Origin of the sequence: Anaeromonas frigoriresistens (assembly GCF_016820655.1) — a bacterium.
GTDB classification, from domain to species: Bacteria; Bacillota; Clostridia; order Tissierellales; family SIT17; genus Anaeromonas; species Anaeromonas frigoriresistens.
Genome location: NZ_WSFT01000016.1, coordinates 1 through 115343, shown reverse-complemented (window position 1 = coordinate 115343; position 115343 = coordinate 1). Strand labels below are relative to the sequence as shown.

General features: G+C 30.1%; 106 protein-coding genes and 1 riboswitch (1 of these 107 running past the window's edge). Of the genes, 96 read left to right on the top strand and 10 right to left on the bottom strand.

Annotated elements, in window-relative coordinates; all coding sequences use genetic code 11:
- The 10 genes from GOQ27_RS03260 to GOQ27_RS03215 form a co-directional block, all read left to right on the top strand.
- A protein-coding gene (locus GOQ27_RS03260; RefSeq protein ID WP_203365389.1) for a sigma-54 interaction domain-containing protein crosses the window boundary here: on the top strand, nt 1-1622 show its 3' portion. Its footprint begins 229 nt before the window's first position; 1622 of the gene's 1851 nt are visible here — the last part of the coding sequence; the start codon falls outside the window, past its left edge; the stop codon is at nt 1620-1622.
- 210 nt (nt 1623-1832) lie between these two features.
- A complete protein-coding gene (lysA, locus tag GOQ27_RS03255; protein WP_203365388.1) occupies nt 1833-3170 on the top strand; it encodes a diaminopimelate decarboxylase in 1338 nt (445 codons plus the stop codon).
- A 55-nt stretch (nt 3171-3225) separates the two neighbouring features.
- Entirely contained in the window at nt 3226-3852 is a 627-nt protein-coding gene (locus GOQ27_RS03250; RefSeq protein ID WP_203365387.1) for a nucleoside recognition domain-containing protein, read from the top strand.
- Between the two features lie 16 nt (nt 3853-3868).
- The gene (locus GOQ27_RS03245) at nt 3869-4402 is read left to right on the top strand and encodes a spore maturation protein (RefSeq protein ID WP_203365386.1); all 534 of its coding nucleotides are present in this window, start codon (nt 3869-3871) and stop codon (nt 4400-4402) included.
- A gap of 54 nt (nt 4403-4456) precedes the next feature.
- Nucleotides 4457-5389: a S66 peptidase family protein gene (locus tag GOQ27_RS03240; protein ID WP_203365385.1), complete on the top strand. Its 933-nt coding sequence runs from the start codon at nt 4457-4459 to the stop codon at nt 5387-5389.
- Nucleotides 5382-6557 carry a M20 metallopeptidase family protein gene (locus tag GOQ27_RS03235; protein ID WP_203365384.1) on the top strand — a complete coding sequence of 392 codons (1176 nt, stop codon included), beginning with the start codon at nt 5382-5384 and terminating at the stop codon, nt 6555-6557. Before GOQ27_RS03240 ends, GOQ27_RS03235 begins: the two co-directional genes overlap by 8 nt.
- A gap of 11 nt (nt 6558-6568) precedes the next feature.
- Nucleotides 6569-7348, top strand: coding sequence for a serine hydrolase (locus tag GOQ27_RS03230; protein ID WP_203365383.1), 780 nt, complete (start codon nt 6569-6571; stop codon nt 7346-7348).
- A 206-nt stretch (nt 7349-7554) separates the two neighbouring features.
- Entirely contained in the window at nt 7555-7812 is a 258-nt protein-coding gene (locus GOQ27_RS03225; RefSeq protein WP_203365382.1) for a FeoA family protein, read from the top strand.
- Nucleotides 7813-7823: 11 nt separating this feature from the next.
- Nucleotides 7824-9677, top strand: coding sequence for a ferrous iron transport protein B (feoB, locus tag GOQ27_RS03220; RefSeq protein ID WP_203365381.1), 1854 nt, complete (start codon nt 7824-7826; stop codon nt 9675-9677).
- Nucleotides 9678-9689: 12 nt separating this feature from the next.
- Nucleotides 9690-9845 carry a hypothetical protein gene (locus GOQ27_RS03215; RefSeq protein ID WP_203365380.1) on the top strand — a complete coding sequence of 52 codons (156 nt, stop codon included), beginning with the start codon at nt 9690-9692 and terminating at the stop codon, nt 9843-9845.
- Here GOQ27_RS03215 and ligD read toward each other — a convergent pair whose 3' ends face one another.
- A complete protein-coding gene (gene ligD, locus GOQ27_RS03210) occupies nt 9846-10721 on the bottom strand; it encodes a non-homologous end-joining DNA ligase (RefSeq protein WP_203365379.1) in 876 nt (291 codons plus the stop codon). It abuts the gene before it with no gap.
- A gap of 1 nt (nt 10722) precedes the next feature.
- Nucleotides 10723-11301: a DNA polymerase ligase N-terminal domain-containing protein gene (locus tag GOQ27_RS03205; RefSeq protein WP_203365378.1), complete on the bottom strand. Its 579-nt coding sequence runs from the start codon at nt 11299-11301 to the stop codon at nt 10723-10725.
- Between the two features lie 118 nt (nt 11302-11419).
- On the opposite strand from GOQ27_RS03205, the gene GOQ27_RS03200 reads away from it, so the two are divergent.
- The 4 genes from GOQ27_RS03200 (at nt 11420) to GOQ27_RS03185 (ending at nt 14962) form a co-directional block, all read left to right on the top strand.
- Nucleotides 11420-11629, top strand: coding sequence for a hypothetical protein (locus GOQ27_RS03200; RefSeq protein WP_203365377.1), 210 nt, complete (start codon nt 11420-11422; stop codon nt 11627-11629).
- 89 nt (nt 11630-11718) lie between these two features.
- Nucleotides 11719-13707, top strand: a complete 1989-nt coding sequence (locus GOQ27_RS03195; RefSeq protein ID WP_484477099.1) for a fructose-1,6-bisphosphatase — start codon at nt 11719-11721, stop codon at nt 13705-13707.
- A gap of 99 nt (nt 13708-13806) precedes the next feature.
- Entirely contained in the window at nt 13807-14151 is a 345-nt protein-coding gene (locus GOQ27_RS03190; protein ID WP_203365376.1) for an encapsulin-associated ferritin-like protein, read from the top strand.
- Nucleotides 14152-14173: 22 nt separating this feature from the next.
- The gene (locus tag GOQ27_RS03185; RefSeq protein WP_252187726.1) at nt 14174-14962 is read left to right on the top strand and encodes a family 1 encapsulin nanocompartment shell protein; all 789 of its coding nucleotides are present in this window, start codon (nt 14174-14176) and stop codon (nt 14960-14962) included.
- 27 nt (nt 14963-14989) lie between these two features.
- Here the strand turns inward: GOQ27_RS03185 and GOQ27_RS03180 are convergent, their stop codons facing one another.
- Genes GOQ27_RS03180 through GOQ27_RS03170 form a run of 3 tightly spaced genes read right to left on the bottom strand, consistent with a single transcriptional unit; the run spans nt 14990 to nt 17446 of the window.
- A complete protein-coding gene (locus GOQ27_RS03180; RefSeq protein ID WP_203365375.1) occupies nt 14990-15784 on the bottom strand; it encodes a MetQ/NlpA family ABC transporter substrate-binding protein in 795 nt (264 codons plus the stop codon).
- Between the two features lie 11 nt (nt 15785-15795).
- Entirely contained in the window at nt 15796-16440 is a 645-nt protein-coding gene (locus tag GOQ27_RS03175) for a methionine ABC transporter permease (RefSeq protein WP_203365374.1), read from the bottom strand.
- Nucleotides 16433-17446 carry a methionine ABC transporter ATP-binding protein gene (locus GOQ27_RS03170; RefSeq protein WP_203365373.1) on the bottom strand — a complete coding sequence of 338 codons (1014 nt, stop codon included), beginning with the start codon at nt 17444-17446 and terminating at the stop codon, nt 16433-16435. The genes GOQ27_RS03175 and GOQ27_RS03170 overlap by 8 nt, the downstream gene beginning before the upstream one ends.
- Before the next feature lie 137 nt (nt 17447-17583).
- A riboswitch (SAM riboswitch) is annotated at nt 17584-17684 on the bottom strand.
- A gap of 154 nt (nt 17685-17838) precedes the next feature.
- Between GOQ27_RS03170 and GOQ27_RS03165 the strand changes: the two genes are divergently transcribed.
- The 8 genes from GOQ27_RS03165 to GOQ27_RS03130 all read left to right on the top strand — a co-directional run bounded on the left by GOQ27_RS03165 (nt 17839) and on the right by GOQ27_RS03130 (nt 25494).
- Nucleotides 17839-18483, top strand: a complete 645-nt coding sequence (locus tag GOQ27_RS03165) for a regulatory protein RecX (protein WP_203365372.1) — start codon at nt 17839-17841, stop codon at nt 18481-18483.
- A 51-nt stretch (nt 18484-18534) separates the two neighbouring features.
- Nucleotides 18535-18882: a DsrE family protein gene (locus GOQ27_RS03160; RefSeq protein ID WP_203365371.1), complete on the top strand. Its 348-nt coding sequence runs from the start codon at nt 18535-18537 to the stop codon at nt 18880-18882.
- Nucleotides 18883-18967: 85 nt separating this feature from the next.
- Complete coding sequence (locus GOQ27_RS03155) at nt 18968-19303, top strand: YtrH family sporulation protein (protein WP_207751255.1); 336 nt, start codon at nt 18968-18970, stop codon at nt 19301-19303.
- Entirely contained in the window at nt 19291-19755 is a 465-nt protein-coding gene (locus GOQ27_RS03150) for a sporulation membrane protein YtrI (protein ID WP_203365370.1), read from the top strand. Before GOQ27_RS03155 ends, GOQ27_RS03150 begins: the two co-directional genes overlap by 13 nt.
- Before the next feature lie 420 nt (nt 19756-20175).
- On the top strand, nt 20176-20745 hold the full coding sequence (locus GOQ27_RS03145) for a DJ-1/PfpI family protein (RefSeq protein ID WP_203365369.1): 570 nt from the start codon (nt 20176-20178) through the stop codon (nt 20743-20745).
- 107 nt (nt 20746-20852) lie between these two features.
- Nucleotides 20853-21728, top strand: coding sequence for a GNAT family N-acetyltransferase (locus tag GOQ27_RS03140; protein WP_203365368.1), 876 nt, complete (start codon nt 20853-20855; stop codon nt 21726-21728).
- A gap of 129 nt (nt 21729-21857) precedes the next feature.
- Nucleotides 21858-23657 (top strand): ABC transporter ATP-binding protein, encoded by a 1800-nt coding sequence (locus GOQ27_RS03135; protein ID WP_203365367.1) that lies wholly within the window; start codon nt 21858-21860, stop codon nt 23655-23657.
- Between the two features lie 19 nt (nt 23658-23676).
- Entirely contained in the window at nt 23677-25494 is a 1818-nt protein-coding gene (locus tag GOQ27_RS03130) for an ABC transporter ATP-binding protein (protein WP_203365366.1), read from the top strand.
- An 82-nt stretch (nt 25495-25576) separates the two neighbouring features.
- Here the strand turns inward: GOQ27_RS03130 and GOQ27_RS03125 are convergent, their stop codons facing one another.
- On the bottom strand, nt 25577-26950 hold the full coding sequence (locus GOQ27_RS03125) for an RsmB/NOP family class I SAM-dependent RNA methyltransferase (protein WP_203365365.1): 1374 nt from the start codon (nt 26948-26950) through the stop codon (nt 25577-25579).
- A 275-nt stretch (nt 26951-27225) separates the two neighbouring features.
- Complete coding sequence (locus GOQ27_RS03120; protein WP_203365364.1) at nt 27226-27489, bottom strand: hypothetical protein; 264 nt, start codon at nt 27487-27489, stop codon at nt 27226-27228.
- Nucleotides 27490-27600: 111 nt separating this feature from the next.
- Between GOQ27_RS03120 and GOQ27_RS03115 the strand changes: the two genes are divergently transcribed.
- From GOQ27_RS03115 to uvrA, 20 genes are all read left to right on the top strand, one after another.
- The gene (locus GOQ27_RS03115) at nt 27601-28197 is read left to right on the top strand and encodes a hypothetical protein (RefSeq protein WP_203365363.1); all 597 of its coding nucleotides are present in this window, start codon (nt 27601-27603) and stop codon (nt 28195-28197) included.
- 97 nt (nt 28198-28294) lie between these two features.
- Nucleotides 28295-28570, top strand: a complete 276-nt coding sequence (locus tag GOQ27_RS03110) for a hypothetical protein (protein WP_203365362.1) — start codon at nt 28295-28297, stop codon at nt 28568-28570.
- A 24-nt stretch (nt 28571-28594) separates the two neighbouring features.
- Complete coding sequence (locus GOQ27_RS03105; RefSeq protein ID WP_203365361.1) at nt 28595-29848, top strand: NAD(P)H-hydrate dehydratase; 1254 nt, start codon at nt 28595-28597, stop codon at nt 29846-29848.
- Nucleotides 29838-30281: a CBS domain-containing protein gene (locus GOQ27_RS03100; RefSeq protein WP_252187725.1), complete on the top strand. Its 444-nt coding sequence runs from the start codon at nt 29838-29840 to the stop codon at nt 30279-30281. The genes GOQ27_RS03105 and GOQ27_RS03100 overlap by 11 nt, the downstream gene beginning before the upstream one ends.
- A gap of 20 nt (nt 30282-30301) precedes the next feature.
- A complete protein-coding gene (locus GOQ27_RS03095; protein ID WP_203365359.1) occupies nt 30302-30916 on the top strand; it encodes a LolA family protein in 615 nt (204 codons plus the stop codon).
- Nucleotides 30917-30938: 22 nt separating this feature from the next.
- A complete protein-coding gene (gene alr, locus GOQ27_RS03090) occupies nt 30939-32120 on the top strand; it encodes an alanine racemase (protein ID WP_203365358.1) in 1182 nt (393 codons plus the stop codon).
- A gap of 149 nt (nt 32121-32269) precedes the next feature.
- The gene (locus GOQ27_RS03085; protein ID WP_203365357.1) at nt 32270-32545 is read left to right on the top strand and encodes a CopG family ribbon-helix-helix protein; all 276 of its coding nucleotides are present in this window, start codon (nt 32270-32272) and stop codon (nt 32543-32545) included.
- 2 nt (nt 32546-32547) lie between these two features.
- A complete protein-coding gene (locus GOQ27_RS03080; RefSeq protein ID WP_203365461.1) occupies nt 32548-32898 on the top strand; it encodes a type II toxin-antitoxin system PemK/MazF family toxin in 351 nt (116 codons plus the stop codon).
- A gap of 260 nt (nt 32899-33158) precedes the next feature.
- Nucleotides 33159-34022, top strand: a complete 864-nt coding sequence (locus GOQ27_RS03075) for a YitT family protein (RefSeq protein ID WP_203365356.1) — start codon at nt 33159-33161, stop codon at nt 34020-34022.
- Nucleotides 34023-34147: 125 nt separating this feature from the next.
- Complete coding sequence (locus tag GOQ27_RS03070; RefSeq protein ID WP_203365355.1) at nt 34148-34585, top strand: protease complex subunit PrcB family protein; 438 nt, start codon at nt 34148-34150, stop codon at nt 34583-34585.
- Between the two features lie 75 nt (nt 34586-34660).
- Nucleotides 34661-37042, top strand: coding sequence for an ATP-binding protein (locus GOQ27_RS03065; protein ID WP_203365354.1), 2382 nt, complete (start codon nt 34661-34663; stop codon nt 37040-37042).
- 162 nt (nt 37043-37204) lie between these two features.
- Nucleotides 37205-38323: an ABC transporter ATP-binding protein gene (locus tag GOQ27_RS03060; RefSeq protein WP_203365353.1), complete on the top strand. Its 1119-nt coding sequence runs from the start codon at nt 37205-37207 to the stop codon at nt 38321-38323.
- Nucleotides 38324-38682: 359 nt separating this feature from the next.
- Nucleotides 38683-39624 carry a PucR family transcriptional regulator gene (locus GOQ27_RS03055; protein ID WP_203365352.1) on the top strand — a complete coding sequence of 314 codons (942 nt, stop codon included), beginning with the start codon at nt 38683-38685 and terminating at the stop codon, nt 39622-39624.
- A gap of 84 nt (nt 39625-39708) precedes the next feature.
- Nucleotides 39709-40395 carry a cell division ATP-binding protein FtsE gene (gene ftsE, locus GOQ27_RS03050; RefSeq protein ID WP_203365351.1) on the top strand — a complete coding sequence of 229 codons (687 nt, stop codon included), beginning with the start codon at nt 39709-39711 and terminating at the stop codon, nt 40393-40395.
- Nucleotides 40385-41281 (top strand): permease-like cell division protein FtsX, encoded by an 897-nt coding sequence (gene ftsX / locus GOQ27_RS03045; RefSeq protein WP_203365350.1) that lies wholly within the window; start codon nt 40385-40387, stop codon nt 41279-41281. The genes ftsE and ftsX overlap by 11 nt, the downstream gene beginning before the upstream one ends.
- A gap of 12 nt (nt 41282-41293) precedes the next feature.
- A complete protein-coding gene (locus GOQ27_RS17265; protein ID WP_203365349.1) occupies nt 41294-42427 on the top strand; it encodes a murein hydrolase activator EnvC family protein in 1134 nt (377 codons plus the stop codon).
- Nucleotides 42428-42563: 136 nt separating this feature from the next.
- Entirely contained in the window at nt 42564-43763 is a 1200-nt protein-coding gene (locus tag GOQ27_RS03035) for a S41 family peptidase (RefSeq protein WP_203365348.1), read from the top strand.
- Nucleotides 43764-43833: 70 nt separating this feature from the next.
- The gene (locus GOQ27_RS03030; protein ID WP_203365347.1) at nt 43834-44865 is read left to right on the top strand and encodes a hypothetical protein; all 1032 of its coding nucleotides are present in this window, start codon (nt 43834-43836) and stop codon (nt 44863-44865) included.
- Nucleotides 44866-45001: 136 nt separating this feature from the next.
- Nucleotides 45002-46978: an excinuclease ABC subunit UvrB gene (gene uvrB, locus GOQ27_RS03025; RefSeq protein ID WP_203365346.1), complete on the top strand. Its 1977-nt coding sequence runs from the start codon at nt 45002-45004 to the stop codon at nt 46976-46978.
- Nucleotides 46979-47016: 38 nt separating this feature from the next.
- Complete coding sequence (gene uvrA, locus GOQ27_RS03020) at nt 47017-49842, top strand: excinuclease ABC subunit UvrA (RefSeq protein ID WP_203365345.1); 2826 nt, start codon at nt 47017-47019, stop codon at nt 49840-49842.
- A 30-nt stretch (nt 49843-49872) separates the two neighbouring features.
- On the opposite strand, the gene GOQ27_RS03015 is transcribed toward uvrA, so the two are convergent.
- Both GOQ27_RS03015 and GOQ27_RS03010 read right to left on the bottom strand, forming a co-directional pair.
- Complete coding sequence (locus tag GOQ27_RS03015; protein ID WP_203365344.1) at nt 49873-50505, bottom strand: YgjV family protein; 633 nt, start codon at nt 50503-50505, stop codon at nt 49873-49875.
- Between the two features lie 20 nt (nt 50506-50525).
- Nucleotides 50526-51215 carry a hypothetical protein gene (locus tag GOQ27_RS03010; protein WP_203365343.1) on the bottom strand — a complete coding sequence of 230 codons (690 nt, stop codon included), beginning with the start codon at nt 51213-51215 and terminating at the stop codon, nt 50526-50528.
- A gap of 109 nt (nt 51216-51324) precedes the next feature.
- On the opposite strand from GOQ27_RS03010, the gene uvrC reads away from it, so the two are divergent.
- From uvrC to GOQ27_RS02960, 10 genes are all read left to right on the top strand, one after another.
- Nucleotides 51325-53190 carry an excinuclease ABC subunit UvrC gene (gene uvrC, locus GOQ27_RS03005; protein WP_203365342.1) on the top strand — a complete coding sequence of 622 codons (1866 nt, stop codon included), beginning with the start codon at nt 51325-51327 and terminating at the stop codon, nt 53188-53190.
- 50 nt (nt 53191-53240) lie between these two features.
- Nucleotides 53241-54161, top strand: a complete 921-nt coding sequence (hprK, locus tag GOQ27_RS03000) for an HPr(Ser) kinase/phosphatase (protein ID WP_203365341.1) — start codon at nt 53241-53243, stop codon at nt 54159-54161.
- Between the two features lie 37 nt (nt 54162-54198).
- Entirely contained in the window at nt 54199-55149 is a 951-nt protein-coding gene (locus GOQ27_RS02995) for an ROK family protein (RefSeq protein WP_203365340.1), read from the top strand.
- 161 nt (nt 55150-55310) lie between these two features.
- A complete protein-coding gene (nifJ, locus tag GOQ27_RS02990) occupies nt 55311-58850 on the top strand; it encodes a pyruvate:ferredoxin (flavodoxin) oxidoreductase (protein WP_203365339.1) in 3540 nt (1179 codons plus the stop codon).
- A 94-nt stretch (nt 58851-58944) separates the two neighbouring features.
- Nucleotides 58945-60267, top strand: a complete 1323-nt coding sequence (locus GOQ27_RS02985; protein ID WP_203365338.1) for an extracellular solute-binding protein — start codon at nt 58945-58947, stop codon at nt 60265-60267.
- Between the two features lie 79 nt (nt 60268-60346).
- Nucleotides 60347-61261 (top strand): UDP-N-acetylmuramate dehydrogenase, encoded by a 915-nt coding sequence (gene murB, locus GOQ27_RS02980; protein ID WP_252187724.1) that lies wholly within the window; start codon nt 60347-60349, stop codon nt 61259-61261.
- Between the two features lie 20 nt (nt 61262-61281).
- A complete protein-coding gene (gene rapZ / locus GOQ27_RS02975; RefSeq protein WP_203365337.1) occupies nt 61282-62163 on the top strand; it encodes an RNase adapter RapZ in 882 nt (293 codons plus the stop codon).
- Nucleotides 62153-63466, top strand: coding sequence for a gluconeogenesis factor YvcK family protein (locus GOQ27_RS02970; RefSeq protein ID WP_203365336.1), 1314 nt, complete (start codon nt 62153-62155; stop codon nt 63464-63466). The genes rapZ and GOQ27_RS02970 overlap by 11 nt, the downstream gene beginning before the upstream one ends.
- A gap of 101 nt (nt 63467-63567) precedes the next feature.
- Entirely contained in the window at nt 63568-65829 is a 2262-nt protein-coding gene (locus tag GOQ27_RS02965; protein ID WP_203365335.1) for an ATP-binding protein, read from the top strand.
- A gap of 103 nt (nt 65830-65932) precedes the next feature.
- Nucleotides 65933-67312 carry a tryptophanase gene (locus tag GOQ27_RS02960; protein ID WP_203365334.1) on the top strand — a complete coding sequence of 460 codons (1380 nt, stop codon included), beginning with the start codon at nt 65933-65935 and terminating at the stop codon, nt 67310-67312.
- Between the two features lie 39 nt (nt 67313-67351).
- On the opposite strand, the gene GOQ27_RS02955 is transcribed toward GOQ27_RS02960, so the two are convergent.
- Nucleotides 67352-68368 carry a M42 family metallopeptidase gene (locus GOQ27_RS02955; protein WP_252187723.1) on the bottom strand — a complete coding sequence of 339 codons (1017 nt, stop codon included), beginning with the start codon at nt 68366-68368 and terminating at the stop codon, nt 67352-67354.
- 188 nt (nt 68369-68556) lie between these two features.
- Between GOQ27_RS02955 and GOQ27_RS02950 the strand changes: the two genes are divergently transcribed.
- From GOQ27_RS02950 to GOQ27_RS02740, 44 genes are all read left to right on the top strand, one after another.
- Nucleotides 68557-68973 (top strand): NUDIX hydrolase, encoded by a 417-nt coding sequence (locus tag GOQ27_RS02950; protein ID WP_203365332.1) that lies wholly within the window; start codon nt 68557-68559, stop codon nt 68971-68973.
- Nucleotides 68974-68985: 12 nt separating this feature from the next.
- Nucleotides 68986-69948, top strand: coding sequence for a DNA-binding protein WhiA (gene whiA, locus GOQ27_RS02945; protein WP_203365331.1), 963 nt, complete (start codon nt 68986-68988; stop codon nt 69946-69948).
- Nucleotides 69948-70220 (top strand): HPr family phosphocarrier protein, encoded by a 273-nt coding sequence (locus GOQ27_RS02940; RefSeq protein ID WP_203365330.1) that lies wholly within the window; start codon nt 69948-69950, stop codon nt 70218-70220. The genes whiA and GOQ27_RS02940 overlap by 1 nt, the downstream gene beginning before the upstream one ends.
- A 149-nt stretch (nt 70221-70369) precedes the next feature.
- The gene (locus GOQ27_RS02935) at nt 70370-73843 is read left to right on the top strand and encodes a DNA polymerase III subunit alpha (protein WP_203365329.1); all 3474 of its coding nucleotides are present in this window, start codon (nt 70370-70372) and stop codon (nt 73841-73843) included.
- An 81-nt stretch (nt 73844-73924) separates the two neighbouring features.
- Nucleotides 73925-74116, top strand: coding sequence for a hypothetical protein (locus tag GOQ27_RS02930; RefSeq protein ID WP_203365328.1), 192 nt, complete (start codon nt 73925-73927; stop codon nt 74114-74116).
- Between the two features lie 82 nt (nt 74117-74198).
- On the top strand, nt 74199-75158 hold the full coding sequence (gene pfkA, locus GOQ27_RS02925; RefSeq protein WP_203365327.1) for a 6-phosphofructokinase: 960 nt from the start codon (nt 74199-74201) through the stop codon (nt 75156-75158).
- 17 nt (nt 75159-75175) lie between these two features.
- The gene (gene pyk, locus GOQ27_RS02920; protein ID WP_203365326.1) at nt 75176-76933 is read left to right on the top strand and encodes a pyruvate kinase; all 1758 of its coding nucleotides are present in this window, start codon (nt 75176-75178) and stop codon (nt 76931-76933) included.
- Nucleotides 76934-77047: 114 nt separating this feature from the next.
- Nucleotides 77048-77461 carry an acyl-CoA thioesterase gene (locus GOQ27_RS02915; RefSeq protein ID WP_203365325.1) on the top strand — a complete coding sequence of 138 codons (414 nt, stop codon included), beginning with the start codon at nt 77048-77050 and terminating at the stop codon, nt 77459-77461.
- An 11-nt stretch (nt 77462-77472) separates the two neighbouring features.
- The gene (locus GOQ27_RS02910; protein ID WP_203365324.1) at nt 77473-77874 is read left to right on the top strand and encodes an FxsA family protein; all 402 of its coding nucleotides are present in this window, start codon (nt 77473-77475) and stop codon (nt 77872-77874) included.
- A gap of 399 nt (nt 77875-78273) precedes the next feature.
- Nucleotides 78274-79638: a 23S rRNA (uracil(1939)-C(5))-methyltransferase RlmD gene (rlmD, locus tag GOQ27_RS02905; protein ID WP_203365323.1), complete on the top strand. Its 1365-nt coding sequence runs from the start codon at nt 78274-78276 to the stop codon at nt 79636-79638.
- A 289-nt stretch (nt 79639-79927) separates the two neighbouring features.
- Nucleotides 79928-80410: an RNA polymerase sigma factor gene (locus GOQ27_RS02900; RefSeq protein ID WP_203365322.1), complete on the top strand. Its 483-nt coding sequence runs from the start codon at nt 79928-79930 to the stop codon at nt 80408-80410.
- Nucleotides 80410-81315, top strand: coding sequence for a zf-HC2 domain-containing protein (locus GOQ27_RS02895; RefSeq protein ID WP_203365321.1), 906 nt, complete (start codon nt 80410-80412; stop codon nt 81313-81315). Before GOQ27_RS02900 ends, GOQ27_RS02895 begins: the two co-directional genes overlap by 1 nt.
- A 195-nt stretch (nt 81316-81510) precedes the next feature.
- Complete coding sequence (locus GOQ27_RS17260) at nt 81511-81642, top strand: hypothetical protein (RefSeq protein WP_286673008.1); 132 nt, start codon at nt 81511-81513, stop codon at nt 81640-81642.
- A 255-nt stretch (nt 81643-81897) separates the two neighbouring features.
- On the top strand, nt 81898-82476 hold the full coding sequence (locus tag GOQ27_RS02890; protein WP_203365320.1) for a TetR/AcrR family transcriptional regulator: 579 nt from the start codon (nt 81898-81900) through the stop codon (nt 82474-82476).
- A gap of 81 nt (nt 82477-82557) precedes the next feature.
- On the top strand, nt 82558-83526 hold the full coding sequence (locus tag GOQ27_RS02885) for an alpha/beta hydrolase (RefSeq protein WP_203365319.1): 969 nt from the start codon (nt 82558-82560) through the stop codon (nt 83524-83526).
- Nucleotides 83513-83995 carry a hypothetical protein gene (locus tag GOQ27_RS02880; RefSeq protein ID WP_203365318.1) on the top strand — a complete coding sequence of 161 codons (483 nt, stop codon included), beginning with the start codon at nt 83513-83515 and terminating at the stop codon, nt 83993-83995. Before GOQ27_RS02885 ends, GOQ27_RS02880 begins: the two co-directional genes overlap by 14 nt.
- 245 nt (nt 83996-84240) lie before the next feature.
- A complete protein-coding gene (locus GOQ27_RS02875) occupies nt 84241-84468 on the top strand; it encodes a hypothetical protein (RefSeq protein WP_203365317.1) in 228 nt (75 codons plus the stop codon).
- Nucleotides 84469-85076: 608 nt separating this feature from the next.
- A complete protein-coding gene (locus tag GOQ27_RS02870) occupies nt 85077-85223 on the top strand; it encodes an integrase (RefSeq protein WP_203365316.1) in 147 nt (48 codons plus the stop codon).
- A 209-nt stretch (nt 85224-85432) separates the two neighbouring features.
- Nucleotides 85433-85924, top strand: a complete 492-nt coding sequence (locus GOQ27_RS02865; RefSeq protein WP_203365315.1) for a DUF6323 family protein — start codon at nt 85433-85435, stop codon at nt 85922-85924.
- Nucleotides 85911-87275: a DUF6179 domain-containing protein gene (locus GOQ27_RS02860; protein WP_203365314.1), complete on the top strand. Its 1365-nt coding sequence runs from the start codon at nt 85911-85913 to the stop codon at nt 87273-87275. Before GOQ27_RS02865 ends, GOQ27_RS02860 begins: the two co-directional genes overlap by 14 nt.
- A gap of 371 nt (nt 87276-87646) precedes the next feature.
- Nucleotides 87647-88030 (top strand): hypothetical protein, encoded by a 384-nt coding sequence (locus GOQ27_RS02855; protein ID WP_203365313.1) that lies wholly within the window; start codon nt 87647-87649, stop codon nt 88028-88030.
- A 54-nt stretch (nt 88031-88084) separates the two neighbouring features.
- The gene (locus GOQ27_RS02850) at nt 88085-88594 is read left to right on the top strand and encodes a 4Fe-4S binding protein (protein ID WP_203365312.1); all 510 of its coding nucleotides are present in this window, start codon (nt 88085-88087) and stop codon (nt 88592-88594) included.
- A 10-nt stretch (nt 88595-88604) separates the two neighbouring features.
- A complete protein-coding gene (locus GOQ27_RS02845) occupies nt 88605-89060 on the top strand; it encodes a MarR family winged helix-turn-helix transcriptional regulator (RefSeq protein WP_203365311.1) in 456 nt (151 codons plus the stop codon).
- 1 nt (nt 89061) lies between these two features.
- Nucleotides 89062-89979, top strand: coding sequence for an epoxyqueuosine reductase (locus GOQ27_RS02840; protein ID WP_203365310.1), 918 nt, complete (start codon nt 89062-89064; stop codon nt 89977-89979).
- 272 nt (nt 89980-90251) lie between these two features.
- The gene (gene yaaA, locus GOQ27_RS02835) at nt 90252-91001 is read left to right on the top strand and encodes a peroxide stress protein YaaA (RefSeq protein WP_203365309.1); all 750 of its coding nucleotides are present in this window, start codon (nt 90252-90254) and stop codon (nt 90999-91001) included.
- A gap of 136 nt (nt 91002-91137) precedes the next feature.
- Nucleotides 91138-92361 (top strand): FprA family A-type flavoprotein, encoded by a 1224-nt coding sequence (locus GOQ27_RS02830; protein ID WP_203365308.1) that lies wholly within the window; start codon nt 91138-91140, stop codon nt 92359-92361.
- Nucleotides 92362-93085: 724 nt separating this feature from the next.
- Nucleotides 93086-94027, top strand: coding sequence for a nucleoside recognition family protein (locus GOQ27_RS02825; RefSeq protein ID WP_203365307.1), 942 nt, complete (start codon nt 93086-93088; stop codon nt 94025-94027).
- A 333-nt stretch (nt 94028-94360) separates the two neighbouring features.
- Nucleotides 94361-95842 carry a sodium/proline symporter PutP gene (gene putP / locus GOQ27_RS02820; RefSeq protein WP_203365306.1) on the top strand — a complete coding sequence of 494 codons (1482 nt, stop codon included), beginning with the start codon at nt 94361-94363 and terminating at the stop codon, nt 95840-95842.
- A 509-nt stretch (nt 95843-96351) separates the two neighbouring features.
- A complete protein-coding gene (gene fni / locus GOQ27_RS02815; RefSeq protein WP_203365305.1) occupies nt 96352-97398 on the top strand; it encodes a type 2 isopentenyl-diphosphate Delta-isomerase in 1047 nt (348 codons plus the stop codon).
- Complete coding sequence (gene mvk / locus GOQ27_RS02810; RefSeq protein ID WP_203365304.1) at nt 97395-98363, top strand: mevalonate kinase; 969 nt, start codon at nt 97395-97397, stop codon at nt 98361-98363. The genes fni and mvk overlap by 4 nt, the downstream gene beginning before the upstream one ends.
- Nucleotides 98364-98375: 12 nt before the next feature.
- Nucleotides 98376-99350 (top strand): diphosphomevalonate decarboxylase, encoded by a 975-nt coding sequence (gene mvaD, locus GOQ27_RS02805; RefSeq protein WP_203365303.1) that lies wholly within the window; start codon nt 98376-98378, stop codon nt 99348-99350.
- 25 nt (nt 99351-99375) lie between these two features.
- Nucleotides 99376-99645: a hypothetical protein gene (locus GOQ27_RS02800; RefSeq protein WP_203365302.1), complete on the top strand. Its 270-nt coding sequence runs from the start codon at nt 99376-99378 to the stop codon at nt 99643-99645.
- 1 nt (nt 99646) lies between these two features.
- Nucleotides 99647-101005, top strand: a complete 1359-nt coding sequence (locus GOQ27_RS02795) for a tripartite tricarboxylate transporter permease (protein WP_203365301.1) — start codon at nt 99647-99649, stop codon at nt 101003-101005.
- Between the two features lie 18 nt (nt 101006-101023).
- Complete coding sequence (locus GOQ27_RS02790; protein WP_203365300.1) at nt 101024-102136, top strand: phosphomevalonate kinase; 1113 nt, start codon at nt 101024-101026, stop codon at nt 102134-102136.
- Between the two features lie 161 nt (nt 102137-102297).
- The gene (locus GOQ27_RS02785; protein WP_203365299.1) at nt 102298-103188 is read left to right on the top strand and encodes a GNAT family N-acetyltransferase; all 891 of its coding nucleotides are present in this window, start codon (nt 102298-102300) and stop codon (nt 103186-103188) included.
- Between the two features lie 276 nt (nt 103189-103464).
- Entirely contained in the window at nt 103465-104541 is a 1077-nt protein-coding gene (locus tag GOQ27_RS02780; RefSeq protein ID WP_203365298.1) for a M24 family metallopeptidase, read from the top strand.
- Between the two features lie 271 nt (nt 104542-104812).
- Entirely contained in the window at nt 104813-105571 is a 759-nt protein-coding gene (locus GOQ27_RS02775; RefSeq protein WP_203365297.1) for an ABC transporter ATP-binding protein, read from the top strand.
- Between the two features lie 4 nt (nt 105572-105575).
- Nucleotides 105576-107924 carry an ABC transporter permease gene (locus GOQ27_RS02770; RefSeq protein WP_203365296.1) on the top strand — a complete coding sequence of 783 codons (2349 nt, stop codon included), beginning with the start codon at nt 105576-105578 and terminating at the stop codon, nt 107922-107924.
- Between the two features lie 15 nt (nt 107925-107939).
- Nucleotides 107940-108635, top strand: a complete 696-nt coding sequence (locus tag GOQ27_RS02765) for a response regulator transcription factor (protein ID WP_203365295.1) — start codon at nt 107940-107942, stop codon at nt 108633-108635.
- A gap of 70 nt (nt 108636-108705) precedes the next feature.
- On the top strand, nt 108706-110013 hold the full coding sequence (locus GOQ27_RS02760; protein WP_203365294.1) for a sensor histidine kinase: 1308 nt from the start codon (nt 108706-108708) through the stop codon (nt 110011-110013).
- A 107-nt stretch (nt 110014-110120) separates the two neighbouring features.
- The gene (locus tag GOQ27_RS02755; protein ID WP_203365293.1) at nt 110121-110510 is read left to right on the top strand and encodes a hypothetical protein; all 390 of its coding nucleotides are present in this window, start codon (nt 110121-110123) and stop codon (nt 110508-110510) included.
- A gap of 183 nt (nt 110511-110693) precedes the next feature.
- Nucleotides 110694-112169 (top strand): protein adenylyltransferase SelO, encoded by a 1476-nt coding sequence (locus GOQ27_RS02750; protein ID WP_203365292.1) that lies wholly within the window; start codon nt 110694-110696, stop codon nt 112167-112169.
- A 234-nt stretch (nt 112170-112403) separates the two neighbouring features.
- Nucleotides 112404-114524 carry a DNA topoisomerase III gene (locus tag GOQ27_RS02745; protein ID WP_203365291.1) on the top strand — a complete coding sequence of 707 codons (2121 nt, stop codon included), beginning with the start codon at nt 112404-112406 and terminating at the stop codon, nt 114522-114524.
- A gap of 122 nt (nt 114525-114646) precedes the next feature.
- Complete coding sequence (locus GOQ27_RS02740; protein ID WP_203365290.1) at nt 114647-114832, top strand: hypothetical protein; 186 nt, start codon at nt 114647-114649, stop codon at nt 114830-114832.
- Nucleotides 114833-115343: the final 511 nt, after the last annotated feature.

The window sequence follows — 115343 nt, the reverse complement described above, 5'->3', positions numbered from 1 at the left end:
GTGATCTATCCTATATAGGAATTAATGATGGAGAGATAGAGCTAGGAGATGCTATAGCTGGGATAGGTGTATATAAAGATGATAAAATCAAACCTATATATAAAGTTCTAAAAAGTTATAATGACCATAAAAATTTAGAGATAAATACAGAATTTCTAAAAAATAAAATAAGAATAACTATTGATTTTAATAATAAGGCTACTAAGATTCAAATAAATGGACATATGTATGAAATGGAATATATTAAAGCTATTGGTCATATGGTTATATTAGATAGAAATACTCAAGATATAAAGTTTTATCAAGGTAAAGGATATACTATAAGAAAAGAAAGTATTCACGATATATTTTTAGGCAATAAGTTTATGGAAAAAGGTAAAGGGAGTAAGTTAGTGGAGGTAATTGGTAAGAATATATTTGATATCCATGGGTATATACCGGAAATAAAAGAATTTATAAAATCTGCAGAAGAAAAAGATATTTCTTTCACAGACAAATTCATAGAAATTAATGGTAGACCTACATCTTGTACTTTTATTCCTATCAATAAATCTAATAAAAGAGTAGGTGCCTTACTCAAGGTAGAAGATCTTTCTGAGATAAGAAGAGTTATAAAAGAAAGAGATGATGCCTTAATTAAAATAGAAACAATGCAAAAGAAATTTATAGGGGAAATAGACTTGTCAAAGATTTTTCCTAATATTATAGGAGAAAGTTCAAAAATTACAAATATAAAGAGATTAGCATATAAAGCTTCTAAAACTAATTCAACATTACTGATATTTGGAGAAAGTGGAACTGGAAAAAGCCTTCTAGCAAAGGAAATTCATAATGTAAGTGATAGAAAGGACAACCCTTTTATAGCTGTAAATTGTGGAGGAATACCAGAAAGTTTACTTGAAAGTGAACTTTTTGGATATGAAAAAGGAGCCTTTACTGGAGCTAAATCTGAAGGGAAAAAAGGATATTTTGAACTAGCTGATAAAGGTACAATATTTCTTGATGAAATCGGGGAGATATCTCCAGCAATGCAAGTTAAACTCCTACAAGTTCTTCAAAATAAAAGTTTTTATAAAGTTGGAGGAGCTAAAAAAATACATGTTGATGTTAGAATAATAGCTGCAACAAATAAAAATCTAGAAAAAGAGGTTTTAAAGGGAAACTTTAGAGAAGATTTATATTATAGAATTAATGTTTTCCCTATACGAATACCTCCCTTACGAGAAAGAAAAGAAGATATATACTCATTAGTCTATCAATTATTACCCAAAGTATGTTATAAAGCTGGAACTAAAATTAAGAGACTTTCTTCCGAAGCTTTAAATAAATTATTAACTTATTCCTGGCCAGGTAATATAAGAGAATTAGAAAATATATTAGAAAGAGCTATTAATTTAACTGATGGTAATACTATAATGTCTCGGAATATTCATATAGAATTTGATGAGAAAAATAAAGATTTATTAAATTTAAAAGAAGCTATTATAGAAGCTGAAAAGAATCATATAGTTAAAACATTAAGAATAACTAAAGGAGATAAAAAGAAAGCAATGAAGTTATTAGGTATTAAGAAAACAAGTTTTTACGATAAATTAAAAAAGTATGGCATAAATACTCCGTAATGACGGAATCGTTCCGATGATACGGAATAGTTTTTAATCTATAAACACTAGAAAGATACAACGATGTAAGGTGCAATATAAAAAGTGGTTCAGTTTTACGGAATTATTTGAACTTAATATTAGTATATATTCCTACTTTACTAGCTTATGGCTTGGCACACTAATTGCAATATAATTAGTCATATAAAGTTAAATGAAAGAGGGATAAATATGACTAATAAAAATGCAAATAGTAATTTAATAATAGATGGATGTGATACCGTTAAACTGGCTAAAGAATTTGGAACACCTCTCTATGTAGTATCTCAGCAAAAAATAGAAGAAAGATGTAGAGAGATATATAAGGTGTTCTTATCAGAGTATAAAAATACTAGAGCCCTATATGCTAGTAAATCTTTTTTGACAATGGCTATGTGTAAAATAGTTGAAAAGGAGGGCTTAGGTCTTGATGTAGTATCTGGTGGAGAATTATATACAGCTTTAAAAGCTGATTTTCCTACTGAAAAAATAATATTTCATGGAAACAATAAAAGTTATGAAGAATTGTATATGGCTATTGAAAATGAAATAGGAAGAATAGTGGTAGATAACTTTTATGAGTTTGAATTAATAGAACAAATTGCTCTAAAGTTAGACAAAAAAGTGAATATTCTATATAGAATAACTCCAGGGGTCAATAGTGATACTCATAAGTACATTACTACTGGACAAAAAGATTCTAAATTTGGCATTCCATTAGAAAAAGACATAATAACAGATGCTGTTAAAAAAGCCTTATCATCAGAAAGTATAGGAATGAAAGGTTTCCACTTTCATGTAGGTTCCCAATTGTTTGATAATACATCCCATATTGAGGCTGTGGATATAGCTATTAGATTAATGAAAGAATTAAAAGATGACCTAGGGTATATCACAGAAGAATTAAATACGGGAGGAGGATATGGGATTCCTCACTTGAAAGATGACATCAGAAGATCATTAAAATATTTTATCAAACCTTTAATGGACAGAATAAGTTTGAAAATTTCTGAATATAATCTTTCTATGCCTGAGATTATGATAGAACCAGGTAGATGGATAGTAGGTGAAGCTGGTACTACTCTTTATACTATTGGTAGTATTAAAGAGATTCCAGGATTAAGGACATATGTAGCTATCGATGGAGGAATGACAGATAATCCAAGACCTTCCCTTTATGGAGCAAAATATTATGGAGATATAGCTAATAAGATGAATAAAGAAAAAGTTTGTGAAGTTACAATAGCAGGTAAATGTTGTGAGTCTGGAGATATTCTTATGAAGAATTTAGAAGTGCCTCATATAGTTCCTGGTGATATTTTAGCAGTATATAATACTGGAGCTTATAATTTTTCTATGGCAAGCAATTACAACAGGAGTCTAAGATCAGCAGTAGTTTTGATAAATAACGGTCAAGCTGAAGTTATGGTGGAAAGACAAGGTTATGAAGATTTACTAAGGGGAGAAAGAATACCTAAAATGTTAAGTAATAAGGAGATTAGTCCATCTAAGGTAAAGGGTATTATATAATTTTTTTAAAAAGATGAGTTATTTTTCAAAAAAAATATATAAGGAGTGGGGTTATATGATTAATATTATTTGGTTTCTATTCATTGCAATAGGAATACTTGTAGCAACTTTTACTGGAGATATTTCAGCGGTAACTGATGCTGCTATTGAAAATGCAGAATTAGCTGTAGAATTATCTTTAGGACTTATTGGAGTAATGGCTCTTTGGTTAGGTATTATGAAAATTGCTGAAGAATCTGGTTTAGTTAATCTTTTAGCTAGGGCTTTAAGACCTTTAATGGTTAGACTATTCCCAGAAGTACCCGCTGATCATCCAGCAATGGGAGCAATGATTATGAACATGGCTGCAAATGTGTTAGGGTTAGGTAATGCAGCAACACCATTAGGACTTAAAGCAATGAAAGAATTAAATGAAATTAACGAGGATAAAGAAACAGCTTCAAATGCAATGTGTACATTCTTAGCTATTAATACCTCAAGTGTTACACTAATCCCTGCAACAGTAATAGCTTATAGATCTGCAGCAGGATCAGCTAATCCTACTGAAATAATAGGGCCAGCAATAATAGCAACTATTGCATCAACTATTGCTGCTGTAATAGCTGTAAAAACTTTACAGAAACTACCGATTTTCTCTTCTACAAATCCAAGTAGAAATAAAAAGACTGCAGAATCTAAATAATAAAGGGGGATTATAAATGTTTATTACAATAATGGAAGTTATTTCAAAATATGCAATACCATTTATTTTACTTGCTATACCAACTTATGGTATGTTTAAAAAAGTAAAAGTTTATGAAGCCTTTACAGAAGGGGCAAAAGATGGATTCTATACAGCTGTTAAGATAATACCGTACTTAGTAGCTATGTTGGTGGGAATAGGTATTTTTAGAGCGTCAGGAGCAATGGAACTATTCACTAAAGCATTAAACCCTATAACAAGTCTTATAGGTATGCCATCTGAAGTATTACCTATGGCTTTAATGAGACCACTTTCAGGTGGTGGAGCTTCTGGTATAATGAACAGCTTATTTGAAACTCATGGTCCGGATTCTATTATAGGAAGAATGTCTTCCGTAATGATGGGTTCAACAGAGACTACATTTTATGTATTAGCAGTATACTTTGGAGCAGTTTCAATTAGAAAAACTAGGCACGCTTTACCGGCTGGCTTAATAGCTGATGCAGTGGGAATAATAACAGCAGTAGTAGTGGCGAATTTAATGTTTTAATAATAATAAAAATAAGGGCATATGCCCTTATTTTTTTAGAAAGGAAGAGATTATATGTTTAAACCTAAAATGTTAAGAAAAGGAGATACTATAGGATTAGTAGCTCCTGCTAGCGATTCATCAAAAGAAAAGGTAGATAAGTCAATTGAGTATTTAAAGTCTCAAGGATTTAAAGTAAAAGTAAGTGACAGCTGCTATAGTAAGAAAGGGTATTTAGCAGGAGATGATGAGTTAAGGGCAAAAAATATTAATGATATGTTTAAAGATAAAGATGTAGATGCAATATTTTGTATAAGAGGTGGTTATGGAGTTCATAGAATACTAGAAAAAATAGACTATGATTTAATTAAAGAAAATCCAAAAATATTCATGGGTTATAGTGATATTACTGCATTACATATAGCTATTAATAATAGAGCTAATCTAATAACATTTCATGGCCCCATGACAGTAAGTGATATGAGGGATGGATTAGATAGCTTCTCTTTGCAATCATTTAAAGAAGTGCTAATGACAAGTGAAAATACGTTAGAGATTAATAATCCTGAGGGAGAAAAAATTAAATCCATAGTTAAAGGTATAGCAGAGGGAGAGTTAATAGGCGGAAACTTAGCTCTTATTTCTGGAACTATTGGTACACCATATGAGATTGACACAGAGGATAAAATACTTTTTATAGAAGATATAGGTGAGTATACATTTAGAATAGATAGAATGTTGATGCAATTAAAATTAGCTGGGAAACTAGATTCTGTTCGTGGGATAGTTTTGGGAGATTTTAATAACTGCGTACAAGAAGATAAAGAAGATCAATCTTTAATGGAAGTTTTTGAGGATATATTGATACCATTAAGAGTACCAATTATATACAATCTAAAGTCTGGCCATTGTACACCTAATATTACATTACCATTTGGATCAAAAGTTGAAGTGAACGGAGATGAAGGAAGACTAATTATAAAGGAGCGAGTAACGATAGATGGATAATATATTGAATAAGTCTAAAGATATTAAAGACTGGTTGATAAAAGTAAGAAGAGATTTTCATATATGTCCTGAATTAGGCATGGAAGAGTTTAAAACTTCAGAAAAAATATGCAACTTATTAGATGAAATGGGTATAGAATATCAAAGAGGAGTTGCTAATACAGGAGTAGTAGGTCTAATAAAAGGTGCTGAGAAAGGTAAAACTGTAGCTCTTAGGGCTGATATGGATGCGCTACCTATTTTGGAAAAAAATGATGTATCATACAAATCTAAAGTAGATGGAAAAATGCATGCTTGTGGTCATGATGCTCATATGACTATACTTCTAGGTACAGCTAAAATATTAAATGAAATAAAGGGTGATATAAAAGGGAATATTAAACTAATATTTCAACCAGCTGAAGAAACAGTTGGAGGGGCTCAACCAATGATAGAAGCAGGAGTTATGGAGAATCCAAAGGTTGATGCTATATTTGGACTTCATGTTGCTCCAGAAATACCTGTTGGAAAAATTGGAATAAAATATGATAAAATGAATGCATCCTCTGATACATTAAATATTAAAATATTGGGTGAGAGTACCCATGGTGCATATCCTCAAAGCGGTATCGATAGTATCATGATAACAGCTCAAGTTATTAATGCATTACAGTCTATTGTAAGTAGAAATATAAGTCCCGTTGATTCTGCAGTGGTGTCATTAGGCACAATAAACGGGGGTACTCAGCACAATATTATCGCGAATTCTGTTCAAATAAGAGGGACTTTAAGGACTCTTACTCCAAAAACTAGAGAAATGGCTTTATCTAGAATCCAAAATATAGTGGAAGGTATACCAAGAACTTTAGGAGGGAGAGGAGAATTTATTCGTGAGGAAGGTTACGCTGCATTGATCAATCATGATGATATGGTGGACTTAGTAAAGCATAATGGTGAAAAATTACTAGGTGAAGAAAACATTATTATAATTAATGAACCAAGTTTAGGGGTGGAAGATTTCGCATATTTCTTGAACAAAGCAAAGGGAGCTTACTATAGACTAGGATGTAGAAACGAAGAAAATGGAATAATTTATGATGGACATCATGATAGATTTAATATTGATGAAGATTGCTTACCTATTGGAGTTGCAATGCAAGTATCCAATGTCATTAAATTTTTAAAATAAGGAGTGAAATAATGTTTGATATTCATAAGCTTATAGATGAAGATAAACTGAAATATAGCTTATACGTCGAAGATCTAAAAGATAATAAAATTATATTTGATATAAACACTGAAGAGTCAGTATCAGCTGCCAGTATGATTAAAATTTTTATAATGGCAGAGGCATTTAATCAAGTTTATCAGAATAAATTTATGTTAGAAAAAAATGTGACCATAAATGGAGAAAACATTGTGGGAGGAAGTCTTATAAGAAATCTTTCTAGTTATTGTTTTTCAATAAAAGATTTAATATTTTTAATGATGAATTTAAGTGATAATACTGCTACTAACGAAATTATAGATATTTTAGGCATGGAGAATATTAATGATTTTATACATAAACATGGATTAAAAGAAACTGTAATAAATAGAAAAATGATGGATTTTGAAAAAAAGAAACAAGGCTTTGATAACACTACTTCAGTAAGAGATATCGCATATATTCTAAAGAAAATTTATTATAAAGATTTAATTGATGAAAGTTACTGTGATGAAATGATGCATATAATGAGTAAGCAAGTAGATAATAGAATGATGTCAAGGAATATAGATAAAAGCAATTCAAAAATATATCATAAAACAGGTGATTTACCTAATTTAAATCATGATGCAGGGGTAGTGTCAATAGATAATAGAGAGTATCTATTTTGTATGTTAACATGGGACGGAATAGATAATATATATGGTAGAAAAGTTATTGGAAACATATCTGAAAAGGTATATAAATATTTTAATGAAACCTATGGAAAATAACTCCATGGGTTTTATTAAATAAAAGTATAGTAAAAGCTATTGACAAAAATATATCAAAAGTTTATAATTAAACCACCAAATGAAAACTATTATCAGTTAAATATTAAATATGTGATAAATATCACTACATATTATTTTTTTTATGCTATAATGAGAATAGATTTCAACAGACAATGAATATAATTATTATAGAGGAGGCATTATTGATGAATTTATCTGATGTGAATAGAGGAGACAAATTTAAAATAATTAACATTCCTGATCCTATGATTAGGGCTAAAACCTTAAGATTTGGAATTTCTGAAGGATCAACAGTTGAGTGCATTGAGAAAATACCCGGTGGCCCAATAGTTCTTAAAAAAAATTTACAAGAAATTGCTGTAGGTAGAAAATTAGCAAATAAAATAACGGTCGATGAAATACAATCAAAGGAAGCTGTGGGTGAAGCAGCTATAGCAAGATAGGAGGAGACAGAATGGATTGTTGTAATATAAGTCATCAGATAGATATTCCAGAAGGGGCACGAAAAGTAGTACTTGCTGGTAATCCCAATGTAGGAAAATCAATATTTTTTAACTCATTTACAGGAGTATATGTAGATGTATCTAATTTTCCTGGAACAACTTTAGATATTAGTTCAGGCAAATTTAGAGACTATGTAATAATAGATACACCTGGAGTATATGGAGTTTCTTCATTTAATGATGAAGAAATAGTTGCTAGAGATGCTATAGCATCGGCAGATTTAGTTGTGAACGTAATAGATGCCGTACATTTAGAGAGGGATTTATTTTTAACACAACAGATTATTGATATGGGTATTCCTACAATAGTTGCTATTAATATGATGGATGAAGCCAAAAAGAATGGATTGCAAATTAATATAGACAGATTAAGTGAAGAATTAGGTGTGCCAGTTATACCGACCATTGCTCCAAAGGGAGAGGGTCTTGATAAGGTGAAGAATTCTCTACACTTAGCTGAAATAGGAAATAGTAGTATAAAACTTACAAAAGAATTGGAAGAAATAACAAAAAAATCAACTAATAAAGCAGAAGCAGTATTAATAATGGAGGGAGATCCTCATGTTATCGCCAAAAATAATGTTGAAGTTATAGATTATAGAGAGCAAGTGTATTTAGATAGAAGAGAAAGAGTTAACAATATAATTGATAGAGTAGTAACGGAAACAACGGACAGTACAAGCTTTAGCACAAAATTAGGAAGATTAATGCTTAAGCCATTAACAGGAATCCCTATGTTATTAGGAGCATTATATCTGTTGTATGAGTTTGTAGGAGTATTTATTGCTCAAACAGTAGTTGGAATAACTGAAGAAACTATTTTTATTGAAACCTATGAACCTTTCATTAGAGGAATAGTAGAAAATTTTATTCCTGAATCTTCCTTTATAGGTCAGATTCTTATAGGGGAATTTGGGATATTAACTATGTCAGTAACATATACTTTAGGATTATTATTACCCTTAGTAGTAGGTTTCTATTTATTCTTATCAGTATTAGAAGACTCAGGGTATTTACCAAGAATAGCTGCTTTAGTTGATAGATTATTAACTTCTATTGGATTGAATGGTAGGGCAGTAATACCAATGATATTAGGTTTTGGTTGTGTAACAATGGCTACAATAACTACTAGAATGTTAGGATCTAAAAGAGAAAGAATAATTGCTGTATTTTTACTTGGCTTAGCAATACCTTGTTCAGCACAGATAGGTGTTATTGTAGGTTTAATTGCTCCATTAGGAGTAAAATATTTAATAATATATGCAATTACCATCTTTATAGTATATGTGTTATCAGGAACTATATTAAATAAAATACTACCTGGAGAGTCAACTGATCTATTAATTGACTTACCACCATTAAGAATACCAAGAATAGGTAATGTGCTGAGAAAAACATATATGAAATCAATATCCTTTATAAAAGAAGCTGGACCTATATTTATTATAGGTGCAATAGCAATAACTTTACTTCAATACAGTGGTATACTAGTAGCTATACAAAATGCAGTAGAGCCAATAACAGTAGGGTGGTTAGGACTACCTAAAGAAACTGCTACAGCATTTATTATGGGTATAGTTCGTCGTGACTTTGGAGCAGCAGGGTTAAGTTCACTTACTATGACTGCTGATCAAACAATTGTTTCGTTAGTTACTATTACTCTATTTGTTCCATGTATTGCAGCCATGATAATTATGCTTAAAGAAAGAAGTAAAACAGAAGCAGTGACAATTTGGATCTCAAGTTGGGTTATAGCATTTATTACTGGAGGAATATTATATAGAGTATTGAGCCTGTTTGCTTAAGGAGATGAAAATATGAATTGTAATACTACAGAAGGTGTAAGAATATGTTCTCAATGTAACAATAAAATAAAGGATCCTAATCTTATTAGGTGTCCAAGATGTAATAATATACTTTTAAAAAAATGTTCAGAATGTAAAGGCTGTAGTATATTCAAAAAGATGGGTTAATTAACCCATCTTTTTTATAGTTCTTTTATTATGATACATATCCTTCCAAGGATCTTCTTTTTGTCCTAGGCGTCTAAATATATTTTTTATATTATATTTTGTAGGAGTTAAATCACCATCTAATTCATTCCAATCTAAAGGAGTAGCTACTGGGGCGTGTTCTTTACTTCGAATGCTATAGGGAGCAATAGAAGTTTGTCCATAGGCATTTCGAAGATAATCTATAAATATTTTATTTTCTCTTTTTTCCTTTCTTTGTTCAATGGTGTATAGATCTTCGTCTTTATTAACAACTTCTTGAGAAATGTCTTTAGCAATTTCTCTTATTTCATCAAAACTCTTTTCTTGCTTTATTGGAACAACTATATGAAGTCCGGATGAACCAGTTGTCATTACATATGGTACTAGTGATTTTTCTTCTAAAACTTTCTTTAATGATTTAGCTGCTTTTATTACTATACTAAAATTTCCCTTTTTTGGAGGATCTAAATCAAATATCATTTTATCTGGGCATTCTAAGCTATTCTTTGTAGTCAACCATATATGATGAGATATACATGCTTGATTGGCAAGGTATACTAAGGATAGTTTATCATCACATAGTGGATAAATTGTATATCCTTTACTTTTGTTTTTTACATCTATTCGGTTAAACCAACTAGGAAAGTGGCTTGGAATTTGCTTTTCATAAAAGTCTATATCCTCAATTCCATTTGGGAACCTATGCATAGTTAAAGGTCGGTTTTTAATGTGAGGTAACATATATTTAGATATTTTATCAAAGTAGTCAATTAAATCTCCTTTGGTAATATTAGTTTTGGGGAATAGAACTTTATCTGTATTCTTAATTTCAATTTTCTTATCATATATCTGCATATTACTCATCCTTTACTTCTTCTATGGTTTTACCACTAAGGACAGAATTGTTTTCTGTGCTAGTAGGATTTCTTCTAGCATCAGCCTCATCATCTTTCATTTTCACTAATATCCATCTTTCGTCCTTGCCTTTACTTGTCCTTATTAAAGCATAACCACCTTTCAATTTTTTGCCATTCAGCCATATGGTTAAGTGACCCTCTTTTAATGATTCCTCTACAGTGGGTGAGTTGTTTTCTTTAAGATTTTCATAAGTTCCATTATCCCATACAATAACCTCACCAGCACCATAATTTCCTTTAGGGATAACTCCCTCAAAGTCTGCATATTTCATTGGATGATCTTCAGTAGGCATAGCTAATCGTCTTTTCCTTGGATCGGTAGAAGGACCTTTGGGTATAGCCCATGATTTTAGAACTCCATCTATTTCTATTCTGAAATCATAATGTAGATTAGATGCATTATGTTTTTGTATTACAAAAATTGGTTTATCACTGTTCTTACTTGAATTTCCTTTAGGTTCTGGTGTAGAGCTGAATTTTCTTTTTTCATTATATTTATTAAGTTTTTCATTAGACATTATACCAACTCCTCTTATAATATATTTACCAGAAAATATTGATCATAAACTTTATCATTCTTTAATAAACTGTCGTTAAATGTTATAATTAATGGGATATAGTATTGGGAGGTATTTTATGAAAAATAATAAATTCCAATGTGATGGTTGTGGAAGAAATTGCTATATAACCCTCCAAAAGGATGGAAATGAATATTATATAGAGGGCAACACCTGTATTGGTGGAGAAGAGTATGCCAAAGAACAATGGCCTTTCTTAAAAAGTCAGAACTCTCTCCAAAGAAAAGAAAAGAAAAAAGGAATATTTAAGAAGTTATTTAGAAAATAGATGGAATTTATCCATCTATTTTGTTTTCACAAATATTGAAATATGTTATATTATAAGAGTATATTACATGTTAAACAGGGGGAATTACATTGAAGAATGTCACTATTGATGAATTAATGAAGGATATTAATTACTTAAAGCTATTATCAGAGGATTATCCTTCTATATCTTCAGTTACATCTGAAATCATAAATTTAAATGCTATTTTAAATCTTCCCAAAGGTACAGAACACTTTTTGACAGATATTCATGGGGAGTATGAAGCTTTTAGTTATGTATTAAGAAATGCATCTGGGGTATTAAAATTAAAGATAGATGATATCTTTGATGATAGCTTAGACCTTGATGAAAAAAAGAAATTAGCTACATTACTATATTATCCAGAAGAAAAAATTGATTTAATAAAAAAAGAAGTTGATGATTTAAATGAGTGGTATAGAATTACTTTAATACAATTAATAAAAATATGTAGGATAGTTTCTTCTAAATATACTAGATCCAGAGTGCGGAAGACATTGCCTAAGGATTTTTCATATATAATAGAGGAATTATTGCACGAGGATGAAGAAAGATTAAATAAGCATGACTATTTTAATAATATTATTGATACTATAATAGGAATCGATAGATCGGATGAGTTTATAATTGCTATAGCAAAGTTAATTCAAAGACTAGCAATAGATAGACTTCATATAGTAGGAGATATATATGATAGAGGACCTTATGCTCATAAAATTATAGATGACTTAATTGAAAGAAGTAGCTCAGTAGATATTCAATGGGGAAATCATGATATTTTATGGATGGGGGCAGCTAGTGGATCTTTAGCTTGTATAACTAATGTGGTCAGAATAGCATTAAGATATGCTAATTTAGCCACATTAGAAGAAGGATATGGGATAAACTTATTACCATTAGCTACTTTTGCATTAAATACTTATAAAGATGATAAATCAAGAAGTTTTATTCCAAAAAAACCAATAGAAAACTATTATCAAGAAAAAGACTTAGAATTATTATCAAAGATGCACAAAGCAATATCTATCATACAATTCAAGTTAGAAGGTCAACTTATAGAAAATAGCCCAAATTATGAAATGGAAGAGAGATTGTTATTAGATAAAATAAATTATCAAGATTATACTATAGAGATTAATGGAAAGAAATATTTGATGAATGATACAAATTTCCCAACAATAGATATAAATGATCCTTATAGATTAACTGAAGAAGAAGAAAGAATTTTAAATAGAATCAAAGAATGTTTTATGGGTAGTGATAAACTTCAAAAACATATAAAGTTCCTGTACTCTAATGGAAGTATGTATCTAAGATATAATTCAAATCTTTTATACCACAGTTGTATTCCTATGACTGAAGATGGAAACTTTAGAGAAGTAAAATTAGGCAATGAGTCTCTATATGGAAAATCACTTTTTGACAAATTAGATTTTCTAGTTAGAATGACTTATTTTAATAATAATGAATTAGATAAAGGGCTCTATGGACAAGATATAATGTGGTATTTATGGTGCAATGGAAATTCTCCGTTGTTTGGAAAAGATAGAATGACTACATTTGAAAGATACTTTATTGATGATAAAAGTACTCATATAGAAATAAAAGATCCTTATTATAAATTTAGAGATAATGAGGATATACTAAATAAAATATTAGAGGAATTTGGTCTTAATCCTAATGAATCACATATCATAAATGGACATGTCCCAGTTAAAGTATCAAAGGGAGAGAGTCCAATCAAAGGTAATGGTAAATTACTAGTGATTGATGGAGGTTTTTCTAAAGCTTATCAATCAAAGACAGGAATAGCTGGTTATACGTTAATATATAATTCCTATGGTATAAGATTAGCATCCCATGAACCATTTGAATCTAAAGAAAAAGCAATTGTTGAAGAAAAAGATATACTATCTACATTAGAATTATTAGAAAAAATGGATAAAAGAGAGTATATTTATGATACAGATAAAGGAAAAGAAATAAAAGAAAGAGTAAACTCTTTAGAAAGATTGTTAGCAGCATATAGAATGGGATTAATAAATGAGGATATCGAATAAGAAAAAGACTTCTACTGTAGAAGTCTTTTTCTTATGTTTAATTTATAGTATATAGGGTAATATTTTAGAAGACAGAGAAATTAAAGGGAGGTAGTTTGTATGAATGATTATCATGAGTCAATAGACTTACTAGATGAGGAGTCTAGAAATTATGTAAGAGCATTGCACAGTTTGATGGAAGAGGTTGAAGCTGTAGATTGGTATCATCAAAGAGTAGTAGCTACAAAAGATGAACAATTAAAGGCTATAATGGCTCACAATAGGAATGAAGAGATAGAGCACGCTTGTATGGCACTGGAATGGTTAAGGAGAAATATGCCAGGATGGGATGAGCAATTACGTACATATTTATTTACTGAAGATCCAATTCTTGAAGTAGAAGAAAAAGCTGAAGAAGATGAGGATAATAATGATGGAGATTTAGGAATAGGTAAATTGAAATAAATTTATAGGAAGGGGAATGTAAATGTTAAAGAGAAATTTAGCACCTATAACAGAGGAAATGTGGGAAGAAATAGATGACAGAGCTAAAGAAGTTCTTTCAAACTATTTATCCGCAAGAAAAGTAGTCAATGTAACTGGTCCAAAGGGATGGGGATATACTGTAGTTCCTGAAGGACGTATAGAGCCTGTAAAAGATGACAAAACAGATACTGACTTTGGACTATATAAAGTAAAGCCTTTAGTTGAAAGTAGAGTAGAATTTGAGTTAGATAGATGGGAAATGGACAATATAGTAAGAGGAGCAAAGGATGTAGAGTTAGAGAATCTAGAAGAAGCAGTAAGAAAAATTGCTTTATTTGAAGAGAATGCGATATATAATGGGTTAGAAAAAGGTATGATTGAAGGATTGAAAAGCTCCTCAGAACAAAATACTATGAACTTTGGGAAGAATGGTGATGAGATATTAGCAGCAGTATCTGAAGGAATATTAAGACTTCAAGATGCATTTGCTGGTAAACCTTATGCATTGATAGTAGGAAAAGAAGCATATAAAAGAATTAATGCAAATTGTACGGGATATCCATTATTAGCAAGGTTAGAAGAATTATTAGGTATGGAAGTTATATATAGTCATGTTGTAGATGGTGCTTTCCTAATACCTTGTGATCATGACGACTTAGAAATGACAATAGGTAAAGATTTATCTATAGGGTATCAAAATAGTGATAATAATAAAGTGAAATTCTTTATAACTGAATCTTTTACATTTAGAGTATTAGATCCAGATATTATTATTAAATATAATATCTAAAAGAAGACTCCCATTAATGGGAGTCTTTTAAAATCCGGGGATTACACTGCCGTTATATTTTTTTGCAATAAATTCTTCAACTTCTTTACTTTGTAAAACTTTTAGAAGAAGTTTTAAATTTTCTTTATTCTCGTCCGCTTTTCTTATTGCAATTATATTAGCATAAGGAGAATCTTTTTCTTCTATAATTAGAGCATCTTCTGTAGGAGTTAAATTAGCCTCTAAAGCATAATTTCCATTTATAATAGCTAAATCCACATCATCTAAAGATCTTGGAATTTGAGCAGCTTCAAGAGCTTTAAATTGTAAGTTCTTAGGATTATGGGTTACATCTTTTTCTGTTGCTAGTAGTCCGGCATTTTTATCTAACTTTATAAGGCCGTTTTTTTCAAGAAGCATTAAAGCTCTTCCACCATTTGTAGGATCATTAGGTATAGCTATACTACTTTCTTTCTTCAGATCTTTTATTTCTTTTATAGTATTTGAATATATTCCTAGGGGCTCTAGGTGAATTTGCCCTAAGGAAACTATATCTGTATTATTGTTTTTATTGAAATTTTCTAGATAAGGAACATGTTGAAAGAAATTTGCATCTATTTCTCCTTCAGATAAAGCTAAATTAGGTTTAACATAATCAGTGAACTCAATAATTTCTAAAGTTATTCCTTCCTCTGCTAAATTATCTTTTACAATTTCTAATATTTCTCCATGGGGAATAGGAGTAGCTCCTACCTTTAATGTATTATCTGATGACTGCTCATCATTACAACCTGTAAATACAATTGACAATATTATTAATAATATAAATATGATTTTTTTCAATTAAAACCCTCCTAGCGATTTTTAAGTAAATTAAATGCAATTTTGTTGCCCAAAACTTGAATTCCTTGTACTAATAGTATTATTACTACAACAGACAAAATCATTATGTCTGACTGAAATCTATAAAAACCATATCTAATTGCTAAGTCGCCTAAACCACCTCCTCCTATCGCTCCTGCCATTGCTGAATAGCCTATTAAATTTATTAAAGTTAAAGTCATACCTAAAATCAGAGAAGGTAGAGCCTCTGGTATTAGAACTCTAAGTATTATCTGTAGATTAGTAGCTCCCATTGATAAGGACGCTTCAATAATTCCATGACTGACTTCTTTTAACGAACTTTCCACTATTCTAGCAATAAAAGGAGCAGCTGCAATAGATAATGGAACTATGCTTGCAGAAGTTCCTATAGATGTGCCTATAACATATCTTGATAAAGGTGATAAGACTATCATAAGTATAATAAATGGAAATGATCTTCCGATATTTACTATTGTACTTAATGAATTATTGATTATTTTATTTTCCCAAAGACTATCTTTTTCACTAATATATATTAAAACTCCAATAGGAAAACCAATTAATAAAGCTATAATAGCTGATGATAAAACCATATATAAAGTTTCTAACAGAGGATTTATTAAAATACTAAACATTTTCTATCACCTCCCATTTGACACCATTCTCACTAAGATGAGTAAGAGAACTGTTGATTTCGTTTATATCTCCATTAATTTGTATAGTTAGATTTCCTATACTAGTAGTTGTTAGCTTATCAATATTTCCTGATAGAATATTTATATCTACTTTGTAGTTCCTAATCAGATGGGAAATTATAGGTTTTTTAGCTGAGTCTCCTATAAAGCTTAATTTAACTAATTTGGAATTTTTCTTAAGCTTTATATTAATTTCATCAATATCTTCATTATGGATAGCTCCAATAAACCGTTTAGTGATATCGGCTTGGGGACTAAAGAAGACATCATCTACTTTTCCTGACTCAACAATTAAACCATCACTAATAACAGCAACTCTATCACATATACGCTTTACAACTTCCATTTCATGGGTAATAAGAACCACTGTTAAACCTAGAGTTTGTTGTAAATTTTTTAGAAGTAGTAATATTGATTTAGTAGTCTCTGGGTCTAAGGCAGATGTAGCTTCATCACATAATAATAAGTTAGGATCATTGGCTAAGGCTCTGGCGATAGCCACTCTTTGTTTTTGTCCTCCGCTTAATTGAGATGGATATGCATATTTTTTATCACTAAGTCCTACTAATTCTAATAGATCGTTTACTTTTTTATAAATAATTTGTTTATTAACTTTAGAAATCTGTAAAGGAAATGCTATATTATCAAATACAGTTTTTGAACTTAGTAAATCAAAGTGTTGGAAAATCATACCTATATTTTTTCTTTGATTTAATAGCTCTTTTTTGGTTAATGATGTAATATCTACTCCATCAACTATGATTTGGCCTTTATCAACTTCTTCTAGCCTATTAATAGTACGGATAAGAGTTGATTTACCAGCACCACTTAATCCTATAACTCCGAAAATTTCTTTTTTATTTATATCTAAATTAATATCTCTAAGAGCTATAATTCTTTTATCTTGAGATTTATATACTTTAGAAACGTTTCTTATTTTTATCAATTTAAATCCTCCTTTATCATTTAATGAGTTTTAGTGTACTGAAACTTTATATATCTAGAGAGCAAGGATTCATTGATGCTAATTTTTCTATGCAATAAAAAAATCCCCTATGAAAGAGGATAAATGTATAGTTTCCTCTCTCATCTGTCGGTATATACCGCAGGAATTAGCACCTTATGCTTATAGCATAGGTTGCCGGGTTTCATCGGGCCAGCCCCTCCACCTCTCTGGATAAGAGTTTCGATATTCAGTTTAAATATATTGTTTACAATTATATTGCTATAATTATATTCTGTCAATAAGAAATTTATGTAAATTTTTATAATTTAAATTTATATATACTTTTTATTCTCCTATATATATGGGATAATTAATATATAGGAGAGATGTATATGGCTAAAATAACTGAAATTAGAGATGCACAAAAAGATATAAATAGAGTTCATATTTATGTAGATGGAGAGTACTTTAAATCAACTTTAAGAGAAATTAGCTTTAATTTAAATTTATATCCCGGTAAGGAAATTAACAGAGAAACGCTGGAAGAGATAATATTGAAGGAAGATATAATTAAATGTAAAAATAAAGCTATTCAAATCATAAATGGTGCGTCTCAAAGTGAAAGTAACTTAAAGAGAAAACTTAAAAATTATGGATTTGAGAAAAATATAATAGATAGAGTATTAGATAGCTTAAGAGAATATGATCTAGTTAACGATGAACAATTGGCAGAAAGTATTATAAAAGATAAAAGAAAGATAAAAAGATTTGGTAAAAATAGAATTTATTATGATTTACTAAAGAAAGGTATAGATAAGAAATTAGCTCAAAAGGAAATTAATAGATTAGAAGATAAAGATGTTGAATTAAAAAATGCTATTGTTTTAGCTGAGAAAAAAATAAGGAAAATTAAAGAAGATGATGATAGGAAGACATATCAAAAACTCGCTAGGCATTTATCATATAAAGGGTTTGAGTATGATATTGTAAAAAAGGCTATTTCTAAAGTAATGAATAGAGAATATGATGATTATTAATATATATAATAGGGTAATTTATTTAAAATTAAATTAATAGGAGGATTATATATGCCGGACAATAAAGAGAAACTAGTTATATTATGGACTAGTGGAGATAAAGAGGTAGCTACTAATATGCTATTTATGTATGCTCTTAACTCTAAAATTAGAGGATGGTGGGAAGATATAACTCTAATAGTATGGGGCCCATCTGCAAAGCTACTATCTAGGGATGAAGAATTACAAGATTATATGAAAAAAATGAAAGAAGAAGGTATAAAACTAGAGGCTTGCAGAGCTTGCGCTAATAACTACAATGTGTCTGAGAAACTAGAGGAAATAGGTATAGAAGTTAAATCAATGGGTCAACCTCTAACGAATTATATATTAGGAGATTATCATTTATTAACTATATAAGATTAAGCGACGAATATTCGTCGCTTTTTTATTCTAAATAATATCTTAATTGCATAATAATAGTAAAAAATATAAGGATGATATCATGGGATTTTTAAGTAAGATTACATATAATTTTTTTATTGCCTTTGGAGTGATGTTGGGGGCATGTTTTTTTGCAGGCTTTGCAGCTTTAATATTAAATCATCCTCCTTTAAAAACGATGATTGATATTGGGAAGAATATTAAGATATGGGCTATAGCAATATCTTTAGGAGGAACCTTTTCCTCCTTTCAAATTTTAGAACAAGGACTATTGAGAAGAGAATTGCTGACATTAATAAAACAAATAGCATATATTGTTTCTGCATTAATAGGGGCTAATTGTGGATATGCATTATTAAAATATCTTAGGAGAATAAGTGAATTATGGATAGAGTAAAGGGGATTAATAAGTTTTTTATAACTTTGATAATGGGTATGATAATTGGGATGATAATTGGAAGCCTTACAGTTACAATATTTGTATCTTACAAGATAGATGAGTATTATCAGAGATTAAATGTATATTATACTTTACTTGAAGAAAAAGATTTAAAATTAAATAAATTAGAGGAATCTATAAATAAAAATAGATATATTCTAAAAGATATAAATATAAAATTAGAAAACATTAATGATGAAATTGACGAGATAGAATTAATAAAGCATATAAAAGAAAAATATATTAATCTAATAGGAAAAGAAGTTAAAGATATTGATATAAATATTATTTCAGAAATTGTAGATAATAGAATAATGAAATTTGAGGAGAATTCTTATAAGCTTCAAGTGAAAAAAGTATTATTAAGTGATATTTTAGAAATATATATAGAAGTAAAAGATATGAAATAATGTTATTGGATTTTTTCATATCTTTTATATTTAAGTATAGAAGAAGGGAAAAGGCTTTTAGAACAAAAATTATTATTTCAGAAAATTATTTATTAAAAAAAGACTTGAAATATTCTGAAAAATATATTATACTTAATTAGTAAAATAACTCAAAAAAGGAGGTCGTATTAATGAAAACTTTAATTAATGGATTAACTAATTTATCACCTAAATTCAGTTATATGAGTGCGACCTATGGGAGTTATTTATAGTTTTTTAACTTGATTACTAACCATAGGTATTAAGATATCTATGGTTTTTTATTGTCTATTTTTAGTATATATTTATACAAAATAGGATAATAGTTTGCTTTCTAAGCCATGGATTTATAAATCCATGGCTTTTTTATTACATAAATAAAAAAATAACAGGAGTGATTCAATGAAAACTTATGTATTAATTTATGAAGGGTTTGTACAATTTGAAGTGGTTTTATCTAATTATTTTATGAAGACGAAAGGAGAAATAGTAACTGTAGGGCTAAATAATAAAGAAGTAACATCTTGGGAAGGGTTTAGAACTTTGCCCCATATTACATTAGAGGAAGTAGATATTAAAGATGTTGATTTACTTATTCTACCTGGAGGAGATCCTCAGCACTTAATAAATGATAAGAAGTTAATGGAAGTGATTGACAAATTAAATAGTCAGGGTAAAACTATAGGGGCTATATGTGCTGCACCATTATCTTTAGCAAAGGCCGGAGTTTTAAAAGGAAGAAAATATACTACAACATTACCAATAGTAGAATTTAAAGATTTTAATGAAAGTGAATTTGTTGATGAAAATGTAGTGGTGGATGGAAACATAATAACAGCAAAAGCTAGCGGATATGTAGATTTTGCTCTAGAATTAGGAAAAATAATGAATATTTATGAAAATGAAGCAGATTTACAGGAAACAATCAAATATTTTAAATATTTTAATGTAAGAGAAAATGTTATTAGTTAAGAAAGTGAGGAGGAATTATTATAGATATTAAATATGATAAGTTAAATAATAGTCATTTAGATGAAGCTGTCAAATTAGTAATTGAATCTTATGAAGATGAAAGAAAAGTGACGAATATACTTCCAGATAATATTATTGAATTAAATAAAATTAAGGAATTAATGTCACAATTAATTTTAAATGAAATAGGTTTTATAGCTCTTTTAAATGATCAATTAGTAGGGTTTATAACTGGGCTTAAAGTAGATGAACTGTTTGGAAAATGTAAGGGAATATATAGTCCATTATATGCCCATGGAGCAAAAAAGGAATATAGAGAACAAATATATAAAGGACTATATCAATATGCAGCTGATCGATGGGTGAAAGAAGGATATATGACCCATGCATTAACGTTTTTTGCCCATGATAGGAGAAATATAGAGACATGGACTTGGCAAGGTTTTGGATTTAGATGTGTAGATGCAATTAGAAAAGCTGAGGTTATAGATGTATATAATTCTAGCATTAAGGTAAAAAAAGCAAATGTACCAGATATTTCTAATATAGTAGAAATCCACAGAGAACACATTAAGTACTACAAAAAGTCCCCTATTTTCTTTCCTAAAAATGAAGAGGATCCTAGTAGAGATTTAATTAATTGGTTAAGTAAGGATAATCATCATTTATGGATTGCTTATACGGAAAATAAAGCTATAGGTTATATGATGTTAGAACCAACAGGAGAAACTTATATCTCTGAGCACAAGAATATAATGAATATTACAGGGGCTTATACTACTGAAGAGGAAAGGGGATCAAAGGCCGGAGCTATGATATTAAATAATATACAAAAATGGTTAATAGATAATGATTATCCTCTATGTGGTGTAGATTTTGAGTCTATAAACAATTTGGGAAGCTATTTTTGGACTAAATACTTTACACCATATACTTATAGTTTAGTAAGACGTATTGATGAGAGAGTACTAGATATTAACTAATAAAATAAAGTGGGAGGTAGAAATATGAAAATTAAAATAACTAAAACTGTATTAATGCTGGGAAAAGGATATATAAATGATCCCTAACAAAGTCATATATAATCATTAACATTAAAGGAGGTATTTAAAATGAATAGATTAAAATTATTATGGAAGTTTATGAAAGGAAATAGATTAATATATATTGGAGCAGTACTAAGCATTGGGCTTGCAACCTTTGCTTCAATAATAAATCCATTGGTACTAAAAGTATCAATTGATTCAGTAATTGGGGATAAAGCTTTAAAAGCTCCTAGTATTGTTATGAATAGCATAAATAAAATTGGAGGCATAGATTTTTTAGAAAATAATTTATGGATAAGTGCAATAGTCTTAGTTATACTTACTATGATTCAAGGTATATTTCTTTATTTTAAAGGAAAATGGTCTGCTCAAGCGGCAGAATCTATCGCAAAAAATATTAGAGAAAGTGTATATGATCATCTACAGCATCAACCTTATGATTATCATGTAAAGTCAGAGACTGGAGATCTTATTCAAAGGTGTACATCTGATGTAGATACAATAAGAAGATTCTTAGCTATACAATTCGTAGAAATAGGTAGAGCTATATTTATGATATCTTTTGTAGCTATTATTATGTTTTCATTGAATGTAAAAATGGCCCTTATATCAATGGCAGTAGTACCGATTATATTTGCTTTTTCAGTAATATTCTTTCTTAAAGTAAAAAAAGCTTTTAAACTATCAGATGAGTCAGAGGCAGAGATGTCTACTGTATTACAAGAAAATTTAAGTGGAGTAAGAGTAGTTAGAGCTTTTTCAAAAGAAAAATTTGAGATCGATAAATTTGAAGAAAAAAATGAAAATTATAGATATTTAACCTATAAATTAATTCGATTACTAGCTGGTTATTGGGCATTATCAGATTTATTATGCTTAATACAGATAGGTTCTGTACTGATTTTAGGTGTATATTGGGCAACTACAGGAGCTATTACATTAGGTACTTTAGTAGTATTTACTAGTTATGAAGGTATGCTATTGTGGCCAGTTAGGCAGTTAGGACGTATTTTAACTGATTTAGGGAAGTCACTGGTATCTTTAGAGAGAATTGGAGAAATACTGGATGAACCTAGAGAAGAGATAGAATCTAATGAATTGACTCCAGAGATAAAAGGTAATATTAAATTTGAAAATGTATCTTTTAGTTATGAAAATGATAATAAAACCCTAGACAATATTTCTTTTGAAGTAAATAAAGGAGAAACTATAGCTATAATGGGTCAAACAGGGTCGGGTAAATCATCTCTAGTCCATCTTTTGGCTAGGCTGTATGAATATAACTCTGGATCAATAAAAATTGATGGAATTGAGCTTAAGAATATACAAAAAAAATGGATTAGAAAACATGTGGGAATAGTTTTGCAAGAACCATTTTTATTCTCAAGAAGTATAAAAGACAATATAAGCCTTGCAAAGTTGGAAGCTAAAGAAGCAGAGATTATTGAATCTGCTAGAGTAGCAGCTATTCACAATGTGATTGAAGATTTCGAAAGAGGATATGATACTAAAGTTGGAGAAAAGGGAGTAACATTATCTGGGGGACAAAAACAGAGAATAGCAATAGCTAGAACATTAATAAATAATAGTCCTATATTAATATTTGATGATTCTTTAAGTGCTGTAGATACAGAGACAGATTTAGCTATTAGAAAAGCATTAGAGAAAAGAAAAAGTGGAGTAACGACTTTTATAATTTCTCATAGAGTATCCACTATTGCTGGAGCTGATAAAATTATAGTTTTGGAAAATGGGAAAATAGTTCAATCTGGTAACCATGAAGAATTAATTAAAAGAAAAGGACTTTATAAAAGAGTGTGGACTATACAAAACAGTCTAGAAACAGAGATGGATAAAATAGTATAGACTGAGGGGAGTGATCAGAATGACAGGATTTAAAGAGCAAGAGTATAATAATGATTTTGATTTAGGAGTATGGAAACAAATATTTAAATACATGAAGAAATATAAGAAATATTTGATAATGTTAGGATTTATAATGGTAAGTGTTGCAGGGATTGATATAATTTTTCCTTTGATGACTCGGAGGGCAATAGATAATTATGTTGTCCCAGGAAATATTGATGGATTAGGCAGATTTGCCATTATATATGGAGTATTAATAATAATTCAAGTAATAAATGTATGGGCATTTATTGCTTTAGCTGGAAAAGTTGAAATGGGTATTCAATATGATATTAGGAAGTTAGGATTTAAAAAATTACAAGAGTTATCTTTTACATACTATGATAAAACTCCTACAGGATGGATAATGGCAAGGATGACATCGGATGTTAGAAGATTAGGAGAAACAATAAGTTGGGGATTAGTAGATTCAGCTTGGGGATTAACATTTATGTCTGGTATTGCTGTTGTACTTTTGATACTTAATTTTAAGTTGGCCCTTATTACTCTAACTGTTGTACCGATATTGGCTATGCTTAGCATATACTTTCAAAAGAAAATATTAAAAGCATATAGAGATGTAAGAAAGATAAACTCACAAATCACAGGAAGCTTCAGTGAAGGAATAAGTGGAGCTAAGACCACAAAAACTTTAGTTAGAGAAGAAGAAAACTTAAATGAATTTAAAGATCTAACTGGAAATATGAGACTAGTATCAATAAGAGCAGCAATTTTTTCAGCTTTATTTCTTCCTATAGTTTTAACCTTAGGAAGTATAGGTACAGGATTGGCTTTATGGTTTGGTGGAAAGGGTGTCTTAACAGATACTATATCCTATGGTACTTTAGTAGCGTTTTTATCTTATACAGCATTATTTTTTGAACCTGTTAGAGAATTGGCTAGAGTATTTGCTGAGCTTCAAGCTGCTCAAGCTTCTGCTGAAAGAGTTTTATCCTTAGTAGAAATGGAGCCAACTATAAAAGATAGAGAAGATGTTATTGAAAAATATGGGGATATACTCCATGCAAAGGATGAAAATTGGGAGGATATAAAAGGAGATATAGAGTATAGAAATGTTACATTTAAATATGAAAGCGGTGAAAAGGTATTAGATAATTTTAATTTAAATATAAGAGCAGGAGAAACCATTGCTTTGGTAGGAGAAACTGGATCGGGTAAAAGTACAATAGTTAATCTAGCTTGTAGGTTTTATGAGCCAAGCGAAGGAGAAGTATTAATTGATGGTATTGATTATAGAGAAAGATCATTACCATGGCTTCATTCTAATATAGGATATGTTTTACAAAGCCCCCATCTATTTAGTGGAACGATAATAGAAAATATAAGATATGGTAGTAAAAATGCAACTGAGATGGATGTAATTAGAGCTGCTAAATTAGTTAATGCTCATGAATTTATAACTAAATTAGAAAAGGGATATGATACACAAGTAGGCGAAGGAGGAGGGAAATTATCTACAGGACAGAAACAATTAATTTCTTTTGCTAGAGCTATAGTATCTAATCCTAAGATATTTGTTTTAGATGAAGCCACTTCATCTATTGACACAGAAACTGAAAAGAAAATTCAAGATGCTATACAAAAGGTATTAAAGGGTAGAACTAGCTTTATAATTGCTCACAGATTGTCTACGATAGTAAACTCTGATAGAATACTTGTGGTTAAAAAAGGAAAGATAGTAGAAGAAGGAACCCATAAACAATTAATTCAGAATAGAGGTTATTACTATAATCTTTATACTAATCAGTTCAAAGAAGAAAAAGTTAGTTTATATTAAAAAAGAACCTGGCCATAGGCCAGGTTCTTTTCAAGTGATTGGAGTATGTATTTTTAGGTATAAATAAAATAAATTCTCTTCTTTATCTCATTCTCCAACTAGGTTCATAATAATTTTTAAGAGAGTCACCATTACCTTTAGCCCAACCGCAAGGATAATTATCAATACAGATTAAATTCCATCCTTTATTATTCTCTAGCATAATTGTTTCACCTTTAAGATATTTATATGAATTAATATCTTTTGAAGAAATATTAACTACATTTTTTGCATCTTTCATCTCTAGTGTCATTGCATATTGTTGACTAGGAATAAATCTATTTTTCTTTAACTCACCTAAGTAAATTCCATTTGAAATTATTCTAACACCAGATATATTCCTATCTATATCAGTAGGTATATAGACTTTATTTTTAATTTTTATAATATTTTTCTCTTCTACATTAAGAGTGTCTATGAAAAATTGATTTATAATTGATAATTCATCAGAAGAGAAATTATTTTTGTTTGGAAATATTGGTTGGGGAATATCCTCTATAACTGAATTCTTTTTTTGAAGTAAAGCAATAAAATGACCATCTCCATGGATTTTGTGAGGCCAAGCTCTTCTAGTTTTACTTATGTATTCTGAAGCTCCAATTAAGTGGGGCATACCTGCACTTAAGGAGTGTAAACCTTCTATATCTAGTACTTTAAACTCAGGAAATTCTTTAAGGAACCAATCAATAGTTCCTTCATTTTCAATTAATGAAAATGTACAGGTAGAGTATACTAATCTACCGCCAGGTTTGAGCATTGAAGCTGTATTTGATAGTATGTCTCTTTGTAATATAGATAACTGGTTATTATTTTTTTCATCCCAATCAGATAGTGCCTTTTTATCTCTTTTAAACATTCCTTCACCAGAACATGGAGCATCGATTAATATTTTGTCAAAATAATTATTAAAATTATTCTTAATATTTTCTGGGCTATCATTCAATATAATAGAATTTTTTATACCGAAAAGGTTAATATTTTTTTCTAAAGCCCTCACTCGCTTGGGACTGATATCATTTGAAACTATAACACCCTTATTTTGAAGTTTTGCAGCGATTTGAGTTGTTTTTCCTCCCGGAGCTGCGGCTATATCAAGAACCTTATCTCCTGGTTGTGGATCTAATACTTCTACTGGAATCATTGCGGAAGGTTCTTGGATATAGTATAGACCACAATGATAATAGGGGTGCTTAGCAGGTCTTTCTTCATCATAATTTTTCATATAAAAGCCTTCATTGCACCAAGGAATACTCTCTAAATTAAAAAGATTTTTATCAATAAAACTATATTTATCAATTTTTAGTGTGTTAATTCTTAGTCCTTTTACATTCTCTATTTCAAAAGATTTTAAAAAATCATCATACTCATCCTGTAAAATATCTTTCATTATATTTAAGAAATTTTCTGGTAAATTCACTTTATCACCTAACCTTGTATTTATTATTTCTTTAATTATATCAATCTATTATAAATATTTCTTATTAATTATATAATTGATGTTTAAATTTTACCATGAAAATATAATAGAAGAAAAAAGTGAAGGTTATACCTAAAATTATATATAGGATTTTTATGATCCCTAGAGAATTTGGAGATTGATATTGGGAGATACCTAAAAATATTGTATGGATGGGAAGCCTGATACTAAACATCAAGAAAGTGTAAAAATTGCGCTGGATTAATAAAGTAGACTTATATGTCAGCTCCAGTACCTCCCTCATCAAAGGAAATGATAAATGTGAGTTGAGTTGTAGGCTTAATATATATAGTTAAAATTGCTTGAGTAGCTATTCGTCTAGTACCAGGAGAAAACTCGATATCAAAAGGAATTCCTTTTTTTATTAGAAGAGATACGGTAGCATTTAACTGAGCAATCTTAATTACATCATTATTTGCTATTTTTTGAAAAGTACTGGTAGCTAATATTTTTATGACATCTTCTTCTAAATTACCCATATTTAATCCCTCCCTATAATAATATATGATTAATATTTGTAAATAGTTATCCCATACTATTTTTACATTTAGAAAAATTTAGTATAATTGTATAAGAGGGGAGGGGTTAATTTGTTTTCTAAAAATATAGATATAGATTATAATATTATTTCCCAAAATAATATTCCACTGCTTGTAAATAATCCTGAATGGAAAAAGTTATTTGGAAACATAGAAAATAAACATATCAATTCTGAAAAGAATAAACTATTGAGTTCATTAAAAAAAGAGAAAGAATATAATATTAAATTAAAACAATTACAAAAAGACAAAAGAAAAGCTATGGTTAATATAGTTAACTTATCTCATAGAGTAAATAATGATGATGATAAATCTTTAAAGAGTTTAGAACATGCTAGAAATGAGATAATAAACATTAATGAAAAAATAGAAGATACTAGATTCGAATTAGAAACTATCCCTAGAGAAATTCGTAGAGCAAATTATGAGTTATTAAAAGTAACAGTTACAGTAGCATACGAAGGTTTAAAGGAAATGGAAAGCAAATTAAACCCTATTAATGATGAGATACAAGAATTTAGAATCAAATTAAAAGAATTAATAGAAGATAAAAATGACTATGAAGAAAAAATAAACGATACATATACCTTCCTTCATGGCATGATAGGAAAAAAAGAAATAGAAAAATTAGATAAAGATTTTTTATGATTAATGGGAATGTTTTAAACATTCCTTTTTCTTTATCTAGGATTTATAGTAAAATGTTAATAGTAATACATAACACATAGAAAAGAGGGCTAATACTATGACATTTGATTTAGCATTATTATTGGTAATGATAGTTAGTGGATTAGAAGTATTTACTGGAATAATTAGTAAACCTTTAGATAAAATTATTAATAATGATAAAAAGAATTCTAAAGAAAGTAAATTAGATACAACCATTAAGCTAATATTTGTAATACTATTTCTAATTTCCACGATATACTTTTTATATAAAGGAGTATATGTTTTAGGAAATTGGTTAGGTATTCCAATGGATAAAAATATTTTAGATGTAATTAGAAATTTAGTTAAATAATATATAATAATTAGGTGAGTAATAATGATTAGAGGAACAGGAATAGATATATTAAATATAGATAGGATAAATAAATTTGATAAAAACAAATTATTACATCGAATATTTTCAAAAGATGAAATAAATTACATAAATGATAAAAATAATAGTATTACTACTATAGCAGGTATGTTTTCTGCAAAAGAAGCTGTATCTAAAATGCTAGGTACAGGGATAAGGGATTTTAAATGGAAAGATATTATTATTTTGCATGATGATTTAAATAAACCCTATGTTCAGTTACAGAGAATGGCAAAATCTATAGCAGAAACTAAAGGTATAAAAAACATAAGTTTAACAATATCTCATGAAAAGAGTTATTCTGTTGCAATAGCAATAGGTGAAGATACTAATAATATGAGTACTTACATCCCAGAAGAAATCAAAGGACTATTACCTAAAAGAGAAAATAACAGTCATAAAGGTACATATGGAAGGGTAGGTATAATAGCAGGGAGTATCGGCATGACAGGAGCTTCATATTTAGCATCTATGGCAGCATTAAGAGCAGGAAGTGGTTTAGTGTATCTTTATACACCTAAATCTTTAAATACTATTTTAGAAACAAAAACGGTTGAAGCGATAACAATACCTTTAGAAGATGATAATAAAGGATTCTTTATTAAAAAAAGTTATCAGGACATTAATGACTTAAGTAATCTTGATGTACTTGTAATAGGACCAGGAATCGGACAAAAACAAGAAACTAAGGAGTTTATTATTAATGTTATAAATAAATATAAAGGAAATTTAGTAGTAGATGCAGATGCTATCAATCTTTTAGTAGATGATACTGATATATTGAAGGGTCAAAAGGGTATAACAATAATAACCCCTCATCCAGGAGAGTTATCTAGACTAATAAAGGTAGATGTTAATGAAATTCAAAAAAAAAGAATTGAGTATGCTATTGAAACTTCTAAAAGATTAGATGTAATAACAGTATTAAAGGGGCATAATACGATTGTAACTGATGGGGAAAAAACATATATAAATCAAACTGGTAATCCTGGAATGGCTACTGCAGGAAGTGGAGATGTTCTTACTGGAATTATAGCAGCATATATAGCTCAAGGAGTTGAGGTATTTAATTCTTGTAAAGCTTCAGTATACACCCATGGTTTAGCTGGTGATTATGCTAAGGGAAAAATGGGAGAATATAGTATGATTGCTACTGATATCATTAATAACTTATCAGAAGCAATAAAATATATAAGGAGGAATGATGATGAAGGCTAAAGATATAATGACTACAGAAGTTATTACAGTTTTAGAGGATGAAACTATTGAGAATGTAACGGAATTACTTATTAAAAATAAAATTAGTGGAGTGCCAGTTATTAATGAGGATAACGAAGTAGTTGGAATCGTCACAGAAACAGACTTAATTTTTAAAGATAAAGATGTACATATCCCATCCTATGTACCATTACTAGGAGGATTTATTTTATTAGAAAGTGTCAAAAAATTTGAAAAACAATTAAAAAAAGTAGCAGCATATAAGGTTAAAGATGTGATGTCTACTCCTGTTATAAAGGTATACGAAGAGGATGAGGTAAGAAAAGTAGTGAATATGATGTTAGATAGAAGGATTAATAGAGTGCCAGTAATAGATAAAGAAGGAAAATTAAAAGGTATCATTGCTAGATCAGATATATTAAAACACTTATAGGAAAGAAGGGAGTAGTAAAATTGAATAGATTATTTGTTGGTTTAATGGTTTTAGGCGTGATAATATTATCCTCCTGTAATTACGAAGAACCAACAAATGAAGAATTTTTTAATGAACTACAGAAAACTATGAATGATATTGATAGCTATAGTTGCGAGGCAGAAATCACAGTAATAGGAAATAAGAGTCCTGCAGAATATTCAGCAACTCATTCATTTTTGAAGCCTAATAAATATAAAATTCAATATCATGATGGTAAACAAACTATCAGTTATGATGGGAAAAGAACCTATTTGATATATCCTGAGGTAGACAAATCAGTTATGATAAAGGATAGCAAAGAAATAGAAGAAGACAAGAATTTATTTCTGGGATACTTTCTTGAGATACTTTTAACATCTGAAAAGTTTGAACTAGATAATGAAAAAGAAGAAGAAAAAGATTATTTAGTCATCTCTGTGGATTTACCTGGTAGTAATATATATAGAACTAAGGGGAAAATGTGGTTTGATAAAAAAGACTTTAAACCTTATAAAATGGTAATATTAAATAACCAAGGTGAAGAAAAAGTGAATGTATATTATAAAGAATTCAAATATAATATAGAATTATCTGAAAAAACACTATTTAACTAGTCATAATATGGGGGGAAAAAAGATGTTTGATTTAGAAAAAACAAGGCCTGTTTGGGCAGAGATAAACCTAGAGAATTTAGCTAACAACATAAGAGAAGTGCGAAGAGTTACAAGAGAAGAATCAATAGTGACTGCAGTAGTAAAGGCAAATGGATATGGACATGATGCTGTAGAAGTATCAAAGGTATTTTTGTCAAATGGGGCTGATAGGTTAGCAGTTGCTACTTTATCAGAAGCAATAGAGCTAAGAGAAGGAGGAATTACAGAAGAGCCTATTCTAATATTAGGCTATACACCAAATTCTCAAGCAGAAGATTTACTTAATTATAATATTACTTCTACAATATATTCTCTAAATCAAGGGAAAGAAATATCCAAATTAGCATCAATTAAGAATCAAATAGCTAAAGTACATATTAAAATAGATACTGGTATGGGAAGATTAGGGCTTAGAAGTGATGATAATCCAATAGATACTATAATGAAAATTTCAGAATTGACCAATATAGAAATAGAGGGTATATTTACTCATTTTGCAAGAGCTGATGAAAAAAATAAAGAATTTACTAAAATACAATTTAATAAATTTAAACAAATAACAGATGGGTTGGAAAAACGAGGACTTAATATTCCAATAAAACATGTCTCTAATAGTGCAGCTATTATTGATTTACCTGAGTATAATCTTGATATGGTTAGAGCTGGGATTATGTTATATGGTCTATATCCCTCTAAAGAAGTGAATAAGAGTAATGTGAATTTAAAGCCTGCTATGAGTTTGAAAGCTAAATTATCTTATTTAAAAAAAGTACCTGAGAAGGTAGGGTTAAGTTATGGTCATATATATACTACAGATAAGGCTTCCAAAATAGGTACTTTACCAATAGGATATGCTGATGGCTTTACTAGATTGTTAAGTGGAAAAGTAGAAGGAAGTATTAATAATAAAAGAGCAAAAATAGTAGGAAGAATTTGCATGGATCAATGTATGATTGATCTAAGTCATATAGATGATGTAGATGTAGGAGACACTATAACATTATTTAGTAATGGAGATAATAATACTGTACATATTGATGAAGTTGCAGAAAATTTGGGTACTATTAATTATGAGATCGTATGTATGGTGGCTAAAAGAGTGCCTAGAGTATTTGTAAGAGAGACTAACATTATTAAGATAAAAGATTATAATTTACATAAATAACCAGATTTTCATTATTTAAATTAATTGATTGAAAATATACAATTCCTAATATATAATCTAGTATATACTTCTATGTATACGAATATAATATATATAAGTGTATATTTGGAATAATAACATCTTAATAATTACTGTTCGGAGGTGCTCTGATGGCCGAAACAAAAAGAATAATGATCAGTATGCCTGACACATTATTGAAAGAAATTGATGGAATCGTATCTATTGAAAAGAAAAACAGAAGTGAATTTATTAGAGAAGCTATGAAGCTTTATATTAGAGAACGAAAGAGAGTACAAATCAGAGAGCGAATGAAGATAGGCTATAGAGAAATGGGCAATATAAACCTGACTATAGCTGAGATTGGTATAGAAGAAGATCATCATGAACTCTGTGATTATGAAGCACAGTTGACAGGATGTGAGTGATGTTGATTATTAAAAGAGGAGATATATTTTATGCTGATTTGAGTCCTGTTATTGGTTCTGAACAAGGAGGAGTTAGACCTGTATTAGTAATACAAAATGATGTAGGCAATAAATATAGTCCTACTATAATTATTGCTGCTATTACATCTCAAATTAATAAAGCAAAATTACCTACTCATATAGAAATAAATGCATCAGAATATGGGTTAACTAAAGACTCTGTAGTTTTATTAGAACAAATAAGGACAATAGATAAAAAACGATTAAGAGAAAAAGTAGGACATTTTGATGAAGAGATGATGGGAAAAGTGAATGACTGTTTGAAAATAAGTACGGGCCTTGTAGAATTTTAAAAATTTTATTATGGTATGTAAGTAAAGTTAGAAATGTAATAATTTCTAGCTTTTTTATTGTATAGAAAAGTTAAAGGGTAATTCAGTATAAGAAATTCGACAAATTTCCTAGGAAATATTCTTATTTTCTAATTATGACAGAAAATTAGTTTGTTCTTAAGTAATAATGGTATAAAATAATAGATGTCTTTACATCTAAATTTATAAAATGATATATTGACTATATTAAATTCTAATTATTCAATGAAAGGAGATTTTTTATGAATAACAAACAATGGTATAAATATTTAATAGATTATATAGCAATAACAATAGGTACTGTTATTATGGCGATATCGTTGAATATGTTTTTAGAACCAAATATGATTGCTCCTGGGGGAGTTACAGGACTTGCAATAGTAATTCAAAAACTAACAAATGGTTTTTTGAAAATTGATGTTACTAATCTATTGATTAATGTTCCTTTGTTTATAGTTGGTGTACTCACTTTAGGAAAGGCCTTTGGAGCGAAAACACTATATGCCACATTTGGGTTATCCTTCTTTATAAGAATTTTGCCCCATAATGTTGCAACAACTAACTTGCTTTTAGCTTCCATATTTGGTGGAGTTCTTATAGGTATTGGAATAGGTATGGTATTTAAATTTGGAGGCACTACAGGTGGAACTGACTTAGGGGGTGCTATATTACATAAATATATACCTAGTTTTAGTATAGCAAAACTAATGATGTTTATAGATTTAATGGTAGTTATCTTTGCTGGATTAGTAGATAGAAAACTTGATACCGCATTGTATTCAATAATAGCTTTATATATTTTAGTAAAAGTAATTGATCAGATAATGGAAGGTCTTAGTTACACTAAAGCTTTCTTAATAATATCTGAAAAGCCACAGGAGATAGGAGAAGCTATATTAAATGAGATTGATAGAGGGGCAACAATATTAAAAGGTAAAGGGATGTATACAGGCCTAGATAGAGATACCCTATTATGTGTAGTAAACAGAGCGGAGATAATAAAACTTAAAGAGTTAATTCATAGATTAGATAATAGAGCTTTTGTTATGGTAACAGATATTCATGAGGTATTAGGAGAAGGCTTTAAAGAAATAAAGAGTAATTAATTATTCTTGGAGAAATCAATATATAAGAATAATCCCCCTGAATATGGAATATCATGTATAGAAAAGGACTAGGTTAAAAGGAATTAAATCTTTTAGCTAGAGGATATAAAAATAGGGGGGGTTATATGAAGAAGTTGTGGATAATTATTATTATTTTAATAATTATCTTAGGTGTTATTTTTATCCCTAAACTTTTATTAAATAGGGGGGATGAAAAAGTGGCTTTTAAAATCGTTGAAAAAGATGGTATACCTGAAAAAGTAAATCAGTTATTGCCAAAATATCAACAGGAAGAAAGAGCTCTTGCTTGTAAGGTAGATGGGAAAATATATATTATTGTTACAAGAGGGGAACAAAGAACTGATGGTTATAAGGTTACAATAGATAAAATTGAAAAAAAGCCTAATGAAGATAAATTTGATTTAATAGTATATGCTGACTATAAAGACCCTAAACCAGATGAGATAGTACCTCAGGTTATTACTTATCCTACTGTAGTAGCTATTACAGAATTAGAATTATTACCTGAGAGAATTTATTTGAAAACAAATTATTTAGAATAATCACCAGAAATTCTGGTGATTATTTTTATGAGTCGGGTATATATATTAAAATATATAAAGTTTAGGGGGGAAGGCATGGATAACTATAAAATTAGTATTAATCAATTAAAAAAAGAGTGCGATCTTAGTCTGTTCGACTTTAATACTACTGAAGAAGTAGAAGATTGGGAAGGCCTTATAGGACAAGAAAGAGCAATGGAAGCTCTGAAGTTTGGACTTTCTATAAATAGAAAAGGTTACAATATATATGTTTCTGGATTGACTGGTACAGGAAGGAATAGTTACTCTTATTCTTTAGCTAAGGAATTCTCTAAAGACAAAGGAAAGTGCAAAGATTGGTGTTATGTGTATAATTTTATTAAGCCAGAAAGTCCCAAATCAGTAGGATTAGAAAAAGGTCAAGGAATAATTTTAAAAAAAGAATTAGAGAAACTAATAACTAGTCTTCAGAATGAAATACCAAAAGTGTTAAGCTCAAAAACTCATGAGGAAAAAATTGATGATATTTATAAAGAGTATGAATTTATCATTGAAAAAACTGTAGATGAATTAAATAAAACTGCGATTGAATATAATTTTGAATTTGAATATATTGATGGTGGGTTAGTAACATATCCTTTGGTAGACGGTAAACCAATGTCTAAACAACAATTGGAGAAATTAGACTCTGAAAGCATAAAATTATTAAAAGAGGAATCAAGTAAATTACAATCTGATACCTTTGATACTATTAAAAAGCTAAAGAATGAAGAGAATAACTTGTCAAATAAAATTGAAAAATTGAACAAAGAGATTGTTAAACAAACTATAGAATTTAATATTAATCCAATAAAATCTATCCTAAGTAGTAATGAAGAAGTAATAAGGTATTTAGACGAAGTCAAAACAGATATTATAGAGAATTATGAGAAATTCAAGGAAGAGGAAAGTGAAGATAATCAATTGAAGTTATTGCAAAAAAAAGTAGATGACAAAGATTTTTTCACTCGATATGAAGTTAATCTTTTTATTGATAATAGTAATTTAAATGGTGGACCAGTAATAAAAGAAATAAATCCTAATTATTATAATTTGTTAGGCAAAATTGAATATATAAATCAATTGGGAGTATTAAAAACTGATCATACTAGAATAAAACCAGGAGCAATACATGAAGCTAACGGTGGATATTTAATTGTGCAAGCAAAGGATATTCTTAAAAGTCCTTACGTATGGGAAGGATTAAAAAGATGTCTTATGTCAGATGAGATAAGAATAGAGAATGTCTCAAAAGAAAGTTTAATTTCGGAAAGCCTTAGACCAGAAGCCATTCCCTTAGACATTAAAATAATAATCATTGGGGACTATTATTTATATCAACTATTATACACAAATGATGATGATTTTAAGAAATTATTTCGCATTAGAGCGGATTTTGATGTTGAAATGAAAAGAACAGAAGAAAATATGATGTTAATTGCAAAATTTGTCTCTCATCATTGTAAAAAGGATGATTTATTACCCTTTGATAAAAAAAGTATTGGGAAAATAGTAGAATACTCATCTAAGCTAGCCGAGGATCAGAGAAAACTTACCTGTAGATTTAATTATATTGTAGAATTGTTATATGAGGCTGATGCATTGGGGAGGTCAGAGAAATCATCAATCGTTACGGAATACCACATAGAGAAGGCGTTACAACATAAAATGTATAGAAATAATAAATATGAAACAAAATTACATGAATTATTTGAAGATGAGACTTTACTTTTACAAACTAATGGATATGAAATAGGACAAATAAATGGGCTAGCCGTTATGGATTCAGGACAATATTCATTTGGTAGACCTAATAAAATAACGGTTTCTACTTTTGTAGGAGAAGATGGAATTATATCAATTGAAAGAGAAGTTGATCAAAGTGGCAGTAGTTATGATAAAGGAGTTTTAATATTAAATGGTTATATAGGAGATAAATTTGCAAAAGATAGACCATTATCTTTATCAGCTAGCATCACCTTTGAACAATCCTATGACATAATTGATGGAGATAGTGCTTCTAGTACAGAATTATATGCTTTATTATCTAGTTTATCTGAGATTCCAATTAACCAAGCAATAGCAGTGACTGGATCAATTAATCAAAAAGGAAAGATACAACCTATAGGGGGAGCGAATGAAAAGATAGAAGGATATTTTAAGGTATGTAAAGCTAAAGGATTCAATGGAGATGAAGGGGTTATAATACCATACCAAAATGTAAATAATCTTATGCTTTCTCAAGAAGTTATAGAGGCAGTAAAAAATGGCGTATTTACTATATATTCAATAAAGAATGTAGATGAAGGAATAGAGATATTAACAGGAATGTCAGCTGGAAAGTTAAATGAAGAAGGAAATTATCCTAAAGATACCATCTATTATTTTGTAGAAAAGAAGTTAGATAGTTTTGCTCAATATAATAAAGAGTACGAATAGAACTCCCTAAAGGGAGTTTTATTTTGTGTTTGTTCACATTAATTAAAATACACAAGAAAAATTGTATGATATGTCAATAGATATAAAACTAACATTTAGATAAAATATAATTATACTAATAGAAATAATTTAAAATTAATAATAACAATAAGGAGGATTTTAATGGCTGGTTTAACTTTTAAAAATATAGAAAAAATTTATCCTGGAAATGTGAAAGCTGTAGATGATTTTAATTTAGAAATAAAGGATAAAGAGTTTATTGTTTTAGTAGGTCCTTCGGGATGTGGTAAATCTACTACATTGAGAATGGTTGCAGGATTAGAAGAAATTTCAAATGGTGAATTATATATAGGTGAAAAATTAGTGAATGATATACCACCTAAAAATAGAGATATAGCAATGGTGTTTCAAAACTATGCCTTATATCCTCACATGACTGTATATGATAATATGGCTTTTGGATTGAAATTGAGAAAAACACCTAAAAATGAAATAGATGAAAAGGTAAAAGAAGCTGCACAGATACTAGGTATCGAAAATCTTTTAGAGAGAAAGCCAAAAGCATTATCTGGTGGACAGAGACAAAGGGTGGCTTTAGGAAGAGCTATAGTAAGAAATCCAAAGGTATTTCTTATGGATGAACCATTATCTAATCTTGATGCAAAACTAAGAGTTCAGACTAGAACTGAGATTTCAAAGCTTCATAAAAAGCTTCAAACTACATTTATTTATGTAACTCATGATCAAACAGAAGCTATGACAATGGGAGATAGAATAGTAATAATGAAGGATGGAATAATCCAACAAGCAGATACACCACAAAATGTTTATGAACATCCATCAAATGTATTTGTTGCAGGTTTTATAGGAAGTCCTCAAATGAACTTCTTTGAGGGTGAAATAGAAGCTACTGATATTGATAATTGTTATTTATTATTAGAAAATAGCAATATAAAGGTTAAATTACCTGAAGGTAGAGCTAAATTATTAAAAGAAGGCAATCACTTTGGAAAACCAGTAATAATGGGAATAAGGCCTGAAGATATTCATGATGAAAAGATATTTGTAGAAAGTTCTAAGGATAGTAGTTTTGAAGCTATAGTAGATGTTACAGAGATGATGGGTTCTGAGACGTATTTATATTTAAATATATTCGGAAAGAATGCTATTGCTAGAGTAGATGCCAGAAATAAAGCAAAAGCTGGAGATACAGCTAAATTGGCTTTCGATAAGAATAGAATACATCTATTCGATAAAGAAAGTGAAGAAACAATATTCTAAAATTACTCTTCTCATTTAATTTAATATATATAACAAAAAGTAGAAGAAATATATATCTTCTACTTTTTGTTATATATATTGTAAAATTCAGTTCACTAAAAAATAGTACTATTCAACAATTGTAAGTTAGAGAATAATTATGATAATATATATTGGTGAGTTAAAATATATTTAAACATAAAGATTAAAAATATTAAATATAATTAATTGATAGTTTTATTACATTTAGATTACAATTTATATAGGAATATGGTAGAATATTTCTAGAAGGTTACAAAATAATTTCAATTTACCCTTTTATTCTTAGTATAAATTCATTATAATAGTATTTAGGTGATATTATGTTAACAAAAAAAGACATGGAAAAAATGTTGAGAAATATTAATTCATCAACATCTTATAATCTATATATGACAGAAAAAATTGATGGAAAAGAAAATTTAGTATATCAATTTAAATCTAATAAAATTCATTATTACGTATATACTCAAATAAATAATATTACCAATAATGAAAAAGAACTATTAGAATTTTTAATTTCACAAAAATTTTCTAACTATTATAAGACTACCCATAGAAATGATGCTATAAACAGAATTTTGAAAGAGGATTTAAATAAAATCGAAATTCAGGAGTACCTTAATAGTTTAAATATAGATATAAAGAGTTCATTTATATCTATAACATTGAAAATATACAATGTAGATAGGATTGAAGATGTATTTGAGATATTATTAAATCTAGAAGAAATAAAATATATAACTAAAACTGAAGAAAATATAATAACTATATTTACTGAAAAAGAATTGAACCAAGCAATTGATTTTGCAAAGTTAATTGTAGAATTAATAGAGGTAGAGATATTAGAAAAGGTTAAAATAGGTATCAGTTCATCTAAAAAAGCTGTGGAAATGAAAACTACCTATCAACAAAGTGTAGAATCAATTAATATAGCAGAAGGCTTCAAATTACCTCATAATATTCATCGTTATGATGAGCTACTAATTTATAGAATTTTATCTAAGATATCAGTGGATGATATGAATGATATAGTTGCTGAGGTATATAACTATGGAATTAAATCTTTGGATGAGGAAGATATAAGAACTGGAATAGTATTTTTATCTTGTGATTTAAATATAAGTGAAGCAGCAAGAAATCTATATATACACAGAAATACATTAATATACAGGTTAGATAAAATACAGAAGAATACAAGTCTAGATTTAAGGAACTTTGAAGATGCTCTAAAATTTAGAGTACTGTTGATATTAAATAATTATTTAGTATTTAATAAATAAAAAAACATTATTAGAAAATCAACATATTTAAAAGGAAAATTAAGATTACTGTAGAATATAAAACTTAGACGGGAGTGAAGCATAATGATACGTCTACAGAATGTAGTAAAAGAATATAAGAATGGTGTTAAGGCATTAAATGATGTTAATATTCACATAGAAAAAGGGGATTTTGTATTTCTAGTAGGATCTAGTGGAGCTGGTAAATCTACCTTGATAAAGTTACTTATGAAAGAAATTGATCCTGATAAAGGTAAATTATATTTAGCAAATAAAGATATAACTAAAGTAACGAATAGGAGTATCCCAGAAATAAGACGTCTTATTGGTATGGTTTTTCAGGACTTTAGATTATTACAAAATAAAACTGTTTATGAAAATATTGCTTTCGCAATGGAGATTATTGGACAGTCAGCAAAGGAAATCAGAAGACAAGTACCTAAGGTATTAAACTTAGTAGGACTAAGTCATAAGGCTGATAGTTTTCCAAATCAATTATCAGGAGGAGAACAGCAAAGGGTTTCTATTGCAAGGGCAATTGTAAACAATCCTACTGTGTTAATTGCAGATGAGCCTACAGGTAACCTTGATCCAGATACTGCCTGGGAAATAATGAATGTATTAAAAGATATAAATAGAAGAGGGACAACTGTGCTAATGGCAACCCATGCAAAAGACATAGTTGATGTAATGCAAAAAAGAGTAATTGCCTTATCAGAAGGAAAAGTTACTAGAGATGACAGGAAGGGTGTTTACGGATATGAATTTTAGAACAATCTTATATACCCTGAAGCAAGGGTTTATAGGTATATGGCGTAATAGAATGATGAGTTTAGCTTCTATTGGTTCTGTTACATCCACTTTAATAATATTAGGAATCATTTTGATAATGGTTTTAAATGTAAATAATCTTGCTATTATGCTAAAACAAGAATTTGATGAGATTGAAGTGTTTATATCAGAGGATGCTACAGAAGAACAAGTGAATAGTTTAAAAAGTAGTTTAGAAAATACCGACGGTATCGTAGAGATTGTTTATAAGTCTAAAGAAGATGCACTAGAGACCATGCAAGATCAGTGGGAAGATAAATCATATCTTCTAGAAGATTTAGAAGAAAATCCATTTCCTGATTCCTTCATAATAAGAGTAGATAACCTTGAGGATTCAGAAGCTGTAGTAAGTAGTATTAACGAAATGGAAGGCATAGAAGACATTAAATACTTTAGGGATATAGTAGAACGAATGTTAACTATATCAACTTTAGTTAGAAATGGTGGTTTGATTGTAATAGGTATATTGATATTAATATCAATATTTATTATCTCAAATACAATTAAAATAACAGTAGCAGCTAGACAAAAAGAAATAAGTATTATGAAATATGTAGGAGCAACTAATGGTTTTATAAGAGGACCTTTCATAGTAGAAGGAGTATTGTTAGGAATTATAGGTTCTATTGTTGCTATCAGTATAATAGGGTTCGGATATAAGTATTTATTTGAAGTAGCTAGTCAAAAACTATATGTTTTTGCCACAGTGTATATGATACCGTACTATAGTCTTTTTAGTGATATAGTAATTATGTTCATTTCTATTGGAGTTGGAATTGGGGTAATTGGTAGTGTAGTATCATTGAGAAGATTCTTAAAAGTTTAGGGGGGCTCTATATTGAAAAAAGAGAAGATATTGTCATTATTAATTGCATTAGCGATCTTTTCAAATGTAGGATTTGCATATGCGGGTGATGTTGATAGTTTAAAGGAAAAACAAAAGGAAGTAAAATCTGAGTTAAAAGAGACAAAAGATAAATTGGCAGATAAAGAAGGTGAAATGTCTGCAGTGAAAAAAGAGATAGAAAAACTAGATACTGAAATTAATGAAGCTTCGAAAAGAATTAAAGAAGTAGAAGAAAGAATTTCTAAAGTACTAGGAGATATAGATAAGACAGAAGAAGAATTAGTGGAAGCTCAAAAAAATATAGACATTAAGAATGATACTTTAAATGCTAGATTAAGAGTTATGTATAAAAACGGAAATGCTAGTTACTTAGAAGTACTATTTGGTGCAGAAAGTTTTACTGATTTACTAAGTAGATTAGACTTAGTTCAAAGAATTGCAGATCAAGATGTTGAATTATTAAGATATATGCAAGAACAAAGAGATATAATTGAAGACAAAAAAGAAGATCTTGAAAGACAAAAAAAATTACTGGATCATCAGCAAAATGAAGTTAAGATACAGAAAGATAAGTTGAAACTGGCGAATAGATCTAAGCAAAATCAAATGAATAAATTAAAGAAAGAACACTCTAAACTTGAGAAATTAGAAGATCAATTAAATAATGAAGCGAATAAGGTTACAAATGATATTAAAAAGTTACAAAGTCCCACAAAAGAATATGTTGGTGGAGTTTATAAATGGCCAGTACCTGGAAAATATAGAGTAAGCTCTCCTTTTGGATATAGAATACACCCTATCTTTGGAACTAGAAAAATGCATACTGGTATAGATATAAGCTATGGAGGACAATATGGTCCTACTGTTGTAGCTGCTAATAGTGGAACAGTTATTTTTGCTGGATGGAAAAATGGATATGGAAATACTGTGATGGTGGATCATGGAGGACAAATGGTTACATTATATGCTCATAATCAATCCTTACTAGTAAGTGTAGGACAAAATGTAAATGCTGGGCAAGCAATAGCCCGTGGAGGAAGTTCAGGGAATTCTACTGGACCACATTTACACTTTGAGGTAAGAAAGAATGGACAATATGTAAATCCATTATCATATTTAAAATAGTTTAGAAACAGAGTACTTAGTACTCTGTTTTTTATTAAGCTTAATAGTAAATTGAAATGATAAATGCTAAGTGGTATAATGTTATCATGTATTTAATAGACTTAATTATTAGAATATTTATCTTGAGGTGAATTTGATGATATCAAAAAAGAAAGCTATTGCTATAGGATTAGTACTAGTATTATTAACAGCTGCAACTACATTCGCATTGGATAACATGGTTCAATTAACAATTGGATCTAAGGTAATAATACCTAAAAATCAATTGGATAATGAGAGCAAAGTTGCATATCTTGAACAATATATAAAACAGAACTATTTAAATGAAGTTACAGAAGAAGAAATGTTAGATGGACAATTAAAAGGATTATTTGACTCCTTAGATGATCCATATTCAGTTTATATGACAAAAAGCGAATTTGATGACTTCATGGATCAAACTGAAGGTAGCTATGGAGGTATAGGGGTTATTGTTACACCAGGAGATGACAATTTTATTACAGTAGTCTCTCCAATAGAAGATACACCTGGAGAAAAGGCAGGGATAAAACCAGGAGATAAAATAATTAAAGTAAATGATAAAGAATTTTTTGCAAAAAATATGGATGAGGCAGTAGATGTTATGAAGGGGGAACCTGGAACAGATGTTAGTCTTACTATATTAAGAGAGTTAGAAGGAAAAGAACCAGAGGAAATAACAGTAACATTAACAAGGAAGCAAATTCGCTTAATAAGCGTTAAATCTCAAATGATTGAAGGAAATATTGGATATATAAGAATAATACAATTTGATGAACTGGTATATGATGATTTTAAAAAACACCTTTCTGAATTACAAGATAAAGGTATGGAAAGTCTAGTGATTGATTTAAGAAATAATCCAGGAGGACTATTAGACAAAACTGCTAAAATAGCGGATTTATTAATAGGTGAATCAGATATAGTTTATACTGAGACAAAAAATGGAGAACGAGACTACTATAAGTCAGATGAAGATAAACTAGGACTTCCATTGGTTGTTTTAGTAAACGAAGGTAGTGCTAGTGCATCAGAGATTTTATCAGGAGCGATCAAAGATACTAATACAGGTACTATAGTAGGAACAACTACATTTGGAAAGGGAATTGTACAAAGAATTCAGCAATTAAATGATGGCTCTGGATTTAAGATTACTGTTTCTGAGTATTTTACACCAAGTGGTACTAATATCCATGGTACAGGTATTAAACCAGATGTAGAAATAGAATTACCTGAAGATGTTCAAGGTGGAATAGATAATATAGATAAAGATATTCAACTTCAGAAAGCTATAGAAATATTAAAGGAAAAGATGTAGGTTAAAACCTATATCTTTTCCTTTAATATTGATATTTATTTATTCTATAGGTCAATACTCAACATAGGAGGTGTTACCTATAGAATACTTATTACTATTTAATCCATTCTTTATAATAGCCACATTCATTATCTATTATAAAGAAGAAAAAAAGAGAAAAAATGAAGTGATTTTATTTGGAAAGGAAATAAGAAATACAAAAAAGGTAATCTATACTAATATCTCCATTGGAATATTAGTGGGTATACTGACTAGTTTATTTATAACTCTTATAGGAGTAGAAATAGATATCTATATATTATATATTTATATAATATCGATAATCTTATCATTTATAGATAAAAGGTTTATTTGTATGAGTTATGGAGGTAGTATATTATCAATAGTATTTATATTGCTTAGTGATATTAATAATTCTAAAAATATCTTGTATCTAATCGGGATCTTTCATTTAGCTGAAGGAATAATTATATATATTAATAGTTATAAAAATAGAATGCCATTATATCTGGAAGAAAATGGTGAAATCAAAGCTGGATATTATTTTGATTCTATATGGGTAATTCCTATAATAACAAGTGTAGAAGGATTTTTTATATTATTTCCATTTTTATTAGGATATAAAAATTTAATTACTAGTGGAGATATAAAATTCAGAACTAAGAAATCAGCTATTAATTCAATATTATATGGGAGTAGTATTGTTTTATTTTTATTTTTAATCCAAGATAATAAAGTATTACTTTTTTTATTGTGTTTATATTCTATAGTTATCCATGAATTAATCATAAAAATTAATACTCATAATTGGAGAGATAATAGATATTTATGTTCAAAAAATGGAGTGAGAGTATTAGATGTATTAGATGAAAATATCTTTTTTAAACCTCTAGATACTATAATTGAAATCAATAATCATAAAGTGCAAAATATAGATGATATTAAGAGAATCATTTTTATATATGGTAAATTTTATGAGGTGAAATATACTGATGAAAAAGATAATATAAAGAAATTGAATATAAATTCTTGCAAACTTAATATAGTACCTTTAATTAACAATCCTAATATAATCGCATATACTGATAAATTTAGATTATAAGATACCATCAAAGAATATTGTTAGGATTTATGATAAATAGGGAATAAATATTAATACATGTATTGACTTAATAGTAAAGTAAACATATAATAAAAACGAACAGACGTTCCTGAGAAGATTGTATTGAGGTGATGATATGGGAAAATTTAAAATAAAATCAGAATTTAAGCCTACGGGAGACCAACCAAGGGCTATAAAGAAATTAACTGAAGGAATAGATAAAGGGAAAAAGTTCCAAACATTATTAGGAGTTACTGGATCAGGTAAGACTTTCACTATGGCAAATATAATTGAGAATGTACAAAAACCAACTTTAGTAATAGCCCATAATAAAACATTAGCAGCACAATTAGCTAGTGAATTTAGAGAGTTTTTTCCTGATAATGCGGTAGAGTATTTTGTAAGTTACTATGATTATTATCAACCAGAAGCCTACGTTCCTGGTTCTGATACTTATATAGAAAAAGATGCATCGATAAATGATGAAATAGATAAACTACGACATTCAGCCACTGCTTCTTTATATGAAAGAGAAGATGTAATAATTGTAGCTAGTGTATCATGTATATATGGCTTAGGAGATCCAATAGATTATGAAAACTTAGTTGTATCCTTAAGACCTGGAATGATAAAGGATAGAGATGAAATAATTAAAAAACTTGTAGACATTCAATATGAGAGAAATGACATTAATTTCATTAGAGGTACTTTTAGGGTTAGAGGAGATATTGTAGAGATATTTCCTGCATCTTCTAGTGAGAATGCTATAAGAGTAGAGTTCTTCGGTGATGAAATCGATAGAATTACTGAAGTTAATTCATTAACAGGAGAAATAATTGGTAGAAGGAATCATGTATCTATATTTCCAGCCTCTCACTTTGCTACATCCCAAGACAAGATAGAAGGAGCAATTGGGATTATAGAAGAAGAGTTAGAGGAAAGATTAAAGGAGTTAAGAAGTGAAGACAAGCTATTAGAAGCTCAAAGATTACAACAACGTACTATGTATGACATAGAAATGCTTAGAGAAATGGGATATTGCAATGGAATAGAGAATTATTCAAGACATCTTAGCGGTAGACCTGCAGGGAGTAAACCTTATACTTTAATAGATTATTTTCCAAAGGATTTTTTGATAGTAGCAGATGAGTCTCATGTCAGCATCCCTCAGATAAGAGGAATGTATGCAGGAGATAGATCAAGAAAACAAACATTAGTAGATCATGGCTTTAGGTTACCATCAGCTATGGACAACAGACCTTTAAGATTTAATGAATTTGAAGAACTTATTAATCAAATTGTATTTGTTAGTGCAACTCCAGGTCCTTATGAAGCTGAACATTCTCAAGAGATAGTTGAACAAATTATAAGACCTACTGGATTATTAGATCCTCAAGTAGAAGTAAGACCTACAGAGCATCAGATAGATAATTTAGTTAAAGAAATAAAGGATAGGGCAGAGAAAAATCAAAGGGTATTAGTGACTACTTTAACTAAAAAGATGTCTGAGGATTTGACTAATTATTTTAAAGAGATAGGAATAAAAGTTAATTATCTTCATTCAGATATAAAAACAATTGAAAGAATGGAAATAATAAGGGACTTAAGATTAGGGAAATTTGACGTATTAGTAGGAATTAACTTACTAAGAGAAGGGTTGGATTTACCAGAGGTTTCTTTAGTGGCTATATTAGATGCAGATAAAGAAGGATTTTTAAGATCAGAAACATCAATGATACAAACAATTGGAAGAGCAGCTAGAAACTCAGAGGGTAAAGTAATAATGTATGCAGATAAAATAACAAATTCTATGAATAGAGCTATAAGTGAAACTAATAGAAGAAGAAGTATTCAGATAGAATATAATGATGAACATAATATAACGCCTATGACTATCAAAAAAGCTGTAAGAGATGTGATAGAGGCAACTAAAGCAGCAGAAGAAGAGGGAAATTATAATGTAGATAAGGGTATGTCTAAAGAGGAAATAGAGAATATTCTCATTGGATTAGAAACAGATATGATGGAAGCAGCAGAAAATTTACAATTTGAAAGAGCAGCGGAGTTAAGGGATAAAATAACAGAACTTCAGCGAAAATTAGATGAAAAATAAGAAAAATCTATTTAATATTCATGAGAAAGAGGGATAAAATGCAAAAAGATAAAATTGTAGTTAAAGGAGCTAAGGAACATAACCTTAAAAATATTGATATAGAATTGCCTCGAGATAAATTTATAGTTCTTACAGGATTAAGTGGCTCGGGTAAATCTTCCCTAGCATTTGATACAATATATGCTGAAGGTCAACGAAGATATGTAGAAAGTCTTTCAGCTTATGCTAGACAGTTTTTAGGTCAGATGGAGAAACCAAATGTGGAATATATAGAGGGATTGTCTCCTGCTATTTCAATTGATCAAAAAACTACCAATAGAAATCCTAGGTCAACAGTAGGTACTGTTACAGAGATTTATGATTATTTTAGATTATTATTTGCTCGAATAGGAACACCCCATTGTCCTAAGTGTGGACAGGAAATCACTTCTCAAACAATTGATCAAATGGTAGATAAGGTATTGGAGTTAGAAGAAAGAACTAAAATTCAAATATTATCACCAATCATTAGAGGGAAGAAAGGACAGCATAAAAAATTATTAGAGAGTATAAGGAAAGAAGGATTTGTTAGAGTTAGAATAGATGGGAAAATATATGATATAAACGAATTAGATGACTTAGAAAAAAACAAAAAGCATACTATTGAAATAGTTGTAGATAGAATTATAGTAAAGAAAGATATAGAAAAGAGACTGACAGATTCAATTGAAACAGCCTTAGAATTAGCTGAAGGGTTAGTTATAGTAAATATAATTGATGGGGAAGATATGCTTTTTAGTCAGAACTTTGCTTGTGTGGACTGCGGGATAGCATTAGAGGAGATATCTCCAAGAATGTTTTCATTTAATAGTCCTTTTGGTATGTGTCCTACATGTAATGGACTAGGTAATCATAAAAAAGTAGATGAAGAATTAGTAATACCTAATAAGAATTTATCATTAAGTCAAGGGGCGATTGCTCCTTATAGTGGAGCTGCAGAGGACACTTATTATTATCAAGTGTTTAAAGCTATTGCAGAGGAGCATGACTTTGATATGAATACTCCACTAAAAGATGCTCCAAATGAAATGATAAAAGAGTTATTATATGGGACAAAGGGAAGAAGTATTAAGTTTAAATTTGATAGTAGATACAGTGGTAATAAGAATTATAATGGACCTTTTGAAGGAGTTATAAATAACTTAGAAAGAAGATATAGAGAAACAAATTCTGATTATATGAGAGATAAAATTGAAAATTATATGGGTATTATACCCTGTGGAGACTGTAGTGGAGCAAGATTAAGAGATGAAAGTTTAGCTGTAACAATAGATGATAAGAATATTTCCCAGGTAACGGAAATGTCTATAAAAGATAGCTTAGAATTTTTTAAAAATCTAGAACTTACTGAAAGAGAAGCATTTATAGCTCATCAAATACTAAAGGAGATAAATGGTAGGCTTGGATTCTTAAGTGATGTGGGGTTAGAATATTTAACCTTATCAAGAAGTGCTGGAACTTTATCAGGGGGTGAATCTCAGAGAATAAGGTTAGCAACTCAAATAGGTTCAAGTCTTGTAGGTGTGTTATATGTATTAGATGAACCTAGTATTGGTCTCCATCAAAGAGATAATGATAGATTATTAAAGACACTAAGAAATCTTACAGAATTGGGTAACACCCTTTTAGTAGTAGAGCATGATGAAGATACAATGTTTACTGCTGATCATATCGTAGACATCGGACCAGGTGCTGGAGTTCATGGTGGTGAGATAGTTTCTCAAGGTACTGTAGAAGAAATAATGGACTGTAAAGAGTCTATAACAGGGCAATATCTCACAGGAGAAAAAAAGATTGAAATTCCAAATAAAAGAAGAGAAACTAATGGCAATAAAATTAAAATAATAGGTGCTTCTGAGAATAATTTAAAAAATATTGATGTAAATATACCTATAGGTGTATTTAGTTGTGTAACTGGAGTATCTGGATCAGGTAAAAGTACTTTAGTAAATGAAATCCTTTATAAGAGATTAGGTCAAGAATTGCATAGAGGAAAATATAAACCAGGATCTCATAAAGATATAGAAGGTATTGAGAATATTGATAAGGTAATTGATATAGATCAATCTCCAATTGGTAGAACTCCACGATCTAATCCAGCTACTTATACTGGTTTATTTGATTATATAAGAGATTTATTTGCAATGACAACTGAAGCCAAAATGAAAGGGTATAAGAAAGGAAGATTTAGCTTTAATGTTAAGGGTGGAAGATGTGAAGCTTGTAGTGGTGATGGTATAATCAAAATTGAGATGCACTTCTTACCGGATGTATATGTTCCATGTGAAGTATGTAAAGGTAAAAGATATAATAGGGAAACTCTACAAGTAAAGTATAAAGGTAAAACAATATCCGATGTTTTGGAAATGACTGTAGAGGAAGCATTAGAGTTTTTTGACAATATACCTAAGATTAAAAGAAAACTAAAGACAATGAATGATGTAGGCTTGGGTTATATTCATTTAGGTCAGCCATCAACTCAATTATCTGGAGGAGAAGCCCAAAGAATAAAATTAGCTACAGAATTAAGCAAAAGAAGTACTGGTAAAACTCTATATATTCTAGATGAACCAACTACTGGATTGCATTTTGCTGATATTCATAAGCTTATACAAGTATTAGATAAATTAGTAGAAGGTGGTAACACGGTACTGGTTATCGAACATAATCTTGATGTAATAAAAGTAGCAGATCATATTATTGACTTAGGTCCAGAAGGGGGAGACAATGGAGGAACCATTGTAACTGAAGGAACTCCCGAGGAAGTAGCTAAAGTAGAAGGATCATATACAGGTCACTTTTTAAATAAAATATTAAAGAAATAAAAAATGAGTATACCATTTTAGGTATACTCATTAATTTATTTCTTTAACAAAATAGTCATTTCCATCTTCTGTTATTTTTGTAAATCCCATTTTTTCTAAATATCTATCATGCTTATTATTTAAGGATAGACTTATGAATCTATTATATCCTTTATCTAAGAAGTAATTTTTTTCACTTTCAAAAATGTAGTTACCTATTTTGAAATCTCTATATTCTGAGATAACATAATCCAATTCTATTTTTAATGTATTGGAATCATATTCAGTTGCTATAAAAACTCCAGCTGGTACCATATTTCTTAATACATAAATACTTATAATAGAATCTTTGATATCAAATTTAGATTTAGAAAAATAAGTAAGTATATCTTCCTTATAGAAATCTAAAAAATAATTAAAATACTTAGAATCCATATCGATAGGTAATATTTTAAAATAATCTTTAGATTTATACATCTTAAATAGATAGTAAATATTTATAACAACTATTCCTAGATTCATGACAGCTACAGGTAATGCCCCTATCAAGAATCCATATAGAGCAAATATAGAAGAACCTAATAAATTTATCCATCTAAGCTTAATAACAGAAGACATGAGTAACGAAACTAATACAATAAATGATGCTATATAACCTAACCATTCTAACCAGTTAATATCCATATTTACACCTCCATATAAAACTAATTAAATTTCTTCATTGGTATTTTCTTTTGTGTTAATATTCCAATAAATTGACGGGATACTTCATTATCTGTATCAAACACTAATTTCCCCTGGTCTGCAACTAGATATAATTCAATAGTTTCAGGAAATACAAAGTATTCTTTAATATCATTATAAGTATATACTTCGGAGTCATTAAATATATTTGATCCATATATTATCGGTAAGCCAATCCTTAAATCTAGTCCAGATATTATTACATAATCTTTTGTTAAGTATCCATAAATTGATTTACTTGAAATTCTCAATAGTAATTCTGATATAATTATTGAGAAAATAAATAAAAGAACTCGAGGAATAGTTAATAAATCCATAGAAAAATCCCTCAATAAAGGTGTGAAGTATATTAATAAAATAATTAAATATACTAATAATCTTCCGCTTAACTCGAATTCTTTAGCTTTTACTTTGATTAACAATTGGTTGTCTTTTAAATATTTATTTGTATATATCTTTCTTAGAAAGCCTTCAATTAACATAAAAATAAAAAGATAGATTGTAAATAGTATAGGTGAAAATATATTATAATAAACATAATCACTAATAGTATTGATAATAGGTGATAATATAATTCCTACTATAGACATAAAAAGTATAGTTAAAAAAAATGATGAGAAAAATAGAATAGTACGTTTAGTTCCTGACAAATTCAAACCTCCTTAAATTCCTTCTTAAGATTATTATAACTAAATTTATTAACTACTTCAATTATGATATCATGATATTATATAAAACATATTTTAAAGGATGATATTTATGCATTTTGATATACAAGAAGAACTAAAAAAATTACCTGATAGTCCAGGAGTTTATTTGATGAAAGATGAAAAAGGACAAATTATCTATGTGGGGAAAGCAAATAGCTTGAAAAAGAGAGTAAGACAATATTTTCAGTCCTCATCATCCAAATCCACAAAAGTAAAAACTATGGTAAGTCATATATCAGAGTTTGAATATATACTAACAGATTCAGAGATAGAAGCATTAATATTAGAGTCTAATCTTATAAAAAAACATAAGCCAAAGTATAATGTGCTTTTAAGGGATGATAAACAATACCCCTATATAAAAGTGACAGTAAATGAGTCATATCCTAGGGTTATAAAAACACGTAAAGTATTAAAAGATGGATCTAAGTATTTTGGGCCTTATACTAGTACTGGGGCAGTGAATGATACTTTAAATATCATCAGAGACCTTTATCCTATTAGAACTTGCAAATTAAAACTTGAAGAAGGTAAAAAAGTTAGAGAAAGGCCTTGTCTGAATTATTTCATTGGAAAATGTCAGGGGCCTTGCATGGGAAATGTTAACCATGGTAATTATATGGAAATGATAAATGAGATAGTAATGTTCTTGAATGGTAGAGAAGAAAAATTAATAGAAATTATTAAAGAAAAAATGAGTGAAGCCTCTAAGAATTTAGACTTTGAAGAAGCTGCTAGATATAGAGACCAGCTAGTATCGCTACAACATATTTTAGAAAAACAAAAAATTATATCCACTACTACCATGGATCAGGATATTATTGGAATGGCTAAAGGTATGGAAGATGCAATTGTCCAAACATTCTTTGTTAGAAATGGTAAATTAATTGGAAGAGAACATTTTATAATATCTGATATTGAGGGACAGTCACGAGAAGAAATTTTAGCTTCTTTTACTAAGCAGTTTTATATGGGAAGCTCATATATTCCTAAAGAAATATTAATAGAAGAAGAATTTGAAGATATGGCTTTAGTAGCTAGATGGTTATCTGAAAAAAGAGGATCTAAGGTGTATATTAAGATGCCAAAACGAGGGGAAAAAAATCATCTGATGGAAATGGTACGAAAAAATGCATTACAGGCGCTAAACCAATACAGTGACAGAATAAAACGAAATATGAATGAAAATAAAAGTACTTTAATGGCTTTGAAAGAAGTATTAGGATTAGAACATATACCAAATAGGATTGAAGCCTTTGATATATCCAATATCCAAGGAGTAGAATCAGTTGGATCTATGGTTGTATTTGAAGAAGGAAATAAGAAAAGTAGTGACTATAGAAGATTTAAAATAAAATCTATAGAAGGTCCAAATGATTATGGTAGTATGGAAGAAATACTTTGGAGAAGATTTAAAAGAGCAATAGAAGAAAGTAAACTTATAAAGGAAAATAAAGTTGGAATAGAAAGTTTTTCCATATTACCTGATTTAATAATGATGGATGGAGGAAAAGGTCAAGTAAATATTGCACTAAAGGTTATAGAACAATTCAATTTAAACATACCTGTTTGCGGTATGATAAAAGATGATTTCCATAAAACTAGAGGGTTAATATATAATAATAAAGAAATTACTATTGCTAAGAATACTGAAGTTTTTAAATTAATTACACGAATACAGGATGAAGCCCATAGGTTTGCAATAAGCTACCATAGAAGTCTAAGAGATAAAAAATTATTTAAATCAGTATTGGATGATATATCAGGCATTGGTGATAAAAGGAAGAAAGCATTGCTTAGAACATTGGGTTCAATTGATAATATAAAAACAGCAAGTACTAAGGAATTACAAGATGTAGAAGGTATGAATATTATATCAGCTGAAGCAGTATATAATTTTTTCAGGAAAAAGTGAGTCTAATCTGGGATGCTTTAATATCATACAGAAATGAAAGGAGAGTTAAAATGGATTCAGTATCAATAAAAAGATTAATAAAAGATTTAGATGTTGAAGTTATTTATCAAAGTAAAGACAATAATATAAAAATAATAAAAAGCGATATAAACAGACCTGGGCTCCAATTAGCTGGATATGAGGATTACTTTGCTTATGAAAGATTACAAATTATTGGTAAAGTAGAATGGCACTATTTACAAACATTAGATGAGGATACCAAAATGAAAAGATTAAATTATTTTTTCAAGCATCCTATTCCTGCTGTAATAATAAGTAGAGATTTAGAAATTACAGATGAAGCCCTGGATTTAGCAAAAAAATATGATAGGACTGTGTTGAGAACAAGTCTTTCTACAACAAAGTTCATTAATGGATTAATAAATTATTTAGATGATATGTTAGCTCCTAGTACTACTATGCATGGGGTACTAGTAGATATATATGGGGTAGGTGTATTAATAGTAGGTAAAAGTGGAGTAGGAAAAAGTGAAACTGCTTTAGAATTAATAAAGAGAGGACATAGATTGGTTGCAGATGATGCTGTTGAGATTACAAAAAGAGATGAAGGAGTTTTAAAAGGAAAAGCTCCAGAATTAATTAGACATTTTCTAGAGATTAGAGGTATTGGTATACTTGACATTAAAAGACTTTACGGTGTAGGAGCAGTTAGAAATGCTAAAGGAATAGATTTAGTAGTAGAATTAGAGTATTGGGATGAAAAAAAGGAATATGACAGAATAGGACTAGATGAAGAGTGTACGGATATATTAGATACTAAAATGCCTAAAATTGTGATACCAGTAAAATCTGGTAGAAATCTTGCTATGATTGTAGAAGTAGCTGCTAGAAATCATAGACAAAAGAAAATGGGATATAATGCTGCATTAGAATTGAACAATAAGCTAATGGATCAAATGGAAAATAGATAGAACAGGTAATTGCTGTATAGTGATAGGAGGTATTAAAGTGTATATTGGAATTGATGTGGGAGGAACAAGTATTAAGGCAGGTATAGTAGATTATAAAGGAAATATTTTATATAAGGATACAATTGGTACAAGAGCAAGTTTAGGATATGAAGCGGTAAGGGAAGACATGATTACTCTTATAAATAAGGCGATTCAATATTCAAAACAAGAGAATTATAGAATAGATTCTATAGGAATAGGAGTTCCTGGAATAGCAGATCCTCAAAGTGATAATGTAATATACTGTACTAATTTGAATTGGAAAGATGCCCCATTAGGTAAAGATTTAAAATCTAGATATGGACTACCTATTTATATTGATAATGATGCTACAGTAGCTGCTATAGCTGAGAGTGTAAAAGGTATAACAAAGGGTAGCGAAAACTCAGTATTTTTAACTCTAGGTACAGGGGTTGGAGGTGGAATAATAATAAATAGAAAAGTGTATAGTGGAACTCATAATAAAGGCTCCGAGATAGGACATATGATTATTGGTGAGAACTTTTATGATTGTAACTGTGGGAATAATGGATGCCTAGAAACCTTTGCATCAGCTACAGCCATAGTTAGATATACACAAAAATTGATAGATGAAGGTTTCCTGGATGAAGAGTTTATGGAAGCTTTAAGAAGTAAAGATGGAGTAATGGATACAAAGTTTATCTTTGATATGGCGAAAAAAAATAATGAATTGGCATTAAAATCCATAGATAGGATGGTAAAATACTTATCTATTGGCATTGGCAATTTTATAAATATATTAAATCCAGATATAATTGCTATAGGCGGTGGAGTATCAAAAGCAGGAAAATATTTGATAGAAAAAATAAATAGAGAATTTATCAATTATGTAATATTTAAAGAAGGTTCAACTACTGAAATAAAGTTGTCTCAATTGGGTAATGACGCAGGAATTATTGGTGCTGCCTTGATTTCAGAATATAAGTAAAATTATATTGTATACAATAATTTGAAAAATCATATCTTTCACACAAATGTTGAAAGATACCAAAAAATTGTATCATATTGACTTTCATAGAATTGTTTAATATACTTAATTTGAACAATTTTGTTGATTAATTTATATAAAATATAAGGGGGTAATTACATATGGCAAAAGTAATGAAAACTATGGATGGAAATACTGCTGCAGCTTATGTATCATATGCATTTACAGATGTTGCTGCTATTTATCCTATAACACCTTCATCACCAATGGCTGAATATGCTGATGATTGGTCTGCACATGGTAAGAATAATATTTTTGGACAGCCTGTTAAGGTAACTGAATTACAATCAGAGGGAGGAGCATCTGGAGCAGTTCATGGAGCTTTACAAGGTGGAGCATTAACTACCACTTTCACTGCCTCTCAAGGTTTATTACTAATGATACCTAATATGTATAAAATCGCTGGAGAACTTTTACCAGGAGTGTTTCATGTAAGTGCTCGTGCTGTAGCGAGTCATGCATTATCAATATTCGGAGATCATTCAGATGTTATGGCAGCAAGACAAACTGGGTTTGCATTATTAGCATCCGGTAGTGTTCAAGAAGTTATGGATTTAGGTGGAGTTGCTCACTTAGCTTCTATAAAGTCTAGAATACCTTTCTTACATTTCTTTGATGGATTTAGAACCTCTCATGAAGTTCAAAAGATAGAAGTAGTAGATTATGATGAATTTGCTAAATTAGTAGATTATGATTCGGTAAAAGCTTTTAGAAAAAGATCATTAAATCCAGAGCGTCCTGTAACAAGAGGTACAGCACAAAACCCTGATATATTCTTCCAAGCTAGAGAATCTTCAAATAGATTCTACAATGAATTACCAGCAATAGTAGAAGAATACATGAAAGAAATATCAAAGGTAGTTGGAAGAGAATATAAACCTTTCAATTATTATGGAGCAGAAGATGCTGAAAAAGTAATAATAGCTATGGGATCTGTTACAGAAACAATAGAAGAAACAGTAGATTACTTAGTTTCTAAAGGAGAAAAAGTAGGGGTTATAAAAGTACACCTTTATAGACCTTTCTGCAAAGACTTCTTCTTCAATGTATTACCAAAGACAGTTAATAAAATAGCTGTATTAGATAGAACTAAAGAACCAGGATCATTAGGGGAACCATTATATCAAGATGTTAGAACTTTATTCTATGATGAGGAAGTTAAACCTCTTATAATAGGTGGAAGATATGGATTAGGTTCTAAAGATACTACACCTTCACAAATAAAGAGAGTATTTGATGAATTAAACAAAGAAAATCCAAAGAATGGATTTACAATTGGAATTAATGATGATGTTACCCATACATCATTAAGTATAGAGGAGAGCATTAACACTATTCCAGAAGGTACTATTAGATGTAAGTTCTGGGGATTAGGATCAGATGGAACTGTTGGGGCTAATAAAAATGCTATAAAAATCATTGGTGACAATACTGACTTATATGCTCAAGGATACTTCTCATATGACTCTAAGAAATCAGGTGGAGTTACAGTATCTCACTTAAGATTTGGTAAGCAGCCAATTAAATCAACTTACTTAATTGATCAAGCAGATTTCATTTCTTGCTCAACTCAATCTTATGTTGATAAATATGATCTATTAAAGGGACTTAAAAAGGGTGGAACATTCTTATTAAACACATTATGGTCTCCAGAAGAATTAGAAAATAAACTTCCAGCATCAATGAAGAAGTTTATAGCTGATAACGAAATTAAATTCTATACAATAAATGCTACTGAGATAGCTCAAGAGATAGGATTAGGCCATAGAACAAACATGATAATGCAATCTGCATTCTTTAAATTAGCTGAAGTGATCGACTTAGATGAAGCTATTGAGTACTTAAATGGTGCAATTGTTAAATCCTATGGTAAAAAAGGTGAAAAGATAGTTAAGATGAATCAAGATGCTGTTCAAAAAGGAATAGAGTCCTTAGTTAAGATAGATGTACCAGAAGAGTGGGTAGAGGAAACTGTTGAAAGTCAAGTAGCAGCAGGAGTTGAAACACCAGATTTCATTAAAAATATTCTTGAGCCAGTTAATAGACAAGAAGGAGATTTACTTCCTGTAAGTACATTCTTAGAAGCAGAAGATGGAACATTCCAAAATGGAAGTGCTAAATTTGAAAAACGTGGTATCGCTGTAAATGTACCAGAATGGATACCAGAAAATTGTATTCAATGTAATCAATGTTCTTTTGTTTGTCCTCATGCAACTATAAGACCAATTCTTATAGATGAAGAAGAAATGGAAAGAGCACCAGAAGATTTTGAAACATTAGATGCAATGGGTAAGCAATTCAGTGGACTTAAATATAAAATACAAATTTCGACTCTAGATTGTACTGGATGTGGAAACTGTGCTGATATTTGTCCTGCTAAAGAGAAGGCATTAGTAATGGAGCCTATTGAAACTCAAACAGAAAAAGAAGTTCCAAACTGGGATTTTGCAATGACAGTTTCTGAGAAGAAGGATAGAATGAATATAAATACTGTAAAAGGAAGTCAGTTTGCTCAACCATTATTAGAGTTCTCAGGGGCTTGTGCTGGTTGTGGAGAGACTCCTTATGCTAAAGCAGTAACACAATTGTACGGAGATAGAATGATTATAGCTAATGCTACTGGGTGTTCATCAATTTGGGGTGGTTCAGCACCATCAACTCCTTACTGTGTAAACTCAGAAGGTAAAGGACCTGCTTGGGCAAACTCTTTATTTGAAGATAATGCAGAGTATGGATATGGTATGGCTGTAGCAGTTAACCAATTAAGAAATAAATTAGAACTTGTAATGAAAGAATTAATTGAACTGAATGTTTCTGATGATATTAATACTGTAATGAATGAATGGATTGAAGGAAAAGAAGATGCTGAAATTTCTAAGCAAACAACAGCAAAAATACTTCCAATGCTTAAATCTAATAATGTTACAGATGAGAGAGCAAAAGAACTATTAGCAGAAATAGAAGAAAATAAAGACTATCTTATCAAAAAGTCAGTATGGATCGTTGGTGGAGACGGTTGGGCATATGATATCGGTTACGGTGGATTAGACCATGTACTAGCTTCAGGAGAAGATGTTAATGTATTAGTATTTGATACTGAAATTTACTCAAATACTGGTGGACAGTCTTCAAAAGCAACTCCAACGGCAGCAGTAGCTCAATTCGCTGCTTCAGGTAAGAGAACTAAGAAGAAAGACTTAGGTATGATAGCAACAACTTATGGATATGTATATGTAGCTCAAGTTGCAATGGGAGCTAATAAAAATCAATTTATGAAGGCATTAGTTGAAGCCGAAAGCTACAAAGGACCTTCACTAATCATAGCTTATGCACCATGTATTAGTCATGGTATCAAAGCTGGTATGGGTAAAGCTCAAGAACAACAAAAGAATGCTGTAGAAGCTGGATACTGGCATTTATATAGATATAACCCAGAGCTTAAAGGAGAAGGAAAGAATCCATTTGTATTAGATTCTAAAGAGCCAACTGCTTCATTTAAAGATTTCTTAATGAGTGAAGTAAGATATACTACTTTATCTAACACTTTCCCAGAGGTTGCAGAAGAATTATTCGACCATGCTGAGGAAGATGCTAAAGAAAGATATGCTAATTATAGAAGAATGGCTGAAATGAAATACTAATTTAATATTAAGGATGATGATTAATTTCATCATCCTTTTTTCTTTTTCATAATCTCTATAGCAAGGGAATATTTATACTATGGGGGGTGGCGTAATGAAGTGGACTAAAAAAGTATCTAGACTACTAATAATACTTTTTATAATAGTTTGGCCTATTTATTTATTTTTAATAAAGAATAATAAAGAACTAAACAAAGAAGAAGAACAATGGAGGGGGATAATAACAATGTGGGATTATCCCAGATTAGATATTGAAAAAGGTACTAGGTATAATTGGATTATGGGTATAATAAAAGAATTTGAGAAAGACCATCCTGGAGTATATATAAATTTTCAACCATTAGATTGGGATAAAGGACCAATAAAATTAGAAGCTGCATTAAATACTTCTACGTTACCAGACATAGCTCCAGTAGCAACCGAATATGAATATATGAATGATAAGATATTAGAACCTCTAAATGATTATATAACTGAAAAGGAAAAACAAATATTTAAATATCAAACCTTAGAAGCGGTAACTAATAATGAGAATATATATGGTATGCCATTTATGATGACTACCTATTGCATGTATATTAACTTAGATCTTTTTACTCAAAGAGGAGTAGAACCTCCAAAAGAAGGAAATTGGACTTATGATGAATTTATAGAGAGTATGCAAAAGCTTACTTATGATGAAGATGGAAATGGTGAAATTGATCATTATGGATTTACTTCTTTTATAGAGCCTAATAAATATAATTTATGGGGAATTATACTATCAGATGGAGCTAATATATTAAACACAAAACAAGATAAATATGTATTTAATGGGGATAAAGCTCTTTCTGGAATAAATAAGGTAGTAGATTTAAAATATAAATATAAAGTAACTCCAGAAAGTTTTGGAAGTGATAGTGAAAATGTAAGTTGGACTAAATTTTATAAAGATAAATCAGTAGCTGTTTATCCTACAGGGTCTTGGGCAGTTAGTGTATTAGATAAACTAAAAGACTCTGGTGAAGGTTTTAACTATATGGTTGCTAACTATCCACTTGGAGATAATAAAATACCTAATTTATTAAATAACTCTGTAGCTGCCTATGGAATAACACAACAAGAAAATGAAAAGAAACTAGAATTATGTGTGGAACTATTAAAGTCTATAATAAGAAAAGAGAATCAGATGAAACTTAAAAACATGGGAGTATTCTCTATAAGAAAAGATATAGAGGAATTATATCCTGACAATCCTCAAATGAAAAAATTGAATAACTATATTAAATACTCTAAAAATGTTCCTAAACATAAAAAATGGAATGAAATAGATAGAATTATGCAAAATCAAATAAGGTTAGCCATCATTGGTGAAAAATCATCAAAAGAAGCTTTAAATGAAGCTAATAAACAAATTAATATACTTTTATCAAATTAATATATAAATTCTATGGTACAATAATGAGGTATGGGTATAATTATAAGAAATATATTTTTTTGTACAGGAGTTGGTGTAGTTGAAAAAAAATGAAATTTATGAATTAATAAATGAAGAATTTAGTAATATTAAATTAGAAAAAGATGTACTAATGAAAGAACACACATATTTTAAAATAGGTGGGCCTGCAGATGTAATGGCTTATCCACAGAATATTAATGATGTATCAAGGTTAATTAAGTTTTGTAATAATAATAATATAGATTACTTTGTCCTTGGCAATGGAACAAATCTATTAGTTAGAGATAAAGGAATAAGAGGATTAGTTATTAAAGTTGACGATAATTTAAATGACATTAAAGTTGAATGTAATAAAATAATAGCAGAAGCTGGAGCAAAGGTATCCAGAGTTGCGAAGATGGCTTTAAAAAATTCTCTTACAGGATTAGAAGGTGCTAGTGGTATCCCCGGGTCATTAGGTGGAGGAGTAGCAATGAATGCTGGTGCTTATGGAACTGAACTTAAAGATGTTATTACTAAAGTAAAATGCATAGATGAAAACGGAGATATTAAAGAATATTCCAAAGAAGAAATGCATTTTGGATATAGACATAGTAGAGTGCATGAAGAAAAACTATTAGTAGTTGAAGTCGAAATGGAAATGGAAAAAGGGAATTATGATGATATTAAAAACTCTATGGATGATTATACTGAAAGAAGGAATACAAAACAACCGATACAGCTTCCTAGCGCAGGAAGTACATTTAAAAGACCTGAAGGAGATTATGCAGGTAGGTTAATAGATGTATCAGGATTAAGAGGATTTAGATATAAAGATGCTCAAGTATCTGAAAAGCATTGTGGATTTGTAGTTAACTTAGGTAATGCTACATGTGAAGATGTATTAACTTTGATAAAAACTATACAAAAAACAGTGAAAGATAGACATGGAGTAGAGCTTCAAAGAGAAGTATTAATAGTAGGAGAAGAATAATATCCTTAGGAGGCGATAATATGGAATTTGTTATAGTTACAGGATTATCTGGAGCGGGGAAAAGTCAAGCTATAAAAGTGATGGAAGACATAGGCTTTTATTGTATGGACAACCTACCACCTTCATTACTTCCTAAATTTGCTGAACTATGTTATCAATCCATGGGAAAGGTAAAAAGAGTAGCTTTAGTGGTAGATATAAGGGGTGGAGAATTCTTTGATGATTTATTTGAGAACTTAAGTAAACTCAAAGATTATGGATACAATTATAAAATAATGTTCTTAGATGCATCAAATGAAGTGCTAATTAAGAGATATAAAGAACTTAGAAGACCCCATCCGTTATCTCCTGATGGACAAATAATTGATGGAATATCAAAGGAAAGAGATATATTAACTGAGATAAGACAGAAATCTGATTATCTAATAGATACTACTAATTACACAATTGGAAATTTAAAAGAGAAAATAAAAAGTTTATTCCTAGAAGGAGAAAAAAAAGATAATTTTACTATATCTGTAGTATCTTTTGGATTTAAACATGGTATACCTTTAGATGCAGATTTAGTATTTGATGTAAGATTTCTTCCTAATCCTCATTATATAGATGAATTAAGAGAGTTTACAGGAAATGATAAGAGGGTAAGAGACTATGTAATGAACTGGGATCAGTCTAAAGAGTTTTTAAATAAATTAAATGATATGATTAGTTTCTTGATTCCTTTTTATATAAAAGAAGGTAAAAGTCAACTAATTGTTGCAATAGGCTGTACTGGAGGGAAACATAGATCAGTAACTATTGCCAATGAATTGTTTCATTATTTAAAGAATAATAAATTCAAAGGAATGATAAAACATAGAGATAGTAATATAAATATTAAGAAGGGATCCAATGAAAATTAATAAAATGAAAATAAAAATAGGAATAAAACGGTGGATTGTATTAGGGGGAATAGGGATTATTTTATTTTCTCTAGGATTATCTCCTATATATAAGTACATTAATTTTACAATTGATGAACCGTATATTTATATTATTATGATAATTGTAGGTACTATCTTTTTATTTATTTCTTTAAAGTATGGACTTGGTACATTGCTAGGAGTAATTAATAAGTATAAATATGAAGTTGATTTAAGTAAAAACTCAGTTTCTAATATGATAAATAAGAAAAAAGTATTAGATAAAGGTCCCAAGGTTGTAGTATTAGGAGGGGGAACTGGACTTTCTGTCCTTCTAAGAGGGTTGAAAAATTATACATCAAATATTACAGCTGTAGTAACAGTTGCAGATGATGGTGGTGGTTCAGGTATTCTGAGAGAGGATTTAGGTATGTTGCCTCCGGGAGATATTAGATCTTGTATTTTAGCATTAGCGGATACAGAACCTACAATGGAAAAATTACTTCAATATAGATTTACTGAAGGAAATTTGAAGGGCCAAAGTTTTGGAAATCTATTTATAGCCGCTATGAATGGTATATATGACAATTTTGAATTTGCAATAAAAGAGATGGCTAATGTTTTAGCTGTATCTGGAGAAGTTTTACCAATGACTTTAGAAGATGTAACATTATATGCAAAATTGGAAAATGGTAAAGTTATCAAAGGGGAATCAAATGTTTCTGTAGTAAATGAAGAAATAAAAAGTAAAATAGAAAAAGTTTTTTTAAAACCACAAAATCTTAATCCTTTAGTTGAAACTATTGATAGAATTAGAGAAGCAGATATTGTATTACTAGGTCCTGGTAGTTTATATACTAGTGTAATACCAAATTTATTAATAAAAAATATAGTTAAAGAGTTGGAAAATACTAAAGCTACTAAAATATATATAAGTAATGTTATGACCCAGCCGGGAGAAACTGATGGATACTCAGTAAGTGATCATGTAAGGGCTATTATTAAGCACAGTAGTGAAAAAATAATTGATTATGTAATTACTAATAATGAAAAGTTACCAGCTAATGTATTACAGAAGTACTCTGAGGATGGGGCAACTCCTGTTTTATTAAATGAAGAGGACAATGATTATTTAATTATAAAGGGAATAACAGTTATAGAAGATAATCTGATTGATATAAAAAAAGATTATATAAGACATGATGCTATAAGGTTAAGTCAAATTATTACTTCATTATCTCAAAATCATAAACTACCTATTTTAGAATTCCTAAATAGTAGAAAAGATATTAGTAAAAGCTAATATCTTTTTTTATTTTAAAATATTTCAAAAATTCTGTCTACAAAAAAGGATTTTTATCTTTTTATGTTTAATTAATAATATGGATGATAAGGGGGGCTTATATGAATTTTGATGAGGAACAAAGGGATGAAATATATACAGCAATGAGTAACGGTAAAAGATTAAATCCTTTAGTTAAAAAAAGTTGGTCAAGATCTCAATCCTATGAAATTAAACCAAATGCTTCAGGTGTGACAATAAAGTACGAAAAAGAAGAGTTTGAAGCAATTTTAAAACAGTATACTGAAGTATTAGAAATTATAGGATCCTATGCAAATATATTATTAATTAACTCACTTGAAGATAATGAAATGATTATTAATGTATTTGATAGGAAGTGTCATTTGATACATCAATGGGGAAATAAGGAATATAGTTTAACTTTAGAAAAAATCGGGCTTAAAAAAGGAGTTTGTTGGAAAAATAAATATATGGGAACTAATGGTCCTGGAGAAGCATACTTACTAGATAAAACTATTATTATTGAAGGATATGAGCATTATTTAATTAATAGGAAAGGTATAGCTCAGATATCTATTCCTATTCATGATACTGTAGGGAATTTATTTTGTATTTTAGATATGACTATTCCTGATAAATTAAACGTCCAATATTATTATAAGGCTTTATTAATGGTATGTAATGGAGTAGAGAGAGAATTAAAGAGGATGAATTTCATAGACACAAATTCTATAAAAAATCAATGTAAAAGATCAATAGAGGATGATGCTTTTGTTAATGAAAAGTTTATAGAACTAAATCAAAGGTATCTAAATAGACGTCTTTTATTAAAGGCAATTTTCGATCAACAGGATATAGGAACGGCTTATTATTCTAATGATGGAAATATAATATTAGATGCTAATGATAAATACAGAGATATAGTTGAAGGCGTTTCAGGAACTAGGGATATAATAGGTAAAAGTATTTTAAAATTAACTAATAAATCATGGAAACAAAAGCAACGAATATACGATTTTTGGGAAAAGAGAAAAGAGACAGGGACAAAAGGTAATTTACAAGAAGTTGTTATACCTAAACAAGGCAAAATTAAATTTTATAATATAAATGTAGAGCCAATCAAAAGGAATAATGAAATTATGGGATGGGTAGAAACCATTAGTGATATTACAAAAATAAAAAGAGTGCAAAAAAAGATTAGAGAAAGAGATAAATTGTTTACAGATATATTAGATAGATTTCATATTCCTGTAGCTTTATTAAAATATCCAGATTTAAATATTAAATATATAAATAAATATGGAAATGAACTGATAAATAAATTTATAGGTGAAAAATTAACGATTAAGGAGATGCAGGGTAAAACATTATATGAACTCAGAGATATTAACAATATAGATAGTGAAGTTGATTATATGATATATAGATTGGAAAATAAAGTATTCCTAGATTCGAAACAATTAGACATGAAATTAAAGGATAAATCTAATGTAACATTAAAAGTTACAGATACTCCATTATATGATGACGGTAATTTGAAGTCCGTGGTTATGGCTGGTGTGGATATAACTCAAGAGTTAAAATTTTTAAAAGCCAAAGATCAATTTTTCTCAATAATATCACATGAATTAAGATCTCCAGCAAATATTATTATAGCTGCATCTCAATTGCTATTAACTGATAAATATAGAGAAGAATTAAGTTTAAATGCAATAAGTCATATAGAAAAAATTAAGATTAATTCTTATAGATTATTGAGGCTTATAAATAACTTCTTAGATATACAAAAATCAGAAGCAGGGTACTTAGAATTAACTAAGGGTAATTTTGATATAATATCTTTTTCTGAAGAAATAACTAATTCTATTACTCATCTAACTGATAGTAAAGGTATTGAGGTGATTTTTGATACAGAATTTGAAGAAAAGATAATTTCTTTAGATATTGAAAAATATGAAAGAATACTGCTGAATTTATTATCTAATGCTACTAAGTTTACTCCAGAAGGGGGACAAATAATAGTTAATATTTTTCAAAAGGAAGATAGAATATGTATTTCGGTTAAAGATAGTGGGATAGGAATTGCAGAAGATAAACTAGATAAAATATTTGAAAAATTTACCATAATAGATAGTTCATTATCAAGAGTAAGTGAAGGTACAGGATTAGGACTAAACTTAGTAAAGATACTTATTGAAAAAATGGATGGAAATATTGTAGTCAACAGTGTGGAAGGAGAAGGAACAGAATTTAGTATATGTTTGCCAGATAAAAAAATAAAAAATAAAGATAGATCTAGTATGAAGAGAACAAAAAAAGAGTTAGAGCATATAACTAACATAGAATTCTCTGATATAAACTAAGAAAAAATGAAGGTATTTTCTAAGAATTATAGAATAACAATATATAGTCAAAATATTTTAAATAATAAAATATTTTAGAAATTAATATAAAGGGGGCATTTAAATGTATGAAAAAATGGCAGAGCCATATAGGATTAAAATGGTAGAAACTATTAAACTAATACCAAAGGAAGAAAGAGAAAAGAGAATAGAAGAAGTAGGATATAATCAATTTGGTTTAAAAAGCGAAGATATTTTCATTGATCTGTTGACTGATAGTGGTACTGGTGCTATGAGTGATAATCAGTGGGCAGGACTTATGCTAGGAGATGAATCCTATGCTGGTAGTAAAAATTATTATAACCTTAAAGATAGTATAAAGGATATAATAGGATATAATTATTTTGTTCCTACCCATCAAGGTAGAGGAGCCGAAAATGTACTTTTCCCTTTATTAATAAAAGAAGGACAGTATGTATTAGGAAATATGCATTTTGATACTACTAAAGCTCATATTGAACTAAAAGGCGGTAGAGCCGTTAATTTAGTTATTGATGATGCATATGATACTCAAAAAGAGCATCCTTTTAAAGGCGATTTTGATATAGATAAACTAACAAGCTTTATTGAAGATAAGGGTGTTGAAAATTGTGCTTTCATAATTATAACAGTTACTTGTAATAGTGCTGGAGGACAGCCTGTATCAATGAAAAATATTAAAGAGGTTAAAAAAGTAGCAGATAAATATGGATTAAGAGTTTTCTTTGATGCTGCTAGATTTGCAGAGAATGCATATTTTATTAAGAAAAGAGAAAAAGGATATGAAAATAAAGAAATAAAAGAAATAATAAAAGAAATGTTTTCCTATGGTGAAGGACTTACTATGAGTGCTAAGAAGGATGGAATAGTAAATATGGGGGGTATGATTGCTCTAAAGGAAGATGAAGAGCTATTTGAAGGAGTAAGACAAAATGTTATCCCAATAGAAGGATTTCCTACCTATGGTGGACTTTCGGGTCGAGATATGGAAGCATTGTCTAGAGGACTTAGAGAGGTAGTACAAGAAGATTATTTACAGTCTAGAATAGGTCAAGTAGAATATCTAGGTAGAAAATTAGACGAAGCGGGTATACCTATTCAAAAGCCTGTGGGAGGTCATGCTGTATTTGTAGATGCAAAGAAGATGCTTCCTCATATACCATATCACCAATTCCCAGCCCAGGCTCTATGTGTAGAATTATATAAAGAAGCAGGAATAAGAGCAGTAGAAATAGGATCATTCCTTCTAGGTAGAGATCCAGACACTAATGAACAATTAGAGTCACCATTAGAATTATTGAGGTTAACTATACCTAGAAGAGTGTACACTAATAATCATATGGATGTTATAGTGGAAGCTTTTAAAAATATTAATGAAAGAAAAGACCAATTAAAAGGCTATGACTTTACCTATGAGCCAAAAGTATTAAGACATTTTATAGCTAAATTAAAACCAATAGAATAGAAGTAAAAAAGATGGGCTACTAGCCCATCTTTTTTACTTCTATTCTATTGTATAAGCAATTCCTAATTTTATAGTGTTTTCTATAGAATCCATATGACATCTTTCATGAGCGTGAGAGCTATCAACACCAGGGCCTATTAATCCATGTTTAAATTCCCAACCAGCTCTTAATGCTGCACTGGCATCAGATCCATAGTGAGGATAAATATCTACAGTATAGTCTATATTATTTTTCTCAGCTAATTTAACTAAATGTTTTTTTAAATGATAGTCATAAGGGCCACTAGAATCTTTAGCACATATAGTGACTTTATATTCATCTGAAGTCTGACCATCACCTACAGCTGCCATATCTATTGCTATAAATTCAAAAGTTTTTGAAGGTATAGAAGCACTAGAACCATGACCTACTTCTTCATAGTTACTTATAAAGAAATGTGTTGTATATTTAGGAGTAACGTCCTTATCTTTAAGAAATTTAGCAATACCTAATAGTACTGCAACACCAGCCTTATCATCTAAATGTCTTGATTTTACAAAACCATTTTCTGTAATAACTGTTCTAGGGTCGAAACTAACAAAATCTCCTACACCAATACCTAACTTTTTAACATCTTCCTCAGATTTTACCTTTTCATCAATTCTAACCTCTAAAGAGTCTTCATCTCTATCAGACTTATCAGATTTACTACCATGAACATGAACTGAAGCCTTATTCAAAACAATAGTACCAGTATATTTAGCTTCAGTAGAAGTTATAATTGTACAATGTTCTCCCTCGATTGAATGCCAATCATAACCACCAATTTGAGTTAATTTAAGCCTACCATTTGACTGTATTTCCTTTACCATACCACCTAGAGTATCTACATGAGCTGATAAAGTTCTATGCTTGTCATCATTAATTCCAGGTATAGTAGCAATTAATGCTCCTTTTTCGGTAAAATATGTATCGATGTTAAGAGAACTAAACTCATTTAGCATTAATTTCATAACATCATCTGTATAACCAGTAGGACTAGGAGTAGTTAGAAGTTTATCTAATATATACTTCATGTAATTTGTATCAATAACCATAAACAACACCTCATTTTTAGAATTTTTTGACTATACTATCATTGTATAATATAATTATTATTTAATTCAACTATTTTAAGTAGTAAAACTTATGGTATAATATAATAAAGTTTTAGTGGGAAAATAAATGATACAACTCTTGAGTATATAAACAGGAGTGTGATTATATGAGAGAAGAGATAAGTTCAGGGGGCGTCGTTATATTTGGGAATGCCATACTATTATTAAAAAAATATAATGGAGATTGGGTTCTTCCAAAGGGAAGAGTAGAAGATAACGAAAGTTTATTACATGCTGCTGTCAGAGAAGTATATGAAGAAGGAAATGTTAGAGGAAATGTTATTAAATATATAGGTAATATAAACTATTGCTTTAGAAATAATAGAGGATATAATAATGAATTAGTAAAAAAGACAGTTCACTGGTATCTAATGGATACTAAAAGCATGAATTGTGCTCCTCAGAAAAATGAAGGATTTGTAGAAGCTAGATTTGTTCATATTGAAAGAGCAGTAATGATTGCTAAATATGAAGATGAGCGAAAAATAATTAAAAAAGCAATTAATGAGATTAGTTCAAATTAGGAGTAGATAGAAATGTCATTTTCATCTAAAACAAAAAATAGATTATCAAGACTAGAAATAAAAGATTCTTGTTGTCCAAAAGCAGAATTGGCAGCATTGGTAAGAATGAGTGGTACTATTCAATTTACTGGAAGTGGTAGGATAAATTTAAAATTTTCTACTGAAAACGCTGCCATTGCTAGACGTATATTCACTTTAATAAAGACGCTTCATAATGCCCACACAGAAGTTATGGTTAGAAAGAATAAGCAATTAAAAAAGAATAATAGTTATTTAATGATTATCCATGATCCCCATAGTGTGGATAAAATAGTAAGGGATACTGGACTTTTTACATCTGATGATAAAAATATATTAAATATTAATTATAGAGTACCTAGGGACATTATAAAGAATAGGTGTTGTAGACGAGCATATATTAGAGGAGCATTCCTTGGTGGGGGTTCTTTAAGTGATCCTGAAAAAACTTATCATTTAGAATTTGTAACGCATAATGAAGAACATGCTAATGATTTATCAAAAATTATAAATTCTTTTGATTTAAATTCTAAGATTGTAATAAGAAAGGATTATTATGTAGTATATATTAAAGAGGGAGAACAAATAGTTGATTTGTTAAATATTATTGGTGCCCATACTTCTTTATTAGAATTGGAGAATATTAGAGTTCTAAAGGATATAAGAAACAATATAAATAGGATAGTAAATTGTGAAACGGCAAATCTGAGCAAGACTATAAATGCTTCTCTCAGACAGGCAGAAAATATAAAATATATTGAAAATACAATAGGCATTGATGAATTACCAGAGAATTTACAAGAAATAGCACAATTGAGATTGATAAATAAAGAAGCTAGTCTGAAGGAATTAGGAGATATGTTAATACCTACTATAGGTAAATCAGGAGTTAATCACAGATTAAGAAAAATAGAGAAGATAGCAGAGGATTTGAAAAAGGAGAGAGGTGATTTATAGTGGAGTCTAGAAAGGTTACTGTAAATAATAAGATAGGTCTTCATGCACGACCAGCAGCTTTATTTGTTCAGACAGCCAGCAAGTTCTTAAGTAATATATCTATAGAGAAGGCAGGAAAAAAAGTAAATGCAAAAAGTATAATGGGAATAATGGCTTTAGGTGTATGTCAAGGGGACGAAATAACGATGTTTGCTACCGGTGAGGATGAAAAAAAAGCAATTGATCATTTAGAAAATCTTTTGATCAATAAATTAGAAGAAGAATATGTATAATTATTATCAAAGTTATTGATTAAAAACTATTTAATTGTTATAGAATTAAATATGATAAAATATATAAATAGATAGTGATATATCACTATCTATTTTTTTAACTTATTGTTGAATATTAGATAAAACATTTTTTTAAGGAGTAGATCAGAATGTCAAGATTCACACATTTACATCTTCATACGGAATATAGTCTTTTAGATGGTGCTTCTAGAGTAGATAAACTTATGGATAGAGTTAAAGCACAAGGAATGGATAGTGTAGCCATAACAGATCATGGAGTAATGTATGGGGTTGTGAATTTTTATAAATCTGCTGTAAAAAAAGGAATAAAACCTATATTAGGATGTGAAGTATATGTTTCTATGGGAGAATATACTAGGAAAGATCCTAGTAAGGATAAAAGCCAATATCATTTAGTTTTATTAGCTGAGAATAATATAGGATATAAAAACTTGATTAAAATAGTATCAGAAGGGTTTGTAAATGGGTTTTATTATAAGCCAAGAGTAGATTTTACCATATTAGAAAAGTACAAAGAAGGTATAATTGTATTAAGTGGCTGTCTTGGTGGAGAACTCCAACAGAATTTACTTAATGATAATTATGATAAAGCAAAAAATATAGCCAAAAAATATAAAGATACCTTTGGAAAGAAAAATTATTTTTTAGAAATTCAAGACCATGGTATTAAGGAACAAAAATTAGTGAATGAAAAATTAATAAGACTAAGTGAAGAGTTAGATATAGAATTAGTTGCAACAAATGATGTTCATTATACTAATAAGGAAGATTCCAAATTTCATGATGTATTATTATGTATACAAACTGGAAAAACAATAAATGAAGAAAATAGAATGAAATTTCCTTCTACTGAATTCTATTTAAAAACCTATGAAGAAATGTCAAAAGTATTTCCTCATAGGTTAGATGCATTGGATAATACTGCAAAAATAGCAGATAGATGTAATGTTGAGCTTGATTTTGACACTCTTCATTTACCAGAATTTAATATACCAGAAGGATATACTAATGAGACATACTTTGAAGAATTATGCTATAAAGGATTAGAAGAAAGGTATGAAAATATCACCCAGGAAATACAAGAGAGACTTAAATATGAAATAAAAGTTATTGAAGATATGGGATATGTAGATTATTTTTTAATTGTATGGGATTTTATCAAATATGCTAAGGATAATGGAATTATGGTGGGACCAGGAAGAGGTTCTGCTGCTGGAAGTTTAGTATCATATACCTTAGGAATAATAGACATTGACCCTATCAAATATAACCTTATCTTTGAAAGGTTTTTAAATCCAGAGAGAGTTACCATGCCTGATATTGATATAGATTTCTGTTATGAAAGAAGAGAAGAAGTTATAGATTATGTTATAAAAAAATATGGGGATGATAGAGTAGCTCAGATAGTTACCTTCGGTACTATGGCTGCGAGAGGTGCTATAAGGGATGTAGGGAGAGCATTAGATATTTCTTATGGAGAGGTAGACTATATAGCTAAACAAATCCCTATGGAGCTAGGAATGACTATAGATAAGGCTTTGAGTGTTAATAATAAATTAATGGAATCCTATGAGGAAGATAATACTGTGAAAAGTCTCATAGATACAGCCAAAGACGTTGAAGGTATGCCGCGGCATACATCTACTCATGCAGCAGGGGTAGTTATTTCTAAGCTTCCTGTTACAGAATATGTTCCTTTAGGAAGAAATAATGACTCAATAATTACCCAATTTACAATGACAGAGTTAGAAGAATTAGGATTATTAAAAATGGATTTTTTAGGATTGAGAAATCTTACTGTTATAAGAGATGCAAAGACCCTAATAAAACAAAATTATAATAAAAAGATAGACCTTTCTAATTCAGACTATGATGATCCTAAAGTATATAAGATGTTTAGTAAAGGGGAAACCTTAGGAGTATTTCAATTTGAAAGTGCTGGTATGAGACAATTCTTAAAAGAGCTTAAGCCTACTGAGTTTGAGAATATAGTGGCTGCTAACTCTTTATTTAGACCAGGACCTATGAGGCAAATTCCTAGATATATTGAAAATAAAAATCATCCAGAAAAAATTGATTATACCCATCCAATTTTAGAACCTATATTGAAAGTTACCTATGGTTGTATGGTATATCAAGAACAAGTAATGCAAATAGTTAGAGATGTGGGTGGATATTCAATGGGAAGATCCGACCTAGTAAGAAGAGCTATGGGTAAAAAGAAAATGGATGTTATGGAAAGAGAGAGAAGACATTTTATCTATGGAAAAGAGGATGAAGAAGGTAATATTGAAATTGCTGGAGCTATTAGAAATGGAGTGGATGAAAAATCTGCAAATAAAATATATGATGAAATGATAGATTTTGCTAAATATGCTTTTAATAAATCTCATTCCGCCGCCTATGCAGTATTAGCTTATGAAACAGCTTGGCTAAAATATTATTATCCTGTAGAATTTATGGCGGCTTTACTTACTAGTGTAATGGGCAGTACAAACAGTGTGTCTTTATATATTCAAGAAAGTAAAAAGCTAGGAGTAGAAGTATTACCTCCTGATGTGAATGAAAGTTATGCAAAATTTACCGTATCTAAGGGAAGAATTAGATATGGATTAGCTGCTGTAAAAAATGTAGGAGTAGGATTAATAAATTCAATAATAAAAGCAAGGGTTATCGGTGAGAAATTTAGCAGTCTTACAGACTTTTGTAGTAGAGTTGAAAGTCAATCTTTAAATAAAAGAGCAATAGAAAGTCTTATAAAGGCTGGAGCATTTGATTCTGTAAAAGGAAATAGAGCTCAATTATTAGCTATATATGAAAGAGTTTTAGAAGGGGTACAACAGGATAAAAAGAGGAATATTCAAGGACAGTTCAATATGTTTCAGGATATAGCCTCAAAAGAAGGTAATAATATAAAAGAAGATGTATTGCCTAATATAAAAGATTTTCCTGATAGAACTTTGTTATCTATGGAAAAGGAAATGTTAGGAATATATATAAGTGGTCACCCTCTTTCTAGCCTTGAAGAAGAATTAAATACAATATCTACACTAAATACTAGTGAAATTATAGAAGTAAATAATAGTATAAAAGAAGGTAATAGTGATTTAGTTCATAGGGATGGAAGTCAAATTAAAATTGGCGGTATAATCATTTCAAAGAAGAATAAAATAACTAAGAATAATAATATGATGGCTTTTGCCACTTTAGAGGATTTATTTGGAGTTGTAGAACTTATTATATTCCCTAAGGTTTATGATAGATATACTAAATATATTGAAGAAGATAGTATTGTTATCGTAGAAGGGAAACTATCAATAAGTGAAGAAGATGAACCAAAAATAATTTGTTCTTCAATAAGACCACTTATGAAAAATAAGAAAAGTAAATTATATTTGAAAATAGCAGATAAGGAATACAATCTAAATAAAATTAAGGGTATTCTTTCAAACTATAATGGAGACATTCCTGTATATGTATATTTTGAGAAAAATAAAAAAACTGTGATGGCTGATAGAGATTTTTGGGTAGATGTTAGTAATAAGGGATTATTAGAAGAATTAAATAAGTTATTAGGGAGAGAAAATGTGAAACTTTCTTAGTATATAATTTTATATATTTTTAAATTATGGTATAATTACTCTGTATAAATTATTATTAAAAGAGTATTTGGAGGTAATTAAATGTGGACAGCAGTTCATATGGTCGAAGGAGAAGATCTAGCAAAGGAATTAAAGGATAAATTAACTCAAGAAGGGTTTTTAGTAAGATTTAAACCCTTTTCTAAAGAAGGGGACATAACAATATATAAAATAATGGCACCAGAGTTTGAGGCCAGGGATGTTCATAGTGTAATAATGGATTTAGGATATTAATAATAAAAAATAAAAAATATTAATTTTTAATTGCTATGGGACGTTTGAAGTCCATGGTGGATGAAATGTGAGGAGGATTACAATGAAGACTATTGGAGTACTTACCAGTGGAGGGGATGCCCCTGGGATGAATGCAGCTATAAGGGCTGTAGTAAGAACAGCAATATATAATGGAATTAAAGTTATGGGAGTTAATCAAGGTTATGATGGACTGATTAATGGTAATATAAAAGAAATGGGATTATCTAGTGTGGCTGATATAATACATAGAGGCGGTACCACACTAAGAACAGCAAGATCTGAGGAATTTAAAACTGAAGAAGGTAGAAAAAAAGCATTAAATGTAATGAAAGTTTTTGGTATAGATGGATTAGTAGTAATAGGAGGAGATGGATCATTTAAAGGAGCTGAGAAACTTAGCGATGAAGGGTTTCCAACTATTGGTATTCCAGGAACTATTGATAATGATTTAGGATATAGTGATTATACTATTGGATTTGATACTGCAATTAATACAGTAATAGATGCTATAAGTAAAATAAGAGATACTTCTACATCTCATGGAAGAGCCAATGTAATAGAAGTAATGGGTAGACATTGTGGTGATATTGCACTTTATGCTGGATTAGCAGGAGGAGCTGAAAGTGTTATAGTTCCTGAAGTTGGATACGAGGTAGATGAAGTTTGTCAAAAGCTAATTAAGGGTAGAAATAGAGGTAAGTTACATAGTATTATTATGCTTGCCGAAGGTGTAGGTAGAGCCTATGAGTTAAGTGATGAAATAGAGGATAAAACCGGTATCGAAACGAGGGTTACAGTTTTAGGACATATTCAAAGGGGAGGAAGTCCCACTGCCTTTGATAGAATACTAGCAAGTAAAATGGGTGCAGAATCTGTAAGACTACTTATAAAGGGTGAATCCGGTAAAGTGGTTGGTATTCAGGGAAATAAAATAATTAACATGAACATAAATGAAGCATTAAAGATAAATAATAATCTAGATAAAGATATGTATGAATTAACAAAAATATTATCTATATAATAGGGGTGAAAAGTATTATGAAAAGAACTAAAATTGTATGTACATTAGGACCAGCATCAGAAACAGAAGAACTTTTAACCGAACTAATAAATAATGGATTAAATGTGGCTAGACAGAATTTTTCCCATGGAAATCACGAAGAACATAAACAACGAATGGATTTAATAAAGAAGGTTAGAGAAAAGTTAAATACTCCAGTAGCAATTATGTTAGACACAAAAGGCCCAGAGATAAGAACAGGAGATTTTAAAGAAAGCAGTGTAATACTAGAAGAAGATCAAGAGTATATTATAACTACTAGAGATGTATTAGGAGACAAAGAGGTATGTCCTATAACCTATAAAGACCTACCAAAGGATATAGATAAAGGGGATACAATACTAATAGATGACGGGTTAGTAGGGTTAGAAGTTATAGAAGTACTTAATGATACTGATATAAAATGTAAAGTTAAAAATAGTGGAGAAGTGAAAAATAAAAAGGGTGTAAATGTACCAGGAGTTAAAATAAATCTTCCTGCTATAACTGAAAAAGATAGAAGTGATATAGAATTTGGTATTAAAAATGGTATAGATTTTATAGCAGCTTCATTCATAAGAAAGGCTTCTGATGTATTAGAGATTAGACAAATTCTTGAAGAAAATAATGCAGAAGATATCGAAATAATTTCTAAAATAGAAAATCAAGAGGGTGTCGACAATATTGATCGAATATTAGAAGTTTCTGATGGAATAATGGTAGCTAGAGGTGATTTAGGAGTAGAGATACCAGCAGAAGAAGTACCTTTAGTTCAAAAAATGATAATTAAAAAATGTAATTTAGCAGGAAAGCCAGTAATAACAGCTACTCAAATGCTTGATTCAATGATTAGAAACCCTAGACCAACAAGAGCAGAAGTTACAGATGTAGCTAATGCTATATTAGATGGTACTGATGCAATAATGTTATCAGGAGAAACAGCAGCAGGTAAATACCCTATAGAATCTGTACAAACAATGGCGAATATAGCTATGAAAACAGAAGGATCTTTAGACTACGAAGGACTATTATTCTCTAGAGCTCGTTTACAGGAAATAAGTGTTACAAATGCTATAAGTCATGCAACGTGTACAACTGCTCAAGATTTGGAAGCTCAAGCTATTATAACAGCTACTAGTACAGGATATACGGCACGGGCTGTATCTAAATTTAGACCAGCTGCACCAATTATAGCAGTCACTACATCAGAAAAAGTTAGGAGAAAACTTGGGTTAGTATGGGGAGTTAATTCTTTACTTTCAAGACAATCTTCATCAACAGATGATATAATAGACGATTCAGTATCTATATCTTTAGAAAATGGATATATAGAAAATGGGGATTTAGTAGTAATAACAGCAGGAGTACCTGTAGGAAAAGCTGGTTCAACTAACTTACTAAAGGTTCATACAGTAGGAGAAGTTGTATTAAAAGGAACTGGGATTGGAGATAGAAGTGCTATAGGAAATGTATGCATAGTATCCAGCAAAGAAGATGCAGAAGCTAAGTTTGAAGATGGTGACGTATTAGTTGCCATAAATACAGATAGAGATATTGTACCTTTTATGGAAAGATCCTCAGCAATAATCACAGAAAAAGGCGGACTTACTTCCCATGCAGCAGTAGTAGGTCTTAATATAGAAAAGCCTGTAATAGTAGGAGTAGATAAAGCTACTACAGAACTAAAGGATGGGGAACTTATTACAGTAGATAGTATAAGAGGTTTTATTTATAGAGGAAAAGCAAGAGTATTATAATAACTAAAAATGTCGAGGTTTATATAAACCTCGACATTTTTAATTATATACTTAACTTTCTCTGTGCAAACAAATTTGATATAATTATTATATATTATATAAATGGAGGATATCATGTCATATAAAACTACAATAAGAGCTAGATACAGTGAAACAGATCAAATGGGTATTATATATCATGCAAATTATTTTAATTGGTTTGAAGTAGGAAGGACAGAGTTTTTTAAAAACTTAGGATATAGCTATAAACAATTGGAAGAATTAGGAATACTTTTACCAGTAATAGATGTAGGTTGTAAATACAAAATATCAGCTAAGTATGATGATGAAGTAATAATAGAAACGTGGATTGATAAAATGAAAGGTGTTCGAATAGAATTTAATTATAATATTATTAGAAAAAGTGATAATGCTCTATTAGCAGAAGGGCATACCATTCACGCTTTTGTAGATAAGGACTTAAAACCAGTAAATTTCAAAAAAAAGTATAATGATTTATGGAGTAAACTATACGAAACCATGGAATAGGGGGAGAGCATATGTTAGGAAAACTTATACTATTATTTACATTGACACCTATAGTTGAACTATATATATTATTTCAAATTGCAAAAGTAACCAGTTTTTCAGCAACATTATTACTGGTATTATTAACTGGAATTGCAGGGGCCTATCTTGCTAAAAGTGAAGGTAAGATAATAATAACAAGAATAAAAACTGAAATAAATCAAGGTAGAATGCCAGGAAATGAGTTAATAAATGGTTTGTGTGTTCTTATAGGAGGAGCATTTTTATTAACTCCAGGAATATTAACAGATGTAGTAGGTTTTAGTTTAGTTATACCAATGACTAGAACAATATTTAAAGCATACATTAAAAGCAAATTTGAAAGTATGATAAAAGAAGGTCAAGTACATTTTTATTATAATCGAAGAGATTAATTAGTAAAATTTGGGTAGAAATATTGTTGACTTGAATAAAATATTTATTTAAGTCAACAATTTCTATAGAATGAGAAATTGGCAACCGATTCTCAATTTTTTAGGCACACCTTAGGGTGTGCCATTTTTTTATAAATAAATTGATTTTCTACTAAAATAATTGTACCAAAGGCGTAGCATTAATTGAAATTCCCAAAGCAGTAAAACATATCAATATTATTATCAAGAGATTTCTTATAGCTTTAAGCATTTTATCCCCTCCTAAGAAGCTTGTCTTTTAATATATTTGTATGTAGGGAATAATATATATAGAACATAAATTAGAAAATACCTTGAAAAAAATTATTAGTTTCTTTATAGTTATAAAGAGAGAAGGAAATTGTTAAAGGAGAGATACTTATGAAACCCCCAGTAATAGAAGGAGATATATATGAAGCAGAAGTAATAGATTTAAATCATCGAGGACAAGGTGTAGCTAAAATAGATGGATTTGCAATTTTTATCGATGATGGCATTCCTGGAGATAAAGGAAATCTTAAAATACATACAGTAAAAAAGAATTATGGTATTGGAGAATTTGTAAATATTAGTAGTCCTTCAGAATGGAGAATAGATGCTCCTTGTCATGTAGTAGATGAGTGTGGAGGTTGTCAAATTCAAAAGATAGATTATGATAAACAGTTAAAGATAAAAAAAGAAAGAGTTATAAATGATATGAAAAGAATCGGAGGAATGGAGGATATAAAGATTCATGATACTTTAGGAATGAAAGATCCTTTTGGATATAGAAATAAAGCTCAATTTCCTCTATCTCCTGGAGAAGACTTCGTTAAAATAGGATTCTATAGAAGAGGGACCCATGATATTGTAGATACTAATAGTTGTATAATACAACACTCAATAACAGATAAAATAATAAAAGTAGTAAGAAGCTTTATGAAGAAATACAATGTAAAAGCTTATGATGAAAAAAAGGAAAAAGGAATAATAAGACATATTTTAACTAAAACATCCTTTAGAACAGGGGATTTGATGATAGTACTAATAACAAATGGAGAAAAGCTCCCATATAAAGAAGAGTTAATTACCGAACTAACTTCAAATATTGAGGGAGTAAAAAGTATAGTTCAGAATATTAATACTAGAAGAAATAATGTTATATTAGGACATAAAACTATAAATTTATATGGAGAAGATAAAATAGTGGATTATATTGATGATATAAAATTTAATATATCTCCATTATCCTTTTTTCAAGTCAACCCTATACAGACAGAAGTTTTATATAATAAAGCTCTAGAGTATGCAGATTTACAAGGGGATGAGACAGTATTTGATCTCTACTGTGGAATAGGAAGTATATCTTTATTTTTAGCTAAAAAGGCTAAAAAGGTATACGGGATAGAGGTAGTTAAACTAGCTATAGAAGATGCTAAGAAAAATGCAAAAATAAATAAAATAACAAACGCAGAGTTTTTTACAGGAAAAGCAGAAGAAGTATTTCCTAAGCTGTATAAACAAGGTATAAGGGCAGATGTTGTAGTTGTAGATCCGCCAAGAAAAGGCTGTGAGCAAAAAGTACTAGATACAATAATAGAAATGAATCCTAAAAAAGTTGTATACGTATCCTGTAATCCAGCTACATTAGCAAGAGATCTAAAATACTTAAATGAAAATGGATACAAAACATTAGAAATACAACCAGTAGATATGTTTCCACATACAGTTCACGTCGAGACGGTAGTATTGATGTCGAGAGTGTAACCCATGATTATACTGGGTTTGAATGAGTACATTTATCTTGTTTACTCGACCGAAAGTAAGTTTTTACGTTTGGGGGAACATATCGAGTGATAGAAATTGAATTAAAAAGGGAAGTAGGTTTGAGTGGACAGAACAGATAACATCCTTAGGGTTGTGGAGATAGAATAGATGTAAGTGTTTATCTCTAAAATATTTTTAAATCTCAAGGATTACTTAAACTTTGAGATTTTTTTATAATTTATTGTAAGATTATTAAATCCCGTGCGTCTTATAGATAGGAGGTGAAAAAGTGACAGAGCTTGAGGAGATTTATAATAACTATTTTAAGGATGTTTACTTCTTCATATATAGTCTATCAAAAGATAAACATATAGCAGAAGATTTGACATCTGAAACATTTATAAAAGCGATAAAGTCCATTGAAAGCTTTAAAGGAAATTGTGATATCAAGGTGTGGTTATTTCAAATAGCCAAAAACTCATATTATTCATATATAAGAAAACATAAGACTTTGATAGAGCTAGACTCAGTGCCTGAAAAGAAAGATGATTTTGATATAGAAAGATCGGTAATTTCATCTGAAGAGTCGATGAAAACTCATGAAATTCTCCATAACTTATCTGAGCCATATAAGGAAGTGTTTTCTCTAAGAGTTTTTGGAGAACTGAGCTTTAGGCAGATTGGCAGTTTGTTTGGTAAAACAGATAATTGGGCTTGTGTCACTTTTCATCGAGCTAGAAATAAGATTAGAGAAGAAATGAGGGATTATTGATGAAAGTCACTTGTAATGTTATTAAAGATGTGTTGCCTCTATATTTAGAAAATATGCTTAGTGATGACTCGTGTATTATGGTTGAAGAACATATTGAGCAGTGTCAGGAATGCAAGAATTGTCTTAATGAGATGCGCAATTTTAATGAAATGCCAGTAGATAGGAATACCTCACCTTTACTAAAGATAAAATCAACATTACGCAAGAAGAAAATTCAGACGGCAATATTCTCAATGATGTTTTCAATTATGATTTTTGTTATAACAATTGCTTTCTTGACCGCTCCAGAGTATATTCCATATAGCGAAAGAAGTGTAACAATAAATGAGATTGGTAATGGGTCGGTGCTCGCTCAATTTGAGGATACCGTATATGGATATGACATCAATAGATATCCTACAGATGACAACACTGGTTATGTCTATCACATTATTACATGGAATAGCATATGGAATAGAAATATAAAAAAATCTAATACAAATAATACTATTTTAAATCCAAATGATGAAAATGTTGTTTCTGTATATTATTACCATACAGATGGAAGTGAAGATATATTGATGTATGGTAAAGATATAAATCCAAACGGCGGGATTGTTACATTACCAAGACTATTTTTATCCTATTACGCACTTATTGCTATAGTATTTGCTGCAACTTGTGGATTAATTATGCTTATATTGTATCGTAATAAAAAAGTGCTTAATTTTACAATGAAAGTTTTCTTTTTACCGGTATCCTACCTATTAGGTCATTTGATTATTAAAGGATTTACAACTTCATCATATACTGCGACACGGGATTTTTATGCAATATTGTTAGTTATGATTCCGCTATATATTGCTTTTCTAATGGCTGTAAACTTAATTAGACAGTATAAAAATAAAATATATGAGGGTCGTTAAGTATGATCCCTTTTGGGATAGATTTTACTAAAGGCTCAAATAAAAGATATCATTTATACGGGCAGATATATTTTTATTGGCGATATTGGCTGTGGATATGTTCCCGACTACCGATAGTGCAAAAAATGCCGTGGATATGTTTTCGAGAACCGACAGATTGAAAGACATTTATGCTGTACTCTCAAGCCATGTTGAGTGCGTAGTAGGAATACAAAGGGTGGAATCTATGAAATAGCTGTGTTTACAATGGTTACAGATGATTTTCAATTCATCAGAGATGGAGAAGATTTCCGAAATAAAGTGCCTGTTGGCAAGCTTGAAATTTGAATCGCTTTGCGAATTGCTTAAAAGCAGATATGTATTTTAAATAGAAGGAAGCCGAGTGTATGGATAAAACTAATTCATTATTGCTCGGTTTTTTTATTTACTAAATATCTTATTAGACAGATATAAAACTGACCAAATCAGTAGAAGTGACCATATAAATCAATGAGAGGTACTGTTATAATTAATTTATGAAGACTGGTCATATACGTTAAAACAAATCTAATGAAACTAATATGCGCATATTAGGAGGGCTTTATGATTACAAAAAAAGGAGAAGAAACTAGAAATCAAATACTCGAAGCGTCGGAACAATTGTTTATGGAAAAAAGTGTTAGCAAAGTTACAATAAATGATATCGTTCAACGTGCTGGTATAGCAAAAGGAACCTTTTACTTATATTTTGATTCAAAGGAAGCTTTAGTTTGGCATTTTATTGACACTAAACTAAGTGGTTTAAATAAGTATCTTGCTAAATTAGATGTAGAAGGCTATGAAAAAGAGGATATTGAGAGAATTATTTCCTACATCGTTTTTTTTCTAAAAAAGCACAATACACTATTAAAATTAATGCATCATGTGAGATTTTTTACTTTCATCGGATTTCATAATATGGAAAGTAAGTCAGTAAACAAGTGGATAGAATGGCTTACTGTTTGGATAGAAAAAGGACGATTAAAAGGCGAATTATATATTGATAATTCAAACTTTATGGCCTATTTTTTAGTGATCACGATTCATGAAGTTTTGGAACGGGCGATTATTGAAGAAACCCCTTTTACTATAGATGAAGCTTCAGAGGAGCTAAAAGCATTAGTTGTCAAACTGCTGAAATAGCTCTAGATATGGTTTTAAATGATTTGATTAATAAAGACCATAGTGTATATGGATAATAATATTTAAGGAGGTCTGAGATTTATGAACTTTAGAGGATTATTAAGAATTCCCCGAAATGGTGAAAAGCAATATTATCTAAATCGTCCTGAGTGGCGCTGGTACCAAAAATATCTGCCGGAGGATCTTCGACTACAAGGAGAATATATACCAAATGAGGAGTGGTGGGATTTTGAAGAACACCAAATTCACCTCGATAGATATATTGTAAATAATCCTAAGGCAAAAATGCTTCTTTTCCATGGTGGAGGAGGAAATGGCAGAGTCCTAGGTGCCTTTGCCAGGATGGCAATGAGAGCAGGGTGTGAAGTGGTAGCACCGGACTTTCCAGGATACGGTTTAACCGTAAGATCCTCAAAGACAAAGCCTACCTATGCCCTTTGGAGTAAAATTGGATCAGCTCTAATTGATGCAGAGAGAAAGAAAGATGGTTTACCTGTTATAGTGTGGGGGCTTTCTATAGGTGGATTGTTGGCATATATGGCAGCGGCTGAAAACAAGAAAGTGGATGGTCTTATTGCAACCACATTAGCAGATACCCGCAGTATAAAAACAATGGCAAAGGTTGGGCGGAATTCACTCTTAGGAGGAGGGGGATTCTTGTTTGCAAAGCTCCTCGGACCGTTGATTGATCCAATCAGATTGCCAATGAAATGGCTTGCCCCAATGGAACTTATTACAAATGATCCTGAGGTTAGTAGAGTTTTTATTAAAGATAGACTTGCAGGAGGAACGACAGTAACAATGGGATTCCTTAGGAGCTTGATGAATGCAAAACCGGCCATTGAACCGGAAGATTTTAATGTTTGTCCTGTTCTGCTAGCTCACCCTGCCGTTGACCCCTGGACACCTCTCGAACTTTCCATGAAATTCTTTGATCGGATAAAGAGCAAGAAAGAGATAGTTGTACTGGAGGGATGCGGTCACTTCCCAGTGGAGGAACCTGGTAGATTCCAGCTTGAAGATGCACTAGCACGTTTTGTCAGATATTGAGCATACGAATTATAAATTAAGTAAGCTTGCAGAAATGAATCTTGAAGGCATCATCAATAAAGAGACCTATGAAGAAAAATATCATGCGACTACGAAAAGATTGGAAGAACTAAAAGAAGAAGCTAATTCTTTAGATGGAACCCATGAGCAAGAAAAGCTTTTAAAAGATAAGCTTAAATCTTTTAGAAAAGCATTTGACAACAATGAATTATTAGAAGTATTTGATCGTGAGGTTTTCGAGAATTCAATTGATAAAGTTATTATAGGTAAAACGGATGAAAGTGGTAAGGTAAATCCTTATTCAGTCACTTTTGTATTCAAGGCAGGGATGGAATTAGAGGAGGACGTATCTGTAAAAAAGACTAAAGGAATACATGGCAATAATAAGGATGTTGTGTATTCCTATTACGCAGACGACACATGTGGAAACTTGTTGACGCTTGATCAGAACAAAAATTTGACATGGTGATATGATTATTAAATCCATGTAGAATGAATAGTATGCTAGGTAGAAAAAAAGTTTAGGAAGAAAGAAGTGTCAGTATATATGAAGAAAATACCATTGATGTATGGAATGATTTTTAGTGTTATAATTTTATTTTTGACTGGGTTTTTCTCTATTTTTTTTGCTATTAGGTATTATTCAGGATTAAATCGCATTTTGATTATTGCAACAGGAATTTTTACCTTACTTATTGGTTTATTGGTTTATTGGTGGAATATGTACGAAAAGGTGGATATTCAAAACCAACTCACCCATTTCTATATTCAAAGGAATTGAAAAGAAATATTAATGTGGATGAATTGACATGGGGAATGATTGATCCTGTGTTGATGATATATACAGCAGTTTTGGCTTCAGAGCTAAAGGATATGAATACTGTAAAGCTGAAATTGATCGACACGATTTTTGATACTAGCATTAATATAGCTTGGATTTGATTAACTGCCATTTATGTTGTGATTTTGCTTGCAGAACGCAATCAAATGGAAGATTTTAATAAATGCCTGAGTGAAGAAGATCTAATGAAAGAACATCTTGAGATAAATGAAAATCCAGATTTATGGAATTCGATCAAGAATACTAAAGTTTGTTTTTTGCAATAGGGAAAATACTTGCTGGCAGGCAAATTAAAATAGAATAAACAGATAATTAGATATATATATGGTAGAAAGTACAGTTCTTAATATTAATTACAAATGAAACGATTATTGAATAAAAAAGAGGGCAATTTGACATGTTTTTAAGATTACTCCACGCACGTGGAGACGGTGGTTTTGATAACGAGAAAGTAAAGCTCTGAAAGCCTTATAGATACTGGGTTTTATAAAATGAAAGTAGTTCTTTCCATTTGACTTTAGCCCTCGAAATGTGTTCTCAGGAACATATCGAGGGTATATTTTGGGGCAAAATTTGAACATAAAAATAGGTAGGGTTGAGTTGAAAGAGTGGATGAATTTATAGGGTTGAGGAGATAGAATTGATGTGAATATATCAATTGATTATAGAAAATGCAGAACATTAAGGAAGAAGGCAGTGAATAGCTGAAATGACAGAGTTCTTGAATGAACAGTCCTATGAACTGGAGGAATGTGATGAGCACCTGGTAAGGTGGCTTATTGAAAAAGTAACAGTCTTTAATGATAAGCTAATTATAGGGTTTAAGTCTGAAGTCGTTATTGATGTTGAAATATAAATATAAAGATAGCCAACGATTATATTAGTATATAAACGTTGGCTTTTTGTTTTTATAGTATTGCTTTTATTAAAATTTAATGGTATAATATAATTTATGGCCGAATCAAATTATAATAAATAGTATCAATTTAATTATAGCATATTACAAATCAAATGTCAAGCGTTATTTTGAAAAATATATTTGTTTTTCTTTTGGAGGTGATCCTATTGTCATTTGAGATTATGAATGTATTTTCATCCTTGATACAAAAACAAGCAGTTGATGAAATTGAAAAATGTAATGATTATACTTTTAGATTTGGGTTAACTTTATCTCACCAAGATGCCATTGAATTAGTTGAAACAAGAACTTTTTCACTAAAAAATAATGGACGTATTGAATTTGGAGGTGGCGTAATTGATAAAATAATCAAGGAGTTTTGTGATTCTCCTTATATTTCTATGCATAACTATGTAGAAACACTTCATGAGTTAATTGAAATTTTTTATTTTTATAAAAATGAAACTCTCGATTTAATAAGTGATGATGAACTCATAAAGTTTATGAAAAATTCCTTTGATGGCAAATGCCAAGGATCATTAGAATTGTTATCAGGACGAGAACTTGATAAAATGGCTCGTAATTTACGATATGGATATGCTCCTGATTATTCAGAGGATAATGAATGTGAAGAGGAGGATGCAGATGGAGAATATTGAAAAGCGACATATCATTAATAGTCATAATTTGAGTGATGAATTCTATTTTAATAATATTTTACAAGAGGCATATACCTCTGGACTATTAAATGAGTCTGATTTAGAAAATATTCAGCTACAATGTATTAGTCTCTTATCATATAAAAGTGAGAGATATAATAAGGCTGAAAGCAGTTCTATAAGAGTTGAGACTGCTGAAAGCATTATGAAATCTAATATTTATTCAATAGGTCTATACTTAAAGTCTTTACCAGATCCAGACTATGCTGTAAAAGAGCTAAAAACAGTAAGGATTTCTGATCTATATGAGAAAGGCAGAAAATTAGTTAATACTAGATTTCAAGTAACAAAGCGTATCTATAATATGGTGCAAAAGAATAAACTAGATACACTAAATCATTCTTATAATTCGACACTTAGTGAAAATGGAATTGGGATTTTCTTTAAGTCATACAACTTAGAGTATGAGGCCCATGATTCTCCTGCTTCTATTGACTATCAGCTTTGCAATCCTGTTAATGATTTGGCAGGAGTAGAATTTATTCAAAAATACCTTGAGAATTTATACCTTGAGAACGAATTTTGCATGAATTTTGCAGCAGAGAACATTCATTATCTACTTTATGGATATGATAAAGGGTACACGGAATTATTGATTAATATTTTTGAACAATTATTAACAACGGCTTTGGGATGTTCTCTCGCTAACCGTAACATTAGAGAACTCAATATTACGGGAGAAGATATTCAACGTTTATTTGAAAAATTACTAAGATATGATAATCATACACTTATGTTAAATATTCATAAGGCGACTAAAGATATATTTGAAGAGTTAAATATTACAAACCTTTCTCTCCAAAAATATATTGAAAAAAGTTTATCGAAGATTACAACTAATATAGAAAATGCACTAAAATTAAATACCCTCAGTAAAGTATTCATAACCTCAATTAATCCAAATCTAGAACCTAAAATCCACTTTGAATCCAGTGTTAAAATGGATGATGAAGAATATAGAAGGTTAATAGAAGAATTGCTTAGATGTAGATTTTCATCTGATAAGTTAGAACTTATAAAGGAAAGAGTAAAATCTTTTGATGATCTTGAAGATATATTACTTGATGCACAATTAGAAGAAGAGGAATTTATTTCTCTGTTTAATACTCTCGGAGATGTTGAAATTGCAGCAATGATTAAAAGACACCCGTTTGAGTCGGACATTCAAGCTGTAGATTTATCAGATACGGAACAGGTAGTACGATTATACTTAGAAAACTATATTAAGCAACTTCCAACTAACAGACAAGAACTAATTCTCCAGATTGCAAAACATCTTATAGGAGATTGATATCTGGGAATGGTTTATAATAGGTTATAAGTGAATTTAATAGTAAAATATGTGCTTCCTCAGATGTATGTTTGGGGAAGTTTTTATTTATGGGGGTCTCACTTTCACGCATAATTTACAATCTCACATAAAAAGATGAATTTAGAGAAAAAGTTAAGTGAATTAACTCCAAAATTTTTCTTGCTTCTAATAGCCTTGCTACTCATAATTTTCTGTAATAACATAAACATAATTCATGAATTTCAAATAAGTTATAATTGTTAACCTTAAAATAATAGTTGACTGGTTAACTAAAATAGTGTATAGTAAACCTAATGGTATACTGGTGAACTAATTGTGATATTACTAACTTGAAGGGAGTGAGCAAAACTATGGGTTTAAGTTTAAATAAGATGGTCAAACCACAAACTATTGAATTAAATGAAAAAGCAAGTGTATTTTCTAAAGAAAAATCTCCATCAAAAAGATTGTATGTTGAAGGGCGCAAACCAAAGTTTAATAGGAATGATGTATTTCATATATTGAAAAATATAAAAAATATTTACAAGCTCCCATATTCAATAAATAAGACAGTGAAGCTGATAAAGGAAGATACTTCAACCACAAAGAGACATATGTCAAGGGTAAGCTTTGAAGAATTAGATCAACTACTAAATTCTCTTCAAGTAGATGAATATGGTTTTTTTGAAGTTACACCTGAGAAAATATTCAAGGAATGTGGGGTTCCCCATAAATATGCTCTGGTATTTTCATGAGCTATGGATAAAACTGCATTTGGAACAGCCCCAAGTATAGAGTGTTAGCTAGAAGTGGCCAAAGTATATGGACAGACAGGGAATATTGCCAACAAGGTTGCAGAGTTCCTACAAAAGAAAGGATTTGGAGCGAGTCCCAATCATTCTATGGATGGGCAGTTAGATTATTCTATGGCAGCTGAGTGGGCAGGTATCGCTATTATAGGTAGACACAGTATGGTCATAACAAAAAAGCATGGTCATTGTCATAGATTATCAGTTGTCTACACAAATATTGAGAATCTGGACGAATTTATTAATCGTAATACTGAGGATATCAGATGGATAAGAGAATTCTGCAAGAAGTGTGGAAAGTGTATTCGTAAATGTCCATCTGGTGCAATCCTACAAGAACCCGTAGCATTGGATGGAATTAATCCAACCCGTATTGATTACGAAAAATGTTGTGAGGGGTTTATAAACTACGGTTGTGGTATTTGCATTAAGGTATGTCCATTTACAACCGGTAATTATGAAAAAATAAAAGAGGCATTCTTAAAAACCAATAAAAAAACAAAGAAGTGAGGAATTTGATATGGAAATACAGAATTTCGGAAAATTGATTAGGACAATTACTTCAAATATAAATTATTATATCGGTTCAAAAATCGATAAATATGGAATAAAGCAAGGTCAATTCGAGTATTTTCTTTTGATTTATAGCAGTCCTGGAATTAATCAACTTGAGCTTGCAAGGCTTAAAAATGTTGGAAAAGCTAGTGTTACTAAAGCACTTATAATTCTTGAAGGTGATGGTTTTATTAGGAGAGTATCAGATGAAAAAGATAAAAGAAATACCTTGTGTTATGTAACAGAAAAAGGCGAAATGATAGTAGATGATTTAATTCATGTAAAAACCAATGCTGAGAAAGAACTCTTTAAAGGGTTTAAGGGTGAAGACAAACAAGTATTTTATGAGTATTTGTCACTACTTCATCTTAACTCGGAGGCGCTAGTAGCAAATATTGATTCGAAGATTGAGGAGGATTAGAATGAAATTCCCAATGCCTAGAGAATATAAACACATCAGACCAATTGATAAAGTTTGGTATGGAGAACCGCATTTTAAAAAAGGATTAATAGTCCCAGAGATTAGTGTGAAGTACGGCAGCTTATTATCAAAAGTTAAAACAATGCCGTCTCATGCAAAGTATTTAATTGGTTCACTTCGAGAATTGAATAAGACTGTCAAATCCATTGAAAAGAATCCGTATACTGGAAACAAAACTATAACCGCGGAGGTATTGACAGAACTGGAAGCTTTCGCAAGATCCCTTGGCATATCAGGTATAGGATACACAGAAGTAAAGGAAAGTCATATGTTTAGGGAGTCAATTGTTATATTTAAGAATGCTATAGTCTTTACAATGGAGATGAAAAAAACAGAGATAGAACATGCGCCATCTAAAAGAACTATTAAAGAAGTTTTCAGAACTTATTATGAACTTGGAAGAGCAGTAAATTTTATATCTGACTTCCTTAGAAGTAAAGGTTTTAATGCACAGCCAATTCCAGCGATTGGTAGCAATCTAAATCTTTCAGTTATGGCGAGGGATGCAGGGCTTGGTGGTTTTGGTAAAAATGGGCTTTTAATTACACAGGATTTTGGTCCAAGTGTACGTCTTGCTGCAATACTTACGGATATCGAAAATCTCCCTTTGAATCATCAACTAAATCACGATTGGATACAAAACTTTTGTGATTCATGTAACAATTGCGTAAGAAAATGTCCTGCAAAGGCAATTTATGAAAAGCCTATCGTTTTTGAAGATGGAAGTGAACAGCATATAGATTATAAAAAATGTTCTGGTCCGTTTTCAAAACAATATGGGTGCACAGTATGCATTAAAGAATGTACATTTTTAAAGTCAAAGTATGAAAAAATTGAAAAAATCTATGCTAAAAAGTAATATTATAGCTTTAGCTTATTATGAGAGGTTGATTGTGATATTATTAGATGTAACAGAGATTGAATGGGAAATTGAATAATAGTAGCAGAATAAGCCGACTAGGGTGAAATCACCTTGGTAGGCTTATTTTTACTTCTTATTTGAGAGTTCTTTATGATGGATACTAGATGTGGATAAGGTATATTTAATTAGTAAGAAAAAATTTGGATATGATATAATAAATTCTAATGAACCTGTGCTTGACTACAGATTTATTATACAAGGAGGTCATTATGAGAATTATTATTTCACCTGCCAAGAAGATGAAAATAGATATAGATTCATTAGATTATAATCAACTTCCTCAGTTTATAGATGATACAGAAGTTTTGCTATCATATTTTAAAAGATTAAGTTATGAAAAATTAAAATCTATATGGAAATGTAGTGATAAAATAGCTACTCTAAATTATGAGCGTATCCATAAGATGGATTTATATAGTAACTTAACTCCTGCCCTCCTTTCATTTGAGGGGCTTCAGTATAAGTACATGGGCCCAGGAGTGTTTACAACCAAGGAATTTGAATATATTGAAATGCATTTGCGTATTTTATCTGGGTTTTATGGTATCTTACGTCCTTTTGATGGTGTGGTTCCTTATAGGTTAGAAATGCAAGCAAAACTGGGAGATGATGATATAAACTCACTCTATAAATTCTGGAATAAAAAATTAGCTGATCAACTTATTTCGGAAAGTCAGTGCATTATAAATCTGGCATCTAAAGAGTATAGCAAATGTATTTCTAAATATGTGGATAAAAAAATACAATTTATTACTTGTGTTTTTGGTGAATTGATTGGAAAAAAGATAGTTGAAAAGGGTACATTAGCAAAGATGGCAAGAGGTGAAATGGTAAGATTTATGGCAGAAAAACAGATTGAAAATGTAGAAGTTATCAAAAGCTTTAATAGACTAGATTATAATTTTGTGGAGCATCTATCAGATGAAAATACATACATTTTTTTGAAAAATGAGAAATAACACAAAGTTAGAAACTGGATTAGGTTCACTATATAAAATACCTATTTGAACTTAATTAAAAAATATAATCATATATAATTAATTTTAATGAAAAAGGGTAAATATTATATTGATTTATAAATAAGGAGGTTTAATTATGAAAAAAATAAAGATAGCAGATGGAATACATATGTTGTCCATGAATGTAGAAGATATGCTTTTTGAAGGAATATGGGAGATAGCTAATGGCGTTACATTAAATTCTTATATAGTAAAGGGAGATAAAACTGCTATTATAGATGGAGTTATAGGTTGGGATGGAGTACCAGAAACTTTGTATAAAATCCTTGGAGAAATTGATGTAGATCCTAAAGAAATAGATTATTTGATAGTAAACCATATGGAGCCAGATCATTCTGGATGGATTGAGAGTTTTAAAAAAATCAATGATGATTTTACTATTGTATGCACAGATAAAGCCGCTAAATTAGTAACTTCTTTTTATGGGGATGAAGAAAATATAAGAGTAGTTAAAGAGGGAGATACCTTAAACTTAGGTAAAGGAAAAAAATTAAGTTTCCATCCAGTTCCAAATGTACATTGGCCGGATACTATGTATACTTATGAGTCAGACACTAAAACTCTATTCTCCTGCGATATGTATGGAGCCTTTGGGAAAATGGATGAGCATCATTTTGATGATGAGATGACTGATGAGGAAATTGAATTTTTTGAAGATGAAGGTATAAGGTATTTTTCGAATGTTATGGGCACATTTGCACCTATGGTAAAAAAGGCAATAAAAAAATCTAAAGAATTGGATATAGATATTATAGCTCCGGGTCATGGACCTATATATAGACAAAACCCACAAAAAATAATGAGTGATTATTCAAGGTTTTGTAAATATTCATCAGGATCCGGGAAAAAAGAAATAACTATATTATGGGGATCTATGTATGGAATGACTAAAAAAGCAGTTGATTTTGCAGAAACAGTCTTGGAAAGAGAAGGGTTAAAAGTAAATAGTCTTGAAATGCCTTTAGAAAGTGAAAGTGAAATGGTTGCCACTGTTTTTAAATCAGCTGGAGTAATAATTGCTGCTCCTACCTATGAATATAAAATGTTTCCACCTGTAGCAGCAGCCATAGAGGAATTGGGAAGAAAAAAAATTACCAATAAAGTAGCTTTCCGCTTTGGATCTTATGGATGGTCAGGTGGAGCTGAAAGGGAACTCAAAGAAATAATTGAGAGAAATAGAATGAAATGGGATTTTGTAGAAATGGTTGAATTTGAAGGAGCTCCAAAGTCAGAGGATTTCAATAAAATCGAAGAAGGAATTTTAAAATTATTAGAAAATATGAAAGATAAAACAATATAATATAAGATTAAAAATTAATATTATTTTATGAATGACCCAGAAGAATATTAAATGACTTTTCTATTCTTCTGGATTTATTTTTTTGATTAGTATGTAGTAGTAATTGTGGTTGGTTATGATAATAAGATAGGTGAATACATAATGGAACAGAACCTTAATATACTTCTCTAGGTTTCTGTGAACCTGTAAGAGTTTAGATTTTAAATGAACTCCAACTAGATGAAGAAGCAGATGTATGCCTCATGCTAGACTTGCCCATAAAATGAGGGCAGCGAAATTTTGATTGGTAGCAAGTAACAGTTGAGACAGTTGTGCTGATAGAGAAGAAATAGATTGATTTCAAGCTTTTCTAACATTTTTGATTAATTAAATAGTCAATTTTATACTTCCTCAGAGATGGTTGGGGAAGTATTTTTATGGGGTGTACTTCTACAAAAAACTTATTTATTTAAATTCTGAAGTTTCCTTATTTTATATTATTTTTTAAAATAAGTTGTCAGACTAATTACATATTGAACCATAAAACTAATCTCAGGATAAAAAATTTCCTAATTATTATTATTTGAAGGCATTTTTAATTAAAGAATATACAATTTCAGACCGAAAAGAATAATTGTAATTTCAATCAACAAAAGACTTTTTAAACAAATTAATGTATAATATACTTTGTGTTTTATTCAGGATTAAGTATGGACACCATTTTTTTTGATAGGAGGGGAGAAGTTTGCACACATTAGTTGAAATAATAATCAATTCAGGAGAGACAGCTATTAATTTAGCCTTATATTTAATACTCCCTATACTAGTTGTGATGATGGCCGTTATGCGAGTACTTGAAAATAAAGGTGTATTGGGTGCTATTGCTGCTAAATTATCACCTATACTAGCTTTTTTTGGATTACCTGGCTTAGGTGTATTTGCTTTGTTGCAAGTTCAGTTTATAAGTTTTGCGGCACCGATAGCTACATTCAAGATAATGGAGTATGATAAACATATATCTAATAGACAAATTGCTGCTACTTTAGCTGCTGTATTAGTAATGTCTCAAGGAAATGCTATCCTGCCCTTGGCAGTTGTAGGTTTAAATATGCCTATAATTATATTAACTTCAATAATTGGGGGATTAATAGCAGCATATCTTGCTTATAGATTCCATGGAGAGGATGAATCTGATAAATTACCTCAAGAAGAGATTTCTGTAAAAGATGATAAAGAGGTAGAAAAAAAGAAAATAATTTCTCTCTTATTTAGGGGAGGAGAAGAAGGTTTAGAAATTGCAAAAAAATCAATAGTACCTTTGATATTAGCACTATTTATGGTTAATATATTAAGAGAGATTAACGTTATAGACTTTTTAGAAAAGCTATTAGCTCCTGCATTGACTAGGGTTGGTATACCTGGAGTAGCTATATTACCAATTGCTACAAAGTATATAGCAGGTGGAACTGCAATGATGGCAATAGTGATGGACTTAATATCGGAAGGTAGTATGACAGCGGTTGAGTTAAATAGAATAGCAGGATTTTCTATAAATCCACTGGATCCTGTAGGTGTAGCATTATTAATATCAGCAGGAACGAGGGTAGCTTCAGTTACTAAACCAGCATTTAAAGCTGCAATTATAGGTATTGTGTTGAGAGGAATCATACATTTAGTTATTTTTTAATTGGAAGAATAGTTATAAAAGAATAAGAATTATAATATTGATTTAATTAAGCTGAAATTAAGATTTATCAATTAGTTTTTTTACTTTTTATAGTAAGTTTTAGAAGTTTTTTAATATAAAACTTATGAATTTTACGAACATTTGACAAGTTAACAGATAAAGGTTATACTAAATAACGGTTGTGATCACACCCTACAAATAAAAACGTTCGACGTTTTTATTTTTTTTTGCAAAAAAATAAATGTACATAGTAAATTGGATTCATTGTTAAAATGAAAATTTGTAAAAGACTATAATTAAATTGAGATAAATAAAACTAAAAGGAGAGAAATTATGTTAGAGGGTAATTTAGCAATATTAGTAGCATTTGTATTATACTTAGGGGTTATGTTAGGAATAGGTATTTATTATTACATGAAAACAGCAGACCTATCTGATTATGTGTTAGGAGGAAGAGGATTAGGAAGTTGGGTAACTGCAATGAGTGCACAAGCATCAGATATGAGTGCATGGCTTTTGATGGGACTTCCAGGGGCAGCTTATCTTTCAGGACTAGGATCTCTATGGTTAGCATTAGGTTTAGGAATTGGAACATTTTTAAATTGGCAGTTTGTTGCAACGAGGCTCAGAAAATATACTGAGATAGCAGGAAATTCCTTAACTCTTTCATCCTACTTTGGAAATAGATTTAGAGACGATAACAATACATTGAGAATGGTATCATCTATAATTATTGTATTTTATTTTGCTGTTTATACAGCATCAGGGTTTGTAGCAGGTGGAAAACTTTTTGGAACAGTATTCGGACTAGATTATACTATAGCTCTTACCATAGGAGCTATCGTTATAGTAGGATATACTTTTTTAGGTGGATTTATGGCAGTGAGTACTACTGATTTTATTCAAGGAATTATAATGTTTATTGCTGTTGTAGTTGTACCGATTATTGGTATCTCTACAAATGGAGGACCATCTGCTACTTTAGATAGTATTAGAGGATTTAATACAGAACTTTTAAATCCATTGACAGATGCAGCGGGGAATAGTCTAGGATTGTTAGTGATTTTATCATCCTTTGCTTGGTGTTTAGGATATTTTGGACAACCTCACATTTTAGTACGTTTTATGGCAATAAAATCTTCTTCCCAAATTAAGACATCAAAAAGAATTGCTATGACTTGGGTTATTGTAAGTTTAGTGGCGGCTCTTGTTGTTGGTATGGTAGGAAGAATAATCATCCCAGGAGTATTAGGAGACTCTGAACAAGTATTTATGGTTCTGATAGATGGATTACTTCCATCAATCGTAGCAGGGGTATTCTTAGCTGCTGTCTTAGCTGCAATTATGAGTACTGCTGATTCACAGCTATTGGTTACTGCATCAGCTTTTTCAGAGGATCTTTATAAACCACTAATTAATAAAAATGCATCACAGAAGCAGCTTTTGATGGTGAGTAGAATTACAGTTTTAGCTATAGCTATTATTGCATATATCATTGCATTGAATCCAAATAGTTCTGTACTAGATATAGTATCTAATGCATGGGCTGGATTTGGATCAGCCTTTGGGCCTGTGGTTTTATTCTCGCTATTTTGGAAAAGGATGACAAAGACAAGTGCAGTAGCAGGAATGATAGTAGGAGGAGCTACAGTATTTATATGGGGCAAATTAACAGGTGGTATTTTTGAATTATATGAAATGGTTCCTGCTTTCTTCTTAGCATGTATTATAATTGTCATAGTGAGTCTTTTAGGTAAAGAGCCTTCTCAAGAAATTCAAGATGAATTTGATTCTATTGCAAAAAGTAAAGTGTAATATTAAAGAGAATTATAAAGAAGTTCATATGATTCCAGTTAGACAGGAAATATAGAGTATTATTTTAAGTATATGCAGTTTCTACAGCAATACCAGTATATGGAAATGAATAGAAATCAATTGAAATTAAAGTAAGCACCGCATAAAGAAATGCGGTGCTTTATTATTTAATATATTTTAAATTGACTATTTAGTAATATTAACTTTTTTATTAATAGTATTGTCAACAGCATATTATGAATCAGAGTGATTACCAGTATTATAAAGTATAATAACTTCATTTTCCTCCTTAATCTTTCTTTGCATCTTTACTACATAATAGTATTTAGCCTTTTCAAGGGTGTTTTGTATTTCTTATTTCTGTTGAATACTTATATAGTTTATATTTTTTATTGATAACGTTTATCATTTACAAATTCGTATCACTATGGTATCATTTTTGTAGACTGAAGTATAAAAATAATATTTAATATATATAATTTAAAAAAATTATAGGAGGAAAGACAACATTGGAAGAATTAAACTCAAAGAGTAAAATTAGAAGCTCAAGAAAAAAAGATCATGTTAATCATATTTTAAAAGATAATTTTGAGAGTGATAATTACTTTAAAGATATATATTTAGAACATAACTCTTTACCAGAACTGGATTTTGCTGAAATAAGCACAAAATCTAGTTTTTTAGGTAAGGATATAAGCTTTCCTGTAATGATAAATGCAATGACAGGAGGTTTTGATAAGGCAGTAGAAATAAACAGCAACCTTGCTAAAATAGCAAGGGAATTAAATATACCTATGGCAGTTGGTTCTCAGACAATTGCAATAAAGGATAAAAATTATGAAGCATCCTTTAAAATTGTTAGGGAAGTATTAAAGGATGGAGTTGTTATATCAAATGTAAATGCCTTTGTGAGTGTTGATGAAGCTCGTCGAGCTATGGAGATGATACAGGCAGATGCTATTCAGATTCATTTGAATCCAGCTCAGGAAATATGTATGCCTGAAGGAGATAGAGACTTTAAAGGTGTATTAAACAATATTGAGGATATGGTTAAAAAAATTGATAAACCTGTTATTGTGAAGGAAGTTGGATTTGGTATCTCAAAGGATGTGGCAACAAGATTAAGAAGTATAGGAGTTAAATATATAGATGTAGGGGGTCATGGAGGAACAAATTTCATTAAAGTAGAGAATGCAAGAAACGAAGAATTTGACTTTTATGAATTATTTGAATGGGGAATTCCAACTGCTCTAAGTCTTATAGAAACTAGGGCCATAAGTAATGATTTAAATATAATCAGCACAGGGGGAATGAGAACTGCTAATGAGGTAGTTAAGGCATTATGTGTTGGAGCAGATATAATAGGAATCAGTGGACCTGTTTTAAAGAAATTTGTAGATGAAGGATATGAAAGTGCAGAAAAATATCTACAGAATATTATTTATAAGTCCAAAGTTATTATGCTTTTATTAGGTAAAAAGAACATAGGGGAGTTAAAAAATGTTCCCTATAGGATAAAAGGAGAACTTAAGGAATTATTGGATGGTGCAAAATGAGTTTGAAGAGTAATAAAAAAGCAATAGGAGAGTCTCATAGTAAATTGATATTAGTTGGAGAACATGCAGTTGTTTATGGGAAACCTGCTATAGCTATGCCCTTTCCTTTAAAAGTAAGAGCAACAGTAAAGGAATCTAAAGGTCCAATTAAATTTAAATCTTCTCTTTATAGAGGATATATATATGAAATGCCTAATGAAATGAGAGGAATAGAAGAGTGTATTAAAGAAACCTTAAATTATTTAAATAAACCTATTAGAGATTTACACATTACAATTGATTCACTTATCCCAATTGGAAGGGGATTAGGATCCAGTGCTGCAATTTCAATTACTATTGTCAGGAGTTTATTTTCATTCTATCGACAGAAGTTATCCAAGGATATATTATTTTCTCTTGTTACAGTAGCTGAAACCTATGCCCATGGAAATCCCAGTGGATTGGATATGATTGCTTCATCCAGTGAATATCCAATATGGTTTAAAAAAGGTAAAGAGTCCATGACCATTAAGATTAGGGAACCATTTCATATTGTTGTTGCTGATACTGGAAGAACTGGCAATACTAGAAGGGCAGTTACAAATGTCAAAAAGAGATATGATTTAGAGAAAAGTAATATACAGAAATCATTAGCTAAAATTGAGAGAATTGCTGACGAATCTAAATATGCCTTGGTGAATGGAGATAATAACTTGTTAGGAAAATTAATGAATTTAAATCAGCAGGAACTTATAAACTTAGGTGTTAGCGATGATAACCTTAATAAACTAATTAATGTAGCAATAAATGCTGGTGCATTGGGAGCTAAATTAACAGGAGGAGGACTAGGAGGTTGTATTATAGCCCTTGGTCGAGATCTAGAGCATTCTAAAGTAGTAGCAGATGAATTAGTAAAATCAGGAGTTGAGAAGAGCTGGTATTTTTCAACTGAAAATGAAAGACTCTATGTATCACTGAATGATTAGGAGGATAAGTAAATGAAAGCTACAGCAAAAGCAAATACCAATATTGCATTGATAAAATATTGGGGAAAACGTGATGAGAACTTGTTTTTACCTATGAATAGTAGTATATCTATTACTCTTGATAAGTTTTATACTATAACTACTGTAGAATTCAAAGAAAAACTGGATAGTGATATTTTTATTTTAAACAAGAATATAGAAAGTAATAGTGAGAGAGATAAGGTTTCTAGATTTCTTGATCGCATAAGAAAAAGGACAGGAACTAACTTACATGCAGAAATTATTTCGGAAAATAAAGTACCTACAGCTGCAGGGTTTGCTTCCTCTGCATCTGGATTTGCTGCCTTAGCAGCTGCAGCATCGAAATCTCTTAATTTAGATTTAGATAAGAAAGATATATCAATTCTAGCTCGTCAAGGGTCAGGATCTGCTAGTCGTTCTATCTATGGAGGATTTGTAGAGTGGCAAAAGGGAATACAAAAAGATGGACAAGATTCCTTTGCTAAACCACTATTATCAGAAAAGGATTGGAATATTAGTATATTATCAGTTGTTGTAGCTTCGAAAGAAAAAAATGTATCAAGTAGAGAAGGAATGAAACGTACAATTGAGACTTCTCCTTTTTATTCTGGCTGGCTAAGTACTGTAGAAAAAGATTTGGTAATGGTAAGAGAAGCAATAAATGCACAGGATTTTGAAAGACTTGGAGAAGTAGTTGAAGGGAATGCATTAAAAATGCATGCTACCATGTTAGGAGCTGAACCTCCAGTTTTGTATTGGCAAAGTGGAACGATGGAGGTAATTCATTATATTCAAAGTCTAAGGCTATCTGGTATTCCTGTTTATCTTACTATAGATGCTGGTCCAAATGTAAAGGTTCTTTGTTTGCCAACTGACGAGAAGCGTATTTATGAATCTTTATTAAGCCTACCTTCTGTTAAAGAGGTTATTACTTGTCATCCAGGTGAAGGAATTACCTATTTATAAAAATTTAAATATAGGAGTTGAGTGAATGAATATAATACATGAGTCACTAGAAGAAAGTGAGAGAATGGATTTAAAAGAGAATATTGAAATTTGGGAGGATATAGTCAACATTAAACATCTGGTTATATCTCTTATTGTTTGTAGTAGTACAACCCTTGGAGGATATTTCATTGCACCTCAAGAACCTCCTAAGCCACTATTTTTTGGTTTAACTGGTGCAATTATTGGATTTATTATCTGTACTATTTTTATTAAACCTAAAAGGTTATTTATAGAAGCAAATCAGGAGGATTAATATGGATATTAGTTTAATTTTACAGATGATTATTGCCGCTGCTATTGCAGCGGTTATGTATACTATTATTGGTGCTGCTCCAGGAGCAGATGAAACTGCAACTATAGCACCAATAACTTTAGTATTAGTTTTATCAGGAATACAGCCTGCTGTAATACTGGCCTTCTTTATTTCAGCTATTATAGCATGTAAATTGATTGATGCAGTTCCTGTTTCAATAGCAGGGATTCCTGCTGGTGTTATGTCTACGCCGATGGTAGAACATGCTATGATCTTGAAAAAAAATGGTCTAACAGACACTAGTATTCGAAAAATTGCTTCAGGAGCTATTATAGGAACTATTATTTCTATACCAGTAAGTTTATTTCTAGCTCAAGCCTTGATTCCCTTTGCAATGGTTATTAAAAAGTATGGAGATCCAGTGTTTTTTATTGGGGCTGTATTATTAGCCCTCATGAGTAAGAAAAGATGGATAGCCCTAGCTTCAATACTACCCTTTGCAATATTAATTCAAGGACTTCGTTATATGTATTGGGGAATTGGAGTAGTACCAGAAGGAACTAATGTATTTATTTCTTTTTTCTTAGGTATTACTATTGGCCCTGTGATTTTAACCTTATTTGAAATGTTAAATAAAGATAAAAGAGACAGTATGCCACGATTTGATAAGAAAACAATTTATTTAAAAAAGGGAGATAAAATCAATAAATTTCCAAATCCATTTAAGATTTTAACAAAGAAAGAGGTTGGTTATAGTGCATTAGCTTCCCTTATTGGATCTGTTACCTTTATATTAAGTCCTGTTGGTATGACTACTTTCTTTGGAGAGTTGTTTGCTAGCGGTACAAAGGACCCAGTTGAGAAGGCATCAATTGCAGTATCTACCATGGAAGCCTTAGCTCAGGCAACCTATATTTCTGGAACATTAATTCCACTTATTGCTTTAGGGATACCCTTATCACCTATGGCTATTGGACCAGCTAATCCGTTATTTAATGCTCCACCGGTTTATAACTTAGAGAATAATATGCACCATCTATTATCAACTTCAGATTTTGTTTGGGCAACTCTTATTGGAGCTGTGATTGCTTCAGTCTTTACATTCTATATTGCAGTTAAGTATTCCCAGGAAATTTGTACCTTTGTGTTTAAAAGAATACCCCATGAAGCAATGTTAGGTCTATTTTTTAGTTTAGTATTATTGTTAGCTTTTATAGATGCAGGATGGATTAATATCGCTGGTGTTCTTTTAATAGGGATTGTATCAGGGGTATTATTTAGATTGGGAGTTAATTATGGTGTTCTATTTATGACTTTATATTCAGCACCATGGATTATTAAAATGTTATCGATTTTATAGTTAAGGAGAGGAATAGTAATGACCTATTCAAGCTATAGTGTGAAAATTCCAGGAAAGCTAATGATTGCTGGTGAGTATGCTGTACTAGAACCTAAGCAGAAGTCAGTGGTTATAGCTGTAGATCGTTATGTAACTGCTTATATAGAACCAGATAAAAAAAATCAGATTTCTATTCCCCAGTGGAAAATAGAAGGTATTACATGGGAAATGAATGATGAAAGGATACAGTTTGGTGTATCAGATTCACGATTGAAATTTATCCAAAATTCCATTACGGTGGCGATAAGATTTTTACAAGAAAAATCAGTAAAACTTCAACCCTTTAAGATACAAATTAAAAGTGAACTTAATGATCCTTTGACAGGGAAAAAATATGGACTTGGCTCTAGTGCAGCTATTGTGGTCGCTGTTATTTCTGCTGTTTTAAGGTACCATACTGAAGAGGGTGAATATCCTATAAAAGAACAAATTTTTAAACTTTCTGCTATTGCACATTTAAAAACTCAAGGAAATGGTTCAGGAGCTGATATTGCTGCAGCTGTTTATGGAGGTTGGCTTGAGTATACTGCTTTTAGTTCAGAGTGGATATTAAATGAGTTAGAGGAAGGTAAAGGTATAATAGAGCTGATATATACATCCTGGCCTAATTTGGTGATCAAGTCATTAACTCCTCCATCATCCCTTGAATTAGTTGTTGGATGGACAAAGGAAGCAGCAGCAACAGCACCTATGATCAAGAGGGTTAAAAATTTTCGTGATAGTAATATAGATGATTACAATGGGTTTCTAAGGGAAAGCTATATTTCAGTAGAACAATTGATTAATAGTTTTGAGAAAAATGATTGTAAAGAGGCCATCAATAGTTTAGCACAAAATAGGAAAACACTTCAAAAACTTGATGAAATGACCGGTATTACTATCGAAACAGCCGAACTAAAAACTTTATGTGATATTGCTGAAGCATTTGGAAGTGGCAAATCATCAGGAGCTGGAGGAGGAGACTGTGGAATTGCTTTTCTGAAAAGTGATAATCAAAAAGAAGAGTTATATAGAGCATGGAAGGCAGTTAATATTAGTCCATTAAATTTAAGTATATCAAAAAAAGGTATTTCAATAGTAAAGGAGACGTAAAAGTAGAAGGGTTAGTTCTTTCTGCTTTTTTATTTTTTAATATTATCAGAATGGTTATTTTAAAGCTCTTGTTATGTTTGGGTAAAGAAAAATTATATATAAAGTTGGTATTTTTATTAGATTGATATAAGTTTATAATAGCAATAAAGGGGGATATGCTTATGTCTATTAAATTTAGAAATTATACCTCGAAAGCAGGTATTACAGATGATTATTTTAAAGTAAGAGATTTTTTTATAAATTTAGGTTATAGGGAATTTACCTATGCGAGATGGGATTGGATGATAACCCATGGTTACTTAGATAAGAATTCAGTAGGAAAGATTGGTTTATGGGAGGATTCTAATAAGATAGTAGGTATAGCCACATTTGATGTTCAACCTGGTACTGCATATTGCTTGTCTTTTCCAGAATATGAGTACTTAAAAAAAGATATGCTATTATATGCAAAAGATAATTTATTTAAAGATGGAAAGTTTGGTGTAGTGATTTCAGATTCAGATAGGTATTTTCAAGATATCGCTGCTGAGCTTGGATTTGTGGCTACTGAGGATAAAGAAAGTGATGCTATTTTTTATTTAGATAAAACATCTACAGATTATTCTTTACCAGAAGGATTTAAAATTACTACTATGAAGGATACGTATGACCTATATCAATACTACCGTGTTTTATGGAAAGGATTTAATCATGAATTAAATGGAGAAGGAGAATTTACCTTTTCAAAAGAGACAGAAGAAGAAGGAAATAATCAGATGAAACGTCCTAATGTAGACTTGAATTTAAAAGTAGCTGTGGTAGCTCCAGATGGTAATTTTGTTTCTTATTGTGGAATGTGGTACGATGAGGAGGGGGACTATGCAGTTATAGAACCTGTGGCAACAGATCCTGATTATAGAAAAATGGGATTAGGTAAGGCTGCAGTTATAGAAGGCATTCGTCGTGTTGGAGAACTGGGGGCAAAGAAAATTTTAGTAGGCTCATCACAACAATTTTACTATAATATTGGACTTAGACCATTTGCAACAGCAACTGAGTGGATACATAAATAAGATTGTGACAACTAGTTTATTACTATAATGTATTAGTTTTATTAAATAGGATATTAACATCAATAGCTAGTCTTTTTCTAATGTTTTTTCTTATGAAAAGTAAAAATAATTTGCCTAGTTCTTGCATATAAATATGATGATAAAGTATAGTATAAATGATAGATAATATTTATTAAAAATCAGAATATGTAAATAAATAGCTTTAATATTAATATAAGTAGTATCGTATTGTATTAATTTTAAAATAATAATTAGAAAAAAGAAGGAGGAATAACATTGAAATCTAATAGACTAAATAAAGTACTTAAATCAATGAAAGATAATAATCTAAATCAACTTATAATTTCGGATCCAGCTTCTATATTTTATCTTGCAGGAGAGTGGATACATCCAGGGGAAAGGATGCTTGCTCTTTATTTAAACACTAAGGGAGGTCACAAATTATTTGTAAATAAACTATTCCCTATAAGGGAAGACCTAGGGGTAGAAATAGTTTCCTTTGATGATACTGATGATTGCGTAAAAATTCTTTCTGAGAGCTTAATGAATGACCAGACTGTTGGAATAGATAAAAACTGGCCTTCTAGTTTTCTTATAAGACTTATGGAACTTAATGGAGCAAGGGCTTATGTTAATGGATCTTTCATAGTAGATAGAGCTAGAATGATAAAGGATAGTGAAGAAATAGAGCTAATGAGAAATACATCAAGGTTAAATGATATGGCAATTGAGAAACTAAAAGAGGCAGTTCTTGAAGGATATACTGAAAAAGATATGACTCAAGTTTTACTTTCTATATATAAAGAGATTGGAGCTGAAGGCTTCTCATTTAATCCTATAATAGCCTATGGACCAAATGCTGCAAATCCTCACCATGAAAATGGACTTAGTACGCCAAAGAAGGGTGACAGTATTATATTAGATATAGGTTGTGTAAAGGATTCATATTGTTCTGACATGACTAGAACAGTATTCTTTAAAGAAGTAGATGAAAAGTCTAAAGAAGTATTTAATATAGTTTTAGAAGCAAACAAAAAAGCTATAGCTAAAGTTAAACCAGGAGTTAGATTCTGTGATATAGACCTTGCTGCAAGAGATTATATAGAGTCAATGGGATATGGAGAGTATTTTACCCATAGGACGGGGCATTCTATAGGAATAGAAGTTCATGACTTTGGAGATGTATCCTCTGTAAACACTGATGTGTTAGAACCTGGAATGATATTTTCAATTGAACCAGGAATATATATCCCGGGGAAGGTTGGAGTGAGAATAGAAGATCTTGTCTTGGTAACAGAAGATGGATGTGAAGTTCTCAATAAAGCTAACAAGGAACTAGAAATAATAGGATAGAAGCAAAGAAGACGGATCTTTTTGCTTCCAATAAAAATAGATTTTCCCTCAGACGAGTAAGTTTGAGGTTTTTTTATTTATATATTAATAGCATTTCATGATTCTTTAATAATCAGTTAATAAATAGTTAAGGATTTAAAGGTCATCCTTATATTACTATATAGATAACAGATAATGAAGTTTATCAAAAGGATAATAAATCTTATATAAAGATTCTGAAAAATAAAAATTAATAAATATTATTTATTGAAAAGTAGAGGGGAATGGAAAAATGAAATCAATTGTATTAGAAGGGAAAAGTCTTTGTAAAACATTTACTAATGGAGAAGTATCAGCTAATGTTATAAGGAACTTAGATGTTGAGGTTTATCAAGGGGATTTTACAGTTATTATGGGGACTTCAGGGGCAGGTAAATCTACACTATTGTATTTGTTAAGTGGTATAGATGATATTACATCTGGAGAAATGTATTTAAATGAAAAAAGAATTGATAATTTGAAAGAGAATAAAATGATAGATATTAGAAGAAATCAAATTGGATTTGTATTTCAAGAGCCAAATCTTATAGATGATTTTTCAGTATATGAAAATATTATTATAACAGGATATTTAGGAACAAAAAATCGAAAAGAAGTCCACAGGAACACAGATGAATTGCTAGAAAAAATCGATATGATAGAACATAAAAATAAATATCCTTCACAATTATCAGGAGGACAAAAACAGCGTGTAGCCATTGCTAGAAGTCTAATTAATAATCCAAATATAGTATTTGCGGATGAACCCACAGGGGCTCTTAATGCTAAACAAAGCAAACAGGCTTTAGATTTGCTATCAAATATTAATGGTTCAGGTCAAACAATATTGATGGTTACCCATGACTTAAAAGCTGCATGTAGAGGTAATAGAATTCTTTATATTAAGGATGGTAAGATCGATGGAGAATTAAATCTAGATCAGTTTATGGTTGATAGCTTGGAAGAGAGGGAAAAATATATATTTGACTTTATTATGAGTAAGGGGTGGTAATATTATGATTGGATTAAAATCAGCAATAGCTATGTTAAGAAGAAAGAAAATGCAAAGCTTTCTAATTGGGTTAATAATTATGCTGACATCATTATTGATATATATAGGATTATCTTTAATTAATCAAACAGCTCCATTTGATGAGATGTATAGTCGGGCGAATGCATCAGAGAGTTTGTTATATTTAGACTCTAGTGTAAGTGATGTAGATGACATCAAAAGGTGGGTCGAGGATTATAACACGGTAAAGAGTGTCAGCGAGTTTAGCTCCTACGATGTTAATGTTGAATATATGAAAGATGATGAAAAAGTTAATAATACCATATTATTAACAGAATTTATAGAAGATAGCAAACAAGATATAGTATATATTGATGAAAATGAAATAGCTACAGAACCAAATGGTAATGAGATATATATACCAAATAATTTTGCTAGTAATAATGAAATAGAAGTTGGAGATACATTAAAGGTTAATTTGGATAATAACATCTATGAACTTATAGTGGCTAAACTTGTTGTGGACCCCCAATTTAACAATGGATTTATGTCCCCCTTTAGGTGTTTTGTAGCTGAGGATTTTTTTGAAGAAAAGAATATTAGTTCAAATATAACATTATTAGGTATTAAATATAAAGATTTTAGTACTGAAAAAGAAAAGGTTTTTAAAAAGGACTTTGGTACTTATATGCTTAATAAGGTCCAACCATCCTTTATAAAATATTCAGATATTAATGCTGCCTATAATATGATTGGAAATATTATTGCATCAGCTTTATTATTAGTATCAATTTTTATGTTTATCATTGTTATATTTATTATACGGGTTACAATTAGAAATCAAATTTTACAGCAGTATAAAACTATAGGAGTAAGAAAAGTAATTGGATATAGTAAGAAGCAAATTATGCAAATCTTTATATATATGTATATAATAATTGGCATAATTGCATCATCTCTCGGCGCATTATTAGGAGTTCCAGTAAGAAATATGTTAGAAGAAATATTAACAAGAGATATGAAGGTTCGGGCTAATACTACCTTAGGTCAGTATTTCTTTATTACTATAGGAATAATATTGGTATTATTGCTATTATTTGTATTTCTCACTGCCAGTAAAGCAAATAAAATTAAGCCAATTCAAGCTATAAAATACGGTATGCCACAGAATAAAGTAAAAAGATCCAAGTTCAGTGTATCTCAATTACAAAAAGCTCCATTAAGTTTTGTTCTAGCTATAAAGCAAATACTTATGGATAAAAGAAAGACAGTGGTAAGTATAGTTTCTATAATGATTATTGCATTTGTGAGTTTGACAATTAGTAATATTTCTGGATCTATGTCAAATCCTAGACATTTCTCAAAATATTTAATAGGTATTACGGCAGGAGAGGTTTCAGTAACTGATTCTAGTAACAAATCCATTACAGAAGTTATAAATAAACTAGAGGGCATCGAAAGTGTTGAAAGTGCAGTATTTAATACAAAAGAATTATCGGTTAGTACCCTCTCTAAAGATGGAAGGGAAAATATTCCTTTGTTAGGTGCAACTCTATATGGTGATTTAGATAAAAACACCATTGTATTAGTAGAAGGTAGAGGACCAGTTAATAGTAATGAAATTGTTATCAGTTCACTAGTATCACAGAAGGCTGGTAAAACAATTGGAGATTATATCGTAATTAAAAATACAAGTAAAGATAAAAAATATTTAATTACAGGAATATATGAATCAGTTATGCATTCAGGATTATCCTATGTGACTGTTGAAAAAAACATTCCTTCAGATTTAGACATTGAAAATGGATTTTATTGGTTATATATGAGTACAGAAAATGTTATAATGGAAGAAATAGAAGCAAATGTTGTTGGTGTATTGGGAAATGAGGTGGCTGTATCCGAATATGATAGTGATTCACTACAGATAATTAACACAGTAAAAACACTACCATTAGTAACCAATATGATACTAGGTATTTTCTTAATTGTATGTGGAATTATTATATTTAATTGGACTCTTATTGACATTAGTAAATCAACAAAGGTATATGGAATATTAAAAGCCACAGGCTTTAGCAATAAACAAATGAGGATTTTACTAATAGTTAAGTCATTAACATTGACAGTGATGGGAGTCTTCGCTGGATATATTCTATGTTTGTTGACTATAGATAAAGTAATGACGACTATGTTTGCTGTAACGCCATATAGATCAATTAAATTACCAGTAAGTTTTATCCACAGTCAAGGTATATTGATTGTCTTACTATATTGTGTAATAGCATTAATAGCTACTCTTATACCCACAAAAAAAATTGCTAGTATTTCACCAAAGGATTTGATTACTGAATAAATCGAGGTGTTTTATATGAATAAGAGACGAGTGCTTATTGTAGATGATGAAAAGGAAATTGCAGACATACTAAGGGACTTCATAACAACTGAAGGTATGGAAGCTATGACTGCTTATAATGGGGGAGAGGCTTATGAGAAATTTAAAAGTTTCTCTCCATCTCTTGTTATATTAGATATTATGCTCCCGGATAATGATGGTATGGAGATATGTAGGCGTATCCGTAATGAATCAGATATTCCTATCATTATGTTAAGTGCAAAGGATACAGACATTGATAAAATAATTTCTCTAGGACTAGGTGCGGACGATTACTTAACAAAGCCATTTAGTCCAGCGGTAGTTGTAGCTCATGTAAAAGCTCAATTAAGAAGATATATGTCAACAAATAGAAAGTCTGAAGATGAAGATGGTTTATTTATTAAAAATATGAAGATTAACCTTAAAAAGCACTTAGTGGAAGTAGATGATAAACAGATTGAACTTGTACATAAAGAATTCGAAATATTATGGCTATTAGCTTCTAATGCAGGTACAGTTTTTACAAAAGAACAAATATATGATGAAGTATGGGGTGTGGATGAGTTTGGAGAAATAGGTACTGTAACTGTTCATATAAGGAAACTAAGAACTAAAATAGAAGCAGATCCTGCTCATCCAATATATATAAAGACTATATGGGGAGTGGGATATAAGTTTGATGATGGGTAGATTTTATAAAATAGGCTATATAAGTACTATCTTATGTACAATTGGTATTATTATAACTTTAATCATTGGATTGAATACATATAAAGAAAAAGAAAGTCCAAATATTATAAATAAAATGCGAGTTAAAGTAAATCCTGAATATAATGTTATACTTGAGAACTGGCCTTTATCTTCAGATGTTAAAAAAATTTTAGATAACAGTTTTGAAAGTAATGGAGTAACTAGTACTATTATTGATTTAGAGGGTAGAGTTCTTTATGAATTTGATAGTCAGTTTAAATTGGGTAGTAAAATTGACATAACAGAGCATTTGTATTTTGACAATAGTTATGAGATTAGAAACAATAAGAAATACTTATTAAGTTTACCTATATATAATCAAGGAACTGTTGTAGGATTTACTATATTCGAGACGATTATAGAGAGTATAAGAGATGAGAACTATATGCCCTTCCAGTGGTTATTTACCATCATATTACTAAGTATATTATGGATAATAAGTATTATTGTAACAATAATTGGGTATAAAAAGGAGTTATCTAATGGTTTTAGTCAGCTTATTGATGGACTAAATCACGTGTCAAAAGGTATCTTTAAACCATTAAAAGTGCCTAAAGAATCTAAAGAACAAGATATATATATTAGCTATAATCGTATGGTAGAAGAACTATCATATTTAATGAAAAAACAACAATCCTATGAGGGAAAGAGAAAGAGTTTTTTGACAACTATTAGCCACGAACTAAAAACACCTATAGCAACTATTAATGCTTATATCGAAGGATTAGTTAGTGGAGTAGCAAAAGATGAGAAAACAATAAATAATTATCACACAATTATACAGAGCAAAATGAATAGTTTAATGAATCAAGTAAATGATTTATTTAAATATGCTCAATATGATATGAATCAGTTTAAATATAATTTTCAAGAAGTATATGCAGACGATGTTTTTCACAACATATTAAAACCTATTTTTAATAAAGATCGTAAAAGAGAAATCATTATCAGTAATAATATACCTAAGTGCATGATTAATGTGGATATTATTAGAATTGAACAAGTTATTTTAAATTTTTATAATAATGCGATTAAACATACATCGGATGATGGCACAATAAAAATAGAAGGATACAGACAGGAAAATGAATTGTTAATTTCTGTTGAAGATAATGGAGAAGGTATTGAGTCTAGAGATTTACCATATATATTTGATTATTATTATCAAGGAAAGACATCAAAGGAATCAGATTATGAAGGCGTAGGATTAGGTCTTGCTATATGTAAAGAGATAATAAGTAAACATGGTGGGAAAATATTTGTCAAAAGTCAACTGAATAAAGGTACAAAGATTAGTTTTACTATACCAGTGGTGTAAAAAGCAGAGGGGACGGTTCCTTCTGCTTTTTCAATATACTCATATGAATTAAAGTTTCCTTACAAGTCAATCCTAAATATAAAATAACAGGAAAGCGGGAGGTTTATATGAATAATAGGGATTTAATTAATAAGGCCTATGAAATTAGTGATAAATATAAAGTTATATTAAAAGGGAATCTTATGATAAATGGAGATGTTAACTGTATACTTTTTGCTCATTATTGTAAGAGTACATTGTTTTATAAGGATTTTTTTAACGTTACTAGTGATATTTTTAAAGTGCATCGGCTTGCAAGTAAGAATTTAAAGGAAATAAAGAAAATTATAAAAATTTATGGATATAATAAAATTTGGACAAAAGGAGTATTTTCTGTGTATGGAGATTTAAGACCTTTAGCTATAGAAGCAGGATTTGGAAAATGGTCTGAGAATGGATTAGTTAAGAATGAAATATATGGAACTAATTTTCTGATCACCGCTATATTTTATAAATAGCAATTATATATTTTTTACATTCTAATATTTTTAAATTTAATTATATCTAATTATTTAAAGAAATATATATTTGGGTAAAAAAGTATAATAAAGTGGTAGGAGAAAACACTAAAAGAGAATGTAGAATGCTTTATATAAAAGAAAATTTTAAGATAAAAAGATATCAGAAGAGAAGGAGATATGATGACAAATAAAAATTTAATAATAAAAACAGGATGGAATTTTGACAATAGTTATGCCCGTTTACCAGAATTATTTTTCACTAGACTTAAACCCACTCCCGTATCATCATCTAAGTTAGTAGTTCTTAATCGTACCTTAGCAACATCCCTAGGACTGAATGATAAGGGATTAAAGGAAAAGGATGAAGTAGAAGTATTTGCTGGAAATCGAGTTCCTGAGGGGGCAGTGCCTCTTTCTCAAGCTTATGCAGGACATCAATTTGGTCGTTTTACGATGCTAGGAGATGGTCGAGCTATACTGATTGGTGAACAAATCAGCTCTAAAGGAGAACGATTTGATATTCAGCTAAAAGGTTCTGGCAGAACTCCTTATTCCCGGGGGGGAGATGGTCGAGCAACTCTTGGACCTATGCTTAGGGAGTACATCATAAGTGAGGCTATGTATGCCCTTGGTATACCTACTACACGGAGTCTAGCAGTTGTCACAACTGGTGAATCAGTAACTCGTCAAACTAAGTTACCAGGTGCAATTCTTACCAGAGTAGCTGCCAGTCATATTCGAGTAGGTACCTTTCAATACGTCTCAAACTGGGGAAATGTTGAAGAGCTTCGTACCTTGGCTGATTACACATTAGAAAGACATTTTCCAGGTTATAAAAAGGAGAGTAATCCTTATGTTTTCTTGCTTCAAGAAGTGATCAAAGTTCAAGCTAAATTAATTGCAAGATGGCAATTGGTTGGATTTATTCATGGGGTAATGAATACCGATAATATGACTATTAGTGGAGAAACAATTGATTATGGTCCTTGTGCTTTTATGGATCAATATGATCCATCAACAGTATTTAGTTCAATTGATATTAATGGACGTTATGCCTATGGTAATCAACCTTCCATGGCGGCTTGGAATCTTGCCAGGTTTGCTGAAACATTATTGCCCTTATTAGATGATGAGGAGGAACAAGCTATTAAATTGGCTGAAAACACACTTTCAAAATTTAGTGAGTTGTATCGCTGTAATTGGCTTGGAGGAATGAGAGCGAAACTGGGGATATTTAATCAAGAGGAACAGGACGAATCTCTTATTGAAGACCTTTTCAGTATTATGCATAAACATAAATCAGATTATACTAACACTTTTCGTGCATTAACTCTTAATAAGTTAGAAGATATGGAATTGTTTAAGGCTTCTGATTTTAAAACCTGGTATGGTCGATGGCAAGATAGATTAAGTAGACAGGAAGAATCAAAGGAATCTTCTCAGAAATTGATGAAAAATAATAATCCAGCAGTAATTCCTCGCAATCACAGAGTAGAAGCAGCTCTAGAATCAGCGGAAAAAAGAGGAGATTACAGTATAATGGAGAGACTTCTTGATATTCTTTCTAAGCCTTATGCCTATACCACTGAACAGAATGAGTATTCCGAACTACCACCTCCATCAAGTCTTCCTTATCGAACTTTTTGTGGTACTTGATATAGAAATCTATGTATAGCTAACATATAAAATTTAAATTATATTATAAATTCCCTCAAACTGATTGATTTGGGGGTTTTTATATTTTAGAGCACCAGTATATGTAGAAAAGTTTAGTTATGGATTTGTAATGGAGAATCTGGGGAGATAACTTACTTTATTCTGCAAATAGACCAAATTAATGATAAAATATAGGAGGATTATTAATAATAAGAATGAAAAGGATGCTTTTTTATGACAAAAACATTAATAGTAGCAGAAAAACCAAGTGTAGCAAGAGATATTGCATCAGTAATTATAAAGGGACCCAGTTCTTCAAAAACTGGATATATTGAAGGAAAAAAATACATAATTACCTGGGCAATAGGACACTTAGTAACCCTTTGCGAACCAGATCATTATGATGAGAAATATAAAAAGTGGAATATGGTAGATTTACCCATTATACCAGAAGAATTTATACTAAAACCATCATCTAAAACGAAAAAACAATTTGATATCGTAAAGAAACTCATGAATAGTAAAGAAGTAGAAGGTATAATATGCGCCACAGACTCAGGGCGAGAGGGAGAACTAATTTTTAGATATATTTATCAACTGGCAAACTGTAATACAACTTTCAAAAGATTATGGATTAGCTCTATGACTGAAGAGGCCATAAAAAAAGGATTTGATGAATTAAAAGATGGTACAGAATATGATGCTTTGTATCAATCAGCTCGTTGTAGAAGTGAAGCAGACTGGCTAATTGGTATGAATGGTACTAGGGCTTATACCATAAAGAATAATATACTTTTTAGTATAGGTAGAGTTCAGACCCCTACTTTAGCGATGATTGTTAATAGAGATATGGAGATTAAAAACTTTAAGCCTCAAGACTATTGGGAAGTAAAAAGTATCTATGATAATTTTCAAGGTTTATGGACAGATATAAAAGAAAATAGCAGTAAAATATCTAGTGAAGAAAATGCCAAAACCATTGCCAATAAGGTAAAAGGAAGTACAGGAGAAGTCATTGACATAAAAAAGGAGAAGAAAAGCCAACCTGCTCCATTGCTCTATGACTTAACGGAATTACAAAGAGATGGTAATAAGTATTTTGGATATACAGCTAAAGAAACTTTAAATATTGCTCAAAGTCTCTATGAAAAGCATAAACTAATAACTTATCCTCGTACTGATAGCAGATATTTGTCTAAAGATATGAAGAGTATTGTAAAGGAAACATTAGAAAAGCTAAGGATTAATCCATATGAGCAATACATATCTAAAATTATTGATAAACTGAAATTTACGTCACGAATTATTAATGATAAGAAAATAACTGATCACCATGCATGTATTCCTACCCCTAAAACTCCTAATATACAAAGATTGAATATAAAGGAAAAGAATATATATAATCTCATTGTAAAAAGATTGATAACTGTATTCTTTCCTAGGTATAAATATGAAACTACTACTATTGTAGTAGAAAATCAAGGGGAAGACTTTGTATCAAAAGGAAAGGTAGTAACAGATTGGGGTTGGAAGCTTATTTATATGAATGATGAAAAAAAGGAAAAAGATTCTGAACAACAACTTCCTTCCTTAAAGAAAGGAGAAAATCTTCTGTTTAAAGATACAGAGATTATAAAAAAACAAACTAAACCTCCAAAGCAGTATACAGAAAGCACATTATTAAGTGCTATGGAGAATGCAGGAAGACTTATAGATAGTGAAGAACTAAGAGAGCAATTGAAAGGTAGTGGATTAGGAACCCCTGCTACAAGGGCATCTATTATTGAAAGAATTATTCAAGTAGGTTATATAAAAAGAGAAAAGAAATCCCTTGTACCTACAGTAAAAGGAATATCTATTATAAGTACAATTCCTAATGAACTGAAGTCTCCTGAATTAACAGGAAAATGGGAAAAGGCTCTAAATAATATAGCAAAGGATAAATTTTCTCCAGAGAGATTTATGGAGAGTATCAATAATTTTGCTACATTTATTGTTACAGAGGCAGGAAAAAGTAGAACTATAGAGATAGAAGGGGATATGGCTACATCATTTAAAAGAAAAAGAAGAGGAAAAGCCACAAGACAAAGGCCAGTAATTGGAGTTTGCCCTCTTTGTAAAAAAGGGAATATTACTCAAAATTCAAAGGGGTATGGATGTAGTGAGTATGTGAATTCCTGTAAATTTTTTATTGGTGCATTTATAGCAGGAAAAAAATTAAATAAAACTGAAGTAAAGGATTTAGTTGAAAAGGGAGAAACTTCTGTAATTCAAGGGTTTTCCTATAAAAATGGAGGAACCTTTGAGGCAAAGTTAGTAATTGAAAATGGAAAAGTGGTTTTTGGTAAAAGGTAAAAGTAATATTAATATATTAAAAATATATTCTCATCTTCACATTTTTTTCATAAAATTTATTTATACTTAATAAAGGTTTTAAAAATTAAAATATATTAGATCCTATGACAGGAGGAGAAAGCATGAAAAAATTATTATCAATAGCTATTGTTGGAATAGTATTAATGGCTTCAAGTAATTCTGTATTTGCAGCAAATAATATTTCAAATATGGCAGTTAGTAAAGGTGGACAACATGTTGTACAATGTGCTCAACACATGGATAAAGGTATATCCGATTGTGTACAAATGGTAGAATGTGAGATGTAATCATACCCTCTTATGTTCTGATTGTAAAATAAGTAAAATATAATCTTTAAGAATGGATTATAAATTTAGTAGATTAATAAAAGTTCCCTCAGACATATATGTCTGAGGGAACTTTTATTAATCTAAAATATAGAATTGATATTTCAATAAATTACTCCATTCTATAAATGATTAGGTTGAAATTGAAAAATTTTATCAGATAAAATACTGCTCTTTAGTTTTAAAAATGGAGTAGTATTTTTTTGCATAAAATCAATGTACTACAACGTATTATAGTTATCTTATAAAATCACATCAAAAAACTTGTTTTAAATATGGAGGTTAATACATAAAATGGAATGTGGAGTTGTAAATAAAAAGGGGTGGGCGTCATGGAAAAGGATAAAAAAAAACCAGCAGAAAACCCAACGGAAGAAATAGAGGATGATGAGTTAGAAGAATCTACAGAAGAAATAGATGAAGAAGAATTAGAGGAACCCACAGGAGAAATAGATGAAGAAGAATTAGAGGA

Bases quoted from the DNA above. Each gene is read 5' to 3' on its own strand.
- lysA (WP_203365388.1), top strand. From the start codon at position 1,833: ATGACTAATAAAAATGCAAATAGTAATTTAATAATAGATGGATGTGAT.
- GOQ27_RS03250 (WP_203365387.1), top strand. From the start codon at position 3,226: ATGATTAATATTATTTGGTTTCTATTCATTGCAATAGGAATACTTGTA.
- GOQ27_RS03245 (WP_203365386.1), top strand. From the start codon at position 3,869: ATGTTTATTACAATAATGGAAGTTATTTCAAAATATGCAATACCATTT.
- GOQ27_RS03240 (WP_203365385.1), top strand. From the start codon at position 4,457: ATGTTTAAACCTAAAATGTTAAGAAAAGGAGATACTATAGGATTAGTA.
- GOQ27_RS03235 (WP_203365384.1), top strand. From the start codon at position 5,382: ATGGATAATATATTGAATAAGTCTAAAGATATTAAAGACTGGTTGATA.
- GOQ27_RS03230 (WP_203365383.1), top strand. From the start codon at position 6,569: ATGTTTGATATTCATAAGCTTATAGATGAAGATAAACTGAAATATAGC.
- GOQ27_RS03225 (WP_203365382.1), top strand. From the start codon at position 7,555: ATGAATTTATCTGATGTGAATAGAGGAGACAAATTTAAAATAATTAAC.
- feoB (WP_203365381.1), top strand. From the start codon at position 7,824: ATGGATTGTTGTAATATAAGTCATCAGATAGATATTCCAGAAGGGGCA.
- GOQ27_RS03215 (WP_203365380.1), top strand. From the start codon at position 9,690: ATGAATTGTAATACTACAGAAGGTGTAAGAATATGTTCTCAATGTAAC.
- ligD (WP_203365379.1), bottom strand. From the start codon at position 10,721: ATGCAGATATATGATAAGAAAATTGAAATTAAGAATACAGATAAAGTT.
- GOQ27_RS03205 (WP_203365378.1), bottom strand. From the start codon at position 11,301: ATGTCTAATGAAAAACTTAATAAATATAATGAAAAAAGAAAATTCAGC.
- GOQ27_RS03200 (WP_203365377.1), top strand. From the start codon at position 11,420: ATGAAAAATAATAAATTCCAATGTGATGGTTGTGGAAGAAATTGCTAT.
- GOQ27_RS03190 (WP_203365376.1), top strand. From the start codon at position 13,807: ATGAATGATTATCATGAGTCAATAGACTTACTAGATGAGGAGTCTAGA.
- GOQ27_RS03185 (WP_252187726.1), top strand. From the start codon at position 14,174: ATGTTAAAGAGAAATTTAGCACCTATAACAGAGGAAATGTGGGAAGAA.
- GOQ27_RS03175 (WP_203365374.1), bottom strand. From the start codon at position 16,440: ATGTTTAGTATTTTAATAAATCCTCTGTTAGAAACTTTATATATGGTT.
- GOQ27_RS03165 (WP_203365372.1), top strand. From the start codon at position 17,839: ATGGCTAAAATAACTGAAATTAGAGATGCACAAAAAGATATAAATAGA.
- GOQ27_RS03160 (WP_203365371.1), top strand. From the start codon at position 18,535: ATGCCGGACAATAAAGAGAAACTAGTTATATTATGGACTAGTGGAGAT.
- GOQ27_RS03155 (WP_207751255.1), top strand. From the start codon at position 18,968: ATGGGATTTTTAAGTAAGATTACATATAATTTTTTTATTGCCTTTGGA.
- GOQ27_RS03150 (WP_203365370.1), top strand. From the start codon at position 19,291: ATGGATAGAGTAAAGGGGATTAATAAGTTTTTTATAACTTTGATAATG.
- GOQ27_RS03145 (WP_203365369.1), top strand. From the start codon at position 20,176: ATGAAAACTTATGTATTAATTTATGAAGGGTTTGTACAATTTGAAGTG.
- GOQ27_RS03135 (WP_203365367.1), top strand. From the start codon at position 21,858: ATGAATAGATTAAAATTATTATGGAAGTTTATGAAAGGAAATAGATTA.
- GOQ27_RS03130 (WP_203365366.1), top strand. From the start codon at position 23,677: ATGACAGGATTTAAAGAGCAAGAGTATAATAATGATTTTGATTTAGGA.
- GOQ27_RS03120 (WP_203365364.1), bottom strand. From the start codon at position 27,489: ATGGGTAATTTAGAAGAAGATGTCATAAAAATATTAGCTACCAGTACT.
- GOQ27_RS03110 (WP_203365362.1), top strand. From the start codon at position 28,295: ATGACATTTGATTTAGCATTATTATTGGTAATGATAGTTAGTGGATTA.
- GOQ27_RS03105 (WP_203365361.1), top strand. From the start codon at position 28,595: ATGATTAGAGGAACAGGAATAGATATATTAAATATAGATAGGATAAAT.
- GOQ27_RS03100 (WP_252187725.1), top strand. From the start codon at position 29,838: ATGAAGGCTAAAGATATAATGACTACAGAAGTTATTACAGTTTTAGAG.
- alr (WP_203365358.1), top strand. From the start codon at position 30,939: ATGTTTGATTTAGAAAAAACAAGGCCTGTTTGGGCAGAGATAAACCTA.
- GOQ27_RS03085 (WP_203365357.1), top strand. From the start codon at position 32,270: ATGGCCGAAACAAAAAGAATAATGATCAGTATGCCTGACACATTATTG.
- GOQ27_RS03075 (WP_203365356.1), top strand. From the start codon at position 33,159: ATGAATAACAAACAATGGTATAAATATTTAATAGATTATATAGCAATA.
- GOQ27_RS03070 (WP_203365355.1), top strand. From the start codon at position 34,148: ATGAAGAAGTTGTGGATAATTATTATTATTTTAATAATTATCTTAGGT.
- GOQ27_RS03065 (WP_203365354.1), top strand. From the start codon at position 34,661: ATGGATAACTATAAAATTAGTATTAATCAATTAAAAAAAGAGTGCGAT.
- GOQ27_RS03060 (WP_203365353.1), top strand. From the start codon at position 37,205: ATGGCTGGTTTAACTTTTAAAAATATAGAAAAAATTTATCCTGGAAAT.
- GOQ27_RS03055 (WP_203365352.1), top strand. From the start codon at position 38,683: ATGGAAAAAATGTTGAGAAATATTAATTCATCAACATCTTATAATCTA.
- ftsE (WP_203365351.1), top strand. From the start codon at position 39,709: ATGATACGTCTACAGAATGTAGTAAAAGAATATAAGAATGGTGTTAAG.
- ftsX (WP_203365350.1), top strand. From the start codon at position 40,385: ATGAATTTTAGAACAATCTTATATACCCTGAAGCAAGGGTTTATAGGT.
- GOQ27_RS03035 (WP_203365348.1), top strand. From the start codon at position 42,564: ATGATATCAAAAAAGAAAGCTATTGCTATAGGATTAGTACTAGTATTA.
- uvrB (WP_203365346.1), top strand. From the start codon at position 45,002: ATGGGAAAATTTAAAATAAAATCAGAATTTAAGCCTACGGGAGACCAA.
- uvrA (WP_203365345.1), top strand. From the start codon at position 47,017: ATGCAAAAAGATAAAATTGTAGTTAAAGGAGCTAAGGAACATAACCTT.
- GOQ27_RS03015 (WP_203365344.1), bottom strand. From the start codon at position 50,505: ATGGATATTAACTGGTTAGAATGGTTAGGTTATATAGCATCATTTATT.
- uvrC (WP_203365342.1), top strand. From the start codon at position 51,325: ATGCATTTTGATATACAAGAAGAACTAAAAAAATTACCTGATAGTCCA.
- hprK (WP_203365341.1), top strand. From the start codon at position 53,241: ATGGATTCAGTATCAATAAAAAGATTAATAAAAGATTTAGATGTTGAA.
- nifJ (WP_203365339.1), top strand. From the start codon at position 55,311: ATGGCAAAAGTAATGAAAACTATGGATGGAAATACTGCTGCAGCTTAT.
- GOQ27_RS02985 (WP_203365338.1), top strand. From the start codon at position 58,945: ATGAAGTGGACTAAAAAAGTATCTAGACTACTAATAATACTTTTTATA.
- rapZ (WP_203365337.1), top strand. From the start codon at position 61,282: ATGGAATTTGTTATAGTTACAGGATTATCTGGAGCGGGGAAAAGTCAA.
- GOQ27_RS02970 (WP_203365336.1), top strand. From the start codon at position 62,153: ATGAAAATTAATAAAATGAAAATAAAAATAGGAATAAAACGGTGGATT.
- GOQ27_RS02965 (WP_203365335.1), top strand. From the start codon at position 63,568: ATGAATTTTGATGAGGAACAAAGGGATGAAATATATACAGCAATGAGT.
- GOQ27_RS02960 (WP_203365334.1), top strand. From the start codon at position 65,933: ATGTATGAAAAAATGGCAGAGCCATATAGGATTAAAATGGTAGAAACT.
- GOQ27_RS02955 (WP_252187723.1), bottom strand. From the start codon at position 68,368: ATGAAGTATATATTAGATAAACTTCTAACTACTCCTAGTCCTACTGGT.
- GOQ27_RS02950 (WP_203365332.1), top strand. From the start codon at position 68,557: ATGAGAGAAGAGATAAGTTCAGGGGGCGTCGTTATATTTGGGAATGCC.
- whiA (WP_203365331.1), top strand. From the start codon at position 68,986: ATGTCATTTTCATCTAAAACAAAAAATAGATTATCAAGACTAGAAATA.
- GOQ27_RS02935 (WP_203365329.1), top strand. From the start codon at position 70,370: ATGTCAAGATTCACACATTTACATCTTCATACGGAATATAGTCTTTTA.
- GOQ27_RS02930 (WP_203365328.1), top strand. From the start codon at position 73,925: ATGTGGACAGCAGTTCATATGGTCGAAGGAGAAGATCTAGCAAAGGAA.
- pfkA (WP_203365327.1), top strand. From the start codon at position 74,199: ATGAAGACTATTGGAGTACTTACCAGTGGAGGGGATGCCCCTGGGATG.
- pyk (WP_203365326.1), top strand. From the start codon at position 75,176: ATGAAAAGAACTAAAATTGTATGTACATTAGGACCAGCATCAGAAACA.
- GOQ27_RS02915 (WP_203365325.1), top strand. From the start codon at position 77,048: ATGTCATATAAAACTACAATAAGAGCTAGATACAGTGAAACAGATCAA.
- GOQ27_RS02910 (WP_203365324.1), top strand. From the start codon at position 77,473: ATGTTAGGAAAACTTATACTATTATTTACATTGACACCTATAGTTGAA.
- rlmD (WP_203365323.1), top strand. From the start codon at position 78,274: ATGAAACCCCCAGTAATAGAAGGAGATATATATGAAGCAGAAGTAATA.
- GOQ27_RS02895 (WP_203365321.1), top strand. From the start codon at position 80,410: ATGAAAGTCACTTGTAATGTTATTAAAGATGTGTTGCCTCTATATTTA.
- GOQ27_RS02890 (WP_203365320.1), top strand. From the start codon at position 81,898: ATGATTACAAAAAAAGGAGAAGAAACTAGAAATCAAATACTCGAAGCG.
- GOQ27_RS02885 (WP_203365319.1), top strand. From the start codon at position 82,558: ATGAACTTTAGAGGATTATTAAGAATTCCCCGAAATGGTGAAAAGCAA.
- GOQ27_RS02870 (WP_203365316.1), top strand. From the start codon at position 85,077: ATGACAGAGTTCTTGAATGAACAGTCCTATGAACTGGAGGAATGTGAT.
- GOQ27_RS02860 (WP_203365314.1), top strand. From the start codon at position 85,911: ATGGAGAATATTGAAAAGCGACATATCATTAATAGTCATAATTTGAGT.
- GOQ27_RS02855 (WP_203365313.1), top strand. From the start codon at position 87,647: ATGGGTTTAAGTTTAAATAAGATGGTCAAACCACAAACTATTGAATTA.
- GOQ27_RS02845 (WP_203365311.1), top strand. From the start codon at position 88,605: ATGGAAATACAGAATTTCGGAAAATTGATTAGGACAATTACTTCAAAT.
- GOQ27_RS02840 (WP_203365310.1), top strand. From the start codon at position 89,062: ATGAAATTCCCAATGCCTAGAGAATATAAACACATCAGACCAATTGAT.
- yaaA (WP_203365309.1), top strand. From the start codon at position 90,252: ATGAGAATTATTATTTCACCTGCCAAGAAGATGAAAATAGATATAGAT.
- GOQ27_RS02830 (WP_203365308.1), top strand. From the start codon at position 91,138: ATGAAAAAAATAAAGATAGCAGATGGAATACATATGTTGTCCATGAAT.
- putP (WP_203365306.1), top strand. From the start codon at position 94,361: ATGTTAGAGGGTAATTTAGCAATATTAGTAGCATTTGTATTATACTTA.
- mvk (WP_203365304.1), top strand. From the start codon at position 97,395: ATGAGTTTGAAGAGTAATAAAAAAGCAATAGGAGAGTCTCATAGTAAA.
- mvaD (WP_203365303.1), top strand. From the start codon at position 98,376: ATGAAAGCTACAGCAAAAGCAAATACCAATATTGCATTGATAAAATAT.
- GOQ27_RS02800 (WP_203365302.1), top strand. From the start codon at position 99,376: ATGAATATAATACATGAGTCACTAGAAGAAAGTGAGAGAATGGATTTA.
- GOQ27_RS02795 (WP_203365301.1), top strand. From the start codon at position 99,647: ATGGATATTAGTTTAATTTTACAGATGATTATTGCCGCTGCTATTGCA.
- GOQ27_RS02790 (WP_203365300.1), top strand. From the start codon at position 101,024: ATGACCTATTCAAGCTATAGTGTGAAAATTCCAGGAAAGCTAATGATT.
- GOQ27_RS02785 (WP_203365299.1), top strand. From the start codon at position 102,298: ATGTCTATTAAATTTAGAAATTATACCTCGAAAGCAGGTATTACAGAT.
- GOQ27_RS02775 (WP_203365297.1), top strand. From the start codon at position 104,813: ATGAAATCAATTGTATTAGAAGGGAAAAGTCTTTGTAAAACATTTACT.
- GOQ27_RS02770 (WP_203365296.1), top strand. From the start codon at position 105,576: ATGATTGGATTAAAATCAGCAATAGCTATGTTAAGAAGAAAGAAAATG.
- GOQ27_RS02765 (WP_203365295.1), top strand. From the start codon at position 107,940: ATGAATAAGAGACGAGTGCTTATTGTAGATGATGAAAAGGAAATTGCA.
- GOQ27_RS02755 (WP_203365293.1), top strand. From the start codon at position 110,121: ATGAATAATAGGGATTTAATTAATAAGGCCTATGAAATTAGTGATAAA.
- GOQ27_RS02750 (WP_203365292.1), top strand. From the start codon at position 110,694: ATGACAAATAAAAATTTAATAATAAAAACAGGATGGAATTTTGACAAT.
- GOQ27_RS02745 (WP_203365291.1), top strand. From the start codon at position 112,404: ATGACAAAAACATTAATAGTAGCAGAAAAACCAAGTGTAGCAAGAGAT.
- GOQ27_RS02740 (WP_203365290.1), top strand. From the start codon at position 114,647: ATGAAAAAATTATTATCAATAGCTATTGTTGGAATAGTATTAATGGCT.